This window comes from Flavobacterium weaverense (genome assembly GCF_003688495.1).
In the GTDB taxonomy this organism is placed as follows: domain Bacteria; phylum Bacteroidota; class Bacteroidia; order Flavobacteriales; family Flavobacteriaceae; genus Flavobacterium; species Flavobacterium weaverense.
In genome coordinates this window covers 1-100,346 of the sequence record NZ_REFH01000014.1, presented here as the reverse complement: position 1 = coordinate 100,346, position 100,346 = coordinate 1, and the positions used below count along the sequence as shown (strand labels likewise).

Here is a 100,346-nt window from a genome sequence, read left to right as displayed (position 1 = left end):
CTCATTTAAGAAACCTTTGGAGACAAGTTGTCTGTTATTATATTCTTTTGGAGGAGTACTTTTTTCTTCAAAGAATAGATGCATTTTCTCTTGTTCGATTTTGGTGTTGACCAAATCAAAGTGTTCCACAATTAATTCAGGAAGGATCAGTTTTAAAAGTTCTATGTAATTCTCCAAAGCTCGTTCTTTTAATAAGCTAAATTAGGAAATCTTTCATTCCTCCCCAACTTCTAGGATTGATCCGGAAAATCTATTAAAAACTAGCTTTAAAGACATGCATATTTATACAGGATTGGAAATCTCACTTTGTAATAAGCGATTATTCCTTGAGTTTTAAATATTGATAAAAAAAGAATACTATACGTACTTTAAAGAGGTATTTCAGATACATTCACAACTAAGGATGAAGAAGCCCTCATAGTGCGATATCGCTTTTGTCAACGATATTGGAATTTGGGAATTAAAAAATGAATATTCGTGATGTAAATGACCTTTTTAAAAGTCGTATATCTGCTCAAGTAAACTAATAAATAGTTTGATCATCAATTGTAAATTTCTATATTTTTAGAAGTGATTATAGAGGCTTATGGACTTTACTAAAAATATCATAATCTTATATCGGAGACATTTTAAAATTCAGGAGAACAACTCAATCATTTAATTGCAGTGAAATTGATTTAAAAGAAAAGAATTTATTTGTTTTTTACAAATGATACTATTTATCGTGAATTGTGGAATCTCTAATTGTAGTGTTTCTAAGTATCTTAATTAAATCCTGAACTTTGAAAGGCTTTGATAAGTAATCATTCATTCCTGCATTTAAACATTCTTGTTTGTCCTCAGGCATAGCATTAGCTGTTAGAGCCACAATGTAGGGTTGTTTCAACTCAGAGCTTCTGATGAATTTTGTCGCTTCTAAACCATCCATTTCTGGCATTAAAACATCCATCAAAATCAAGTCATAATCTTCATCTTTGTACATTTCTATCGCAACTCTACCATTATGTGCTACGCCCGGCGTATAACCTAATTTGCTTAGGACTTTAGTTGCAAGTTTTTGATTGATTAAGTTATCTTCAACTAATAGTATTTTGAGCGGATATTTAACTGCAAAATCTGTAGTGTACGATGGTAAAAATTGATTGGGCGCCAATTTCTTATTTTCCATTATAGAATATAAAAGATTATAGAGGCGATCTTGTTTAATCGGCTTTGCTATCACAGCAGCAAATGTCGAGATTTCTTCTAAAGAGAAATTCGTTTGCGGATAAGCCGAAACTAGTAATGGAATCTTAGAATCCAATTCACGATATGATTTTAAAAAATAATTTTTGTCTGCGATAATTATTTCTTGATCTATTAAAACTACATCATTTGAAGAATTTTTAATTAGTTCAAATAGGTCTTCGGTATTTGATTTGATTACTTCTGATTTCACATTTAACCTCTCTAACCATTTTTTTAGAGTACTACCAACTACTTCATTATCATTAATAATAAGAACCTTCTTTGGCATCACATAATTAGAATACTCACTATTCTTTAAATTAGTATTAAATCTTGTTAAAACATTAAAACTGAATTTACTACCAAAATTAATTTTACTTTCTACCTTTATTTTGCCTCCTAGTAATTTTATTAAAGACTTACTAATTGGTAATCCCAACCCAGAGCCACCATATTTTCTCGTGGTAGATGAATCTAGCTGATGAAATGGACTGAATAAGTTTTTTATATCCTTTTCTTCAATTCCTATACCGCTATCTGTAATTTCAAATAATAATGTTTGCTGATTTTCTAAAGTGTTACCGATTGTAACCTTAATAGCTATTACCCCATCATGAGTAAACTTCACGGCATTACCTACTAAATTTACCAAGACTTGTCTTAATCGTAAGCCATCAATTTTAATAAATTTGCTAATCTCGGAATCAATATCATAAATTAAATGAAGATTTCGCTCAAAGGCTTGAATAGCAAATAAATCTAAAACATCTTCAATTCCTTTTTTAAGATCAAAATCATAGTGCTCCAATTCCAGTTTTCCTGACTCAATTTTAGAATAGTCTAAGATGTCATTGATTACAGATAGTAGCGCATCTCCGCTAGTATTAATAATTTGAACATATTCACTTTGTTCTTCGTTCAAATTCGTTTCTGACAATAAGTTACTCATACCGATAATTCCATTCATAGGCGTCCTTATTTCATGGCTCATTGTCGCTAGAAAAATACCTTTAGCATTGTTAGCATCATCTGCCCTCTCCCTTTGTAATCGTAGTTCCTTATTGACATCTAATATAGCTTCTGATTTAATTCTTAATTGTTCAGATTTCACATTTAATTGCTCCGACTGAATTTGTAGCTCTTCTGCTTGAATTTGGAGCCTTTTATTCGCATTTTCAAGAATTTCAGATTGTTTTCTTAAGGTATCAGAATTGATAATTAAATTTTCATTAAGCTCTTCAACTGTTGCCTTTTGCTCCATTATAGCTTTTACATTGTTTCTTGAAAAAGAAATCCCTCGATAAGAAAATATCAAAGCTAATATAAGTGTCGAAAAAGAATTAACTAAGAATAACATTTTAGCATCATCAGCAGACATAATTTCATACTTACTTTGAATGGGTACAAAAAGTGCACATAAAACAAAACAAATTGTAGATATAGAATAATAAAGTCTTAATTTCTTTTTGTACGGTTTAGAAGTGTCTACAATGAATCCAAAAGCTAAATAAAAAACAAAAAAATACATTAAACCACCAGGTCCTAAACCTTGCAATAAAACACCTAATGTTATTGTAATACATGAAATAATAGTAGTAATTAATCCAGGGTCTCTAACGATACCCCTTTTAAAAAGAACTACATTGATACTCATACCAATACAAAAAAACAACACAGTAAGTGCCAAATAATAAAATCCTAAAACAGCAAAAGCACCTGAAATTAATAATGCAGTTAAGACGGAAGTGATCATCACTGCAATAATTTTTTTCTTAAGTTCGAAATTTTTTAGTGACGGTTTATGTGGTCTAATCATAAATTTTAATTTAATAAGATTCTCTTTAGCTACTGACAGTAATTTTAAAAAAATATTTTTTTTTTGTCTACTATTCATCGAATCTTCAAGAAATCTAACTTTTTTTATTTGAGGTCAATGCAATAAAATTAAAAATATTGCATATCATAATTTAATTCTAACTTTTATGCAATGGAAATTTTATCTTGAAAGTTGTTCCTACATTCTCTTCGCTTAAAACTTCAATCTTACCACCTAAACTTTCTACTTGATTTTTTGAGATAAACAAACCGATACCTCTTGAATCTTCATATTGATGAAAGGTTTTATACATACCAAAAATTTTGTCACCATATTTATCTAAATTAATACCTAGTCCATTATCTACGAAATTGAGAACGACAAAATTATCTTCTTCGTAGGTGTGAATATTTAAATAGCTTTCCCTTTCTTGACTTTGATACTTTATGGCGTTACTAATAAAATTCAAGATAATACTATCAATGTAAGCTGGAATTCCTTGTATTAAAACTTCTTTTTCAACCTGATTATTTATTAAAAAATTTGTCTTCTTTATTTGCAAAGCTAAACTTTGAATGTTTTTCTCCACAAAATCAAATACTCTTATTTCTTCTGACTTAATTTCACTTAGATTAATTTTAACTACATCTATTAGGTCATCCACAGTCTGTTGCAGATTATCAGCACCATGCTTTAATAATATTGAAATTTCGTTTTCATCAATTTCTGGAAACTCCGAAATTAGTAAATCAATTAGACCAGAAATCCCTCCGCTGTGAGATCTTAAATTATGTGAAACAATATTTGCAAAATTTTTCAATCTATTATTCTGCTCTTTAGTGATATCAAGAAGTGATTTGATTTCGTTTTCAACTTTTTTTAATGCAGATATATCAGTTGCTACACCAAGATACCCTGTAACATTATTATTTTTTATAACTGGACTAACTGATAATAATACTGGAAATTTACTTCCGTCTTTTCTCTTGTATGTCCATTCCTTAGTCACAGACTCTCCTCTTCCTATTTCATATATAAGGCTTTCAAAACCTCTAATTTCTTCATTGTATTTCTCAAATAGCTTTAGACTATTCGCTACTATTTCTTTTGGAACATGTATAATTTCTGGAGTTTCGTTTCCAACGACTTCATCTGCTTTATAACCTAGCATTATTTCAGCGCCCGAATTAAAAAGTGTTATTTTGCCATCTATATCGGTTTCTATTATCACTACTTCCGTAGTTGCGTTAAGAACTGCTTGCATTCTAATTATAGCGTCATTTAGTTTCTGCTCTGCTGCTTTTTCTTCGCTAATGTCCTGAATAAATGACCAAACGAGTTTTTTACCACTTAAGTCTTCAATTACTACTCCACTTAACAATACTGGATATCGCGAGCCATCTTTACGAATATATTCTTTTTGATATTTATCATATCCGCTCTTTTGCTCCATTTGTTGGATAGCAATTAAATCCAAGTGTTGGAATTCTTTAGGAGTTACATCAGAATAACGTAGTGCCAGAAATTCCTTCTTGCTATAACCTGAACTTTCAAATAATTTTTCGTTCACATCTATAAATTCTCCTGTCTCATAATCATTTAGCGCTATACCTATTGGTGATAGCTTATACAGCGCATTTAAGTTTTTTCTTTGGTAACTGATTTCAAGTTCTTCGATTTTTCTTTTGGTAATGTCTTCATGAGTACCAAACATTGTTAATGGCATATTATTTTCTGTCCATTCGATAACTTTGCCGTGATCCCTTACCCAAACCCAAGTACCACTTTTATGCCTCATTCGAGTTTCAATTTCGTAGAATTCGGTTTTTCTGTCAAAACAAAGCTGAGTTCTACGTGTTGATTCTTCTAAATCGTCTGGATGCGCCAACCTAAACCAAGTGTCAATATTAATAGGTTCGAGTTCTGCTAGAGTGTAGCCAACAATTTCAGCCCATCTTTCATTAAAAATAGATTCTCCAGTTTGCACTTTCCATTCCCAAGTACCCACATTTGTACCATCAAGCACGTTTTTAAAACGATCTCTCGCAATCACTAATTCTTCTACTTCTCGGCCTTGTGGAATAATAAATAATACTTTGCCTTGTTCATTAAATAAAGGTCTTAAACTAAATAATAATGTAGTCGTTTGCTCATTAGCAATATTAATTCGCACTTCATATGAAACTTCCTGACCTGCAAGAGCTTTTTTAAAATTTACTTTAAGTTCTTCTTGCGCCTTTTCAGATATTTGCCACCAATAACAGTCCCAAAAATATTTACCTATAACGTCCTCCTTTTTAATTCCTGCTACATTTAAGGCAGTTTTATTAACTTCTAATAAAATTCCTTCTGTATTTAAAAAACCTATGAATGTCATCGTAGAATCGAAAATTCCTTCAAACTTTAGTTCTCTTTCCTTTATTGCTGTAATATCTTGAAAGCTTCCAATAATTTTTTCTCCTACTCGCTTGCCAATCACTCGTGCCCACTTGTTATTTTCTTTAGCGGTTACAAGAAGACATATGACATCAAAAGGAGTTTTATAAATGATCGCATTTGAAACTGCATTACTTATAATTTCTCTATAATCATGATGATAAAAATTTAAATCGTTTTTTAAGTCTTGATTAAAATCCTTAGGGACTTCGAGTATATCATATACAAAGTCGTTCCAACTAGTTTTCATCGTATTGACATCAATCTCCCATATTCCTATTTGATTAGAATCCTGGATAATTTCTAACAGCGTGTTTGCTTCAATTAAAGTATTATTTTTACTTTCAAGATCAAATTGATTCTTTCTTACTTCAATGGAAATCGCAATTTGCAACGCTAATTTCTGTAAAAACTCAAGTTGCTGATTAGATAATTTTCTACAATGAAGGTCAATAACGCAAAGCGAACCTATAACAATTCCAGCAAAATCAAAAAGTGGAATCGCCGCATAAAATATTATTTTAGGATTACTTTCACCTAACGATAATTTTGAATAAAGTGGATCTATTCTAGTATCCTCAATTATTACATCAGAAGTTGATTTAGTGAAATTGTTGCGTAAGAAATCAAAGTCTTTAATACTGTCTATATCTGCTAATCCATAGCTAGATAAAAGCACTGATTCTTGATTAGTAAATAAACTTACAAATGAAATTGGACATACTGAGATTTCAGATGCCATAGTAGTATAAAAATTAAAAGTATCTTTTTGCGCAGCGTCAAATATTATATTGGCTTCAAGATTGCTCAGTTTACCCATTTATAAATAATGTTTTTACTATTTACTTGCAATTATTTTTAGCTGTGTGCTAAAAAAGCATTAAGGTAAGATAAATATTGCTTTACAAGGTTACTTCTATCAAGAAAAAAATTTAGTGTACCGTTACTTTAATTTTTTATTTCTTCGTCTGACTAACAGATAAATAAAAAGTAATGGTGCAAAAGTAAAAAAACCAACTCCATACTTAAACGTACTGTATGTTGCTATACCTATAAGAAAACCAATAAAAATTCCTGTGAAAATTTTATCTGAATTAGCTTTTTTCGTTTGCTGTGATAGCTCGTAGTTATCAGGCTTTAAATCATTTTCATTTTCCATATGGTTCTATTATAAAACTAATAAGTACGATAAAAACTAGCGGCTTAACAAAAGGGAATCCACTCCCAGAGTTAAAACCGCTGTAAGTGATGAATTTATTTTTTAGGGTATTCAATTATGTTATCAACAACAAATTTTCGGGATGCCTCGCCATCTGTTAGTTTATATTTTATTTGTCGAATCTTTCCTGTTGGATTGCTATTTTCATTATTTTCTTTGTAAGTCCTAAAGCGCTGAACTAATATGTTTTTTACAATTGAAAATTCATCATGTCCCATATATCCCTTATTAGTCAATGGATTATCAGCAATTGGTGGAAAATAGATTTGGCTTACAGATTTTCCCGCATTTACAGAGTATGCAATTACGTTTCCATAACTACCGCTTCCTGCAGATGTTGTATAAACCAAAAGTTCTGGAAATCCGTCAGAATTTAAGTCTGAAATTTCAGCATTAGTAACAGAACCGTCAACTTCCATTGTTATTTTAGTATTGTCTATTTCTAAACCAAAAGGTTGAATGGTTAGTTTTTGGATAGAACCTTTTCCTGTGGTGCTTACGTCAAAACTAATGTTTTCCATAGACAATGTTTTTAAAAATACTCGAGAATCTAATTGCTTCTCATCTAAAGTTTCATCGATTTTCACATAATCACCGCTGAAGCTTCCTCCTCCAGAGCAGTAATAGCTCAATGCGTATTTATCTTCATCTTTCTCAGGTGCAATAGTAATGATCCCTTTATCAAATGTGTAGATAATGTCTTTTCCATCAACATTAGATCTCAACTGATTATTAGAGATTTTAATTGCATCTGCATCAAATGTGCAAGTTGGTTTTTTCTTGTCAACACGTGAACGAACCGAAATATGAAATGAACTATCTGATACTTGATTTACAGAAACAGATATCCAGTCATACCCTTCATTTCGTTTTTTATAACTTTCAGAAACATAGTTTCCTGTAAATTGTGATATTTCTTGATTAGAATTATTAGCTTTTGTCGTCTGTTCTACAGGTTCACTTTTGTTTTGATTTTGGCAACTTACAGCAGCTATAATAATAACTTTAAATAAAATGATATGTTTTAGAAGTTTCATTGTGGCTTAATGTGTTTTTTTTAATTGTACTATTTTTAGTGTATCTTTCTTTTATAATTTTAAGCAAGATAATACTAGTTAGCTGAAAAATATTTTAAAAATAAATAAATCAGCAAATTTCTTTGCCTTTAATGTCAAGTGAAAATGCAATAAAAAAATTTTGCAGAGTTTTTTATTTCTGCGTTAAAAGGACCATTTGTCTTTTTGTAGATGCAAAAAAGTCATAGCAAAAATTATCTAATTCGAAATAAATTGTAATTGAAAAAATCAAGATTTATATGAGTATCAAATCAACACTGCTACTAAATGGATGTTATCTATATTATTTTCTACAATTCGATAAATTTCAATGTCGTTTAATATCACACGATTAAAATTCTAGAGCTAAAAGTTTATAGTTTACGATTATAAGTTGTTAAATACAGAAGTACAAATAATATTAACTAAAATTTGCCTGAAATAAAAAGTATGAATTTAATTTAACTGCTTATCTCACCATACTTCAATGGACTAAACAGGTACTACTTTTAAATGTTGTTCAAAGGCTATTATCTGAAATTTTAGTGTCTCAGTTTCGTTTTGGAGAATTGGGGGTTACTATATATTTTCTCCTAATTAATGATCAGCTTTAATTTTTAGTCTAATTTTTTAAAAGTAATTATTACCATCACTTTGTTTCAGATAACGCGATTTGATAAATTATTTTTATTGGGCTCTGATAATCGGTAACGTAAATTTAAAGTTGCTCCCAACGCCTAGTTCACTCGAAGCCCAAATTTTCCCTCCAAGCTTTTCGACAAAATCTTTACAAAGAATTAATCCTAAACCAGCACCTTTCTCGCCTGCAGTTCCAAGTGTAGTTTTAATAGTTTCAATATGAAACAAAGTTTCTACCCTTTGTGCAGGCATTCCAATTCCATTGTCAGAAACTGAAATTTCAATAAAATTGCCACACATTACTGCATAAACTATAATTTCTCCACTATCATTTGTAAATTTTACTGCGTTAGAAATAAGGTTTCTCAGAACAACTTTTAATATATTAAAATCACCAAAAAACTCAATCACCTCTGGCTCAACATATTTTAAAACAATATTTTTGTCCTTTACACTAAAATCTGAAAGCTCAAATATTTCTTGAACCACATTTGAAAGTACCATTTTAATTGGACTAAAATTAATTTGGCCTATTTGTAACTTAGCCCAATTGAGCAAGTTGTCAAGCAAAATAATCGTGTTTTTTGCAGAAGCACTTATAATTTTTAAAAAGTCATTAATTTCTTCACCCTTATAATTACTTTCGTTTTCAATCAACAATTCAGAAAAGCCAAGAATATTATTTAAAGGACCTCGCAGATCATGTGCAATAATAGAAAACATTTTATCTTTAGTGGCATTAAGTTCTCTTAACTGAATCTCATTTGCCTCAGCTTTTTCTTTTGCAACTATTAGTTCTGATTGAAGTGAAACTGCTAGGGTCGCAATAGTCAACTCCTGCTCTAATTTTTCATTCTCTTCACTCTGTTGAGCAAGCTTGATTTTAGAAACCATAAATTCTGAAGCTCTACGCGCTTTCTCTTCGTTTTGAAAAACAAGTTCAATATTTGCAATAATTAATGCAGCTTCCCGCTCTTGTTTTTCTTGATTTTGATATTTTAACTCTTTTTTTACGGTTCGTAACTCCGTAGCTCGCTTCTTCTTCTCCTCAACTTGGTATCGAAGTTCAATATTAGCAATTCTCAATTCGTCTGCGCGCTTTTCTTTTTCTTTGCTTTGATATTCAAGCTCAATACTTGCGATTTTAAGTTCGGCAGCACGTTTTTCTTTTTCTTCGCTTTGAAATTCAAGTTCTATATTTGCAATCGCTAATTCTGCCGCACGCTTTTTCTTTTCTCTACTTTGGTGCGCAAGTTCTATATTAGCAATCTTCAATTCTGCAGCTCGTTTTTCTTTCTCTAAATTTTGATGTACAATTTTAATAGTAGCAACCTTCAATTCTGCTAAACTTTTTTCGTTTTCTAAATTTTGGATAGAGAAATTTAAATTAAGAATTTTATTTTCCTTCTCTAAGTTGGTAATTTTATTTTCTAATTCTTCGTATGTTGCCTTTTCACTCATTTGCTAAATTAGAATTAATATTATATTAAACGTGAAGTTAAGATTTCCCACTTCCTAAAAATCAAAATTTTGAAAATTAAAGAGTTACTTCGAAATATACATTAATTTATAACAGTAACTTCGCTTTTCTTTCGATCCTATATTAATTACATATTTCTTACATTTCTTCAATTTATATTTAAAAAATTGTACAATAGAAAAGCATATGACGTATTTTGTGATAATAAAACAGCTAAAAATTAGGAACACGAAAAAGTTAATTAACATTTTCATCTTTCAAAGAATCAATAAAGCAGTAAATTATTCAGTATTTAAATGTTTGTAAGATAAAAGACATTCTTACAAAATATCCAGAGTCTATATATAGGAGAATAAAAAATAATTATAACCAGTCAAAACTACTACATTATAAAATATAACTTAAATAATGAAGAGGATATTGATTGATTTACATCGAAATAAACCATTATATTTTTAATTAATCAGAGCTATAAAATTACTGAGGAGAAATCTTTTGAGTTTATCAAGTGATTAAAAGCAATTAATATATAACAGCAAAAAAGTCCTGCCTGATTATATTTTTAAACCGAATTCCGCATGCATTATTGAAAGTTCAGCATTTACTTAATTTTGAAGTGTAATACTACAGCTGGATTTATTGCAACAATGTCATTTATAAATTCCAGCTTTTGCTTTGGCGAAATAACAACTGAATCAAATTTCCCATATTGAATTTCGATCCTATCAATCGATGTTGCTGGCGCACTTAAAATAGTATTAGTTTCTGAAATGCTTTTTATTGTTTTGATATCAACTGTTTCTTTAAATGTAAAACCACACTTAATTTCTAAAATATCTCCGTTGATAGTGTAATGAGTCGTTACAAACATATGAACTATTAAAATAATGATAAGTACTACTATTGCGATCGCTAACAAATTTTGCTCTACAATTAATTGTAAAAATAAAGTAGTACCAAATATTAAAGTTAACGGGATTACTAATTCAAGACCTATCTTCGATTTATACCGTTTTATCATTTTATTATCCTTATTCTACATTATTAAGCTTGGCTCTCACGAAAAATTCTCTTCACAGAATCGTTGTCTATAACTCTACTATTTTACCTTAAAGTTTGTGCGGTCCAGACATGTGTGAATTATAAAAACCTTTAAGTCCAGCCCTGAAATTTATACTCTTAATTACCATTGAATTTGGATTTAATCGCTTTCTCAACTCTCCAAATTAGCACTGTCAAAATTAAAAACATTAATCCCAAACCTAAAGCTAAATTTACAGAATCATTAAAATTAGTAATCAAACCCAGAAAGCCGCATATAAAAAGAAGTAAACCTAATTTAATCATTTCTTTAGATGAATATTCCTGAGCAAAAGTCCATCTCTCTTGACTTTTCATTGAACTAGTTGATCGATAGCCATAAAGTGAATTAATTTTTCGCGGAGGAAATGAGCGCGTAATAATTCCAGCCGCCACAAATATTAATCCGACAAAAAAAGGAATATTTATTAATGGATTTTGAGATATAGCGTTCAAGGAATCTATCATGATTATACTCTTTAAAACATTTTTATCTCTAAAGATATCGTTTTTAAAATATAAAGTAAAGAGTGTTTCTACTATTTCAAAATGGAATCTAATGTTGGTACCAGGTTGTTAGAAATAATTAGCTATTTAATCGCAAATTCTTACCAGTATCCATGTTTTAATTTTTCGAAAATGCTTTGACGATTAACTTTTTCGAATTACGATTGCAAAAGCCACTACTTTGGGAATTAATGCTAGTTACATACCAAGAATACTTTTAACAATATGTAGCGATGTTGCTTCACAAAAATCGAGTCCAGAATAATCAGGATTGAAGCCTCCAATATAAGGAACTGCCATGATGTAAATATTTTCATTATAAGCACCATAATGATCTAGAATCTGGAACTTATCATTTATACTAATTCCAGATACTGTCCTATAATAATTCCCTTGACTATCAACCTCAACGCTTGAATCTCCTTTCGACAATGCAAGCTTACCCATCTTGTTATTTTGAAATCGCAATCTAGCTGCGCTAACATTCTTGTCTGCTTTCAAACTAGCAAAAGGAAAATCTTTGAAAGATAAATGAGGCTGTCCTACACAGTCTATAAACGTACGATAGGACTGCGAATGCAAAGTATTTTTTTCATCATAGTACTTATAAATAATACCTTCCTCTTGTGGCTCAATTTCACTGTCGTGACCTACCGAAACTATTGACAAAACTCCAGCTTGGTAAAGAGCCAAAAGATCGATACACGATTTTTGCGGAACAAAAGCTATAATAATACTTATTAATGGCATTAAAACCTTGTGCAACCTTTCCATGTCTTCGGCAGAGAAGTACTTAGCAGGGTGATTCATTGCAAAACTTAAAACCGCAAGCATTTCCTTCCAGTAAATAGATTCCTGCCTTTTTATCGATTTTTCCGCTTCAATATATTCTGCTTTTAGTAATTGAAAGGAATCCAAGCGAATTCGCAGCTCCATCATTGCATCGACAAATTCTTCGATCTTTAAATCTTTTATTTTTGGATAAAAATCAGGATCTTTATCTTTGAATATGTCCTTAAAATCTTTTTGGAAAATATAATCTAATGATAAAAACCCATCATTGTTATCTTTATGATCTTGTATTTCTTCTGGAGTTAATAACGAGTCATTACTTAAATGAGAATCTTCCAAATGGAACCGAAGCGCTGGAAGCAAACCTTCTCTAGAATGCATCACAATGCTGAAATTCGTACTTTCTTTATTTAGAGTATAATTTAAATTTCCATCTTCATCTGTTGAAAACTTTCCGTTTTTCCTTGCTAATGTTCGTATAGCGTCAATCGCTGTTAACGACGAACCTCTCAATGCAACTGGGTGATTTAAATTTAATTCAAGTTTTGAAGGAGGATAAGGCGAATCAAAACATCCTTCATGCTTACCTTCCCATTTAGATGGCCAAGAGTGACCTGTACAAATTATCACATCATCAAATTTTAGTTCTGACTGTGAAGTGTAGAGCCAAACTTCCTTATTTTCATTATCATATTTGATGTCTAATACTTCACTTTCATAACGAACTGTAGTTTTTATCTTTAAATCTGAAGCAATTTGTAAGAGTAAATCAAATTGAGCTGTCAAATAATAGCCAAAAAGCAATCTAGGAAGTACTTTATAATCGTTTATCGTAGTAATATCAATATCAAATGATTTTAATAATTCATTAGGCTGCTCTTTTAACCACTCCACAACTGAAGAAACTAATTCTGGAGTTTCATTACCCGATACATTTGTAATATGTTCTCTATTTGCTCCCTCTTGACTATACGGCATTCCTGCACCAAGAACTTTTTTTCTTTCAAATATGTCTACTTCAAAATCAGAGATCCCCGAATGAATTAATCTTTTAAATAGAAATAATGCACTTGGTCCTCCGCCTACAATAGCAATTCGTTTTTTAGTTTTCATTAAAATTATATCATATTGAAAATTATAATTTAACAGAGTAAAGGCTTAGAAGAATTGTTGATTAAATGATAACAAGACAATAATGTAATGGATTCTATCCAAAATTTTCTACTAAAAGCCAAAATATTTCCAGAATTACTCTAGTATAAAATTAAATAATCACCTCATTATTCATTTACTGAATATTTGAAAAATTTTATAGAATTTTAAGTTTGATGCATTATGTAATTTCGTTATTATATCTTTTTCCTTTAAATGAGTCAACGGATGAATTGAAGCGAAAAAAATAAGGATTTTTAAATTTTGGTTCGAATAAGTAATTAGCAAGACAAAAAAAATGTCCGTCAATTGAATGACGAACATTTTTTAACTTGTCGAAAGCTTATGATTTTACAAGAATTGTAATTTTTACATTTCAGAATAAGGAATGTAAATATGAAAAGTAGCTCCTTCGTTTAAAATTCCAGTTGCAGTTATAATTCCATTGTGATTGTCTACAATTCGTTTAACAATTGCTAGACCAATTCCTGTTCCGTCAAATTTTTCTTTACCATGTAAACGTTGAAACACTTCAAAGATTTTTTCACTATACTCCGTTTCAAAACCAATTCCATTATCCTGAAATTTTATATAACAGTAGTTTCTGGAATCAATTAGCTTTGGATTATCAAATTCAGAACCTAATCCCGATTTACATTCTATTATAATTTTTGGAGCGTTTTCAGATTTTGTAAACTTTAATGAATTACTTATCAAATTAAATAACAATTGCCTAAACTGAAATGGAATTACGTCGATTTCACAATCACTTATTATAGAAATTGTATCATTAATGTCTAAAAATTCTTGTTCTAAATCTTCCTTTACTTCCTCTACAATAAGTGACAGCTTAGCTTTTTCAAAAACGCGTTCTTGAACGCTCGTTCTAGAATAAGCAAGTAAATCTTGTATTAATGTCTGCATTCTATTGGCAGCATTTTGCATTCTTAAAAATTTATCCTTGCCTTTTGGAGAAAGATTTTCACTTTCACCCTCTTTTATTTGGGTAGCGAATGTTTGGATTTTTCGAAGAGGTTCCTGCAAATCATGACTAGAGATATATGCAAAAGATTGCAATTCTCGGTTCATCTTTTCCAAATCCTCATTTTTATTAAAAAGCTCTTTAGTCCTTTCAGAAACTTGTCTTTCTAATTCGTTCGTAAACATTTTCTGATCTTGAATGTCGGTACTTGTTCCTACCCACATTGTAATTTTACCCTCTTTATCGCGCTGCGGAATTGCGCGACTTAACTGCCAACGGTAAGTCCCATCGCTTTTACGAAAACGATGCTCTATTAAAAAATCTTTTTCAGTTGCAATTGCTTCGAGCCATTTTACAATATTCGCTTCTCTTTCATCGTCATGCACAATGGAAATCCAACCGTGCTCGATCATGTCCTCCTTTGAATATCCAGAGAAATCAAAAACGGCTTGATTAAAGTAGTTAAGATTGCCCTCCTTATCTGCAGTCCATACAAACTGAGGCATCGAGTCTGCTAACAATCTAAATTTTTGTTCTCTCTCAAGCAATTGAGTTTGAATATTTTTCTCCTCAGTGACATCGCGTAAAGTTCCGATAATGCGAATTGCCCGATTATCTGAATTAAAAAACACTTTCCCTTTAGCTTCAATCCAATGAATCACCTCATCTACAATAGTTCTAATTTCATAATGTAACACACCCGTTTTTAGAGCTTTTTCAAATGCAGATTTTCTGATTGCCATATCACTTGGATGCATCTTACTTGAAAGTAAATCACGTTTAGGATTTTTTTCATTAGGAACCCCTAAAATTTGTAGAGCACGATCGGAAACTTTAGTTTCATCTGTTACTAAATCTAATTCCCATATTCCTAGTTCACTAGCACTAATTACTAGATTTAGTCTTTGTTCATTATCTTCTAATGCCTTTTTTGCATTTACATTATTAGTTACATCTGTAGCAACGACCATTATTCCAGTAACGGTATTACCTTCAATAAGTGGATGATAAACAAAATTAAAATATGCGGATTCACTCTTACCAAATCGTTTTAAAGTTACTGGAAACTCGTAACCAAAAAACGCTTTTTGAGTTTCGTAAATACCTTTTATAATTGGATCAATAACAACTTCTACCTCTGGTAAGGATTCAAATAAAGGCTTTCCTAAAAATTCGTCCTCAGTTTTATAAACGATTTCTAGATAAGTGGCATTAACCATCTCCACAACATTACTTTGACCTCTTAAAATAACCATTGCAACAGGAGCTTGATGCATCGCATCTCGGAAACGCTTTTCACTTTCCTCAATTTTTTCCTTAGCTTCATTTAATTCTGTTACTTCGGCCGCAGTGTTCATTACTCCGTAAATCTTTCCTAGAGAATCTCGTAACGGAGTAAAGCTGTAGTTAAAGTAAAAATGTTTAAGAATTCCATCCTTTACTATTCCTACACGCTGATTCTTTGCGCTAAAAGCAATTCCTGAAGCGTAAACTCCTCGTATTTGTTCGTAAATATTTTGATTTGCTAGTTCCGGCAAAACATCACTGTATAATTTACCTATTACATCACTTTCTTTTCCCCACGCCTCAATAACAGATTGATTGGCAAGAGTAATTCGCATCTCTTCACCTGTGTAAACAGCGATTGGAAATGGAGCGCTTTCGACAAGACTACGTATACTTTGCTCGCTTTTTTCTATCTTGTGACGAGCAGTTACTTGGTCAGTTACATCAAATCCGATGGCCATTATTTTATTACTATTGCCGTCTTCGTCGAAAAGAGGCTCATATGAAAAATTCATATAAACAATCTCTAACTTGTCATTGCGCATGATTTCAATAGGAAGCTCCGTAGTAGCAAAGCGTTCACCAGTGACTCTCACATTATCTAATATTTCTTTTATTCCTTGATGTTCTAATTCAGGTATTGATTCAAAAATGGAAAGATTTTCAATTTGATCTTCTGTTTTATTCCATAATTTCAACGCGTTATTATTTGCAATTTCCACTATATAATCCGGACCGCGAAGTATGGATATGGCTATAGGAGCTTGCAAAATCATCAGTCGTAAATTATTCTCACTCTGCTCTAATTTTTTACGTGCAATAGTTTGCGCTGTTATATCTTCTGCTGTACCATTAAAACGGTAAGCAACTTTCTCTTTATTAAACAAAGCTTTACCCTTAACATGTAGCGTTATTTTATTATTCGAAAGCGGATTAATAACATCATATGAAATATCGTAATTCCCTCCAGAAGAATAATCTAAGGTAGCTGCAATCGCCTGCACAACCTTTTCTCTATCGTATTCAGCGATAACTTTTATTCCTTCAATAATATCAATTTCCTTCTCGTCAGAAAGTCCAAACCAATTTTTCAAACGCTTGTTACTAAAAAATTTATTTGAAATTGGGTCAAAGTCAAAAGTACCTAGTTTAGCTGCTTCAATAACAAACTCTAGTTCATTAGTACTTTCCGCAACGGCTTCTTCCGCTATTTTTTGTGCAGTAATATCAGTGTTGGTTCCAAACCACGTAACGATTACTCCTTCTTCGTTTTTTAAAGGTAGCGCTCTAGTCAAAAAATGATGATAAACGCCATCATGACGCTTTATTGGATACATCATTTCGAAAGGGATACCTGTTTGTAGAGAATTATTCCATCCTTCTAAAATTGATGAAAGCTCTTCTTCTTTATATACAGACTTCCAACCCCAACCTTGCATTTCTTCGATAGTTGTTCCTGTATATTCATACCATTTTTTGTTATACCAATACACCTCACCATCTGGATTTGCCATCCAAGATAAGTTAGGTATATTATCAGCCATATCTTTAAATCGCTGCTCACTTTCCTTCAAATCATCGTCCGCAATGTGCTGTGAAGTCGTTTCAATAATCGTAACAAGTATTCCTCCAACTTCACTACTTTCTAAAAAAATTGGACTGAAGGAAAAATCAAAGTAGCAATCCTCCTTTTTACCGTTTCTATCTAACGGCAACATAAAATCAGAATGAGCAACTGCTTGGCCATTCATCACCGTATCAAACATTGGTTCAATAATATTCCGAATTTCTAAAAATGTTTCATGAGAAGTTGATCCTAAAGCATGCGGATGTTTATGATTTCCTAAAATAGTGCGGAAAGCGTCGTTGTATATTTGGATACGTTCTTTTCCCCATGCAACGTACATCGCAAAAGGATTGTTAAGAACTAAAGAAACTGTAGTTTGTAAATTTTGTGGCCAAGTTGACGGATCGCCCAATGATGTTTGATTCCAGTTTTTTTCGCGAATAAGATGTCCCATTTCGCCGCCACCATTGAGGAAGTAAAATTGATTGTTTAAATTAATCAAAGTAAATTATTTAATTATGAATGAATTATAAAGTCGACTCTATCAGGTTGGTCACTACTATTCTGCCCTAGTAAGACCGTTGCTTCATAAATAACTTTCTTCAAAACGTTAAAATCACCTGGTTTTCTTATATAATAATGTGCGCCATTATCATATAATTTATTGACAATTTCAGGATCTAATGAAGTAGAGAAAATAACAACTGGAATACTTTTTAACGTATCACTTAATTTTATTTCAGAAAGACATTCGTAGCCAGATTTTCTTGGCATATTGAGGTCTAAAAAAAGGACATCTGGCAATTGTTCTTGATTATTGAGGAGTAATTCCATTAATTCAACGCCATCGCAAACAGTTACTAAATTAATTGATAGGCTGAGCTCTTCAACAGCATCTTGAAAAAATAATCGATCATCCATATCATCGTCTGCAAGTAAAAGTTTTTCCATAAACCAACTAGTAAAGTTATTTTGACTAGAATTTAAACCAAAATTCAAATTAAATAATGAATTTATGTTTTAGAAGTCTTTTCAAAAATAGGAAAAATTATTACTATTAAATAGAACTAAAATAAATTAAGCCAAAAAATATTAACAACTGTTTAAATAGTTTTTGTACCACTAATTAAAATCTTTTAATGTTACACTAATGAAATACTGCTTTGCTTTATATATCAACACTTACCGATGATTACTTTAAAGAAATAGCTAATGAATTCTATTAAATGCACTTATTGAAACCCTGTAAAGAAAGAAAGAATAAGGTACGTAAAATGCTACTTTAAAAAATGGCTCTGGAAATTTTTGATTGCTTGAATGCAAAATTCAATATTTCAAGAAAATTACTTTTTCTCAAATTTTTCAAAAATGCGCACTATAGCAGCCGTAGCTAACGCTCCTGCTAAGTAGTATCCAATAGTCAATAATTTAGTATTGTTGGTTTTTGTAACTGGCTCATCATTCAAACCAATTTTACTTGGAATATTAATAGCACCTAAGCCTGCAAAAACTCCCGCAGATGCTGCTTTAGTCCATAATTGATTTCCTTCTCCTTCAATTAAACTAAAGTATGCAGTATTACTAACTAAGTCACCAACTAAACTCGCTCCAGTCAATGCATCTTGGTTTTCTATATCAATACCAAAATAAGATGCAGTTTTTTGAACAGCTTCCTCTCCCACTAATTCAATTCGTGGCATATCACCATGAAGATGTTTTAATGATTCATTCAATATTGTGAGTACAATCGCGCCTCCTAAACCTGCTAATATATTATTATTGTTCATCGTTATTTTTATTACAAATTTACTACCTGGATGTTTTGAATACAATTAATAAAAATAATTATAACAACGCATCCTTAACTTTCGAAACAAATAATAAAAGCGCCCTAAAATTAATTTTAGGGCGCTTTTATAAATTATTTACTTCTTCTCTTCATTGTTCAATTTATCATCAAAATCAGGTTTTTCGCCTTTAAATTTTTGAGTATCTACATCGTAATTTTCATCATTAGTTAAAACTTCATCATGATCTTTATATTGATGTTTTCTCATATCGCTTCTATTATCTGATCCTGTTTTTTTTGAATTTTGCGGAGTGTGATTATTCGTGCTCATAATATCTTGTTTTAAATTTTTAATAAAATTAAGCAGAATCTTGACTTTTTGCGTTATACAATTCTTGTTTAATGTTATAGAATTTACTCGTTGTACTATTTCGTATGTTTTAAACAAATAAAATAATCCAAATATTAACGCTAGAAAAAATACTAAAGTTTACAATTTTTAAAACCAACAAAAATACAATCAACTAACAAACAGTTGATTAAATAATTAAATGATATAATATTTAATTAAAATTATATAATCAGGACTACAATTGTTTAAATAATTTTGGATTAGTAAAAAGTTACGGATTATAAAAGTGGTAGACTTTTTAAACACATTACTGTTAAACAAAATTTTAAAAGCAACAACTATATGGAAAATTTTCAGGACGAAAAACAGCGTGATTTGTCTAAAAACAAATCAGACGGAACTAACAAATTTTTGACAACAGATCAAGGTCTAAAAATCAACGACGATAACAATACATTAAAGGCGGGTGAACGTGGACCTTCCTTATTGGAAGATTTTATTTTAAGAGAAAAGATAACACACTTTGATCACGAGAGAATACCAGAAAGAATTGTGCACGCACGTGGATCTGGAGCGCACGGATTTTTTGAAGTAACTAATCCCATACCAGAATTAACAAAAGCAGGTTTCTTACAAACTAAAGGGTTAAAAACACCCGTATTTGCAAGAATTTCAACTGTAGCGGGTTCTCGTGGTTCAACTGATCTAGCGCGAGATGTACGAGGATTTTCAGTGAAGTTTTATACTCAAGAAGGAAATTATGATTTAGTTGGTAATAATATGCCAGTTTTCTTTATTCAGGATGCGTCCAAATTTCCAGATTTAGTACATGCTGTAAAGCCAGAACCGCATAACGAGATGCCGCAAGCAGCTTCTGCTCACGACACTTTTTGGGATTTTATTTCGTTAATGCCAGAGTCGATGCACATGATTATGTGGATTATGTCGGATCGAGCAATTCCAAGGAGTTTAAGAATGATGGAAGGATTTGGTGTACATACGTTCCGACTTATAAATGAAGCAGATGAATCCGTTTTCGTAAAATTTCATTGGAAACCAAAATTAGGAACGCATGCAGTAGCATGGGATGAAGCGCAAAAAATTTCTGGAAAAAATTCTGATTTCCATCGTCAAGATTTATGGGATGCGATCGAAACGGGAAATTTCCCAGAATGGGAATTGGGAGTTCAAATTATACCGACAGCCGATGAACATAAATATGAATTTGACTTATTAGATCCTACTAAACTCGTTCCAGAAGAACTCGTTCCTGTAACAATAGTGGGAAGAATGGTGCTCAACAAAAATCCTGACAACTTTTTTGCTGAAACAGAACAAATTGCCTTTCATCCAGGGCACTTAGTTCCTGGTATTGATTTTAGCAATGATCCGCTTTTACAAGGCCGACTATTTTCCTATACTGACACTCAGCTATCTAGATTAGGTAGTCCAAATTTTCACGAAATTCCAATTAATAGAAGTATAGCACCTACACATAACAATCAGCGCGACGGACATATGCGACAAGAAATTAATACGGGTCGTGTTAGTTATCACCCAAATTCGTTAGGCGGTGGATGTCCTTACCAAGCAAAAATAAGTGAAGGTGGGTTTTCTAGTTTTAGTGAGCGAATCGATTCGCATAAAATTAGAGGAAGAAGTGAAAGCTTTAATGATCATTTTGGACAAGCAAAATTATTTTTCAACAGTCAAACGGACATAGAAAAAAGTCACATTGTTAAAGCTTTACAGTTTGAGCTTGGTAAAGTTGAAACAACCGCTATTAGGGTTCGAATGCTCGGTCTTTTAGCGCAAGTAGATAATAAATTAGCTGAGAAAGTTGCAGTGGGTTTAGGATCAACCGTTCCTGCTTCACCCGAGAAGCCAATGAATCATGGTGTATCTCCAGAGAATGAGATGGGAAACCAAGAATCAACAACAGTAAAACAATCAATTGCTACATCTGACGCACTGACAATGCTTAAAAATCCAACAAATTCTAAGAGAATTGCATCTAGAAAAGTAGCTATACTTTGTTCAGCAGGCGTTTCTGAGGATAGTGTAAACAGCATGAAAAATGCATTATTAAAGGAAGATGCTAAAGGTTTTATTATAGCACCTCATTTAGGAAGTTTGAAAACTGATAAAGATGGAGCAATTCCCGTTGACTTTAGTTTGCTTACCTCAGCGTCAGTACTTTTTGATTCGGTTTATATTCCGCACGGTCAAGATATAAAAGTGCTTGCAGAAAATGATGATGTGCAAGAGTTTTTAAATGATGCTTACAAGCATTGTAAGGTTATTGCTGCTGATGGTGAAGGTCAAAAAGTTATTAAAGCTGCGGCATTCGCATCAAAGATTAGTAAAAATGATAAAGGAATTATTATGTCGGATATCCAATCTTCAGATGATTTTACAAAAGAGTTTATAACAGCAATGGGTAAACACCGTTTCTGGGAGCGCGAAGAAAACTTATATAAATAATAAAAATTAGATTTTATGAAAAATTCAGAAAAACCAAAACAACACGATAAAAAAATTGAAGACAAAGACGATAAATTGATTGTACAACCAGCTAAAAATGCTGCGGCAACATTAAAAGATTTATTTATCGAAAGTTTAAAAGATATATACTGGGCAGAAAATGCATTAGTAAGTGCATTACCTAAAATGGCAGCTAATGCAACTGCTGTGGCTCTTAAATCAGCAATAAATGACCATCTTTCTGTAACGAAAAATCAAGTGGCTCGATTGCAAAATATTTTTGATCTTCTTGGTGAAAAAGCTGTAGGTAAAAAGTGTGATGCTATGGAAGGTCTATTAAAAGAAGGCGATAGCATTATGGAAGGAACCATGCCCGGCGCAGTAAGAGATGCTGGAATAATTTCAGCGTCACAAAAAATCGAGCATTATGAAATAGCAACTTATGGTACATTAGTAGCCTTTGCAAAAGCGCTTGGTGAAAATGATGTTGCTAAACTCTTAACACAAACACTAGCAGAAGAAAAAGAGTCGGATACTGTTTTGAATGATGTTGCATTAAATGCTGTAAATAATAGAGCTGTCAAAAATAAATAATATTTTGCTTAATAGTAAAAAACAAAAAATCTGCATAGTATGCAGATTTTTTGCTTTTTATAAATTTCTTATTTCAGTGTGATTTACTTCTAAACTACTTATTTTTTATTCTAATGCCTTTATTAAAAACGTAGTCTAATAAATATTTTTTCAACACTCTAAATAATGCACATCCTAAATTAATTGTATTGTATTTTAATTGATTTACAACTCAATATTTACACTTTAATAGACAAACGTCTCCAAATAAAAAAGGGAAGATTTCTCTTCCCTTTAAGTATTACTATTATTCAACGCAATCCACAGGACTAAATTTATATTTTACTTTCTCAAAGTCAATTGGCTCTCCTTTTACAAAATGAGAAGCTCCCATTGTTAATTGTATTTGTCCATTACCCAAGATAAGTTGGTCACCGCGTTTTAAGAATGCCATTGGATTTTTAAACGTTTTTTCTTTATTGCCTCCTTGGATAAAGGTATAACTAGCAAATAAAGTATCGCCTTTAAACTCTCCAACTATTTCTCCTACTTTTTTTGGCATGTTATCTATAGCCATTTCCATATTACCATTTATTTCTCCGTCTTTGAAAGTAAGGAGTTTCAAATTCAGTGTATCCTGCTCGTAAATTGCTTGGTAACATTCAGTGCTTGTCGCATCCTTTACATCCTTAACCTCGAGAGTGTTTTCACTTTTATCATTCTTACAGCTCTGTAATCCGATACAAGTTACTAGCAAACAAAAAACACCTAATTTTTTCATAGCAATTTTTATTAATTAATAATCCAGTTTATAACTATTGCTAATTTACGAAGAAATAAAATGCTTAGTATGGCTTTTGTCTAAAAATTCGTCTTAAAATAATTTAAGTCGGAGATTTAAGTTGTAGGCGCTAATAATTAATTGAATTGAATTTAGAAATCTTGCTTAAAAATTTTTAATCCTCTACATCCATTAAATCGTCTTTTTGAAGATGTACATTTCTTGGGTACTTCTTTGCAAACGCAAAAATTAATTGCATAATATATTGATTCGTTTTATAAGGTGTTAAATGTTCTTTTACTTCTGATGGATTATTGACTACAACATCCATATCGATATAACCCATTCCGTAAAAATGTCCTTTTTCAACCCAAATACAACTGCGTTCTTCTTTTGTACGACCTTTATCAATAATAGCAAAACTTTGTCTACTATTTAAATAAGAATCTATGGCTGCTTGAACTTGGTCGTTGTGCTGTTCTATTTCTGGTAAATCTGTGGAATCATTCGGCGCCATAAATGCACCATCTGATAAACTTCCATACTTACAAAAGCGATTATCGATTTCGAACTTTGCAGCTAATTCTTGCAATAAATTGATCCCGCTATAAATACTATCAAAAGTTTCAATACAATTTTGATTTTTAGCTAGTTTACCAATGGCTAAGTACCGATATCCGTTTCTAGCTTCATATTCGAAGAAACCAAATTTAGGTTCAAACTTTTTTAATGCTTTATTATGAATGGGCCACAATTGTTTTATTTCGGTGCATTCTAATAATAAAGCCATTAATTCAGTACCACAAACTTCAAAAGAAATTGCGTGTATATCCCGTAAGAAATTTTGTCTTTGTGGTGTGATTTTATGCCCACCAAAATGGGAAGCAACTCGTTTTTTTAAGTTAACCGCTTTGCCTACATAGACTACTTTTTTATGTTCATCATAAAAATAATAAACACCTGGTTTTTCAGGTAATTGGTCAAAATCCTCTGGAGGTAAATTTGGTGGGAGTCTTTGATCTTGAGATGTTTTCTTGATCATTTTATCCATCTCTTTCTCCGTATCCCATTCTAACAATTTAGTAAACAAAATTGCCGTTGCATCAGCGTCACCTCCAGCGCGGTGACGATTTTCCAAATCAATATCTAGAGATTTACAAAGTCGGCCCAAACTGTACGAAAGCATTCCTGGTCTAATTTTTCGAGAAGCTCTGACGGTACATAATTTTTTAGCAGTCCATTTAAGTCCTGCGCTTTCTAATTCATGACGTACAAATGAGTAATCAAAATTGACATTATGGGCAACAAAAACTCGATCAGACAGTAGTTCAAAAACTTTATCTGAAATAATATCAAAAGTTGGCGCATCAATAACCATTTCGTTTGTAATACCAGTCAGCGCAAAAATAGCTGGCGGTATATTTTTTTGCGGATTTACAAGTGTTTCCCAACGGTCAATCACTTTTGTTCCATCATGTATAATAATAGCGATTTCAGTTATGCGGCTGTGACTTGCATTACCTCCTGTAGTTTCAATATCTACGATTGCGTATTCCTGATTTTTCATTTTTTTAATACTGAGTTATACTCTCGTTTGTATTTGAAAGCAAAAGTTCTCCAACTTTAATTTTAGAAATAATTTAGAATAAAATAATTATATGGTTAAACTCATTTGAATTAAATAGAACATTTAAGTTTTAGTGTAAACCTAAAAATTGTGCCACTTTTGATTTCGAATAAATTAATTAGTAAGACCAATACTGTTTTTCACTTCTTTGATGTCTCGTTTCAATTCTACAAACATATTTTTAATGGTATCACTTTCTAAGGCTTCTGTTTTTCTATCGCTTCGGGCAATGCTACATTGGTATTCCCAAATTTCTAAAATATCAGACGCTTTGACTTCATAAGGCGGATAGAAATAATTATCAGATGCTACCACTAAAGCATTTTTCTTATTTTTATTGAGTCGTTTATACACCATCCCTTCGCTCCTAGTAATCAAAATATAAGTTTTCCCATCTAGAACTTCGCCTAAGCGTTCTACATAACTACCCACGATAATATCGCCGTCCTGATGCGGTGGCATAGAATCCCCTTCAACAGGAAAACCACGGTATTTGCCTACGCCTAAAAACGGTAATGAAATTTGTTGTAATTGTTCAATATATTCGGGATCAGCATACCCATTTAGATAACCTGCTTTTACCGTTTGAGTCACTACTTCAATTCGGTTTTCTCCCATTTGATCTACTTGAATAGGCAAAATCAGTCGGTTATTTTCGAGTTTTAATAAATCACTGACTTCAATTTTACGCACATCAACAGATAGTAATAAATCAATACTTATCTGGTAATACTGTGCCATTTTCTTCAAGATTTCATAAGGCGCTTCTGAAGTTCCGTCTTCGTACTTCACATAACGGCCCCTAGTAATCATAAGGCTTTCGGCTACTTTTTCCTGTGAGATTTTATGCTTTACACGCAGGGCTCTGATATTGTCTGAAAATAAGGACATAACGACTTTGTTATAATTTGTAACAGCAAATATAGACAAAAATGTTATTATCTGTACTAATTTTGTAAACTAAATAAAACCAAATGGCACGCGCAATTGTACATATGGATCTAGATACTTTTTTTGTATCCTGCGAAAGATTAACCAACTCTAAATTAAATGGTTTACCATTAATTATTGGAGGTGGAGAACGTGGTGTTGTGGCTTCTTGTTCCTATGAAGCTAGGACTTTTGGGGTTCGTTCAGCCATGCCTATCAAAATGGCTCTTCGGCTTTGCCCACAAGCAAAAGTGATGAAAGGCGATATGGAATTATATTCTAAATTATCACATGATGTCACTCAAGTGATCGAAGAAAAAGCACCTATTGTAGAAAAAGCAAGCATCGATGAATTCTATCTAGATATTACAGGAATGGATAAGTTTTATGGTTGTTACCAATGGACAAATGAACTAGCACAATCTGTTACAAAAGAAACTGGACTACCCATTAGCTTTGCTTTATCGGTCAATAAAACAGTTTCTAAAATTGGAACAGGCGAATCAAAACCAGTAGGAAGATTAGAAATTCCTGAAGCCATGGTGCAGCCTTTTTTAAATCCGCTTTCGATTCAAAAAATTCCTATGGTGGGCGATGTGACTTTTCAATTATTATCGCGCATTGGCATTCGAAACATACAAACACTTTCAGAAATGCCCGCTGAAGTATTACAACGAATGATAGGCAAAAATGGTTTAGAACTATGGAAAAAAGCCAATGGAATTGACAATAATCCCGTTGAACCTTACACAGAACGAAAATCAATTTCGACAGAACATACTTTTATACAAGATACAATTGATATTAAAAATCTAAAATCAATCTTAATAGGTATGGTCGAAAAATTAGCTTTTCAGTTGCGATCTGAAGAATGGCTTACCTCAACAGTAGTCATAAAAATACGCTATGCAAATTTTGATACCGAAACAAAACAAGCTAAAATCGCCTACACATCTGCCGATCACACTCTGACAAGAGCCGTAACTGACTTATTTGACAAATTATACCAACGCCGGATGCGGTTGCGATTAGTTGGTATTCGCTTCAGCGGTTTAGTTCGCGGTACCTACCAAATTAATTTATTTGAAGATACGGAGGAAATGCTGTCCCTTTATCAAGCGATGGACAAAATGAAAAGACGTTATGGTTTTGATGCAATTAATCGCTGTGCTGGCGCCAGCTTAAAAACAAAACATAAAGATGTACCTTAATTGTCATTCCTATCACAGCCTACGTTACGGCACTATTCCATTAACTGATTTAGTGCAACTTGGGGTACAATCTAATGTAAAAGCGATGGCGCTAACGGATATTAATACCGTTACTGGAATTTATGATTTTATAAAAGAATGCCAAGCGGTAAACATAAAACCAATCGTAGGCATCGAATTTAGATATAATAATAAACTGCTTTACATTGGGTTAGCTAAAAATGCAAAAGGTCTTGCTGAGATGAATCGGTTTTTGACTAAACATAATTTTGATGGAACTCCCCTACCCAATTGCGCACCTGAATTTGAAAATGTGACTGTAATTTATCCTTTCGAAAATGCTCCTGATAACTTTCTAAATTTTGAATTTTTAGGCATACGTCCTGAACAACTTCCGTTGCTTTTTCATTCGAAATGGAACCAAAAAGTAGATAGAATGGTTGTTTTGCAACCGGTAACATTCCGCACTAAAAAAGAATTTAACCTACATAAAATATTGCGGGCTATTGACACTAATATCATTTTATCAAAACTTACTCCAGCGGATTATTGTACAACTTCAGAGACGATGATTCCGCTAGAAGAGTTGCTAATGAAGTTTAGTGAATATCCACAAATTATTAAAAATACAGAAAATATCATTGAAGAATGCAACTTTGAATTTGATTTTAAAACACCAAAAAATAAAATTAATTATACGGAGAGTAGTGATAATGATATCCAACTCCTAACCAGTCTTGCTAATCAAGGATTGATAAAAAAATATGGCAACAATAATCCATTGGCTAAAGCCAGAGTTGAAAAGGAATTAAAAGTTATACATGAGTTGAAATTTAGCGGCTATTTTTTAATCACTTGGGATATTATTCGATATAGCAATAGTATGGGTTTTATGCACATTGGTCGCGGTAGTGGCGCTAATAGCATTGTGAGTTACTGTTTAGGAATTACGGCTATTTGTCCGCTTGAACTCGATTTATACTTTGAGCGTTTCTTAAACCTCAACCGCAAAAGTCCGCCTGATTTTGATATTGATTGGAGTTGGAAAGAACGGGATGTAATCCTCGAATATATTTTTAATCGATATGGTCGAGAACATGTTGCTTTTTGCGGAACCAATGTAGAATTTAAATACCGCTCGATTTTTAGGGAAGTCGGGAAAGTTTTTGGTTTACCCAAAGAAGAATTGGATGCGCTTGCTAAAAACCCAATGCAACTGCACGACACTAATTCGATAGTTGCATTAGTACAAAAATATGGAATGTTGCTCGAAAAATATCCCAATCAACGCAGCATGCACTCTTGTGGCATATTAATTTCTGAGGAACCTATTACAAATTACACGGTTTTAGAAATGCCTCCTAAAGGATTCCCCATCGTACTTTTTGACATGCATGTTGCTGAGGATATTGGTTTTGAAAAATTTGATATTTTAAGTCAGCGCGGTATTGGTCACATCGATGATTCGGTAAAACTGATCAAAAAAAATCGAGGTATTGACATCAATATTCGAGACACCGAATTATCAAAAAATGAAGCAAAGTGCAACGACTATTTAAGTATTGGAAATACTATTGGCTGTTTTTATATAGAAAGTCCTGCTATGCGAGGTTTATTGCGAAGATTAAAATGCGACAATTACAAAACACTCGTAGCCGCATCATCAATCATTCGTCCTGGTGTTGCTCAAAGTGGAATGATGAAAGAATATATTTTCAGGCACAATCATCCTGAACAGTTCGAATATTTTCATGCCGTTTTTAAGGAGCAATTAGGCGAAACTTACGGCATTATGGTGTATCAGGAAGATGTTATCAAGATTGCGCTTCACTTTGCAGGAGTTCCCGCATCTGATGGTGATATTCTGCGACGTGCAATGAGTGGCAAAGGACGTTCGGCAGCCGCCTTACAAAAAGTAAAAGATAACTTTTTTGCTTGTTGCCAACAAAAAGGGCATCCCGAAGCACTCAGTCAAGAAATTTATCGCCAGATTGAATCCTTTGCAGGTTATTCCTTTTGCAAGGCGCATTCCGCTTCTTATGCCGTAGAAAGTTATCAAAGTTTATTTTTGAAAGTGAATTATCCCGTAGAATTTATGGTGGCAGTTATCAACAATCAAGGTGGTTTCTATCGTACAGAAGTGTATGTACACGAAGCAAAAATGTCAGGTGGAATTATAAATACTCCTTGCGTAAACAACAGTGATTATGAAGCAACTGTTTACGGAATTCAAGTTTTTCTGGGTTTAATGCATCTAGAAGGGCTTGAAGCCAAAGTGGCACATCATATTGTTCTAGAACGCGAAAAGAATGGAAAATACAAATCGTTAGAAGATTTTATCAATCGCATTCCAATAGGGATTGAGGGAATTCAATTATTAATTTTCATTGGTGCTTTTCATTTTACGGGTCAAACAAAAAATCAATTACTAGTTATAGCGAGATTAATATTAGTGAATTTTAAACCTGAAAATCGGAATTTAATGTTAATTCAAGAACCGGTTAAGGAATACGAGCTACCGGTACTCGAACGCTCTCCATTTGAAGATGCTTTTGATGAAATAGAACTATTGAGTTTCCCAGTTTCTTGTTCGCCTTTTGACTTACTGCAAACGAAATATCGCGGAGATGTGTTGTCTAAAGATTTATTGCATTACCACAAGAAAACGGTCAAAATGCTAGCCTATCTTATCTCTCGAAAACACGTTCCTACTAAAATGGGTGCTATGTTTTTTGGCACTTGGGTTGATGCTGAAGGACACTTTTTTGACACAGCACATTTTCCTAATAGTTTAAAGCAATATCCTTTTCAAGGTGGCGGTTGCTATTTACTATTAGGCACTGTCGAAGTCGATTATCACTTCCCTACTATTACTATTTCTAAAATGGCTAAAATGCCTTTCATTCCTGATCCACGTTATTCGAATTCTAATGAAAGACAATACAAAACCCATCAGCAAATTAAGGAAGATGTAAGTATGACTAGTCGGGCGCCTTACCCTCAAGACATTAATTTACCTAGACATAAGATGAGTATTAAATAAGGTTTTAAATTAAGAATAGAAGTGAAAATGAGAATATTTCACCAATTAACAAGTTATTCTATTTCATTATATATTGCTGTAAATCGTTGGTTTTGGAGGAAGAACATTAGCACTTTTCCATCATAAAACATATATTTGTTCTTAGCATAAAAGCCCCTTAAAACAATAAAATGGATCAGGATAAATTTATTTTCTGCCTCGAAGCCGTCCCAGACATAGAAACTCATACCACCACTGAAGTAGTTGAACATTTGGAACTATTAGCCATGAATCAAGGTGTAACAAGTATTTATAAAACTTGTGATACTATTGAAGGATTAGAAGAAAGTTTAGGCGCTTTATTGTACGATGATCATAATTTTAAAGATTACGAAATCATCTATTTAGTAATGCAAGGCCAAGAAAACTCTATTTGTATTCACGATTATTATTACAGTCTGGAAGAAATAGCGGAAATTTTTGAAGGGAAATTAAAAGGCAAAATTGTACATTTTGCAAATGAAAAAGTTTTAGACTTAAGTAACGATGAAGCACAGTATTTTATTGACGTAACTGGAGCACGTGCTATTTCAGGTTATGGAGCAGAATTTGATAATGTAAGTAGTATTCATCTCGATAAAGTGTTTTTTAGCTTATGTCAAGAGGACGATGATTTAATTCAAGTTGTTGAAGAATTACATCAGAAATTCTATGCGATGTGCAAACTCCTTGATTTCCGGCTTTATTACTAAAATAACTCCTTCATTAGACTAAATCTTATTCATACAAATATTAAGGAATATCATCTTGTTTAGGATTGTTTTTTTTATGGTATTAAAATAAACTATCTTCTTATAAACTTTTACATTGGTATTCTATCATTCTACAAAGGATAAAAAAAATCTATACCAGAGATAAACCTTTCAAATTTAATTTTGGGTTAAAAATCAATTCTGTTAAATCTTTTATAGAAAAATTAAAAACTCATCCCTTCTATTTTTAAATTATAAATTATAATGAGTCAAATTTCGATTCTTTATTCAAAATAGTTTCTAATACAGAAGGTTTACTTAATTCAATGTATTCCAAAATACAGAGGTATCTACTAAAACTCAAATTTCATTACTAAATAGCATTTGAGTAGAATCGATTTTCATTATTCAGAAATATTATAATCAAAATACTAGAAAGTAGTATGTTCTCTTTTTACTTGAATAAATTGTTTAGGGTCAGCACATTAAACTTTTTAAACAATTATTGTATTTATTTAAAGGTGTTAACATTGCCTTCGAAATAAAAATATGTTCTCGAGCACATTTTTTTTTACTTTTGCTTGTCTTTAAAATTATCTTTATATACATTTGTTAGATAAAATCCATTTAAATGAATTTTACTGTTAAAAAAAAAGATATAATTACTAATAATAGCTATAATATAAGCATAATATTTAAAAGATATTTTCTTACATAATTAAATGATTAAAAGAATAAGAGCAGTCAAGCATTTAAAAAAATATTGAACAAAATAATACCTTAAATAATCAGAAATGAAACAACTTTACACTTTATTACTACTATTATTATTAATAACTACTAGCACCTTCGCGCAAGTAAATACAACTTCTGGATCTTGGAGTGCAATTGGAAATACAATTTTAAGTACGGTATTTAGCGATGGAGATAATGGAGATGGTATTGCAGATGGTGCCTTATTAGTAAACGGCCAGTCAGTTGTTGTAGGACAAGGAGCCGCTTATACATTTGGTGGTGCTATGCAAAAAGGGAAAGCAATATCAATTAGCACCTATACTTACAACCCCAATTTGTCTTTTGTGTCCTTAAAAATTGAATTGTGGAGGAAAAATAATACTATTTACACAAATTTAAATACAGCATCGCCAAACATTCAGTATGCTTCAAAAACCTCTCCAGCTTTAAAAACTGTACTAAACTACACTCCAACAGCTGGAGACAATGGTGGCGAGTTGCAAATACGATATATCAGAAACGATGATGGCGCAACAGCTAGAGACTTCGCTATTGATAATTTAATTTTAGCAGATAATATAACAGTAGCTGGGTCTTGCCCATTTACAATTTATCCGGACTTACCGTTAATAACTTCGAGTACAGTTATTGAAGACCAAATTAAACTGAGTGTAAGAAAGTTTTCTGATAATTATTTAGGGACTTCTGCACCCAGTATAATAAACATGGATAATGCTGTAACTGCTTATGACGCTTTAAATATAGTTGTATCAGGCGGAACTATTAACGGTAAAACTTTAACTTCTTTTCAAGGCTTGACATTTTTAAAAACTTTTGCACAATATTTAAAATCTAATCCACCTAATCCAGACCCTAGAGACATCAAAACTAAATTCAACAATACGGTTTGGTGGGTTTCAAAACAATTTTGTGAAAAAAATGTGGGCACTACTCCTCCATTCCCTATAGATGTTCAATTGTATGATTATGAAGATTTTGCTAGACCAACTGTTTTAGTTAAAGATATTCTAGATCCACAAGTACAAAATCTATTTGCCTACACACTTTACAAACATTCTGAAGACTTTGCGCATTTTTGGGTTCCAGGTTATGACTCTACTTATCAACAAGCTAATGGTACAATTATCACAGATTTGGTATACGGCATTGGAGATGTTATGTTAGCATATAGTTTATGGCAAGATACCCCAGACGAACGTTACCGATACATGCGTGCATACAAACGTTTCATGAATCGTTTTTTCAGTTACACAGTAGGAAGCGCAGACGGTATAAAACAAGATGGCACAGGCTTTCACCATTGGGTTGCTTACAATAATTATATGTATTCTTTTAATGCTGCCGCTGATATTCTATCCTATTTAAGCGCAACGGATTTTCAAGTAGAACAAGAAAATTACAAGGTTTTTCGTGATGCTTTTTACGCTCAGTATATACAGTCCAACGACTATTTTTTTACTGGAACTCCAAACCCAACAGGTACTCAACGTACGGGTACTCAAGCTATGTCGACAGCAGGACGAAACCCTCAAAACAGAACGAATCCATTATCTAAAGATCAATTTAAAAAATTAGCCATTGCAGGTGGCTCTATTTTAGGATTATCAACAGCTGATCCAGTTCTTGCAGGAATATATAATAGGATATTTGGAGTAGACTCACAATTTAACTACAGCACAAAAGCAGCTTTTGAAAGTGGTTTTTTCCAATTTAATCATGCAATGGCCGGTGCGTTTAGATACGAGAACACAAAAACGCTAGTATTTACTAAAGGATTTTCAGATAATATGTGGGGAGCTGAGGCATACGAAAACCAGAATAGATATGGTCGTTACCAAAGTTATGGCGCATTAGAAGTTATTTATCCAGGCAACAAGACAGATGGAAATGGTCAAGATCTTACTATTAATACGTCGTCTTCTGCATGGGATTGGAATTTCAATCCTGGTACAACTGTAATCAAGTTGCCTTGGGACAAATTACATGGAGAATGGTCACGCTTAGACGAAAGGCAGCAAAAAAGATTTGTTGGATCCATAAGCTTAAAAAATAAAAATAGTGAATTATTAAATGCAATTCATGGCAATTTTGGAATGTTTGCAATGGATTTCCAAGAAGATGCAAACCAAGGATTTAAAACTAACTATAGCGCTGGAGTAAAAAACCACAACAGTACTTTTACATTCAAAAAATCTAATTTTTTCTTCGATGATATTATTGTTTGTTTGGGTTCAGGGATTACTAATAGTGGCTCAGGATCCAATGAAACAATAACAACTTTGTTCCAACGAATGAATAATAAAGGATTTAGCGTAAATACTAACGGAACAACAGAAACCTCAGGAACAATGAGTTATAGTGGTGCAAGCGCAAATAATTATTTTGTAGATAACTATGGAACAGGATTTTATCTAGTTTCTGGTAACGACAATATTGTTATAAAAAAAGAAGCGCAACAAACTCCTAACCAAAATCAAACTTGGACAAGTTCGCTAACTCTTAGTGCTCCAACTAATCCAATAGTTGATTACTGGACTGGGTATATTAATCACGGTGCTAATCCTACTAACAAAGGTTATGAATACGTTTTAAAACCTAGTAGCAACTCCTCTGAAATGCAGGCACTAGACTTGGCAATTCAAAGTTCAAATAAACCATACATAGTTCACCAGAAAAATGCTACTGCGCATATTGTTGAGCACATTGCAAAAAAGATTTGGGGATATGCATTTTTTAATGCAGCCACCAATTTAACTTATAATTTTGTTAACGAAGTAAATGGTTCGTGTTTATTGATGACACAGTTCGATCAAGCAAATAGTTCTTTACTACTGTCTATTGACAATCCTGATCTTGGATTTGTATACCAAGCCAGGACTCCTAAACCACAAACAACGAGACAGGTTACACTTCTAGGAGAATGGTCATTAAGCACTTCTTATCCTGGTGTCCAATTAGTATCTTCCAACTCTACTAAAACTGTTATTGAGTTTACACTTGTTGATGGATTGGCAAAAGAAATAATATTAACTAATGCGATATTAAGCACGCAAGAATTTGATAAATCAGGTATAACAATTTTTCCTAATCCTGCTAAAGACATTCTTACTATCAATGGTATTGAAAGTAATAATGTTAAAACAGCAACTATTATATCTATGTTGGGTCAGCAGATAAAAACAGTTGATAAGCCTGGAAATCAGATAAACGTCTCCAACATACAAGAAGGTATATATTTTTTAAAATTACAACTTGACGATAATCGAACAGTTACTAAAAAGCTGATTATTAAAAAGTAATCAATTAAAAAAATCAATTAAAAAAATCAATTAAATCAAATTCATGTGAACTATTAGAAGTTTATATGAAATATCATTATATAAATATTATTTTGTACTATAATAAATAATGTATGCTCTCGAACAGATGTAAATTAAGCAATAGCATTAAAATAAGCAGTATGATTTATTTAAAAAAAATCTTGAGCCTTTTAAAGAACTAGCCTTCAAAATCAATTTTAACTTTATAAATATAACTTAAAAAAATCAAAATTATGAAAAAAAAAAAATACTCAATACGCAAAGGGGATTAACTCATTTATACCGAGTATGTTTAATGTTTCTTTTCTTCACTAATAGCATTATGGGGCATGCTCAAACAGTAGCTGATGGTGATTATCGATCTGCAGTACCAACTGGTAACTGGAGTGATTTAGCTACTTGGCAGACAAGAACTGGAGGCGTTTAGGCGGATGCAACTTTTTTACCTGGTACTGCAAACGTTGTATATATTCAAGCTAGTCATAAAGTGAACCTTACTCAGGATACTTCTTGCAAAGATTTACACATAAATTCATCTGCTATTGGTACAAAAGGAATTCTCTCTATAGGTTCTAACGTAATGAATGTGAATGGAAAAATCAGAGCATACACTGGTATTACAACGGCAATTACTGATGGAACGACACCCTTTTATGTGGGAACAAGTACAGGAAGTACTCAAACTTCAATGATTACTACAAGTACAGGTTCTTTGTCATTTCTAGGAGGTACAAGAACTATTATTAATTCTGGTGAATTTGGAAGTGGCGGTGCTCAAGGTAATGTGGTTTGTGCTTTAGATTTAGGAGCGATAGGTACTCTTAATAGCGGTACCAAAGGTGCAACATATAGCATAAATAGTGGAACTATTAGTACAAATTCTAGTCAAGCAACTGCTGCAGGCGGTTCTTTTACTATTGCAACAGGTGCTAAACTTATTTCTTCAAGATCTGGAAATGGAGTATGTGCTGGAGTAGTAACTTCTGCCAATACTAATATAGCCGGAACTGTAAGTATTGAGGCAGGTGGGATTCTGGAATTAACTGGAACTGCTCCGGCAATTGGCTGTACTACATTTACCTACAATGGTACCGTGCTGTAAAGTGGTACGGCTGCTCAAACTACGCTTCAACCAAGTGTTCACATTAGTGGACCTACCCCTACCGGCGCGTTGAACGCTTACAGTACATTAACAACTTACAATGCCATAGGAGTTGCTTTATTTGCTCCCATTAGCGTAAACAATAGTCTTAATATTACAGGTGGACCATTAAATTTAGTTGCTTTTACAAATACTGCAGATAAACTAACTCTTGGCGGTTCAGGGGTAGCGAATGGTTCTTGGGGTAGTAATGGCTCAGCTGCAACGAATAAAAATGATACTTATTTCGCAGCGACAGGAACTGGATTAATAAATGTTTCAACTTCATTACTCTCAACTAAAAACAATATTTTAACTCAAGGTATTTCGGTGTATCCTAATCCTACTAATAGCGTGATTAACATCGTGCAATCAGATAATGGCATGGATATTAAAAATGTAACGCTAACTAATGTCGCTGGTCAGCAAGTTTACTTCAAAGATTCGGCTAAAGCGATTGATGTAAGTAAATTTTCTAAAGGTTTATATATAATGAAAATTGAAGCCAAAGATGGTTCGAATTCAACTACGAAAGTATTAGTGGAGTAAATAAAATAGTATACATAAAAGAAGTAATCGCAAAATTAAAAAGCGAGTTAAAAAATATTTTTTAGCTCGCTTTTTTTTATTAGCTAAAAATATTAAAGAGAGCTGCTTTAAGAATTCTATTCCATGACAATTATTTACAAAAAATGTTCTCGAGCACATTTAACGTAATTAACTTGTTTAAATTAAAAGGTTTTCGTAATCTTGTTAAACAATTATTATTATACACGTATTATAATCGTTAATTAATCACTTTTAAATGAACTAATTAGAAGTTCATTATTTATTAAAATGTAAGAAAAATTACAAACAATAAATTATTAAAAAATATTTTAGCACAGTAAAAAAGGGACGGCCTAACTTTTGTTTGTGCTCTACCCTATTTAAAGACTTGATCAAGTTATAAATGTATAGTAATTTAGATCATATCTCATAAATCAACACTAGATCCTATTTAAACCAACCAATAGAAAATTAAGAAAATTATGACTAAGAATTATTCATTTTTGACCTCCAAGAAAAAGGAAGCCGTTACAGCACTGTTTTTTTTGACATCCTGTATCAGTTTTGCGCAAAGTGATTATAAACCAGCCGTTGAATCTTTTGAGTCTGAAAAAGGTTTAAGTGCTTACCAAATTACAAATGGAAAAATAGCCCGCAGTGAAGCGCACAGAAAATATGGAAAAAATTCTCTACAATGGGAATGGAAAGATAAAAGCTCCATTGGAACTTCAAAATTTAAAATTTTAACTGCTGAAGAAAGCCCTTTAGAATACGGCCTTTTTTTTCCTTCAAGTCCAACTTTGCAGATGTCAATCTATAATGAGGTAGCTCAAAATGGTAAAATCACTGTTTCATTCGAAAAAAATGGTAAAAGAGAAGTCTATTTTGATTTGCCGCTTTCTTTTACAGGATGGCGCACTATATGGGTTCCTTTCTACGAAATGCAAGGTAACACTCCTAAAAAATTAGCTCAAGTTGACTATGATTATTTTAAAATAACTTCTTCAACTCCTACTGGAAAATTATTTTTCGATGATATAATCTATTCTCAATATCAAGATGATCGACATGCGTACCCAGATGAGATTGTTCCCTTTATCAAATCAAAATTAAATCTTGGAGAAGATCATTGGATGCCATTAATAAGCAACTACGACCGCATAAAAAACTTAAAAACAGAAGCTGTTACCGAAGCTGTTAGAAAAGATTTAAAAAAAATAGAGTCAACTATTGAACAAAATTATGAAGCAGATAAAAAATCTAAACTAAATTTAAAGTCGCTTCGCGAAGATTATAAAAAATTAAATCTGGTAGATAATGGTAAAACAATTTTAGGTCCGCCATTGACTTTTAAAGCCACACAAGATTATTACGATGAAAGTCAGCAAGGAAAGCAAGTATTAACTGATGTTCAAGACTTAGGAAAGACCTTAAAAAAAATAGCAAGCTCGTATGAGAAAGGAACAGCTGCTGAGAAAGAGGAAATGAAAACAATGTTCTTAAATGGAACAAAATATTTTCTTGATCAAGGTTGGCAAGCGGGGTCTAATGGTGGGACAAGACATCATATTGGTTATAATGTTAGACAAATTACGGAAGCCTTTTTCATTATGCGTCAAGTCCTAGATGAGAATGGTTTACTGGCTGAGGTTGGAGCAAGCTTACATTGGATTTTTAACATTGGATCACTTTTAGATAATCCCGAAAATTTTCACGTAAATATTGATTATTTAAATACGCAATCGTACTATCATTTAATGCTCATATTTTTATTTGAGAAACAAGAGATGCAAGCTGCAATGGTGCAAGCCTATTCAAATTTTATCAACATCACATTAGCACAACAAAAGGAAGAATGGGGCTTTAAAGTAGATGGTACAGCATGGCATCATAATGGAAGTTACCCTGCTTACGGACTTGGAGCATTTCAAAACGTGCCTAAAGTAATAAAGACTTTATCTGGAACAAAATTCCGTATTGGTTCTGAGGGACATCAAAATTTTAAATATTCTTTTTTGACTTCTAGAGCTTATAGCCAATTGTATAATTGGGGATTTGGTAATGCTGGACGTCATCCTTTAGAAAATAACGGTATCTATTCGTTGAAAAATGAGTTTTTAGAAATGGCTTATGCAGGTAATCCTGAAGGCACATCGGAGATTGATAAAGATGTTGCTGAAGCATACTTAAGACTATGGGGCAAAGAAGACCCTAAAACTACAGCATCATTTGCAGAAAAAGGATTGTATCCAGAAATATTATCAGGTTATCGTTCCTTACCTTACGGCGCTACGGCTATTCATAGACGTGACGATTGGGCAGCAATTATTAAAGGATACAGCAAGTACGTGTGGGCTTCAGAAATATATGTGAAAGCTAATAGATACGGTAGATATCCAGCAAACGGTACTATTCAGTTGTTAAATTCTGGAGGTGAAGAGGCAAGTGGATTTGTACAAGAAGGTTGGGATTGGAATAGATATCCCGGTTCTACAGTGATAAATTTACCCTTAAAAGAGTTAGAACCTAAACTACCATTGATTATGTTCCGTTCTAATGAATCCTTCGCTGGTTCGACTGTATTAGGTCAAGATGGAATTTTCGGAATGATTTTAAATGAATCAAAAGGCACAAATGCAGACGGTAATGAGTCAAATCTAGGCTTTCCAGGAAAGCTAACCGCTAAGAAATCAGTGTTTGCTTTTGGTGGAAAAATGATTGCGATAGGAACGGATATTTCTAGTATCGATACGAAGAATCCAACGCAAACCAATATTTTCCAATCCTCCTTGAAAGATACTAAGGCTCCTATAATGACAGCTTCAGAAACAATTACTAAATTTCCTTTTGAAACAGAGCTAAAGAAAAATAAAAAATCATCAAATTGGTTAATTGATCCTTATGGAAATGGATACAATGTACTGTCTAACAATTCAGTACAATTCAAAAAAGCTTACCAACAATCGTATCATAATGAATATTCTATAAATACTGGAATAATTGAAGATCCTGTTAATGGAGCTCGCGAAACTTACGGGGATTTTGCTTCTGCTTGGATTGATCATGGCACTTCACCAAAAAATGCATCATACCAATATGTTATTTATCCGTTTTTGAGCAAACAAAATCAGAATAATTTCGGTAAAATAGCTGCAAACGATAAGTCATTTGAAATTAAAAGAGCAGATGGTATAGCGCATATAGTCTTAAATAAAGAGACAAATACAACAGGTTTTGTAATCTTTGGAGCTAACCAGCCTTTAGACAAGGAAATTATAAAAGAAGTTTCTTCTCCTGCTTTATTAATGGTTAATCAGAAAATTAAAAATGAATTGACTATTAGCGCAGTTCAACCTGATTTAAATTTCCCAGAATACAAGCCAGGAAAGTATAGGAATTATAGCCAGCCAGTAGAATTGAAAATAACAATTGTAGGGAAATGGAAAGTACTTCCTGTAGATTTTATTAAAAATATTGACACTTCTGGAGATAATACTATTATCACGTTAACGTGCGTGGATGGTTTGCCAAGAGAGTTTAAACTTAATAGGTAGTATGAATAAATTGTTTGGTAACGATCGCAAATCCCTGTAATAAGGGATTTTGCGGTTGTTTAAAATAAAAAATTCTATACTATTTTAGTTCAGTTCTATTAATTCTTTAATATTAGATTTAACTTTATACACGCCACAAAAAGCGGTTACATAATAAAATATACAAATTATGAATACAAACTATCTTTGCAAAATAATGCTCCTTAGTCTTTCTCTTTCTTTTATGTCATGTAAAATAAACATGAAAACAGAAACTGTGAATACTAAATCTAGTAATAAAGAAAGCGTTACAGAAAAAAATGAGGAAAACCCGTATGCAGATGCAAATGAATCAAAAAGATTCCAAAGTAATTTTGACGCCTATTTTAAAAGTAATACCCCTTCAAAAGTGGATTTGCCGTATGAAACGGAAGAAGAATACCAAAAGAGAATGCAGTGGTGGAAAGATGCAAAGTATGGCATGTTTATACATTGGGGTTTATATTCCATTTTAGGCGGAGAATACAATGGAGAAATAACACCTAAAATTGCTGAATGGATTCAAAACACTTTAAAGATACCTGGATCTGAATACAAAAAGTTAATGGATCAATTTAATCCAAAAGATTTTGATGCAGATGAATGGGTTTCTGTTGCTAAAGCTGCAGGAATGAAATACATGATAATCACATCAAAGCACCACGATGGATTTGCATTATTTAATTCTAAAGTATCAGCGTATAACGTAATGAACACTCCTTTTAAACGAGATATCATAAAAGAATTAAAAGCTGCATGCGACAAACAAGGAATAAAATTTGGATTATACTATTCGCATGCGATCGACTGGGATAACTCTCAAGCTTATATAGGTGAAGGAGCTTTAAGAGACCGCATGAATTTAGTGGATTTCGATTCAAAAAAGATGGATCGTGCTAAATACTTAAAAGAGAAATCATTTCCACAGCTTCGCGAGATCCTAACAAATTATGGTACGATTGATATCATTTGGTTTGATATGGGTAAAGGTTTAGATAACGAAGAAATTCGCGAGTTCGTCAAAATTACCAAAGAATTACAACCCAATATTATTATTAGTTCAAGAATTGGAGATGAAGCAGCTCCTGTAGCAATGAACAAAGACTTGTATTTTGACTTTTTCACACCTTCAGATAATTACTTTACTGGAGATCAAATGCCGATACCTTTTGAGATGGCTGGAACTACAAATACATCTTGGGGTTATAGAAAAGACGATCATGAATGGAGAAAACCTAATTTTATTTTAAATTCGTTAATTGCTTCGGCAAGTAGAAATGGAAATTATTTATTGAACGTGGGTCCTATGGCAAGCGGATTGATGCCAGCTGAACCTGTTAAAAATTTAAAGATTGCAGGATCTTGGTTAAAAGAAAACGGAGAGTCTGTTTATAATACTACTCCCTCCCCTTTTCCATGGAATTATAATTGGGGTTATGTAACACAGAAACCAAATAAAATTTACTTAAATGTTTTTAACTGGCCAAAAAACAACACCATTGAACTAAACGGAATTATCAGTTCTATTGATAAAATACACGTATTAGGCAACTCAAAAAATATTAAATTTAAACAAGATGGACGTTTTCTAACATTAGATTTAGCTGGTGTTTCGAAGAAAGAGTTTGCGACTCCAATAGTGGTTGAATACAAAGATGCTGAATTGAAGATCGATCGCAATCTATCACAAAATAAAGAAAATAACATCAGTTTAGATAGAATTACAAGCAGCTATATGAAAGATGAAGCGATATCTTCATGGCAGTTTAAAGTTCATACTCCTGGTAAATTCAAAATTAGAATTGTTTCTAATGAAAAAGGAAATCACTCTAAGCCTGTATGGACAGGTTCAGAGCAAACAGGTAGTATTCAAGTAGCAGGTAAAATCATACCCGTATCTCTAAAAAGAGATACTGAAATGATAAACCCTACATTATTTTTCTACAAAGAAATTGGCAGCAATGCAGGTGAAATCGAGTTATTAAAAGCGGGCACTTACACCTTACAATTAAAAGGTTTTAAAATAGGTGCTGACAAATGGACTGAAGGATTAGGACTGGAAAAAATTGAATTAATAAAAATTTAAATTTATTTCTTAATTTTAATATTTTTCGAAATTAATTAAGGCAGCAATAGTAATTATTAAGTAACACATATCAACAAATGAAAAAAACAATAACAATAACCGAGGTCTTAACTAAAGATGTTCGTTTCCCAACAAGTGATTCTCTAGATGGTTCTGACGCTATGAATCCAGATCCAGATTATTCTGCCGCATACGTTATTTTAAAAACAGACGATCCGGAATTTGAAGGTCATGGTCTAACTTTTACAATAGGTAGAGGAAATGAACTATGTGTAGCTGCAATCGAATCGCTTTCACATTTGATAGTTGGTAAAACTTTAGAATCTTTCACTCAAAACATGGGAAATTTTTGGAAGATGATTACCGGTGATAGCCAACTTCGCTGGTTAGGTCCAGAAAAAGGAGTAATACACTTGGCAACAGGAGCGGTCGTAAATGCAGTTTGGGATTTATATGCCAAAGTCGAAGGAAAACCATTATGGAAATTAATAGCTGATATGTCACCTGAGGAATTTGTAAGATGTGTTGATTTTACTTATATCACAGACGCTATTACTCCTGCTGAAGCTTTAGAAATTTTAACAAATAATCAAGCAACTAAGCAAGATCGTATTAACGACCTACTAGAAAATGGATATCCTGCGTACACTACTTCTGCAGGATGGTTAGGGTATAGCGATGACAAAATGCGTAGATTATGTCAAGAAGCAAAAGCAGAAGGTTTCAAACATATGAAAATAAAAGTAGGTTCAGACCTGCAAGATGATATGCGTCGTGCTCAAATTATTCGCGAAGAAATTGGTGATGATTTACAATTAATGATGGACGCTAATCAAAAGTGGGATGTCGATGAAGCAATTGAAAACATGGCATCACTGAAGAAATTTAATCCGTATTGGATTGAGGAACCTACGAGTCCAGATGATATTTTAGGTCATGCAAAAATCGCTAGAGCGGTTGCACCTATTAAAGTTGCAACTGGTGAGCACTGCCAAAACAGAGTAATGTTTAAACAATTAATTATGGCAGATGCATTACAGATTTGCCAAATTGATAGCTGCCGTGTTGGTGGTGTAAACGAAATTTTTGCCATCTTACTAATGGCTGCAAAATATAAAGTTCCTGTTTGTCCTCATGCTGGTGGTGTAGGACTTTGCGAATATGTTCAGCATTTATCAATGATTGATTATATCTGTGTTAGCGGAACAAAGGAAGATAGAATAATTGAATATGTAGATCACTTACATGAACATTTCTTCGAACCAGTAGTAATAAAAAATGGAGCTTACATGCCGCCAAAGCAACCGGGATATAGTATTACAATGAAACCAGAATCATTAGCAGCATACACATTCCCTACAGGAGAAATCTGGACTAACAAATTAAAAAAAGCATAATATGGTATTCAGTTTGAAAGGAAAAACAGCAATAGTTACCGGCGGAGGAAGTGGAATAGGAAAAGCTATTTCAACGACATTTGCTAGACAAGGTGCACATGTTTGTATTTTAGATTTTAGTACAGATAATGGAAATAACACAGTTTCAGAAATTGAAAAAGAAGGCGGATCAGCTAACTTTTATCAGTGTGATGTTTCCAACCAAGAACAAATGGAAACTATTTTTGACGAAATCGCCAAAAATAAAACCATCAATATCCTAATTAATAATGCTGGAATTGCACACGTAGGAAATATTGAAAACACTAATTCAGAGGATTTAGATCGATTATTCAACGTAAATATCAAAGGTGTTTACAACGGAATGAAAGCGGCAATCTCACACTTTAAAAAACATAAAAGCGGAGTAATTGTAAATATGGCATCTATCGCAGCATCGGTTGGTATATCTGATCGATTTGCTTATTCGATGACTAAAGGTGCGGTTTTAACAATGACGTATTCTGTAGCTAAGGATTATGTAAACGAAGGCATTCGTTGCAACTGTATCTCTCCAGCTCGTGTTCATACTCCTTTTGTTGACGGATTTATCCAGAACAATTATCCTGATAATCAAGCTGAAATGTTCGAAAAACTTTCAAAAACACAGCCAATAGGTCGTATGGGAAAACCAGAAGAAATTGCAAATCTTGCACTGTACTTATGTAGTGATGAAGCATCCTTCATTACAGGTTCAAATTTTCCCATTGATGGTGGATTTGTAACGTTAAATAATTAGAAAAATTAAAAAATAAACAGATGAAATTAATACGATTCGGAACAGAAGGGAACGAAAAAATAGGAATTCAACTAGAAAATAAAAGAATAGACGTAAGTGCATTTGGAGAAGATTACGACGAAAAATTCTTTGAAACTAATGGCTTAGATCGATTAAAAGATTGGTTAAAAGTAAACGAAGCTACTTGCACAACGGTTGATGATTCAGTGCGTTTAGGTTCACCAATTGGTAGACCATCAAAGTTAGTATGTGTGGGTCTGAATTACGCTAAACATGCAGAAGAAACAGGTGCAAAAGTGCCAACAGAGCCTGTTTTATTCTTCAAATCAACAACGGCGATTGTTGGTCCTAATGACAATGTGATGATTCCTAAAAACAGTTTAAAAACGGATTGGGAAGTTGAATTAGCAGTTGTTATTGGTAAAAAAGCATCTTATGTATCTTTAGAGGATGCTGACGATTATATTGCTGGATATTTATTGCATAATGATGTATCTGAGCGCGCTTTTCAAATTGAAAAAGAAGGTCAATGGTGTAAAGGAAAAGGCTGCGATACGTTTGCTCCTCTTGGACCATTCTTAGCAACAAAAGATGAAATTAAAGATCCTAATAATTTAGAATTGTGGTTAGAAGTTAATGGCAAACGCTTACAACACTCTTCTACATCTGACTTTATATTTAACGTTCAGGAGGTTGTATCTTATATCAGTCAATTTATGACATTATTACCTGGAGATGTAATTTCAACTGGTACTCCGTTTGGCGTTGGTTTAGGGTTTAAACCGCCAATGTACTTAAAAGCAGGAGATGTAATGAGACTAGGAATTGAAGGTTTAGGAGTTTCTGAACAGAACGTCGTAGCGTACAACTAAATGAGAATAGACTCACATCAACATTTTTGGCATTTTGATCCCGTTCGAGATTCGTGGATTAATGAAGACATGAGTGTTTTACAACGCGATTTCTTACCTAAGGATTTAGAGCCACTTTTGAAGGAAAATAATTTTGAAGGCTGCATTGCAGTTCAAGCCGATTCTTCTGAAAAAGAAACAGAATTTTTACTAAATTTAGCTGAAAGAAATAGTTTTATAAAAGGTGTTGTGGGTTGGTTGGATTTATGTTCAGATACTATCGAAGCTCGTTTAGAATATTTTTCAAAATTTGAGAAACTAAAAGGCCTGAGACATATTGTTCAATCTGAGCAAAAGGGTTTTATGTTAAGAGCAGATTTTCAGCGCGGCATTTCGGCATTGGAAAAATATAAATTGACGTACGATATTTTAATTTATCCCAATCAATTAGAAGAAGCAATTTTGTTAGTTGAAAAATTTTCTAATCAACAATTCATACTTGATCATTGCGCTAAACCGTACATAAAAGATGGAAAAATAAAAGTCTGGAAAAGTTTGATTGAGGAATTATCGGCTATTGATAATGTGGCCTGTAAAGTATCTGGTTTAACAACAGAAGCTGATTGGACCAGTTGGCAAAAACAGCAATTTGAGCCTTATTTCGAAGCGATTTTTGACTGCTTTGGAACGGAGAGAACAATTTTTGGTAGTGACTGGCCAGTAAGCTTGCTTGCAGGGAATTACTCCACAACGTTGAGTTTAGTTGAAAATTACATTCAAAAGTTTACTAAAAGTGAACAACAACAAATTATGGGACTTAATGCGAAAAATTTGTACGATATAAAAGATTAAAACTATGGATTTAAAGCTCAAAGATAAAATTATAATAGTTACTGGAGGATCAAAAGGTATTGGCTTTGGTATTTGCAAAGTACTATCTCAAGAAGGCGCTATTCCTGTAATTGTAGGAAGAAATGAAACAGATGCACTTCACGCTGCTACTGAAATAAAAGCAGAAGGTGGTGAAGCGTTTTACGTTGTTGGTGAATTGAATGATAAAGCCGAGTGTAAAAATGCTATTGACAGTATCGTTAAGCAATTTGGAAGAATTGATGGCTTGGTAAACAACGCAGGAGTAAATGACGGTGTTGGACTAGAAAATGGAAATTATGACGATTTTATGCTTTCTATTCAGCGCAATGTAGCACACTACTACGCAATGGCACATCACGCATTACCAGAACTTAAGAAAAGTAAAGGATCAATTGTAAATATTGGTTCAAAAACTTCAGTTACTGGCCAAGGAGGAACTTCTGGATACGCTGCTGCGAATGGCGCAAGAAATGCTTTAACAAGAGAATGGGCTGTTGAATTATTGCCTTACGAAATAAGAGTAAACGCTGTTATAGTCGCTGAATGTTTTACTCCATTGTATAAAAAATGGTTACAAACGTTTGAAAATCCTGAAGAAAAATTAGAAAGTATTACCAAGCATATTCCGTTAGGACATCGAATGACAACTGATACTGAAATTGCTAATACTGTTGCATTTTTACTTTCAGAAATATCCAGTCACACCACTGGACAATTATTGTTTGTTGATGGTGGCTATACTCATTTAGATCGTGCAATCCAATGATAGAAAAAATTATAAAACAACCTATAGTTGCCAGAAATGTTTTGGTTCCTTTTATACTAATTACCTCTTTGTTTGCGCTATGGGGGATTGCCAATGATTTGACGAATCCTATGGTATCTGCATTTAAAAAAGTGATGCCTGAACTTTCTAATATGGAAGCTTCATTGGTGCAATTTGCATTTTATTTTGGGTACTTTTTTATGGCACTACCCGCTGCCCTATTCATTAGAAAATACAATTATAAATCAGGAATAATAGTAGGCTTGTCTTTATATGCAATTGGAGCTTTTCTTTTTTATCCCGCCGCAGAATACGAGACTTTCACTTATTTTTTAATTTCACTTTGGGTAATGACGTGTGGTTTGGCATTTTTAGAGACAACATCAAACCCATTAATCTTAGCATTAGGAACTAAAGAAACTGCAACTCAAAGGTTAAATCTCGCACAAGCATTTAATCCGCTAGGTTCTTTAACAGGAATGATTATCGCACAAGTATTTATTATTGATGCTTTACGATCAAATGCTTTCACAAAGGAAACGTACCAAGCCTTGTCGAGTGCAGAAATTGCTGCAGTTCGTGAAAATGATTTGAGCGTAATCAGTATTCCTTATATTGCATTAGGCGTTTTAGTTTTGATTATTATGGCAGCAGTTGCTTTAATAAAATTTCCTAAAATGGAAGAGCAATCTAAGATTTCTTTACCTGAAACATTTAAAAAATTATCAAAAAATAGTGCGTATTTAAAGGGTGTTTTCGCTCAAATATTTTACGTTGGCGCACAAATTATGTGTTGGACATTTATATTTCAGTATGTAGACAATTTGAATGCTACGTTGCCAGTTAATGAACATTTGACAGCTACTTGGTACAATGTAGCAGCGATGATATTATTTTTATCTGGTCGATGGTTAGGTACTTTTTTAATGAAAAACTCTAATCCTTCTAAATTGTTATTCCTTTTTGGTATCGGTGGTGTTACAACAACGATGATTACGGTATTCGTTGGTGGTCATTTTGGTTTATACTCTTTAGTAGCTACTTCATTTTTTATGAGCATCATGTTCCCTACTATTTACGGGATCTCATTAAAGAATATGGGTGACGAAGCTAAAATTGGTTCTGCAGGGTTAGTAATGGCCATTGTTGGTGGTGCTTTACTACCTGTATTGCAAGGTTATATTTTGGATATTGGTGGTCCGGGATTTGATGATTCAAAGATCTTTGGATACATCCCAGAAGTTAATTTTTCGTTTATTCTTCCTATGATTTGCTTAGCAGTTGTGGCATTTTTTGGATATAAAACTATGAATAATGATAACAGATAGACATTGTTTTGCACTTGACTTAATTGATGATACAAATTTAATTGAAGCGTATAAAAAATACCATGAGTCAGTATGGCCTGAAATTGTCGAAAGTATAAAAGATGCTGGCATTCAAGACCTACAAATTTATCTTGTGGCAAATAGGCTTTTTATGATTATGGATGTTTCAGAAAATTTTTCTTTTGAACAGAAGTCACAATCAGACGCAGCAAATCCAAAAGTACAAGAATGGGAGCAGTTAATGTGGAACTATCAGCAGGCAATTCCGCAGGCAAAAAAAGGAGAAAAATGGATGTTAATGGAAAAAATATATCATTTAAAAAAATAATAGACCAAGATGGAAATTAAAATAAACCCAAAATATCCTTCTGTTACCGACTTAAGAAAAAGAGCAAAGGTTAAAATGCCAAAATTTGCTTTTGAGTACTTAGATGGCGGATGCAATGAAGACATTAATTTAGATAAAAATCGTTCTGATCTTCAGAAAATAGAATTAACACCACAGTATTTATCAAAGTTTGATAAATCTGATATGAGAACAGAACTATTTGGAAAAACCTATGATGCACCTTTTGGAATATCACCAGTGGGTTTGCAGGGGTTAATGTGGCCTAATGCACCAGAAATTTTAGCAAAGGCAGCTTTTGATCACAACGTCCCATTTATCCTTAGTACTGTTACAACATCAAGTATTGAAAGAATTGCAGAGATAACAGAAGGAAAATCGTGGTTTCAATTGTATCACCCAACAGATGAAAAAGTAAAAATTGATCTATTAAACAGAGCAGCTTACGCGGGAACAGATGTACTTGTAATTTTAGCGGACGTTCCTACTTTTGGCTATAGACCAAGAGATGTGCGTAATGGATTAGCGATGCCTCCAAGCATGAGCGTAAAAAATATCTTGGAAGTTTTTACAAAACCGGATTGGGCAATTCAAACATTGATTCATGGCCAACCTGCTTTTAGAACAATGGAAGCGTATATGCCAAAAGGACTTAATTTAAAAAAATTAGGTGAATTTATGGATACTACTTTTTCTGGTCGTTTAAACGAAGATAGAATCGCCGCTATTAGAGATCAATGGAAAGGTAATCTGGTAATAAAAGGTGTAGTAAGTGAAAGTGATACACAAAAAGCTATTGCTTTAGGAATTGATGGTATAATTGTTTCTAATCATGGCGGAAGACAATTAGACGCTGGCCAGTCCTCAATCGTACCTATGACTCTTCTTGCTCAAAAATATAAAGACCAAATAAAAATCATGGTAGATTCAGGATTGCGCGGTGGACCAGATATTGCGAGAGCAATGGCGAGCGGAGCTGATTTTACATTTATGGGTCGTAGTTTTATGTACGGTGTAGGAGCTTTAGGTAAAGAAGGTGGAAATCATACTATTTCATTGATGAAACGAGAATTCCAACAGGTGATGGAACAAGTTTGTTGTGAAAAAGTACAAGATTTACATCACTTCATTGTAAAGTAAATCAGAGATCTATTTGGAAACGTGCTAAATGTAATCCAAACTAGTAGATTGTGGAGTTTGAATAATTAGTGAATTTGTAAAATGTCAAATAAAAATTTGCACTTTACCTCTAACTGGTTTTTTAATCTTTTATTATAAAAAAACACGATACTATATTATGATGAAAATTTTTAAAATAATTGTTTTAGTTTTCTGTACATTTTCCTTGTTTGCTTGCAAGTCCATTGATACAAAGAGTTTCGATGACAGCTATTTAACTAGTGAAAATTGGATTATCGAGCAGCAAGAAGGAGGAAAAGTAGAATTCAAAAATAAAGTTATAGAGATTACTGACGCTAAAGGGTGTACGATATGGTTTAAACATATATTAAACGCTCCCATACAAATTGAATATGATGTAACTGTCATTGACAATAAAGGTCCTTATGATAGAGTATCCGATTTAAATTGTTTCTGGATGGCCAATGATCCTAAAAATCCAAATGATTTTTTTAAAGATTCGAAAAATAGAAAAGGTTTTTTTCCAAATTATCACGAGTTAAAGCAATATTATGTAGGTTATGGTGGTCATGATAACTCTAAAACAAGATTTAGAAGGTATGACGGAAATAAAGATCGACCACTACTAGCGGAGCACGACTTAAGTGATCAAAAATTTATGATCATCCCAAATAAGAAAATGCATATTACGCTAATTGCCAATAAAAATAAGATTCAATATCTACGCGATGGAGAAGTAATTTTTAACCTAAACGATGAAATGCCATACACAAAGGGCTATTTCGGAATTCGAACAGTGGAAAATCATATGATAATTGAGAATTTAAAGATTAGCGTTATTCATTAATTGAAGCTACTTGGCACAATTATGAATGACTTAAAACTATGTTGACTATCAAATTCGCGATAGTCTAACCGCTGATAAACACTACTACCAAGTCTGGGATTAATTTCTATTTGAAAGTAGATACTTAAATTATTCTCAAAAAAGAGCTTAACCTTATCTTAATTAATTATACATATTACACTGTTAGATGTATTCAATCTCAACAAAGTAAGTAAAGAATACTAAAATTGCTTTTATATATACAGATCAGTGGTTTTAGTACTACGTTTCCATGCCAAGATAAGAGTTAAGATGCTATGATTACTTTGTAATTTCTATATATAATATTTTGCGATTTTTATACATTAATGAAGAAATGCAAAACTAAAAATTGCAATTTTACAACAACCATATTAATTCTTGTCAAAAATAATAACGTTCTCATATTATAAAAAAATAGGATTAAAATTCTTATTAAATCTATAAAAAATAAAACTCCTAATTATTAGTTAAATTTCATAAAAATATCTACTATAACTGCTATTTAACATAAAAAATATACTTTATTTCAATTATTCATAAAAATAGTATTAAAAAAAATAAAACAAGAGTTTTTATCAATCAGACTGAAAACGTTTTTATATTTTTGATAGAACTAATACAAAACCAAATAAACACTTATGAAAAAAGATTTAAAACTAAAATGCCAGAAATTTTCGCTTGTTTTCAAACAGCTTATTTTTGGTATTTTTTTATTAGCAACTGTAGTGCAAGCACAAGCACAAAGCAAAGTGATTAGCGGGCTAGTCACGGATGAACAAAAAATTCCTATTCCAGGTGTTTCTATTGTTTTAAAAGGTCAGAAGACAGGAACTCAATCTGACATGAATGGTCAATTTAAAATCCAAGCATCGGCAACAGATCAATTGACCCTTAGTTTTGTAGGTTTTGAAACAAAAACCGTAACCGTAGGAAACGCAGCTGTTTTAAATGTTGTTCTTTCAACTTCTACTATCGGCCTTAAAGATGTTGTTGTAACCGCTTTAGGAATTAAAAAAAGTAAAAGAAACCTAACCTATTCTACACAGACCGTAGAGGTTGAAGATTTAACAAGAGCAAGAGACTTAAATGTAGCCAATTCTCTTTCTGGTAAAGTAGCAGGTATTGATATTTCGCGTTCTTCTTCAGGTCTAGGTGGCTCTACTAGAGTGACACTTCGTGGAGACCGTTCTATAAGCGGAAACAACCAAGCATTGTACGTAGTAGACGGTATTCCTATTGACAATTCAGGAGGAGGACCAGAATCGGGTGCTGGAGCAGGTGCTACAAGGGGACGTGATTTAGGTGATGGTATATCAAGTATCAACTCAGACGACATTGAATCTATAAATGTTTTAAAAGGTGCGTCGGCAACTGCATTATACGGAAGTAGAGCAGCAAATGGAGCGATAATTATTACGACTAAAAAAGGTAGTAACAGAAAAGGACTTGGGATCTCTTACAGTGTAGGATTTCAAGCAGATACGCCACGTATATTACAAGAACAACAAAATATTTATGGTCAAGGAACTTCAGGCGCTTACAATAAAGCATCTGAGCAAAGTTGGGGACCTAAGATGGATGGAAACCAAGTCCCTACTTGGAGTGTAATTCCAGCTGACGCAGGTAAAACGCTTCCTTTTACTGCCCAACCAAACAACGTTAAAGATTTTTACACTACAGGAACTAATTTAGTTAATACAATTGCACTTAATGGTGGTGTTGAAAAAACACAAGTATATTTCTCTTATACTAATACTGCTGCAACTGGAATTGTTGACAATAACACATTAAAAAGAAACAATCTAAATTTCAGACTTGGAAGCCAATTTGGTGAAAAATTGAGTCTTGATGCTAAAGTGACATATTTAAATGAAATTATTAACAACCGTCAAAGAACAGGTGATGCATTTGACAACGTGAATCGTCATGTATCAAGACTTCCAAGAAATATTTCTCTTGACGACGCAAAAAACTACAGTTATGTTGATGCTGGCGGTTTTACGCGTCAAAATTTCTGGAATCCAGGCTCAAATGGAGGAAGTAACCCTTATTGGACAAAAAATAATGTAAAAGCAGTTAACGAGCGTAATCGTATGATGGGATTTGTTGCTTTAAATTATAAAATCCTTCCTGAATTAAGCTTAACGCTTCGTTCTGGTTTAGATAAATACGTGGATGATGTTGAGCTAAAATGGGCTAATAATACTTACACTATTGCCGAAAAAGGAAATTATAGAGTGGAACAAAGAGATGTAATGGAACTTAACAATGATTTCCTTTTTAACTATGACAAAAAGATAAGTGAAGATTTCAACATTAGTGCAAACTTTGGTGGTAACATCCAACAAAACAAAATTATCTCTTCTTTTACTGATAATGGTGGTTTAATAATCGAAAACTTTTTTACAACTGGTAATGCTGCTGCGGGAACTTTTGACAGATCTTTATTTGAGAGAGAAAAACAATCTTTATATGCAACAACTGACATAGGGTATAAAAACCTTGCAACATTAACACTTACAGGTCGTAATGACTGGTCTTCTACCCTACCAAAAGGAAATAATTCTTATTTTTTCTCTTCTGCAGGTATCACGACTATTATATCTGATATTTTCAAAATGCCCTCTTTTATTAATTTTGCAAAAATTAGAGCCTCTATCGCACAAACTGGTAACGATGCTGATCCATACAATTTGACTCAAACGTACACAAGTTCAGTTGGTGGAAATGGTGTTATTATTAATCGCGATGGACGTTTACCCATTTCAAATTTAAAACCAGAAATCACAACTTCTCAAGAAGCTGGGATAGATTTACGTTTATTTGATAATAGACTTAACGTTGAATTTACTTGGTTTAATAGTAATTCTAGAAACCAATTATTGCCAGTAACTTTACCAGCAGCTTCAGGATGGTCATCAGAATTTATTAATGCTGGTAATGTTAAAAATAGTGGTATCGAACTAACTTTAGGTGGTAAAATCATTAAACAATCTGATTTTAAATGGGACATGTCTGTAAATTATTCGAAAAATACAAATGAAGTAATTGAAATTTCTCCAACTTTAAATGAATTTATATTAGGTGCTGGTGATTTCATGAATACTGTAAAAGTTATAAAAGGAAAACCTTACGGTGAGTTATATAGCCGTGGATATACTCGTAATGCAACAGGACAAATCATAGTTGATGCTAACGGATTACCAATTATAACTAGTGCTCAAAGTGTGTATCTTGGTAATACAAGACCAGATTGGACTGGAAGTATTATGAACAAACTTAGTTACAAAGACGTATTCTTCAGTTTTCTTATTGGAGCTCGTATTGGAGGTGTAGTATCTTCATTTACAAATGCTAATACGTATGGAGATGGTGTCGCTGAAGGTACATTAGCTGGACGTGATGGTTTTGTTTTTGATGGTGTGTTTGCAGATGGTAGTGCAAATAATAAAAGCATTACTGCAGAGCAATATTGGACAAAAGTAGGTGGAAGAAACGCACCTGCAGGAGAAGTTTTTACATATAGTGCTACTAACATTCGTTTAAGAGAAGTAGTTATTGGATACAATATTCCAAAAGAATTATTCGGAAAGACTTTTTTCCAAAATGCAAGTATTTCCTTCTCAGGTAGAAACTTATTTTTCTTTAAAAATAATGCCAAAGGATTCGATCCAGAATCAGTTGTTGGAACAGCCAATAGTTCTGTAGGAATCGAGGCTTTCTCAGCTCCATCTACACGTACTTATGGCGCTACTCTTAACTTAAGTTTCTAACGATATTAATACTCAATAGCTATGAAAAAAATAACAAATAAAACAATCCTTTTTTTACTAATGATAAGTCTTGCGACTTCATGTACAGAGGATTTCGAAGAATTAAATACTAATAAAACCAAAGTTTCAGAAATAAATAACGCCTCTTTAGAATATGTTTTCTCAGCGGCTCAATATGGAGGTATTTTTGGTAAAAGAGGTCCTTTTCAATTGTTTCAAGCTTTATATTCTGACTTACAAAGCCAATATTTTGCTACGACACAAAAAAACTTTGCTTCTGATAGAAATCAAATGGTAGGAAACTGGTTGAATGGCGGATGGAATCATTTTTACGGTGTGGCTAATGCCCAAATGGACGTAGTTCTTGAAAACACTAAACAAGGAGGAAAATTAGAAGACCCAATCAAAAATTCAATTGCAAAAATCTGGAAAGTGTACATGTTTATGCCAGTTACAGATTATTGGGGTGCAGTACCTTATTTTGAAGCTGGAAACGGTAAAAATGTCGTTTTATACGATAGTCAAGAAGACATTTACAATGATTTTTTCAAAACATTGAAAGAAGCGACTGCAGTTTTAAATACAGCATCTGCATCAAATAAAGTTTTCGCAAAAGGAGATTTAATCTACGGTGGAGACGTGAAGAAATGGTTAAAATTTGGTAACACTTTACGCCTAAGAGCTGCAATGCGTATTTCAATGAAAAATCCTGCTTTGGCAAAAACAGAAGCTGAAGCGGCGGCGGCGGCTCCAGGAGGTTTGCTAATTTCTAATTTGGATAATGCATTTATGATTTCAACAACTACTACTCCTAATCCTTTAGGTGAAATTTCAAACTGGGGTGAATTCAGAATGAGTGCTGCAATGGAAAGTATCTTAAAAGGATATAATGATCCACGTATGCAAAAATTCTTTAATCCTGCTTTATCAGGCGGTGCATATAAAGGAATCAGAAACGGAATGACAATTGCACAAATGTCGCTTCCGCAAAATGGAGTGAATGCTAATTCTAATATTAATTCCTCTTTTGGATTTGACAATAGATTTACGGCTCCTTGGACCGTCTTCACTGCTTCAGAAACCTACTTCTTATTAGCTGAAGGAAAATTAAATAATTGGAATATGGGAGCAGGAACTGCTCAAAGCTACTACAATGATGGTATTACTGCTTCACTAGACCGTTGGGGTATCAAAGATGCAGCTGTAATTAGCAGCTATATAAATGGATTGAGCTTGCCTATTGCTTTAGGCGATGTAAACAGCACACCAGCATTGACAAATATTCCTGTTGCATTTGCAGCTACAATTGCACAACAACGCGAACAAGTAGGTACTCAAAAATGGTTGGCTTTATATCCTTACAGTCCAGAAGCTTGGTCTGAATTTAGAAGAACTGGTTTTCCTAAACTATATCCTCGTTTGAATTCTGACAACACAGATTCTCCCGCTTCAAATCCTGCAAGTGTGAGAAGAACTACCTATCCTCCTATTGAAGCAGCAGTGAATCCACAAGGATTAGCATCTGGTATTTCAAAATTAGGTGGAGCAGATAAAACGAGCACTAAGGTTTGGTGGAATCAATAATTACTAACGAACAAAAAAAATCTGTTTAAAGTTTGTTCGAACATTTAGACAGTTCTTGTAGATAGCAGAGCATGCATATTGTTTTGTTATCTACAAGTTTTTTTTTATATTTAATTTTTAAAATAATTTATCTCTTTTTATCCAAATCCAACTCAAAATGATAAAACAAGTATTTGTAAGCTGTTTGTCCTTACTAACCTTTAGTCTATGCGCCCAAACATCCAAGAGCGATAGCTACATACAAAAACCGAATGTAATATTTATTTATGCAGATGATCTTGGATACGGTGATTTAAGCTCTTATGGTGCAACAAAAATCGCAACACCATATCTTGATAAATTGGCGAGTCAAGGAGTACGTTTTACTAACGCGCACTCTACTTCGGCTACCTGCACTCCATCTCGCTACGCGCTTTTGACTGGAGAATATCCATGGCGACAATCAGGCACTGGAATTTTACCAGGAGATGCAGCTTTGATTATACCAACAGATAAAATGAGTTTGCCAAAATTATTCAAACAAGCTGGCTATAAAACGGCTATTGTGGGAAAATGGCATTTAGGTTTGGGAGATCAAGTCGCAAAAAATTGGAATGCTGAAATAAAACCAGGTCCTAATGAAGTTGGATTTGATTACTCTTTCATATTTCCAGCTACTGCTGACCGTGTACCTACAGTTTTCATGGAAAACCATAGTGTTGTTGCTTTGGATTTAAGCGATCCCATTCAGGTTGATTACAACAACAAGGTAGGAAATGATCCAACAGGGAAAGAGCATCCAGAATTATTAAAATTGAAATCTTCACCTGGTCAAGGACATGAAAACACAATAGTAAACGGAATTGGGAGAATTGGCTATATGAGCGGAGGACATAAAGCAAGATGGGTTGATGAGGAAGTCTCAACTACATTTTTGGCTAAAGCCAAAAGTTACATCGAAGAAAATCGCGAAAACCCCTTCTTTTTGTATTTTACCCTTACAGAACCTCATGTACCTCGCATGCCAGCAACAATGTTTAAAGGTAAAAGTGGTTTAGGTTTACGAGGTGATGCTATACTTCAACTCGACTGGACCGTAGGTGAAATTATGAAGCAACTAGAATATTCTGGTATTTCAGATAATACAATGGTGATTTTTTCAAGCGATAATGGCCCAGTACTGGATGATGGATATCAAGATGAAGCAGTGACACAATTAAATGGACATACGCCAAACGGAGTATTACGCGGTGGAAAATACAGTGTTTTAGAAGCAGGAACGAGAATACCTTTTATATTGACTTGGCCTAAAATTGTTCAACCAAGAATTTCATCAGCGATGATAAGTCAAATGGATTTATTAGCTTCTTTTTCTAGTTTATTAAATCAATCCATTCCTATAGGAGAAGCGCCTGATAGCGAGAATACCTTAGATGCGTTCCTTGGCAAATCAGATAAAGGAAGAAGCGTACTAATTGAGCAAGGTGGTAATGTTCTAGGATTAGGTGGAACATTAGCTATCATAAAAGAAAACTGGAAATTCATACCTGCAAACGACGGTATTCCGTACGATAAATTAATTGACATTGAAACGGGTAATTCATCTGTTCCTCAACTTTATAATTTAAGTACAGATTTAAGTGAAAATAATAATCTAGCTAAAAAATATCCAAAAAAAGTTAAAGAGTTAGCCGCACTGCTTAAAAAAGAAACTCGTAAATAAAATACTAAAGGCCATACTTAATAAACTAAACTCTTCAAATCAATTTTAAACAATTGTTTGAAGAGTTTTTTTTATTTCTATTTCAAATTGTGGGTTTTTACTTTACATACGATTTTTGAGAATATAGTTTTCAATCTTATTAGTAGTGTATTTACCAACAGTCAATATTTATCTTTCAAGAATATTTTTAGTATTCGAAATTTTAATTAAAAATGCAATAGTTCAAAATCTTTAAAAACAATAAATGCCTTTTAATAATTATAAATACTTAGTGACATAACTATAAATGTTATGCTGTAATTTATTCTGAGCTGACGAATTATAAAGTACAATTTGAAACAATTACGATCCTGTCAATAATATGTTTTTTCACCATTTAAACACACAGAATTACCTATAACAATATCAAATATTCAGAGATATTTTAATTTCTTAATAAAATCATAATATTTTTTGATTTAGTGAGCTGAATAAAAAATGAAAAGGATATTATTTTTATGCTATTTTTTCAGAAAAAATTGATGATTATGAAAAGTAATGCCAGAACTACAAAAACAGTACTATTGAATAATAAAAACAATATGTGTAATTTATAACTATATTCATAATCAATAATACTCAAAATTGTCAGAAAAAAAAGAGTATTCATATAAATATCAGACTATTTACCAATTTTTATAATTTTAATTTGGTGTTCTGAAAACGTTTTCATAACATTGTGTATTATTAAGCCAAAACCAATTTGAGATGTTTATGAAAAAAAATTCAAAATTGAAAAGTCAATCTACCATAAGTGTTTTTAAATGCTTTATTATTGGCGTTCTTCTATCACTCGCTCCAGCTTACGCTCAGGCGCAGAGTAAAACGATTTCGGGTGTAGTTACCGATGATCAAAGAGAAACACTTCCAGGAGTTACAGTTTCTATTAAAGGGTCAAAAACTGCTACACAAACTGATGCTAAAGGTGAGTTTAGAATTAGTGCTACAGCAAAAGACCAATTGGTTTTTTCGTATGTTGGTTTTGAAACCACTACAATGACTGTTGGAACTAAATCAGTTATAAACGTAAGCCTAAATTCAAAAATGAGTGACCTTGATGAGGTCGTTGTTATTGGATACGGAACTTCAAAAAGAAAAGATTTAACAGGTGCAGTTGCTACTGTATCGGTAGCTGATCTTAACAAAGCTCCTGTTCGTTCATTTGACGAAGCTTTAGCGGGACGTGTTGCAGGAGTTCAAGTAACATCATCAGATGGTAGACCAGGTTCTGGTGTTAACATCGTTATTAGAGGAAATAACTCTGTTACTCAATCTAGTAGTCCTTTGTATGTTGTTGATGGATTCTTACTTGAAGATCAAAACAACAATACTATTAACCCTGCAGATATTGCTTCTATCGATATCTTAAAAGATGCCTCAGCTACAGCGATCTACGGTGCAAGGGGAGCAAATGGTGTAATCGTGATTACTACTAAAAAAGGTAAAGAAGGTAAACCTGTTTTTTCTTTCTCTAGCTCTACAGGTGTTCAAGAAAACATTAATCCTATTGCTTTAATGAATCCTTATGAATTTGTAAAATATCAATTAGAACTTACGCCTGGTGCAACTGGAACACCACGTACTCCAACTGAAATTTATCTTGCTGGTGGAAAAACATTAGATTACTACAAAACGGAAAAAGGAATTGATTGGCAAGACAAGACACAACGTGTTGCTGTGGTTACAAACAACAATCTTTCTGTATCTGGAGGAACTAAGAAATTGAAATATGTTTTTTCTGGTTCGACAATCGACCAAGACGGAATTTTATTAAATTCTAATTACAAAAGATATCAAGGTAGAACTGTACTTGATTACAAGATTACTGAAAAATTAAAAGTAGGAGTTAATGCAAATTACAGCTACTTGAGACAATCTGGTTTAAATCCAGTAGTTTCTGAATCTGGTAGTTCAACATCAAATGTGATGGTAGCAGTTTGGGGAGCAAGACCAGTTCTTACAGATCCTTCTCAAGAAGATTCATTTATAGATCCGGATATTGATCCATTAAATGATTACAGAGTAAACCCTGTAATAAACCTTCAAAACACATATCGTGTCAATAACACTAAAAACTTTAGCGCAAATTCATACGTTGAATATTTGATTACTAAAGATTTAAAATTGAGAACTACTTTTGGTATTACTGAAAATCGTGCTACTCAAAACAGTTTTGATAATTCACAAACTCAATACGGTAATCCAGCTGGTTCAAACGGTGGACCAAGAGGAAGCATCAACAACATTAGTTCAAGCAACTGGTTGAATGAAAACACATTAACATGGAATAAAAAAATATCTAAAAAAGCTAAGATTGATGTTTTAGGTGGATTTACTGCTCAAAAATTTGATATATGGACAGATGGTGTTGCCGCTTCAAGATTACCTAATGAAGACCTAGGATTGGGTGGATTAAGCCAAGGTGTTCAACAAAGGGTAGATTCAACAGCTTCAGTTTGGACTATGTCTTCATTCTTAGGAAGAGTTAATTATAATTACGATTCAAGATATCAATTAACTGCTTCATTTAGAGCAGATGGATCTTCTAAATTTCCTTCTAAAAATCACTGGGGTTATTTTCCTTCAGGAGCAGCTGCATGGACTTTCAAAAATGAAAAATTCCTTAAAAAGAGCACAGTTTTATCAGAAGGTAAATTGCGCGTTAGTTATGGTGTAACAGGAAATAACAGAGTTGGAAATTTTGATTATCTAACAAGATACTTCAATCCAATTGGATCTAGCTATGTTTTTAACAACGCTTACGTAGCAGGAGTTGTTGCTACTAATCTTGGTAACTCTGAATTAAAATGGGAATCTACTGAGCAGGTAGATGCTGGACTAGATATTGGTTTTTTCAAACAACGTATTACTTTTTCAGCAGATGTATATAAAAAGTTGACTAAAGATTTATTGCTACAAACACAACTAGCTCCTTCTTCTGGATTTGGAACAGCAACAAAAAATGTTGGAAGTGTAGAAAACAAAGGTTTGGAATTAAGCCTTACGACAAAAAATATCCAAACAAAAGATTTCTCTTGGACATCTAGCGCTAACATTTCTTTTAACAAAAATAAAGTTGTTGCATTAGGTGACGATGGAAGTGCAATTCAAAGATCTATTCCTTGGGATCAGAGCTGGAGAAATACAACTGCTTATATTACAAGAGTGGGAGATCCATTAGGTTTAATGTACGGTTACGAATCATTAGGAACGTATAAGTATGAAGATTTTAATTTAAACACTACAACAAATGTTTACACTTTAAAACCAGATGTTGCCGCTAATGGAAATGCTAGAGGAGCAATCCAACCGGGAGATGCTAAATACAAAGATCAAAATGGCGATTTAGCTATTACTACAAGTGATTACACAATTATAGGTAGAGGACAGCCAATTCACACAGGTGGATTTAGCAACAACTTCACTTACAAAGGTTTTGATTTGAATGTATTCCTACAATGGTCTTATGGTAATGATATCTTGAATGCAAACAAACTTATTTTTGAAGGTAACTCAAGAAATCAAGGATACTTAAATCAGTATGCAAGCTACAATGATCGTTGGTCTGCTGACAATCCAACTTCAGATATTCCACGTGCAAGAGGATATACTGGTGCAATTGGAGGTTATTCATCTGCAATTGTTGAAGATGGTTCATTCTTACGTTTAAAAACGGTATCTCTAGGGTACAACTTTGAGTCAGAATTTACTAAAAGACTTCGTCTTAAATCAATGAGATTTTATGTTTCAGGACAAAACTTAATTACATGGACTAAATATTCAGGATCAGATCCAGAGGTAAATAGTTATAATTCTGCACTAACATCAGGATTTGATTTCTCATCTTACCCACGTGCACGCACAATTGTTTTTGGAACAAACATTTCATTTTAATAACATTAAATCATTTACAAATGAAAAAAATATATATAACACTAGCATTAGTAGCCGTACTGTCGAGCTCTTGTGAAGATTTTTTAAATACGAAGCCAATTGATAAAATTGCTCAATCTCAATATTTTACAAATGAGGAAGGATTAACGCAAGGTTTAGCTGGTGTTTACGATCCATTAGGATCAGCATCACTTTATGGAGAATCTTTGTATACAAAATTAGAAGCGTGTACTGACGAAGGTTTCTATGCAAGAAGTGGTCAAAAAACAGAACCAATGGTTTACGTTTTTAACCCAACAGATCCTACTATTTCTAACATGTGGAACACGCTTTATGACGGACTTAATAGAGCAAATGATTTAATTGCAAACATCAATCTTCCCGCGATGGATGAAGGAAAACGCCAAGTTATACTAGGAGAAGCATTATTTCTAAGAGGATATTATCATTTTATGCTAGTTAAAGGTTTTGGTGCTGTACCAATGAAAACATCTCCAACAACAACTCCTAATGGAACACAACAGCCAGCAACACCAGTAGCTGAAATTTATGCTCAAATATTGAAAGATATGACCGAGGCAGAAGCTAAAGTTGGAAGTTCTAGTGCATACGGGTATTCTAGTCGTGTTTCTAAAACAGTAGTTCAAGGAATTCTTTCAAGAGTATGTTTGACTATGGCAGGCTTTCCTTTAAATGACACTGCAAAGTATAAAGATGCTTTAGCATGGTCTAAAAAGGTTATGGATTCAGGAGAACATGCTTTGAATGTTACTGCTAACCCAGACCCAAAATACAACACTTTCAATCCTTCTAATGGTGGAAGTACCGCAAATAATGCGTACCGCCAGATATTTATCAATCATGTACAAGATATTTACGATGTAAAAGAATCTATGTGGGAGATTGATTTTAAAGGAAATCGTGGTGATGGATATGTTGAAACTGGTCGTTTAGGAAACACTAACGGTATTACTTTTACAGGAGCTGCACTTTTCAACCAAATTGGTTACAGTTATGGTTTCATCAGAGGAACTGGAAGATTGTTTAATAAATATGGTGATGGAGATTTAAGACGCGACTGGGTACTTACTACCTATACGTTTAATAATACAACTGGAGCTAAAAATCCTATAAATAAATTAGCTGGAGCAAGAGCTTCTGAATTTCCTTACGGTAGAGACTGTGGTAAATGGAGAAGAGAATATGAAGCGCTTTTGCCAAAGGAAAAAAATCATAATCCAAACAATTTTCCTGTGTTAAGATATGCTGATGTTTTATTAATGATGGCTGAATCTGAAAATCAAGTAAACGGACCAACAGTTGCAGCTTACAATGCTGTAAACCAAGTAAGACGTAGAGGATATGGACTTGCTATCAATACAGTAAGTGCAGTGGCTGATTTACCAGCTGGTTTATCTAAAGGTGCTTTTCAATCGGCAATTGAAGATGAACGTATGCGTGAACTATGTTTTGAGGGAACTCGTAAATCAGATTTGATTCGTTGGGGTAAATTTGTACAAACAATGAATTCAGTAGGTGCAGAAATGTCAACTGCTCCAACACTTGGAAACCAACAATACGGTGGTTTTGGTGGACTTAACGTTGAAGCAAAACACTTATTGTATCCTATACCTTCAAGAGAAATCGCTTCTAATAAAGAAATTACTCAGAATCCAGGTTGGTAATAAAAAGTGACTAATTAGTCAATCATAATAAGTTATCTAATTGAGCGCAATCTAAATTTTGTTTTTTAAAACAACATAATATAGATTGTGCTCAATTTTTAAAAAGCATTTATTTTTTAAACACATTCATTTTTATCACGCTTTACTGTCATAAAGCATTTTATTAAATGTTATTCACTCTTACAAGAAGTCAACTAAAATTCTAATCATTATGAAAATCATTAAATTCCTACTCATTGCAATTGTTCTAAATAGCTGCGGTGCATCAAAAGATAATGACAAACAAGAAATGAAGGCGCTTATCGATGAAAATTTTGCGTTTGCTGAAAAGCAGTATCAATATTTAATCAAAAATACTCCGAAGGATTCTTTACCTAAAACGTTTAAAGACAATAAAAATATTAATAGTGATGCGTACTGGTGGTGTAGCGGTTTCTATCCTGGAACACTACTTTACATTTACGAGTACACAAAAAACCCTACATTATTAGCAGCAGCAAATCAGAAATTAACTGTTTTAGAACCTGTTAAATATTTTACTGAAAATCACGATTTAGGTTTTATGATGTATTGTAGTTTTGGTAACGCATACCGCTTAGAAAATAAAAAAGAGTATAAGGATGTAATACTACAATCTGCTAAATCATTAGCTACAAGATACCGTCCAGATGCTAAGGTGATACAATCTTGGGAAATATCAGAAGGTGCTTTACGCCAAAAAGGATTTGTAGGACCGGTAATTATTGATAACATGATGAATTTAGAAATGCTAGAATGGGCAAGCCAAAATAGCACTGATAAAAGTTTTGCTGATATTGCAAGAACGCACTCTAATACTACAATCAAAAATCACTTTAGACCTGATTACAGCAGCTATCACGTTTTAGATTACGATCTAACGAACGGAGAAGTTAGAAAAAAAGTTACAGCACAAGGTTTCTCTGACGAAAGTGCTTGGAGCCGCGGTCAAGGTTGGGCATTATATGGTTACACAATGATGTATCGCTTTACAAAAGATCCTGCTTACTTAAAGCAAGCTAAAGGAATCGCTGAATTTATATTAAATCATCCGAATTTACCTGCTGATAAAATTCCATACTGGGATTTTGATGCTCCAGAAATACCTAATGCTTTAAGAGATGTTTCTGCTGGTTCAGTATTTGCTTCTTCATTATTAGAATTAGGTCAATACACAACTGGAAAGGAAAAGGAAAAATATGTTTCAGCTGCTAAAACAATGTTAGTTGCATTATCAAGTGACAAATACAGAGCTAAATTAGGAACTAACGGAGGATATCTTTTAATGCATAGTGTGGGATCAATTCCTCATAATAATGAAATCGACGTACCATTAACATATGCTGACTATTATTTTGCTGAAGCATTATTGAGATACAAACAGTGGTACTTATAAACGCTTAAGTATTTAGGAGAGTTAACACTTTAATTTTAAAATTTCCAATTACTATTTTTATCAAATAAATAATGAAAAGATTTCATCTTATTATAATTTTTTCTTTTGTAACTCTAAGTCTAGTTGCCCAAAAAAAGATTGAAAAACCATCAAATTCATTAGAATGGTGGAGCGATTCAAAATTTGGAATGTTTCTGCATTGGGGCTTATACTCGCAGGCGGCGGGAGATTGGAACGGACATAGATACAAAGGGAATGAGCATTTTATGATTTATGAGAAACTTTCGATAAAAGAATATAGCACTCTAGCTAGTGACTTTAATCCAATGCTATTTAATGCTGAACAATGGGTTACTATGGCAAAAGACGCCGGTATGAAGTACATGGTACTGACTACTAAACACCACGACGGCTTTGCCATGTATAACTCGCCCAGCAGCGATTACAACATCGTTACTAAAACACCTTTCAAAAGAGATCCGGTAAAAGAGTTAGCTGAAGCGTGTAAGAAAAACGGAATGAAATTAGGTTTCTATTACTCCTTAGGTCGTGACTGGGAAGATCCAGATGTTCCAACTAATTGGCCTACCAAAGGAGGACGAAGCAACTTAGCTGATTTCCCAAATGAGGATATTAAAGATATCGCCAAATATTTTGAACGAAAAGTTAAACCACAAATTAGAGAATTATTAACGCAATACGGACCAGTTGCTGTATTGTGGTTTGATACTCCAGAGCTTATCACTAAAGCTCAAAGTGAGGAATTATTACAAATGATCAAAACCTTGCAACCTGATTGTATTGTTAACAATCGTATCGGAAATGGTTTAGGCGACTATTATGTTTCTGAACAGCAAATTTCTAAAGATGCAAATCCAAAACCTTGGGAAGCTTGTATAACAATGAGTAGAGGTTGGGCTTTCAATCGCCACGATAACGAATGGAAATCACCTGAATTATTAGTGAGACAATTAGTTGAAATTGTAAGTAAAGGTGGTAATTTATTGTTAAACATTGGACCAAAAGGAGATGGAACTTTTCCACCAGAAGCGGTAGAAAGATTAGCTTCAGTAGGGAAATGGATGAAAACAAATAGTGAAGCAATTTATGACACTAAGCCATGGACTTTGACTGCTGAGCAAGTATCATCTAAAACATTAGCTGGAGCGATGGTTCACGATTCTGATTCTGATACAACTTCAAAAACAATTTTACCAGACATTTACTTTACTTCAAAAGGCAAGGCAGTATATGTAATTGCTCGAAGTTGGACTGATGCTGTTGTCAATGTAAAATCAATGACTAAAGATAAGTACAAAGTGAAGTCAGTGCATTTACTTGGTTCAAAATCAAAACTAGATTGGAAACAGTCTAATGATGCATTACAGATAAAAATGCCGAAAATAATGACTAATACTATTCCTGTTTATGTATTTAAAGTAATACTAAAATAAGATTTAAAATATAATTTGTTGCCTTGTCTAAAATAAAAACTATGAAATCCACTAATCTAATAAAACATAAAATTACGAAAATCAGCTTGATTTTGTCACTATTGATTGTTGGATCGGTTTCGGGACAAACGCAATCGAAAGTATTCGACGCATATAAAAAAGATAAGACTACCCTACCCGATTTCTCTTATGTGGGTTATCATAATGGTGAGCAAGATATTCCTTCAATAAACACTTATAAGATTTTTAATGTGGTTGATTATGGAGCAATACCTAATGATGATGTTTCAGATAAAATAGCAATTCAGAAAACGATAGATGCTGCTAATAAAAACGGTTCTGGAGTAGTATTTTTTCCTAAAGGACGTTTCTTAGTAAATGAAGACAATGATGCCACTAATTCTATTATTTCAAAAAGTAGTAAAATTATTTTTAGAGGTAGCGGTTCTGGAAAAGATGGAACAGAATTGTATATGAAAAATCCACTTCCACCTGCTGATCCCGCTAAAATGTGGACTGTTCCACCAATCTTTATTTTTGGTAGCGGCGGTAACGATAAAAAAATTGGCGAAGTAACTACTTCAGCTGTTGTTGGTTCTAGATTAATTTCAGTAAACACTACTGCTAATTTAAAAGCTGGTGACTGGATAATATTAAAATTATTAGATAACAGTAAAGAATTGGCTGCAGCCGAATTAAAAAGTTATAAAGTTGAACCAGAATGGACCTATCTCTATAATAAAGGAATTGATGTAAAAGTTTACCATCAAATTCAAAAAGTAGAAAATAATGCTCTTACTCTCGTTACTCCTATCACTTACAACATCGATCCAAAATATAAATGGGAAGTACTGAAGTTTGCAAATAGTGAAGAAGTGGGAATAGAAGATTTAGCGTTTGTTGGTAACTGGCAAGATAAATTTGTTCACCACCGCTCATGGAAAGATGACAGTGGTTTTACAATGTTACGCATCTCACGCAGTACAAATTCTTGGTTAAAAAATTGCCGATTTACTGATTGCAGTGTTGCAGCAATTGTTACGCAAAGTGCTAATGTATCAGTTATAAGTTGTGTCATTGATGGAAATGCTGGACATGAGGCAATTTGTTCGAATGGTGCTACAAATGTGCTTATTGCAAACTGCACAGATTTAGCTTCGCAATGGCATTCTTTTGGTTCTTCGCACGGTGCTATGAATACTGTAATATGGAAAAGCACGTATCCTGCAACGACTAGTTTTGAGTCGCATGCAAGCCAACCTAGAAATACATTATTAGATAATGTTGAGGGAGGATTAATGAATGGTCGCGGTGGTGGAGCTTTAGAAAACATGCCTAACCACATGCAAGGTCTAGTGATGTGGAATTACAAACAAACTAATGCAGCAGAGAAAGATTTTGAATTTTGGCCTGATTCTAGAAGATTTAAATGGTGGAAGATTCCCAATCCTGTTATAGTAGGTTTTACAAGTGCAGGGACTACATTCATACAAGAGCAATTAGGACAAGGAGAATCGTTAGATAAAACTGTCGAGCCAAAATCATTATACGAAGCGCAATTAAAATTACGATTAAAGAAATTACCTAAATGGTTTTTAGATCTAAAGTAAGAAGTAAAGATTATGAAAAATAGAAAGCAGTTTATTTATTTTAAAATATTCATTTTAGTTTTTGTCACTTCAATTAACTTTTCATGCACAACGCAGAAAAAGATAGCAGATAAAAAACAACCCAACCTCTTGATAATACTTGTTGATCAGTGGAGAGCACAAGCCACTGGATATGAAGGTAAAGAGCCTGTTATGACTCCGCACTTAGATAAATATGCTAAAGAGAGTTTAGTAATAGAGCAAATGGTCAGTAATTATCCTGTTTGCTCACCTGCTCGAGCGATGCTGATGACGGGTCAATGGCCAGTAAAAAACAAAGTGTATAGCAATGTGAATTCATCATCAGCACCTTTTGGAATCGAATTAGATAAAAATGCAGTTACTTGGTCAGATATTTTAAAACAGAATGGATACTCTAACGGTTACATTGGAAAATGGCATTTAGATTCACCTTATGAGCCTTTTATCCCGACATCTAATAACATAGGACCCGTTGCATGGAATGAGTGGACTTCACCTGACAAACGTCACGGTTTTGATTACTGGTATTCATATGGTACTTATGACGTTCATAATAGACCAATGTATTGGGATACTGATGCTAAAAGAGATGATTTTCATTATGTTGATCAGTGGGGACCTATACATGAAGCCGATAAAGCAATCGCTTTTATGAAAAATGAAAGTGGAAAAGTTCGCAAGGCAGATGCTCCTTTTTCATTAGTGGTTTCAATGAATCCACCACATTCTGAATATGAGACAGTTCCTGAGAATTATTATAATATGTACAAAGATATTCCTTTAGAAGATCTAATTAAAGATGAAAACATTCCTGCCGCTGGAACAAAAGGTGGTGATCAATATAGACATGATATTAAATACTATTATGCAAATATTACTGGGGTTGACGAACAAATAGGGAGAATATTACAAGGTTTAAAAGATCAAAAATTAGACGAAAACACAATCGTACTGATAATGGCTGATCACGGAAACTGTTTAGGAAAACATTCTGAAGTTTCAAAAAATAATATTTATGAGGAGTCTTTACGAATTCCTTTTATTGTAAATTGGACAGGACATATCCAGCCGCGAACAGATAATAAATTCTTAGGAAGTATTCCTGACATCTATCCTACTCTATTAGATTTGATGGGAATTAAAAATCAGATACCTAAGGATATTGATGGAAAAAGTTATGCAGATTATTATCGTAACGGAAAAGGAAAAACCCCTACCGAGCAATTTATAATGGGAGCTATAATAAGTGACAATGTAGATATTAATACTGGTTTTAGAGGTGTTCGTACAGAGGATTATAAATTAGCTTACGTAAAGAAAAAAGGAAAAAATGAACTTGTGTTGTTTGATTTAAAAGCAGACCCTTTTGAAATGAATAATATATATTCAATTGATCACCCGATGGTTAAGAAATTAACTCCGGTGTTAAAAAATTATCTGCGAGAAACAGGAGATGGTTTCAAAGTGGAGTAAAATATTTTGTTTAAAAACACTTAATTTTGGTAGCGCTATTCAAGTTTTATGCAGTATAAAAATCGCATAGCAAAAAGAATAAATACTATCAATAATTAATCAATTGCAAAAATATCATGTCAAAAAAGGAAAAACATCAAGACAACACCATACTTGATATCGCATTGGCTTTAAAATTATCACCCGCTACAATATCTAGAGCACTAAACAATGGTGCTTATGTTAAAGCAGAAACTAGAAAACGTGTAACCGATATGGCCGAAAAACTAGGCTATCGAAGAAATATAATGGCTTCTAGTCTACGCAATAACAAAACGAATACGATAGGTTTGATGGTACCTAGAATTTCGATGTTTTTTCATGCTGCAGCGATAACTACAATACAAAACGAATTGTACAAACATGGATATAATTTAATTATTTGTCAGTCGAACGACTCCTTAGCTATTGAAAAAGAACTTGCATCAACAATGTTCTCGTCACGCGTTGACGCTTTAATTGTTGCCTGCACGCTTCAAACTGAAGATTTTAGTCATTTTGATGTTTTTGTAAACAATAATATTCCATTAATATTTTATGATAGAGTTCCTACTCATCCTTACAATGCAACAATTATTAAAGGAGATGATTTTAGAGGAGGCTATCTAGCAACAAAGCATCTTTTAGAATTAGGTTGCAAGAAAGTAGCACATATTTCTGGACCTATAAGTTCTAACTTGTACATCGATCGCTTAGCAGGTTATAAAAAAGCTTGCGCACAATATAATATTGAAATTGACGAAGAACTTATTTTTCATCAAGAACTTACACACGACAATGCTAGAAAAGCGATGGAAATAATGTTTGAAGGAGATAATAAACCAGATGCCATTTTTACAGCAAATGATACAAGCGCAATTGCAGCTATAGAATACGCTAGAGAACACAATATTGCTGTTCCTGAAGATTTAAAAATTGTAGGATATTCTAATGATTCTCGAACAGAAATTGTTAGACCTTCAGTTACAACGATTGAGCAGTTTCCAAATTTGGTTGGAACCAAAGTAGTTGAAGAGCTATTGAAAAAATTACGTGAAAAAGCAGACAATATTGATACAGCTGTAGAAACGGATATCACTACCACACCTGTACAATTAGTAAGAAGAATGTCTACCTAAATTTAATATGAAGCGAAAATAGCTTCGATCTAAAGTGTAGCAAAAAATTAAAAATAAATTAATTAAGAATAAAACATAAATAAAATGAACTCAAATTTCGAAAGTCGTTATACAATAAGCCCGAATGAAGCAAAACAAATGGACACGGCTACTTTGCGATCTAATTTTTTAATTGAAAACTTATTTATAGCTGATCAAGTTAACTTGACGCTATCACATTTCGATAGATATATTGTGGGTGGTGCAATGCCAACAACACAAAAATTGGCTATACCAAATCCAGATAATATTAAAGCAAATTATTTCCTAGAAAGAAGAGAGCTTGGAATTATCAATGTTGGTGCTAAAGGAATTGTCACTGCAGATGGAGAGCAATATGAGATTGACTATAAAGAAGCTTTGTATTTAGGAAAAGGAATTAAAGAAGTACATTTTGAATCAGTGGATGGAAATAATCCAGCTAAATTCTATTTGAACTCTGCTCCAGCACATCACGCCTACCCTTCTAAAAAAATAACTAAAGCAGACGCTGAGATAGTTGAACTAGGATCGATGGAAACTGCAAATCATAGAATTATAAACAAACTAATTGTGAATAGCGTAGTTCAAACATGCCAAGTGCAAATGGGAATGACTGAACTAAAGGCAGGAAGCGTTTGGAATACTATGCCAGCACATACACACGATAGACGAATGGAAGCTTATTTTTACTTTGAAGTTCCAGAAAATCAAAGTGTTTGTCACTTTATGGGTCAGCCACAAGAAACCAGACATATTTGGATGCAAAACGAGCAAGCTGTGATTTCACCAAACTGGTCTATACATTCAGGAGCTGGTACTTCTAACTATAGCTTTATTTGGGGAATGGCTGGTGAAAACTTAGACTATGGTGATATGGATCACTGCAGTATCACAGAACTAAAATAAATTCTACTTTACTCTTTGTCAATTCTGTATTCCATTATTTGCAAAGCTTGAAAAGATAGCGCCAAAACAAAAAATTAGCGGAAATGAAAGTAATCCTAATGAGTATTAATATTCAAAAAAATAACAAGATATGAAAATACAAAAGAATTTTTTTCTAACCTTCTTTCTAATACCATTTGCAATCTTAGCTCAGAATAAAGCTAACATTAGTATTGCGAATAATACAGTTTTAGAACGTAAAGAAGCAGTTGTAGCAATTAATTGGAATTCGATTTTATCTCAGTATCCACAAATCGACACGACAAACTTTGTTGTAATTAATACTGTTACAAAAAAGCAAGTTCCTTTTCAACTAGAACACAAAGGTTTTCCAGCAATTCAAAATTTATTAGTTCAAGTAGATGTTAAGGCAAAATCCAACTTAAAGTTATCAGTTCAAAAAGGAAAACCGCAAGTTTTTGCTGTAAAGACATTTGCTCGTTATGTACCAGAGAGATTCGATGATTTCGCCTGGGAAAACGATAAATTAGCATATCGCGCATACGGTAAAGCGCTTGAGGGAACTAAAGGTGACGCATTTGGGTTAGACATTTGGGTTAAAAGAACTGATAAAATGATCTTGAATAAGCGCTATAAGTCGGAAGATTATCATAAAGACAGCGGAGACGGATTAGATTATTATCATGTTGGCTTCACTCTTGGCGCAGGTAATATGGCTCCGTATGTAAAAGACAGTGTGCGATATTCTGGAAACTATCACCATTGGAAAATGATGGATAATGGACCTTTACGCTCTACTTTTATCTTGGGTTATGATACTTGGGATGTCGATGGATTAAAAGTAAAAGCTACTAAAACAATCTCAATCGATGCTGGTTCACAATTTTATAAATTAGAAAATGTGTACACCTATGAAAACGGTAAATCACTACCGGTAGTGGCAGGAATAATCAAACGACCAGAAGCAGGAATCATGTCTTTGAACGAGCAAGATGGTATCATGGGATATTGGGAACCTCAACATGGTGAAGATGGAATAACTGGTGTTGCCGTGGTACTAACTACTCCTGTTAGCAGTATAGTGATAGACAAAGAACAAATTTTAGCAAAAACTGAGGTGAAAAGTAATGAGCCTATCATTTATTATGTAGGAGGTGCTTGGAACAAAGCAGGAATTATAACTAATTCTGTACAATGGTTTGACCACATCAATCGCTTTTCAAAAGAAATAAAAAGTCCGTTAATAGTAACGGTTAAATAAACAATTAAATACGCAACAATGAATACTCTCAATATGTTTCAATTAAATGGAAAATTAGCTCTTGTAACCGGTTGTAAAAGAGGTATAGGTAAAGCAATGGCAATCGCTCTTGCAGAAGCTGGTGCTGACATTATAGGTGTTTCAGCAAATCTAGAACCATCAGGTAGCGAAGTACAAAAAGAAATAGAAGCAACGGGTAGAAAATTTTATTCTTATCAATGTGACTTTTCAAAACGTGATTCGCTTACAGAATTTATCCAAAAAGTGAAAGAAGATCATCCAAATATTGATATTTTAATAAATAATGCAGGTACTATATTACGTAAACCCGCGGCAGAGCATCCTGATGAATATTGGGATGAAGCAATCGCAGTAAATCAAACCGCACCTTTCATTTTAACTCGTGAAATAGGTAAAGAAATGATTAAAAGAAACTCTGGTAAAATTGTATTTACAGCTTCATTACTTTCGTTTCAAGGTGGAATAAACGTTCCTGGATATGCAGCTAGTAAAGGTGCAGTTGCGCAACTTACAAAAGCATTTGCTAACGAATGGGCTTCAAAAGGAGTTAATGTAAATGCTATTGTTCCTGGATATATTGCAACAGACAATACGCAAGCATTGCGAGATGACGAAGCGAGAAGCACTTCAATATTAGAACGTATTCCTGCAAATCGTTGGGGCCAACCCGAAGATTTTAAAGGACCGATAGTTTTCCTTTGTTCAGAGGCATCTAATTATATTCACGGAAGTTTGATCAATGTTGACGGTGGATGGATGGGTAGATAATTTTATACCGCATCGATCAGGAAATAAAAAATCGCAGTTGAATCAAAGCGAAATAATCATTTAAAAAAAGCTGAATTAATATATGGGAAAAGTACTTTGTTTTGGAGAAATCCTATTGAGATATAGTATGGGAGAAAATTTCCCACAAGAGCAAGACTTGAATAGCTATATAGGTGGTGCGGAAAGTAATGTTGCCATGGCTTTAGCCAAATGGGATATCCCAGTTCGTTACTGCACCGCTATGCCAGACAATTTTCTAAGTGATAAAATCATTTCCTTTTATAATGAGAAAGGTATTGATACTTCAAGTATAGTAAAATCGGGAGAGCGCATTGGTTCTTACTATTTAAATCAAGGCGCCGATGTTAAAAATGCTGGAGTAATTTACGATAGAAATTATTCCTCATTCTCAGATTTAACTTCATCCTCATTAAATTGGGATGAAATTTTTAAAGATGTTACTTGGTTTCACTTCACTGCAATATCACCAGCATTAAATGCAAGAGTTGCTTCAATATGCGAGGAAGCTTTAATTGTGGCTTCAAACAAAGGAATTACTATATCTTTAGATCTCAATTTTAGAGAAAAACTGTGGAAATATGGTAGCGAACCGATAGCTGTTATGCCAAAATTAGCAAAATATGCAAACGTCATTATGGGTAATATTTGGGCAGCTGATAAAATGTTAGGTATTAGAATTTGCACACAAGTAACAGATAATGCTACTGACGCACAATTAGTAGAGCAAGGAGAAATTTCATCTAAAGCGATTCTTAACCAATATCCCAATTGTCATACCGTGGCCAATACTTTTCGATTTAGCGAAGGTCAGGGCGTAAAATATTTCACTACTTTGTATCAAGAAAATCATTTTTACAAAAGTAAAACTTTGTACACCATGAAAACAATAGATAAAGTAGGTACAGGAGATTGTTTTATGGCTGGACTAATTTATGGGATTACTACAAAGGAACAACCACAAAAAATTTTAGATTTTGCTACCAGAGCAGCCTTCCAAAAACTGTTTTTAAAAGGTGATTCAACAAATTCAAAATCAGAAGAAATCAAAAAACTTATACATCAAGATGAATAAAAAAGAACGTGTAATACAGCAAATTGTAGCGTCAGGGCTGTTGCCTCTATACTATCACGATGATCAGCAAGTAAGTGTAAATATCTTACGTGCGCTTTATAAATCGGGCGTTCGAATATTAGAATTCACTAATCGTGGCGCAAACGCTGTGGTAAATTTCAAAGTATTAAAAGAAGTAGCAGTGGCTGAAATGCCTGACTTGCTGTTAGGCATTGGAACTATAAAAACAGCTGAAAAAGCGCAAGAATACGTAGATTTAGGAGCTGATTTTATTGTTAGTCCTATTGTTTCTGCAGCTGTATCAAAGGTTGTTTTTGAAAATAATTTAGCATGGATTCCTGGCTGCTTAACGCCAACAGAAATTCATGAAGCACAAACATTAGGAGCTACTTTAGTAAAAATTTTCCCTGGTAATCTTGTGGGACCTTCTTACATTCAGACGATAAAAGATATTTTTCCAGATCTTATATTTATGCCAACAGGCGGTGTTGAACCAGAAGAAGAAAACTTAAAATCATGGTTTAGCGCAGGAGTTTCAGCAGTTGGAATGGGAAGCAAACTGCTAAAAACAAATTTAATTGATGAGGGAAATTTTGATTCTCTTTCTGATTATATTTCAAAAGCCATTGCTCTAATTAAGAAATGTAGAATATCCTAATAAAATTAAATCCAACAAAACTTAGTTTGTTACAATAAAATTTGACTGCTACATTTTTAAATTATAAATTTAGAAAATAGTAATTAGCATAATAAGGTTCAAACTATCTAGAAACCAAAAGATATGGAAGTTAAAAATAAAAATTATCGCTGGAAAATTTGTAGCTTATTGTTCTTTGCAACTGCTATAAACTATTTAGATAGACAAGTTCTTTCGCTTACATGGAGTGATTTTATCGCGCCAGAGTTTCATTGGACTAACAATGATTATGGAAATATAACAGCTTTATTTTCTATTTTTTATGCTGTATCACTTTTATTCGCAGGTAGATTTGTGGATTGGATGGATACTAAAAAAGGATTTTTATGGGCAATAGGAATTTGGTCATTTGGAGCTTGTTTGCATGCTTTCTGCGGAATTGCTACTGCTGGAATTATCACTGGAAACTGGTTTGTTGGTTTCGAAGAAGCGAAAGAAATTATTGCTACGGTAAATGATACAGGGATGGTGATTAACGTGAGTGTAACTTTATTTATTTTTGCAAGATTTGTTTTGGCTGTTGGTGAAGCAGGAAATTTTCCTGCTGCGATCAAAGCAACTGCTGAATATTTCCCTAAAAAAGACAGAGCGCTTTCAACAAGTATTTTTAATGCAGGTGCAACTGTTGGAGCATTAGCAGCACCTATTAGTATTCCATTTATTGCAAGAGCATTTGGATGGGAAATGGCGTTTATTATAATTGGTGCTTTAGGTTTTGTATGGATGGGATTTTGGATTTTTATGTACGAGAAACCAGAGAAACATCCTAAAGTTACTGCAGCTGAACTAGCTTATATACAACAAGATGACATTGCAGATAGCAAATTAGAAGGCTACACACCTGAAACTACTGCTAAAGTTTCTCTAATGCAATGCTTTAAATACAGACAAACGTGGGCTTTCGCTTTTGGTAAATTCATGACTGACGGAGTTTGGTGGTTTTTTTTATTTTGGACACCAGCTTATTTAAGTTCTGTTTATAAAATGGATTCTACGCAAGCTGCACTTCCATTATTTGTGTTATATATGATTACTTTACTTTCAATTATCGGAGGTTGGCTACCAACTTACTTTGTGGAAAAGAAAGGAATGAATCCATACGCAGGAAGGATGAAATCCATGTTGATTTTTGCTTTTTTCCCTTTATTAGCGATGATTGCACAACCATTAGGTCACATTACATACTGGATTCCTGTAATCATTATTGGTATTGCAGGTGCCGCTCATCAAGCGTGGTCAGCAAATATTTTTACAACTGTAGGAGATATGTTTCCTAAAAAAGCTATTGCAACAATTGTTGGAATTGGTGGACTTGCAGGAGGAATTGGTTCAACTATAATCAATAAGGGATCTGGAATGCTTTTCGATTTTTCGAAAGAAACAAATATGGCTTTTATGGGCTTTAAAGGAATCGAAGCTGGATATTTTATCATCTTTTCAATTTGTGCAGTGTGCTATCTAATAGGATGGACAGTAATGAAATTATTGGTTCCTAGATATTCCCCTATAAAAGATATGTAGACCAGAAAGTAACTTATAAAAATTGTTTGCCAATTGAGATTTTGCCATAAATTCGCTTATACTGCAATTAGATATTTATAATGAATTGATTTATAACAATGATTGTTATTAGAAGCAAATTGCTAATTCTAATAACAATCATTTTTTTTAGTAAAATATTCAATTCGAAATTCAATAAAATACCGCCGACTAAATTTTAAAAATTATCGTAATGAAATACTTTCATGCAATTGCTCTGATTCTAGTATCACTTCTCAATAACGGAACTACTTTCGCACAGGAAAAAAAAGTAGGTATTCCAAAACCAAATATTGTTATATTTTTAGTGGATGATATGGGTTGGCAAGATACTTCTCTCCCATTCTACAAAGAAAAAACCAACTGGAATTCAATTTACCATACTCCTAATATGGAAAAATTAGCTAGTCAAGGTATGAAATTCACAAATGCTTATGCAGCTGCTGTTTGTACACCTAGTCGAGTAAGTCTATTAACAGGAATGAATCCCATAAATCATAAAGTAACCAATTGGACTTTCGAAAAAAATAAAAGTGAGGAAGGAGAGTCAGCGCTTGTAACAATACCTGAATGGAATTTGAATGGGTTAAGTGCAACACCTGGAATTGAAAATACAATCTACGCAACTACTTTTCCTCAAGTTTTAAAAGATAATGGTTATTACACGATTCATGCAGGTAAAGCTCACTTTGGAGCGTACAATACTCCGGGAGAAGATCCTTTAAATTTAGGATTTGATATTAACATTGGTGGTCATGCTGCAGGTCAACCTAAAAGCTATTTAGGTTTAGAGAATTTTGGTAATGAGAATGGCAAAAAAGATAATCGTGCTGTTCCTGGATTAGAAAAATATTGGGGAAAAGATATATTTCTTACTGAAGCACTTACTCAGGAAGCGATCGCATCAATGGACCAAGCACTTAAAATACACAAACCTTTTATGCTTTACATGTCCCACTATGCCGTCCATACTCCTATAATGGGTGACAAAAGATTTTTGAAAAAGTATATTGATGTAGGAATGGATCCGATTGAGGCTAAATATGCCTCACTAGTTGAAGGAATGGACAAAAGCTTGGGAGATATAATGGTTTATCTTGCAGAAAAAAATATCAGTGACAACACTATTATTATATTTCTTTCAGATAATGGAGGTTTAAGCGCTCATACGCGCCAAGGCGCTGCTTTAAATACGCATAATAGTCCTTTGCGCAGTGGAAAAGGTTCTGCTTATGAAGGTGGAGTCCGTATACCATTTATTATAAAATGGCCAGGAGTTACTAAGGAAAATAGTATTTCTCAAAATAATATAATAATTGAAGACATCTTCCCAACTTTGATGGCAATGACTACTAATAAAAAATATAATTTAGTCCAAAAAGTAGATGGAAAAAGTATAGTTCCCTTATTAAAGCAAAAAAAGGTAAAAAATAACACCTTTTATTACTGGCACTATCCGCACGTTTGGGGCCCAGAAGGTCCAGCCTTAAAACTATATAGCGCCATACGACAAGGAGATTGGAAATTAATTTACTTTCATGAAGATCAGCGATTCGAACTATACAATACAAAAATAGATATAGACGAGAAAAATAATGTAGTATTAAGCAATGTGAAAATAGGATATAAATTAGCAAAGCAACTAGGAAAGTACTTGCGAAATGCAAATACGAAAATGCCTATAAATAAAATGACAAACAAGATGATTTTGTTTCCAGATGATACCTTTAATTTGTAAATTTGGTCTAGTATTTATTGAAAGTAACTTTCTTTACAATACTACACAGAATTTGTAAAATTCACATTCTCAAAAAAGAAAAATATGACTCAAGAAATGAAAAATTATGAAGTACAGTTAGTAGAAGAAAATCTTCTAGAAGTCACAGGTAAAGGAGATAATCCTTTATGGGAAAATGCGACAATACTAACCGACTTTATTTCGCCTTGGGATGCAGCAAAACCTGCTAAAATAGAATTTAAGTCTGTTTGGGATCGAGAAAATTTATACTTCTGCTTTACGGTATATGATACAAATATTCATATTGAAATGAAGGATGATGGCGTTGAAAGTATTGGAAACTCTGATAGAGTGGAACTCTTTTTTAGATCAGATGACACACTTAATCCCTACTATTGCTTGGAAATCGATACGGCTGCCAGAGTTATGGATTTTGTGGCATACCCGAATAAAAAATTTGACTTTGATTGGAATTGGCCACAAAGTAATTTAGAGGTTAAATCTTCAATCAATCATAATAGCTTTGTAGTTGAGGGAGCAATAAGTATCTCATCTTTAAAAATGCTAAATTTAATAAATGATGATAAAATCGAAACTGGAATTTTCCGCGCCAAATATAATGAAGTAGAAAAGTCGATTTTTGAACCTGTTTGGATTTCATGGGTAAACCCAAATACGGAAGTGCCTAACTTTCATATCGCATCATCATTTGGAGTGATGCAATTGATGGAATAAGTAGCGCGTCTAAGAACATCATCTTTTAGTTAAAATAAAAAACACTTTTAAAAGTTTGATTCTGGAAATCCCTTTCCTTTATCAAATTCTTAAAAGTGTTTTTTTATTGCTAATAATTAGCAATATGCATTTAGATCAACAACTAGCAGTTACTCTAATATAAAACTCACAGTTACGTTTGCAGTAATATTAATTTCTCCTACAGCAAGCGTCTCTCTTGGAGCACTCATATCACTAGATTCCATTAACTTCATCGATGCATATCTTGGTTGCGGATAATTTGTTTGAGAATTATCTGAAATAGTCATTGCTCGACCAACTTTCTGACCTAAAACTGAAACGTAATCTTCTGCTTTAACTTTTGCTTCTTTCATTGCTAATTTTCTAGCTTCTGATTCATATTGAACCATCTTTGAAGACTGAAAGGTTACATTATCAATTCTATTAATTCCTGCATCTACTAAACCTCCCATTAATTCGTCATATTTTGACAAATCTTTCAATAAAATTTCGATAGTTTGAGTAGCATTATAATTATGTTTCTTTTTCTCATAATCATATTGAGGATTCAATGAAACACGTTGCGTTTTAAAATCGGATGGAGCCAAATTCATTTTTTTTATGAACTTAATAACGGCTTCAATCTTTTCGTCATTTTGCTTTTTAACGTTTTTTGCATCTGTGCCTTTAGTTTCAACAGTCACTGCAATAGTAGCTTCATCTGGAGCAACTTTAACTTTCCCTTCTCCACTAACATTAATTTGAGGAACTTGCTTTACTTCCTGACCGTATGACATCGTAATGAACAATACAGAAAGTATTAATAGTGCTTTTTTCATTTTTTTAAATTTACTTGTTTGTAATATTTTCTTTTCAAAAGTTATGCCATTATAGTTTTCCCATCTTTTGCATTACAAAAAGAATCACGATTGGAATCGCTAATAGGACTACCATTAAAGTATGCTCAACAATTAATGTTGGCTCTTTGACTAATGTGATTAAATATCCACCCACAGCGCCTCCAAAGTGTGCTGTATGGCCAATATTATCATTTTTAGCTCTCATTCCATAAATAGAATAGAGTAAATATAAAATTCCAAAAAGGTAAGCAGGCATTGGTATTATAAAAAAGATTCCAAGCATCATGTCAGGCTGCAGTAAAATCGCAGAATATAATACTCCAGTTACAGCTCCAGAAGCTCCTACCGCTCTATAGTTGTAATCGTTCTTGTGAAAAGCCATCGTCAATAAACTTCCAAAAATTAAACTTCCAAAATAAATTAGAATAAAAGAAAAACTACCCATATAATTAATAACCACTGGCGCAAAAAACCATAGTGTCAACATATTAAAAATCAAATGAGTCATATCGACATGAAGAAAACCTGACGAAAGCATCCTTAATTGCTCACCCGCTCGAATACTTCCAACATGAAATTCGTATTTTCTAAAAAAAGAAAGGTCGTTAAAACCTTTGTAGCTAATTAAAACATTTACAACAATTATTGCTATTAAAATGGTATTCATAAAAACTGTTTATTGTGAAATGTAAAGATAGTCATTCTCTAACGTCGACGCAGTAAGTAGTCATATTTTATACCAATCTACATTTTTGACTTATCTTTGCCCAAAAATTAACTGCATGCAATTTCTTATTTTCATCATAGCTTTTCCACTTTTGTGGTTAGTATCCATTCTTCCTTTTAGAATTTTTTACTGGCTTTCTGACTGCATTTATGTTCTTGTTTATCACGTAATAGAATATCGTAAAAAAACAGTGCGTGAAAATCTAGCTTTAGCTCTACCAAATCTCACCGATGAAGAACGATTAGTGATTGAAAAAAAATCCTATCATCATCTTTGTGATATGTTTCTCGAAATGGTTAAAACGATGACCATCTCTTCAGAAGAAATGAACAAAAGATTTACGATAACTAATATCGAACTAATTAAAGAATATGAGAAAAAGGGTAAAAGTATTATGCTTATTGCTTCCCATTATGCCAGTTGGGAATGGTTGATTACATTGAACCAAAAGCTATCTGTAAAAGGAGTCGCAGTTTACAAAAAATTAGCAAACAAATACTTTGACAAATTGGTTAGAGACATTCGATCAAAATACAACACTGAACTAGTGCCAACAAGCCTAACTATTCCGCTGATTTCACAGAACAAAAAAGACAATATTCAATGCATGTATGGTTTAGCTAGTGACCAATCACCTAAAGCAGATCGAATTTTTCACTGGGAAAGCTTTATGGGAATTGAAGTTCCGGTGCATACTGGACCTGAAATGCTTTCTAAGAAATATGACATGACTGTTGTTTTTGCAAAAGTTAAAAAACTAAAAAGAGGATATTACGAACTGACGATAATACCGCTTAGCGACGATCCGAAATCAGTACCTGATTTTGGAATTACTCATAAATATATTAAAGAAGTAGAAAAGCAAATTCTTGAAGCTCCAGAATATTATTTTTGGACGCACAAAAGATGGAAACATAGAAAATAGCAATCAAAAGTTCATTCGAAAAAAAATCCCTAAATCAAAATTTTTATGATTTAGGGATTTTATTATTTACAGTGCAACTTTTTAAAGTGAAAACCAGTTTTTTACTAATTCGTCTTCTAGAGGTTGTGCATTTTTATTTATAAACTCATTGCTATTTGGATTATAGTCATAATCTAAAGCCCAAGACTTATGATTTTCAGCTAATGCTTTAATTCCATCGCATACGTATTCGATTTCCTCCGTAGTAGTTGTAGGATGTATTGACATTCTAATCCAACCCGGTTTTCTAATTAAGTCACCTAAAGTTATTTCATCAATTAACTTCGTTGAAGTCTCTTGATCTACATGAAGTAAAAAGTGACCGTAAGTACCAGCACAACTACATCCACCACGAGTTTGAATACCAAATTTGTCATTCAGCAATTTAACTCCTAAGTTGAAATGTAAATCTTCGATAAAAAACGAAATCACTCCTAACCTATCTTGATGTTGTGCTGCTAAAATTTTAATATTTGAAACATCACCCAACTCCTGAAAAATATTTTCTACAATTTCATGTTCTCTTTTTAGGATATTGTCAATACCCATTTGGTCTTTCAACTGGATTGCCAATGCCGTTTTTATTACTTGGAGAAAACCTGGCGTACCACCATCTTCTCTATCTTCGATATTGTCAATATATTTATGTTCGCCCCATGGATTAGTCCAACTTACGGTACCACCACCTGGATTATCAGGGACCAAATTTTGATATAATTTTTTATTAAAAACTAAAACACCACACGTTCCAGGTCCGCCAAGAAATTTATGCGGAGAAAAGAAAATAGCATCTAAATAACTTTCAGGATCTTCAGGATGCATATCAATTTTTACATAAGGACCAGAACATGCAAAATCAACAAAACAAAGTCCGTTGTGTTGATGCATAATTTTAGCTACTTCATGATACGGAGTTCTGATTCCAGTAACATTAGAACAAGAAGTTATAGAAGCAATTTTAAATGGTCTCTCTTTATATTTATCTAATAGTATTTCAAGATTCTCTACACTAAATAAACCATCTTCACAGGAAGGAATTACTTCAACATCAGCAATTGTTTCTAACCATGATGTTTGGTTCGAATGGTGCTCCATGTGAGAAATGAATACAACTGGTTTCTTTTCTGCGGGAATATTTATAAAATTCTTTAAGTTTTCAGGAACTTTCAAACCTAAAATTCTCTGAAATTTATTTACAACTCCAGTCATTCCAGTTCCATCAGTGATTAAAACATCATCAGAACTTGCATTCACATGTTCTTTAATAATATGACGTGCTCTATGATATGCTTTTGTCATCGCAGTTCCTGAAATTGTCGTTTCAGTGTGCGTATTGGCAACAAAAGGTCCAAATTCGTTCATCAACTTTTCTTCAATAGGACGGTATAATCGACCACTTGCTGTCCAATCCGTATAAACGATTTGCTTTTGGCCGTAAGGCGATTCAAACTCTTGATCAATCCCGATTATATTTTTACGGAACTGTTGAAAGTATTGCTCTAGTTGTGTTGTTGCTGTTTTGGTAATCATGTCTAAATTAAATTTGACCTCAAAGGTATTGAATTTTCCCAAATAGTCATTTTCAACTTTTGTTAATATTAAACATTTAGCATTTTCTTTTGAATAGAAACTAAATAGTCGCGAAATAAATGCTCTTTTACTGATAAATTTATAAGATTTAACATCTAGTTTGAGAAGTAAAAAGTATTTCAACTTTCGAAAAATAAAAAACCCTTTCATAACATATGCATGAAAGGGTAATTTATTTAAAAAACTATATTTGTTATATTCCAGCGATTGCTTTAATTTCATCAATTATGCGCAAAGCTAATGCATCTGCTTTTTCTTGAGTGGCTGCTTCTGTGTATATTCTAATAATTGGTTCCGTATTCGATTTTCTTAAGTGAACCCAGTTTTCAGCAAAATCAATTTTTACACCATCAATTGTTGTAATATCTTCGTCCTTATATTTATCAGTCATTGCAACTAGAATTGCATCAACATCAATTTGAGGTGTCAATTCAATTTTATTTTTACTCATATAATATTCTGGGTACGATGCACGCAATGCAGAAACAGTCATTTTTTTGTTAGCTAAATGTGTCAAAAACAAAGCAACTCCTACTAAACTATCACGACCATAATGCAACTCAGGATAAATAATTCCTCCGTTTCCTTCGCCACCAATTATAGCATTATTCTTCTTCATCAATTTCACTACATTCACTTCTCCTACAGCACTTGCTTCATAGTTTCCGTTATGAACTTTAGTCACATCTCTTAATGCACGAGACGAAGACATATTTGAAACCGTGTTACCTGGTGTTTTACTTAAAACGTAATCTGCACAAGCAACTAATGTGTATTCTTCACCAAACATTTCACCGTCTTCACAAACAAAAGCTAGACGATCTACATCTGGATCAACAACAATTCCTAAATCAGCTTTTTCCTTTACAACTAATTCTGAGATATCCGTTAAATGTTCTTTTAACGGTTCTGGATTGTGAGGGAAATGTCCATTTGGTTCACAATAAAGTTCTACTACTTCTACACCCATTAATTTTAGTAATCGAGGAATGATTATTCCTCCTGATGAATTTACACCATCCACTACAACTTTAAATTTAGCAGCTTTAATAGCATCGATATCAACTAAAGGCAAATTCAATACTTCGTCAATATGAATGTCCATGTAAGCATCATTAATCGTGATTTCACCTAAATCGTCAACATCTGAAAAGTGAAATGCTTCTGCTTCTGCAATTTCAAGAATTTTTGCTCCGTCGTCTCCATCTAAAAATTCCCCTTTCTCATTTAACAACTTTAATGCATTCCATTGTTTAGGATTATGAGATGCCGTTAATATTATTCCACCATCGGCTTTTTCAAGAGGCACAGCAACTTCAACCGTAGGTGTTGTAGAAAGACCTAAATCGATTACATCAATTCCTAAACCTATTAATGTATTAACTACTAAATTGTGAATCATAGGTCCAGAGATTCTTGCATCACGACCTACAACTACAGTTAGTTTTTCTTTACCACTGTACTCCTTCAACCAAGTTCCGTATGCAGAGGCAAATTTAACAGCATCAACTGGAGTTAAATTATCACCTACTTTACCACCTATTGTTCCTCGAATCCCAGAAATTGATTTAATTAAAGTCATTTATTAGAGTTTAAATTATTGAAGTATAAATATAAATTATTTACAAATATAATAATTGGCAGTCTATAAAAGTCATTAAGAATTTAAAAAGTAGGATTTAAATTCTTAATTTAGGCGAATGAATTTTTTAGCACATATTTATCTTTCTGGCGACAATGAATTACTAAAAATAGGCAATTTTATGGCAGATGGAATTCGAGGAAAACAATTTGAATCCTATCCTGCCGAAATCCAAAAAGGAATAATTTTGCACCGTGCAATTGACACTTTTACAGACGCACATCCCATTTTTAGAAAAAGTACAAAACGACTTCATGAAAGGTATCACCATTATGCTGGTGTAATAGTCGATGTATTATACGATCATTTTTTAGCTAAAAATTGGAATAAATATCACTCAGAAAAATTAGAAGAATTTGTTGAAGAATTCTATCAATCACTGCATACTAATTACAGCCATCTTTCCGAGAGAGTGGTACGAATAATGCCAATATTACTCAAAGAAAACTGGCTAGTAACGTATCGAACAGTAGATGGTATCAAACACATTCTGACGCAAATGGACAGCAGGACTAAAAATGAGTCTAAGATGCGGTTTGCAACGGAGGAACTTTCTGAATTTTATTCAGAATTTGAGAATGAATTTACTGAGTTTTTTAAAGAATTAATATTATTTTCGAACGAAAAAATTAAAACCCTATGAATAAGTTAATACTTCTTTTTGCCTTGGCTTTTTTAAGCTGTAAATCCAATGAAAAAACAGTAGAACCAACAGGTTTAGTAACTTCAAAAGCAATGGTAGTTTCTGCTCGTGAAGAAGCTTCTCAAATTGGGGTGGAAATCATGAAAAAAGGTGGAAATGCGTTTGACGCGATGGTCGCTACTGAATTAGCATTAGCTGTAGCTCATCCTCAGGCAGGAAATATCGGTGGAGGTGGATTTATGGTTTACCGTAAAGCAAATGGTGAAACTGGCACAATTGATTACCGAGAAAAAGCGCCGCTAGCAGCCTCAAAAGATATGTATCTTGATAAAGAAGGAAATGTAATCGCTGGTAAAAGTACTCAGACAGCGTTAGCATCTGGAATTCCTGGTACAATCGCGGGGATATTTGAAGTCCATAAAAAACTTGGTTCTTTGCCAATAAGCGAAATATTAAAACCTGTTATCGCACTTGCAGAAAGAGGTGTAGTTGTTACAAAAAATCAAGCGCAAAGTTTAAATAACAATAGAGAAGTGTTTATTAAAAGAAATGGTAGAAATAGTCTTTTTTCGAAAGTTTACAAAGAGAACGACACTATCAAGTACACTGCTCTAGCTGCTACTTTTAAAAGAATTGCGGCAAATGGACGTGACGAATTTTACAGTGGAGAAACCGCACAAAAACTAGTTGCGTTTTTAAGTAAAAAAGGTGGAAATGCTACCATGGAAGATCTTAAAAAATACGAAGCTAAATGGAGAGATCCAGTCACTTTTCAGTATAAAAAATTAAAAATAACTTCAATGGCACCACCCAGCAGCGGCGGAATTTGTTTGAACCAAATCATGAAAATGATTGAACCCTACAATTTATCGCAAATGGGGCATAATAGTTTAAAAACTATTCAAGTAATTACTGAAGCAGAAAGAAGAGCTTATGCAGATAGAAACTTTTATTTAGGTGATCCTGATTTTGTGAAATTGCCTGTTGAAGAATTATTAAGCCCTGCCTATTTAGAAAAGAGAATGAAAACTTTCTCATTTGACAAGGCATCAAAATCATCTGATATTGCTCCTGGAGCAATTAAAGGATATGAAAGTGACCAAACTACGCACTACTCGATCGTTGATGCGGCTGGAAATGCTGTTTCTGCGACGACTACATTAAATGATAATTATGGTTCAAAATTATATTGTGATGAATTAGGTTTCTTCTTGAACAATCAAATGGATGATTTTAGTGCTAAACCAGGAGTTCCTAATCTTTACGGATTGACAGGTAGCGAGGCAAACAGCATTGCTCCTGAGAAAAGAATGTTGAGTTCGATGACACCAACAATTGTTGAAAAAGACGGTAAACTTTTTATGGTTGTAGGAACACCGGGCGGTTCAACTATTATTACTTCAGTTTTACAAACTATTTTAAACGTATATGAATTTGGAATGAGTATGCAAGCTGCAGTTGATGCACCTCGTTTTCATCATCAATGGCTTCCCGACGTAATTACTTTTGAACCAAACTCCTTTTCTAAAGAAGTGCTTGAAGATTTAAAGAAAAAATCCTATTTCGTAAACGAAAAAGATAAAGAAATTATAGGGCAAGTTGATGCTATTCTACGTCTACCTACTGGAAAATTGGAGGGTGGTGCAGACAGAAGAAATGATAATGCAGCTGTAGGTTTTTAATCAAGAAGTATTCAATAAATTATCTGATAGATATTCCATCAAAATTATAGTACTAATGCAATTGAAAATGCAGCATTGATTTTACGATCAAAAGTATTTCAAAACAATAAAGTATAAAAGAAGCATCAAAAAAGATTTGATGCCTTTAAAATAATAGTAGTTTTGCAATCCTTTAAAAAGTCATAATGTTCAAAAAATATATTTCTAAATTACAAATTATAATTGCGATTGCGCAGTCGTTGTTAACACCTAAACAGTTTATATTTTTATCTGCTGTTTTAGTTGGTATCACTTCTGCATTAGCGGTTATAGTTTTAAAAACTTTTGCACATTGGGTTTTTACTTTTGCAACTTACGTCACTACGATTTCAAAGTTGGGTTTCATCAATAGTATTTTACCCATTATTGGTATTATGCTTACTGTTTTTGTAGTACAACGAGTATTGGGAGGTACGATACAAAAAGGAACTTCACAGATACTTTATGCCGTTGCTAAAAAAGCAAGTATCATTCCTGAAAAACAAATGTATGCCCAAATTTTAACAAGCTCGCTAACAGTGGGTTTAGGTGGATCAGCTGGTCTAGAAAGCCCTATTGTAATTACTGGAGCGGCATTTGGATCTAACTACGCTAAGAAATATAAACTATCCTATAAAGATCGAACCTTACTAATAGGTTGCGGAGTATCCGCAGGAATTGCAGCCGCTTTTAATGCACCTATCGCTGGAGTTTTATTCGCTATTGAAGTTCTACTAGTAGATGTAAGTATCGCGGCGTTTACACCAATTATGATTGCCGCAGCTACTGGGGCTTTAGTTTCAGTAATCGCGCTAGACGAAACTATATTATTGTCTTTTAGACAACAAGAAAATTTTGACTACCATAATATTGTCTTTTATATTCTTCTAGGTGTATTTACGGGATTGATTTCAGTTTACTATTCTCGGAATTTTGGTCGTGTGGAACATTTCTTCAGTAGACTAAAACTTTCGCCCTATAAAAAAGCATTGTTTGGCTCGTCTATTCTAGCAGTGCTAATATTTATTTTTCCATCACTTTTTGGAGAAGGATATGAAACGATTAAAACCTTATCTGACAATGATCCTGGAAAATTATTAGACAACACTTTGTTTAGTGGCTTTAGAGATAACAGTTGGGCACTTTTACTATTTGTAGGTTGTACCATGATGGTTAAAGTATTTGCAACTGGAATTACATTAGGTAGTGGTGGTAATGGAGGTAATTTTGCTCCTTCCCTATTTTTAGGATCCTACTTAGGATTCTTTTTTTCGAAATTTGTAAATCTTATTGGACTTGCTAAATTACCAGTGAGTAATTTTACGCTAGTTGGAATGGCAGGAATATTAAGCGGTTTATTCCACGCGCCATTAACAGCTATATTTTTGATTGCCGAAATAACTGGCGGATACAGTTTGATGATTCCTTTGATGATTGTAGCCTCAATAAGCTTTGCAATTTCGCGTCGTTTTGAAAAGCACTCTTTAGATGTTAAAAACTTAGCAGAAAAAGGTCATGCATTTACTAGCAATAAAGACACGAATGTACTTTCAACTTTAGAAACCAATTCAATCATACAAACTGATTTTTTAACTGTTGCTCCAGACGAAAGTTTAGAGAAAGTGGTTGATTTAATTTCTCACTCCAATCAAGTGATTTTTGCAGTTGTAGATGCAGATCAAAACCTAATAGGGATTGTGCATTTTAATACAATTAGAGAAATAATTTTCAATACGTACCGCGTTAAATATACAAAGGTTAAAGAGGTAATGTTGCCACTTGGCGAAATTGTTTCACAGGATGAAAGTATGGAAACGGTAATGAACAAATTTGAGAAATCAAAAGTTGCTTATTTGCCTGTTCTAAAAAATGGAAAATACTATGGCTTTATCTCAAAGTCAACTGCATTAGAAGCGTATCGAACAAAGCTAAAATCGATGACCATCGATTAAAGTTGATCTTTTAATTTGAGAATTTAAAAAAAACGAGTTTCAAGATTTTTCATTGAATCTAAAATAGTACCAACTTGGAGGCAACCAATATTTTTGAAAAAATCTTTTCATCTCTGAAAAAAATCTTCAAAATTATCTATTTCAAAAGGAAGTTTTAAAGTAAAAAAAAATACAGACCTATAAGCCGGATTCTGTCCACACTAAAGTGTGGCCTTATCATTTATCTAGATCACACATTACTGCGTGACTCAAGCTATCTACCCTTCAGCAACGGACGAGACGCCCTTAAATGCTGATATACTTGATATTTCACCGCATAGAGTTTACCTGGTTTCACTACAGCATTACCTGTACATACTTTCTGTTGCACTTGTCCTAATTCGCCTAAACGAACCGACGGGTGTTACCCGCTATGCTTCCCTGTGGTGTCCGGACTTTCCTCCACGCTATAAACGTGGCGATAAGGCGGTCTGTGCCGCAAATCTACAATTTTTTTTGTGTTGGTTCCTCAATTTACGTGCCCTACTTTAACAACTCTTTTACAACCCTCTAAATTTAAATTGGTTATCTTTATAAATCAATATTAAATTTTAATTATTATGTCAAATATATACCACTATAAAACAGTAATCAAAGCACTTGCTGAACTAAATGAGATGGGATTTACCTATGACTTTAATATTGATGATAGTGAAATAACTACGAATCCAGAAAATTGCGAAATTCAACATGTTTATCGATATGAGGGGGACAGTAATCCTGATGATGAGGCAACTGTTTATGGAATCAAATCCATTTCAGGTAAAAAAGGAGTTTTTGTAACTGGTTTTTCTGCTAATTCTGAAAGTGACGCGGCACGTATTTTAATAGAAATTACTATCAAAGGTCGAGAGCAATAAATCAGTTAAAAAAGAATCAAAATTTAACCAAATCATTTGCTAATTTAGTACTTGAAGCTATTTCCCGCTCCCGAAGCTTCGGGACGGTGCAATCTTAATTTCCAGCCCTATTTTTTTTGGATATTAATTAAGTATTTTCACTTCTATCTGAGCTAGAATCTATACTACTTAAAGGTGCTTTGATTTATACAACATCTTTCAATATTTAAATTTTTCCATCTTTAAATTAAAAGCTATATTTGCTTTCGAATAAAAATCCTATGGAACAATTTGTAGTATCGGCACGTAAATATCGTCCTCAAACATTTAAAGATGTAGTAGGACAAAAAGCAATTACCTATACTTTATTGAATGCTATTGAAAGCAATCACCTTGCTTCAGCATTACTATTCACTGGGCCACGTGGTGTTGGTAAAACTACCTGCGCACGTATCTTAGCTCGAAAAATTAATCAACCTGGTTACGACGATCCAGCAGAAGATTTTGCATTTAATGTTTTCGAATTAGATGCTGCCTCTAACAACTCCGTTGATGACATTCGTAATTTAATAGATCAAGTCCGCATTCCGCCACAAACTGGCCAGTACAAAGTTTATATCATAGATGAGGTTCACATGCTTTCTTCAGCTGCTTTTAATGCATTTTTAAAAACACTAGAAGAACCACCTAAGCATGCTATTTTCATTTTGGCTACGACCGAAAAACATAAAATTATTCCAACTATCTTGTCGCGCTGTCAAATATTTGATTTCAAAAGAATCACTGTTAAAGACGCTAAAGAACATCTAGCAGAAGTTGCTACGAGTCAAGGTGTCGCCTTTGAAGATGATGCATTGCATATCATAGCTCAAAAAGCAGATGGCGCTATGCGTGATGCTTTGTCAATTTTTGACCGAGTAGTTTCTTTCTGTGGAAAAAATTTGACACGTCAAGCCGTTACAGAAAACTTGAATGTTCTAGATTATGAAACGTATATCACTGTAACTGACTTAATTTTAGAAAATAAAATTCCTGAATTATTATTAGCTTTCAATGAAATCCTTTCAAAAGGTTTTGACTCACACCATTTTGTATCTGGCTTAGCCTCTCATTTTAGAGATTTATTGGTTTCAAAAACTCCAGCTACTTTATCTTTATTAGAAGTTGGGGAGCAAGCTCAAAAACTATATGGTATTCAAGCTCAAAAGTGCAATGCAGAGTTTCTTTTAAAAGGCATTGAAATAGCAAATGACTGCGATTTAAAATATAAGCTAAGTCAAAATCAACGCCTTCTTGTTGAACTTTGTTTAATGCAACTTGCCTCTATCACTTTTGATGGAGAAAAAAAAAAGTTGAGCAATTTATAATTCCACCTACTTATTATAGGAAAAATGATTACTCAATTGTTGACACTAATAAAACTCAAAAAAGTGAAATAGTCGAGCGTGAATCGGTTACTGCTATTTTACCAACTCCAGTGACGGTAATAGAACCTAAAGCTATTCCTGTTCCAATCAAGACTGCAGCAAGCGCAATTATTGCATCAAATGAACCAAAAGTTTCTGCATTTTCGCTAGCAAGCATTAGAGCCAAAAAAGCATTAGAAGAAAGTACGAAAGGAATCGTTAGAGAAGTTTCTCAGTTACCTACGGAATCTTTTAATGAGACTGAAATGCTTTTGCAGTGGAACAAATATGCACAGCGTCTGGGAGATCGCGGTTTTAAAATAATGGAATCACTTCTGCTTATTAATGATCCAAAACTTAATGGTACAGCAATTACTCTTGAATTACCAAACGAAGGATCTAAATTAGATTTTGAAAAAGAACTGAATGGATTATTAGGACATTTGAAAGGACATCTGCACAATCATGATATTACTATTGAAATTATAGTGAATGAAAGCATTGAGAATAAAAGAAGTTTTAATGATCAAGATCGCTACAATAGACTTCGTGAAATAAATCCAAATATCGAACTTTTAAGAACAACATTTGGATTAGATTTAGATGCGTAAACACTAATAGTTTAGATTTTTTAAGACAACCACTTTAGAATTTTCTGTACGAATAAAAATAGTAAGAAACCTTTGTAACTTTGTTACTTAAATCATTTCAATGACTATTTTTCTCTAGATTTTATTAAAATACATTGCTTTTACAATACCATCAGAAAGTCCAATTTTAGGTACATAAATATTTCTAGCACCACTCCATTTCATAGCATTTAAGTAAATTCTTGTGGCAGGGATAATAACGTCGGCGCGATCTGGATTTAAACCTAACTCTGAAATTCGCTGTTCGTAAGAAAGTGAATTTAAAAAAGCATATTGAGAATTTACATATATATACGATAATGGTTTTTCCTGTAATTTACCAGACATTTTAAATAACTTGTTGATATTCCCTCCCGAACCTATCAATGTTACCTCTTCATAATCTGATGTATTTGCTCTAATCCATTTTTCAATTTCTTCCCAAACAACTTCGCAAACCATATCATTCAACAATCGAACAGTTCCTACTTTAAAAGATCTAGAATTTACAATTTTGCCATTCGAAAACACAGTAAACTCTGTACTCCCACCACCTACATCGACAAATAAATACGTCTGATCAGTTTTTAATAAATGATGTAAATCTGTCGAGGCAATTATTGCAGCCTCTTTTTTACCATCTATTATTTCTATCTCTATGTCTGCTTGATTTTTAATTATTTCAACAACCTCTTTCCCATTGTAGGCTTCCCGCATCGCTGAAGTAGCAAAAGCCATGTAGCGTTCCACTTTATGAACTTTCATCAACAAACTAAAAGCTTTCATAGCATCGCTCATTCTTTCAATACTTTCCTCTGAAATTTCACCGACAGTAAAAGCTTCCTGACCAAGTCTGATAGGAACACGAACTAAGGAACTTTTATTAAACTGAGGTTCTTTACCTTCTTGTTCAACAATATTTACGATCAATAAGCGCATGGCATTTGAACCAATATCTATTGCAGCATATTTCTTAATTTTAATCATATTCCTTTTATTCTTTTATTTTGTATCTACTTAAAATGTATCGTTTGTAACACTATTAATTTGAAAATAATTTCAAATCAATTATTAAGAATTTAACGTTTTTTCATTTTCTAAGGGTGCAGCTTCAAGTTTATTTTGATAGTATTTGTAAGTCTCAAATTGCGCTCTGAATATGGGATTATGATTACGAGGTTTGTACTTATTATCTAATTTATAGGAATGAATTCTAACTTTTACATTTCCTTTCCATCCAATATCAAAATTATCAATAAGTTCATTTTTTATACCTTGATCGTATATAGGACACGTTACTTCTACTCGTCCATCTATATTTCTGGTCATAAAATCAGCAGACGAAATATAAACTTCTGTCTGTCCAGCATTCCCAAAAATATATACCCTCGAATGCTCCAAATAGTTGTCTACAATACTAATAGCTTCTATATTTTCACTCATACCAGGAATCCCTGGAATTAAAGAACAAATCCCTCTTATTTGCAAACGAATTTTAACTCCTGCCCTACTAGCCTCGTATAATTTGTCTATCATTTCAAAATCAGATAGACTATTCATTTTTAGCTTGATCTGAGTTTTTCGACCCGCTAAAGCATGTGTGATTTCGCGGTCTATAAGTTTCACAAAACGCGTCCTTGTATAATGCGGAGAAACAATTAAATGTTTATATCTGTGCACTCTGTAATTAATATCAAAGAAATCAAAGATCTTCATGATGTCTTTTAGGATTTGCTGATGACTAGTAAAAAGTGTTACGTCAGTATATATTTTAGCGGTAGATTCATTGAAGTTTCCAGTCGAAATAAAACCATATCGCTTAATTTTATCGTTTTCAGATCTTTCGATAACACAAATTTTACTGTGTACTTTCAAACCTTTTATCCCAAAAATCAATTCAATTCCTTCTAACTGCATTTGCTCAGCATAAGAGATATTTGAAGCTTCATCAAAACTAGCTTGAAGCTCAATTTGGACAGTAACTTTTTTACCATTTTTAGCTGCGTTTATAAGCGAACTTATAATTTGCGAGTTCTTTGCTAATCGATATAATGTAATTTTTATCGAAACAACCTTAGGATCTAATGCTGCTTCACGTAAAAACTTAGTCAAATAAGAAAACGACTGATACGGTGCATTAAGCAGGTAATCTCTTTCGCTTATTTTTTCTAGAATACTTCCCTCTAAACTTAATCCTGGAATAAGTAATGGATCGTTTTTTTGATAAAGTAAATCGTATCTTCCTAAGTTTGGAAAACTCATATAATCTCTCCTATTATGATAGCGCCCACCTGGAATAATACTGTCCGTTGAAACAATTTTCATTTTATCTAGAAAAAAAAGTAGCGTATCCTTTTCTATTAATTGGTCATATATAAAGCGGACCGGCTCGCCTATTCTTCTATCTTTTACACTTAAAGATATTTTTTCAATCATACTTTTGCTCAAATCACTATCAATATCCAACTGTGCATCCCTAGTGATTTTGATCATATGAGCAGAAACGCTTTTGTAGTCAAAAATGTTGAAAATATTACTTAAATTGTGTCTTATAACATCATCTAAAAGTATAATATATTGCTTTTCGTTATCTGAAGGTAAAACAACAAATCTATTAATTGCCTTCGGTATTTCTACTACAGCATAACGAACTTCAGAATCTTTATTCATGACTAATTTCACTGCTAAGTAACCAGAAGTGTCTTTCAAAATAGGAAATTCAGCTAAATCATTCAAAATGATAGTCACTAATTCGGGGCTTACTTTCTGAATGAAAAATTCTTTTAAAAAAATCTCTTGTTTCACAGTGATTTCATCTTCTGTGATGATAAAAATGTTTTTAGTTTCAAGTTCGCTTTCGATAATATTTAATATCCTTAAACTTTCAGACTGCTGCTGAATAACAATTTCCGTAATGTCCTTAACTAACTGCTGTGCAGATATACCACCCAGATATTTCTCTCCTGTAATGCCTGTTAAACTTAATCTTCTTATTGCTGCAAAACGAACTCTAAAAAACTCGTCTAAATTATTTGAAAAAATCCCTAAAAACCTTAATCTTTCTAATAAAGGAACAGTAGTATCAGCAGCTTCTTGCAACACTCTAGCGTTAAAAGCTAACCAACTCTTTTCTCTATCAATATATTTATATTCTAATACTTTACTCATCTTAATTGTTTGGGAAATATTTTGTATTTTACTTTTCCTTTTTTAATATCAGTCCAACTATCGGTTTCAAATTCTATGGAAACAAAGCCTGAAGTTGGTACATTCTCTATAAATTGATCTCCAAATTTATTAACAAAATCTGTAATAGCGCCGTTATGTCCAAAAAGAATAACATTTTCATAACTCTTACTAAGTGATTTTATGATTTCTTCTAATTTCTGTTCGTCAAATGTGTAAAGTTCATCACTAAAATTGATACTTTCAACGGGATAAGAAAAATTTTGAGCGAATATTAAAGCGGTATTTTTAGCTCTTTTGGCCGTACTACTACACATTATATATGTATTAGGAATTAAATGTTTCACATGATTAGAAACAAGATGCGCATTTATAATTCCTTGACAAGTTATACCGCGACTCTTATCCTGCATTGGAACATCCCAACTTGATTTTGCATGCCGTACCAAAATTAAATTTTTCATGTTGAAATAATAAATTAATAAATAGACACTATTGTAAAAGACAATTTACAAAAGAAAACAGTAATAATTAGCCTTTTAAAATCTTTTTTAATTTTATTACAAGAAAAATCATCTTACAAAATATTATAACAATAAAAACAATAAGTAACTAAATTTTATAAAAAGAGAAGTATTTTGTAAGGTAAAAAGCACAAATTTAACATTAATTTAGGTGATGATTAATTCCGTAAAAAATAAAATTTATGATAGAAGTGTCTTATTACAGGATACAAAAAGAGTACTTAAACGAGTATTTTAGTAGTTTGTAGAAAAAATAATGAACCTAAAATAAATTAGAATACTTTTATCTCGTTAGTGACTCTAGCCCCGATTTGATGAAGCAATGACGGTAAACAAAATAACATGAAAGCAATTGCACTAAATTCCAATAATAGACCTAAAGAAAAATAGTTTTAAATTAATGTCCAAGATTCTATCTTATTAGCAAGAAAATCATAATTGCAATTCTTTAAAAATTCAATTATTTTCAGAAAGAAATTAAAAAATATTCACAATCGAGCTATTTATTAGTAGTTATAATTTAGAACCTGACTCAAATGATTATTTTTCACAAGTAGTATTTATCAAATAAATTTGAATACTTAAAAAAATAATTTGAATTGAAACTAAAGAAAAATTTCTTTTTTTAAAATACAATAAGCACACTAATTACACAAAAGACAAAATATGAATAATCTCTACTCCAGAACGAAAAATTTTAAATTACTTTACTTTCTATTTATTATTGTAGTATTTATTGGAAATTCCTTTACAACAGATGCACAAATATGTGGTACTCCTGGCGTTGATGGTCCTGCAAATATATCAACTGCTATAAACACATATTATCCTATTCAAGTAGGCGAGCCGACTCTAAATGCGGGTGCGCAGGCTGTAAATTTAGGTGCAGTACCAGCTATAGACGCATATGAAAATAATTTTGGAACGACGCCAATCTCAGTAGGTGATTTAATTTTAATTATTCAAATGCAGGACGCTGATATAAATTACTCTAATTCACAACTTTATGGTTCAGGCATTTCTAACTCCTTTAAAGATAGACTTGGTGGAACTGGCTTTACTAATATAGGGAATACAGGGGTTTTTGAATACGTAATAGCAACGAACAACGTACCGCTTATCGGTGGAAATTTAACATTTAAAGGTGCAGCAAGTAATGGAGGTGTTAAAAACTCTTATTATAATGCGGAAGCAACTTCAGCCAGAGGAAAAAGGACATTTCAAATCATTAGATTACCGCAGTATTCAAATTTAATATTAACTTCAGATATTACTACACCTCCTTTTAATGGATCTGCGGGTGGAATAATTGCATTTAGCGTTTCAGGTAATTTTGACTTTAATGGAAAGAAAATTGATGGTAACGCAAGAGGATTTAGAGGAGGTTACAGCCCGGTTGGTGCATCCTTAGTTAATAATTCTACAACTTATGTAGGTAACGCTTCAAATAAGTCAATTTCTGGTAAGGGAGAGGGAATAGCAGGAACACCAAGATTTATGTATGACGGATACAATCAGGTGGATAATTTAGTTGAAGGAATGCCTGGAGGATCGGCCGGAAGAGGCGCACCCGCAAATGCTGGTGGTGGTGGAAACGACCATAATGCTGGTGGTGGTGGTGGTGGTAATGGAGGTTACGGAGGCTTAGGTGGTATAGGTTGGCAGGGGGCAAAAGGTGATACTAGTACGCTTAACGGTGGTGGTAGACCAGGATTTAGATCTTATCTTACCACAAATCCCTTATTAAACACGCTTGTCATGGGCGGCGGTGGTGGTGCTGGTGATGCTAATGATGCTACAAATGGAGTAAAAGGAGGAGTAGGTGGCGCAATTATATTAATAAATGCAGGCACCATCTCGGGAACAGGATCTATTAGTGCCAATGGTGGAAATGGTGCCGCGGGAGTATATGCCAATAACCCTGATGGAGCCGGAGGAGGAGGAGCTGGAGGTAGTGTTCTTTTAAACATTGCTAATTCTAGTACTGCAAAAATTTCAATTGAAGCTAAAGGTGGTAATGGTGGAAATACTTTCCTTGATTCTAAAAATGAACATGGTCCCGGTGGCGGTGGCGGTGGTGGTATAATTAGATATAATGCAATTGGTGCAACAATATATGCTGATGTGACCGAAGGTTTTGCAGGCAAAACTAATAATGGCGGTTCTAATACAATTTTACACGGTGCAGTAAATGGTACTGATGGTTACATAGCAACTTTTAATTCCACAGAACTTAATCCCGAACTCCAAATAACTTCAAATTGTTTGCCTATTCTTGAGACTAATGTAGAGTCACTAATAAAATCATTATGTAATACTATAGGGAACGAAATTATATATAAAATTGAAATAAAAAATACCGGTAATGGAAACGCAGCTGGAGTAGTTCTAGACTTTGAATTCCCTTCAGGAATGGAGTTTACATCTGCTACGGCATCTTATTCAGTTGGAGCTAGTGGACCTTCTGGACCTCTAACTAATACAAGTACATCAATCAATCCGTTGTTTGGAGGATTTAATATTGCATTAAATGGTATAGTTACCATAACCTTAAAAGGTAAGCTAACTGCAACAGCTAGTTCAGGAGTAAAAAGTGCAATGGCTCAAGCATTATATCTGGACCCTACAAGAACTATTGTTAATCCTAATAGGAAAATAACAGCATTTACAAATTCTTATGGTTCGGCGATAAAAACATATGAAAGTTCAAACGCATCTGATGTTCCGGGAACTAACTTTAATGGAGTACCTGCTAATATTACAATAGATGACATAACAATTTGGGCTTTACCAGGAGTACCTACTACTAGTGTAACTCAACCAACATGTTCAACTTTAACTGGAGAAATAAAGGTACTTTCTCCAGCTAATGGTACTGGAGTAACTTATACAATAATTGGAGTAAATCCAGTAGTTGCAGCAAAAACTAATGCTACAGGTATTTTTTCTGGTTTAGTAGCAGGAAGCTATTCAATAACTACTGCTAATTTAAATTTATGTAGTTCTTTACCAACTGATAACATAATAATTAATGGAGTTGCTGGTGCACCAACGACCACAGGAGCTTCTATATGCGTGGGCGGGTCCGGAAGCTTAGTTGCCACCGGATGTTCTAACAATTCAAATATTAAATGGTATACAGAGCCTACGGGCGGGACAGCAATATTTACAGGAACTCCTTTTAATCCAATTGGAGTTTCTAATTCTGGAATTACTAACACAGATACTCCAAGTAGTACTACTTTTTATGCGGAATGTAGTGACGGTGGTTGTAGAGCGGCAACCAACTTTGTTATTAATCCTATACCAACAATTAATTCCACAACAGCGGGAACAAGTTGTGGAACAGGGACAGTTTCTTTAAATGCTACAGCATCTACAGGAACAATCAATTGGTATGACGCTTCTACAGGAGGCACATTAGTAGGAACAGGCACAAATTTTGTTACACCGAGCTTAACACAAAGTAAAACTTATTATGTTGAAGTAACGGATAACGGCTGTACTTCATCCCGATTACCTGTAGTAGCTACTATAAATGAAATACCGACAATAACTAGCAAGACACCTAATGAAAGATGCGGTCCTGGTACAGTTGAGCTAAAAGCTACTGCTTCAGCAGGAAATGTTAACTGGTACAGCGATGCTCAAGGCGGAGTTTTACTAGCAACAGGAAATACTTATACACCAAATATTTCTCAAACTACTACCTATTATGTTGATGCTACAAATAATGGTTGTACATCGACCTCTAGAATAGCTGTAGCTGCAACAATTAAAGCTGCTCCTATAGCACCAACGTCTACTAATCAAACTGTATGTACTGATGGAACAGCAACTCAAACTTTAACTGCTACAGCAACTGGAGGAACTATCACTTGGTATACTGATGCAACTGGAGGTACTGTTGTAAATACACCAACACAAGTAGGTGTAGGTTCTAAAACTTATTATTCACAAGCTTCTAATGGAACTTGTTCGAGCTTAAGAACTCCAGTCGTTTTAACAATTAGCCCTGCAATCACTTTTACTGCAACTGCAACTAACGTTTCTTGTAATGGTGCTGCTGATGGAACAATCACCGTTTCTGGTGTAAGTGCAGGTGCAACAACAACTATTAAACTAAACAATACAGGCGCTGACTTAAGCGCTCAAACTAAATTTGGTCCTGGAACGTATACTATTACTGCGACAAATGGTTCTTGCGTAACTTCAAAAAATGTAACTATTACAGAACCTGTTATTGTAACTGTTACTGCAACTGCAACTAACGTTTCTTGTAACGGTGCTACTGATGGAACAATCATCGTCTCTGGTGTAAGTGCAGGTGCAACAACAACTATTAAATTAAATAATGCAGGTGCTGACTTAAGCGCTCAAACTAAATTTGCTCCTGGAACGTATACTATTACTGCGACAAATGGTTCTTGCGTAACTTCAAAAAATGTAACAATCACTGAACCTATTCTTGTAACTGTTACTGCAACTGCAACTAACGTTTCTTGTAATGGTGCTGCTGATGGAACAAT

At 33.3% G+C, this 100,346-nt stretch carries 68 protein-coding genes and 1 other RNA gene; 46 read left to right on the top strand and 23 right to left on the bottom strand.

The genetic code is table 11. The features are described from left to right. Window positions 1–715 precede the first annotated feature (715 nt). The 12 genes from BC961_RS14615 to BC961_RS14560 all read right to left on the bottom strand — a co-directional run bounded on the left by BC961_RS14615 (window position 716) and on the right by BC961_RS14560 (window position 19,359). On the bottom strand, window positions 716–3,043 hold the full coding sequence (locus BC961_RS14615; RefSeq protein WP_170151332.1) for a response regulator: 2,328 nt from the start codon (window positions 3,041–3,043) through the stop codon (window positions 716–718). Window positions 3,044–3,200: 157 nt separating this feature from the next. Beyond that, complete coding sequence (locus BC961_RS14610; protein WP_121926602.1) at window positions 3,201–6,299, bottom strand: PAS domain S-box protein; 3,099 nt, start codon at window positions 6,297–6,299, stop codon at window positions 3,201–3,203. A 123-nt stretch (window positions 6,300–6,422) separates the two neighbouring features. Further along, window positions 6,423–6,638: a hypothetical protein gene (locus BC961_RS14605; RefSeq protein WP_121926601.1), complete on the bottom strand. Its 216-nt coding sequence runs from the start codon at window positions 6,636–6,638 to the stop codon at window positions 6,423–6,425. A 95-nt stretch (window positions 6,639–6,733) separates the two neighbouring features. Then, window positions 6,734–7,735 (bottom strand): PliI family lysozyme inhibitor of I-type lysozyme, encoded by a 1,002-nt coding sequence (locus tag BC961_RS14600; protein WP_121926600.1) that lies wholly within the window; start codon window positions 7,733–7,735, stop codon window positions 6,734–6,736. A 705-nt stretch (window positions 7,736–8,440) separates the two neighbouring features. Next, window positions 8,441–9,667: a sensor histidine kinase gene (locus BC961_RS14595; RefSeq protein WP_147440551.1), complete on the bottom strand. Its 1,227-nt coding sequence runs from the start codon at window positions 9,665–9,667 to the stop codon at window positions 8,441–8,443. An 806-nt stretch (window positions 9,668–10,473) separates the two neighbouring features. Beyond that, window positions 10,474–10,893, bottom strand: a complete 420-nt coding sequence (locus BC961_RS14590; protein ID WP_121926598.1) for a PH domain-containing protein — start codon at window positions 10,891–10,893, stop codon at window positions 10,474–10,476. A gap of 158 nt (window positions 10,894–11,051) precedes the next feature. Next, on the bottom strand, window positions 11,052–11,420 hold the full coding sequence (locus BC961_RS14585) for an SdpI family protein (RefSeq protein ID WP_121926597.1): 369 nt from the start codon (window positions 11,418–11,420) through the stop codon (window positions 11,052–11,054). 237 nt (window positions 11,421–11,657) lie between these two features. Further along, window positions 11,658–13,364, bottom strand: coding sequence for an FAD/NAD(P)-binding protein (locus tag BC961_RS14580; protein WP_121926596.1), 1,707 nt, complete (start codon window positions 13,362–13,364; stop codon window positions 11,658–11,660). A gap of 408 nt (window positions 13,365–13,772) precedes the next feature. Beyond that, window positions 13,773–17,741, bottom strand: a complete 3,969-nt coding sequence (locus tag BC961_RS14575) for a PAS domain S-box protein (protein ID WP_245980967.1) — start codon at window positions 17,739–17,741, stop codon at window positions 13,773–13,775. Between the two features lie 14 nt (window positions 17,742–17,755). Continuing rightward, the gene (locus BC961_RS14570; protein ID WP_121926609.1) at window positions 17,756–18,190 is read right to left on the bottom strand and encodes a response regulator; all 435 of its coding nucleotides are present in this window, start codon (window positions 18,188–18,190) and stop codon (window positions 17,756–17,758) included. Between the two features lie 392 nt (window positions 18,191–18,582). Further along, window positions 18,583–19,026: a hypothetical protein gene (locus BC961_RS14565; protein WP_121926595.1), complete on the bottom strand. Its 444-nt coding sequence runs from the start codon at window positions 19,024–19,026 to the stop codon at window positions 18,583–18,585. Window positions 19,027–19,164: 138 nt separating this feature from the next. Then, window positions 19,165–19,359 carry a hypothetical protein gene (locus tag BC961_RS14560; protein WP_121926594.1) on the bottom strand — a complete coding sequence of 65 codons (195 nt, stop codon included), beginning with the start codon at window positions 19,357–19,359 and terminating at the stop codon, window positions 19,165–19,167. Window positions 19,360–19,722: 363 nt separating this feature from the next. Between BC961_RS14560 and BC961_RS14555 the strand changes: the two genes are divergently transcribed. Further along, window positions 19,723–21,864, top strand: a complete 2,142-nt coding sequence (locus BC961_RS14555; RefSeq protein ID WP_121926593.1) for a catalase — start codon at window positions 19,723–19,725, stop codon at window positions 21,862–21,864. Between the two features lie 15 nt (window positions 21,865–21,879). Further along, a complete protein-coding gene (locus tag BC961_RS14550) occupies window positions 21,880–22,458 on the top strand; it encodes a YciE/YciF ferroxidase family protein (RefSeq protein ID WP_121926592.1) in 579 nt (192 codons plus the stop codon). 286 nt (window positions 22,459–22,744) lie between these two features. Here the strand turns inward: BC961_RS14550 and BC961_RS14545 are convergent, their stop codons facing one another. From BC961_RS14545 to BC961_RS14535, 3 genes are all read right to left on the bottom strand, one after another. Beyond that, a complete protein-coding gene (locus BC961_RS14545) occupies window positions 22,745–23,218 on the bottom strand; it encodes a hypothetical protein (protein ID WP_121926591.1) in 474 nt (157 codons plus the stop codon). 175 nt (window positions 23,219–23,393) lie between these two features. Further along, window positions 23,394–24,785, bottom strand: a complete 1,392-nt coding sequence (locus BC961_RS14540) for an exonuclease domain-containing protein (RefSeq protein WP_121926590.1) — start codon at window positions 24,783–24,785, stop codon at window positions 23,394–23,396. A 174-nt stretch (window positions 24,786–24,959) separates the two neighbouring features. Beyond that, window positions 24,960–25,736, bottom strand: a complete 777-nt coding sequence (locus tag BC961_RS14535; RefSeq protein ID WP_121926589.1) for an XRE family transcriptional regulator — start codon at window positions 25,734–25,736, stop codon at window positions 24,960–24,962. Between the two features lie 83 nt (window positions 25,737–25,819). On the opposite strand from BC961_RS14535, the gene dinB reads away from it, so the two are divergent. The 36 genes from dinB (at window position 25,820) to BC961_RS14360 (ending at window position 79,116) form a co-directional block, all read left to right on the top strand. Then, on the top strand, window positions 25,820–26,986 hold the full coding sequence (gene dinB / locus BC961_RS14530) for a DNA polymerase IV (protein WP_121926588.1): 1,167 nt from the start codon (window positions 25,820–25,822) through the stop codon (window positions 26,984–26,986). After that, complete coding sequence (locus tag BC961_RS14525; RefSeq protein WP_121926587.1) at window positions 26,976–30,029, top strand: DNA polymerase III subunit alpha; 3,054 nt, start codon at window positions 26,976–26,978, stop codon at window positions 30,027–30,029. The genes dinB and BC961_RS14525 overlap by 11 nt, the downstream gene beginning before the upstream one ends. A gap of 170 nt (window positions 30,030–30,199) precedes the next feature. Further along, on the top strand, window positions 30,200–30,760 hold the full coding sequence (locus BC961_RS14520; RefSeq protein WP_121926586.1) for a DUF6642 family protein: 561 nt from the start codon (window positions 30,200–30,202) through the stop codon (window positions 30,758–30,760). Between the two features lie 794 nt (window positions 30,761–31,554). After that, a complete protein-coding gene (locus BC961_RS14515; RefSeq protein ID WP_121926585.1) occupies window positions 31,555–34,815 on the top strand; it encodes a polysaccharide lyase family 8 super-sandwich domain-containing protein in 3,261 nt (1,086 codons plus the stop codon). Between the two features lie 316 nt (window positions 34,816–35,131). Beyond that, window positions 35,132–35,263, top strand: a complete 132-nt coding sequence (locus BC961_RS14930) for a hypothetical protein (protein ID WP_262706571.1) — start codon at window positions 35,132–35,134, stop codon at window positions 35,261–35,263. 60 nt (window positions 35,264–35,323) lie between these two features. After that, window positions 35,324–35,938 carry a hypothetical protein gene (locus BC961_RS14510; protein WP_121926584.1) on the top strand — a complete coding sequence of 205 codons (615 nt, stop codon included), beginning with the start codon at window positions 35,324–35,326 and terminating at the stop codon, window positions 35,936–35,938. A 69-nt stretch (window positions 35,939–36,007) separates the two neighbouring features. Beyond that, window positions 36,008–36,526, top strand: coding sequence for a T9SS type A sorting domain-containing protein (locus tag BC961_RS14505; RefSeq protein ID WP_170151331.1), 519 nt, complete (start codon window positions 36,008–36,010; stop codon window positions 36,524–36,526). 482 nt (window positions 36,527–37,008) lie between these two features. Beyond that, entirely contained in the window at window positions 37,009–40,080 is a 3,072-nt protein-coding gene (locus BC961_RS14500) for a chondroitinase family polysaccharide lyase (RefSeq protein ID WP_121926582.1), read from the top strand. A gap of 241 nt (window positions 40,081–40,321) precedes the next feature. Beyond that, on the top strand, window positions 40,322–42,184 hold the full coding sequence (locus BC961_RS14495; protein ID WP_170151330.1) for an alpha-L-fucosidase: 1,863 nt from the start codon (window positions 40,322–40,324) through the stop codon (window positions 42,182–42,184). A gap of 77 nt (window positions 42,185–42,261) precedes the next feature. After that, complete coding sequence (locus BC961_RS14490; protein WP_121926580.1) at window positions 42,262–43,581, top strand: L-fuconate dehydratase; 1,320 nt, start codon at window positions 42,262–42,264, stop codon at window positions 43,579–43,581. 1 nt (window position 43,582) lies between these two features. Beyond that, window positions 43,583–44,359 carry an SDR family NAD(P)-dependent oxidoreductase gene (locus BC961_RS14485; RefSeq protein WP_121926579.1) on the top strand — a complete coding sequence of 259 codons (777 nt, stop codon included), beginning with the start codon at window positions 43,583–43,585 and terminating at the stop codon, window positions 44,357–44,359. Window positions 44,360–44,379: 20 nt separating this feature from the next. Next, entirely contained in the window at window positions 44,380–45,231 is an 852-nt protein-coding gene (locus BC961_RS14480) for a fumarylacetoacetate hydrolase family protein (protein ID WP_121926578.1), read from the top strand. Beyond that, window positions 45,232–46,062 (top strand): amidohydrolase family protein, encoded by an 831-nt coding sequence (locus BC961_RS14475; RefSeq protein WP_121926577.1) that lies wholly within the window; start codon window positions 45,232–45,234, stop codon window positions 46,060–46,062. Between the two features lie 4 nt (window positions 46,063–46,066). Further along, a complete protein-coding gene (locus tag BC961_RS14470; protein WP_121926576.1) occupies window positions 46,067–46,849 on the top strand; it encodes an L-fucose dehydrogenase in 783 nt (260 codons plus the stop codon). Next, complete coding sequence (gene fucP / locus BC961_RS14465) at window positions 46,849–48,177, top strand: L-fucose:H+ symporter permease (RefSeq protein WP_394345457.1); 1,329 nt, start codon at window positions 46,849–46,851, stop codon at window positions 48,175–48,177. The genes BC961_RS14470 and fucP overlap by 1 nt, the downstream gene beginning before the upstream one ends. Next, the gene (locus BC961_RS14460; RefSeq protein WP_121926574.1) at window positions 48,164–48,505 is read left to right on the top strand and encodes an L-rhamnose mutarotase; all 342 of its coding nucleotides are present in this window, start codon (window positions 48,164–48,166) and stop codon (window positions 48,503–48,505) included. Before fucP ends, BC961_RS14460 begins: the two co-directional genes overlap by 14 nt. A gap of 9 nt (window positions 48,506–48,514) precedes the next feature. Then, entirely contained in the window at window positions 48,515–49,663 is a 1,149-nt protein-coding gene (locus tag BC961_RS14455) for an alpha-hydroxy acid oxidase (protein WP_121926573.1), read from the top strand. Between the two features lie 157 nt (window positions 49,664–49,820). After that, complete coding sequence (locus tag BC961_RS14450) at window positions 49,821–50,510, top strand: DUF6250 domain-containing protein (protein ID WP_121926572.1); 690 nt, start codon at window positions 49,821–49,823, stop codon at window positions 50,508–50,510. A 659-nt stretch (window positions 50,511–51,169) separates the two neighbouring features. Continuing rightward, window positions 51,170–54,304, top strand: a complete 3,135-nt coding sequence (locus BC961_RS14445) for a SusC/RagA family TonB-linked outer membrane protein (RefSeq protein WP_121926571.1) — start codon at window positions 51,170–51,172, stop codon at window positions 54,302–54,304. A gap of 21 nt (window positions 54,305–54,325) precedes the next feature. Next, on the top strand, window positions 54,326–55,888 hold the full coding sequence (locus BC961_RS14440; RefSeq protein WP_121926570.1) for a SusD/RagB family nutrient-binding outer membrane lipoprotein: 1,563 nt from the start codon (window positions 54,326–54,328) through the stop codon (window positions 55,886–55,888). Between the two features lie 157 nt (window positions 55,889–56,045). Beyond that, on the top strand, window positions 56,046–57,590 hold the full coding sequence (locus tag BC961_RS14435; RefSeq protein ID WP_121926569.1) for a sulfatase family protein: 1,545 nt from the start codon (window positions 56,046–56,048) through the stop codon (window positions 57,588–57,590). A gap of 753 nt (window positions 57,591–58,343) precedes the next feature. Next, window positions 58,344–61,523 carry a SusC/RagA family TonB-linked outer membrane protein gene (locus tag BC961_RS14430; RefSeq protein WP_121926608.1) on the top strand — a complete coding sequence of 1,060 codons (3,180 nt, stop codon included), beginning with the start codon at window positions 58,344–58,346 and terminating at the stop codon, window positions 61,521–61,523. Window positions 61,524–61,543: 20 nt separating this feature from the next. Further along, the gene (locus BC961_RS14425) at window positions 61,544–63,208 is read left to right on the top strand and encodes a RagB/SusD family nutrient uptake outer membrane protein (RefSeq protein WP_121926568.1); all 1,665 of its coding nucleotides are present in this window, start codon (window positions 61,544–61,546) and stop codon (window positions 63,206–63,208) included. Window positions 63,209–63,419: 211 nt separating this feature from the next. Next, window positions 63,420–64,622 carry a glycoside hydrolase family 88 protein gene (locus BC961_RS14420; protein ID WP_121926567.1) on the top strand — a complete coding sequence of 401 codons (1,203 nt, stop codon included), beginning with the start codon at window positions 63,420–63,422 and terminating at the stop codon, window positions 64,620–64,622. 71 nt (window positions 64,623–64,693) lie between these two features. Further along, window positions 64,694–66,076: an alpha-L-fucosidase gene (locus BC961_RS14415; RefSeq protein WP_121926566.1), complete on the top strand. Its 1,383-nt coding sequence runs from the start codon at window positions 64,694–64,696 to the stop codon at window positions 66,074–66,076. A 41-nt stretch (window positions 66,077–66,117) separates the two neighbouring features. Next, window positions 66,118–67,686, top strand: coding sequence for a DUF4955 domain-containing protein (locus BC961_RS14410; protein ID WP_121926565.1), 1,569 nt, complete (start codon window positions 66,118–66,120; stop codon window positions 67,684–67,686). 12 nt (window positions 67,687–67,698) lie between these two features. Then, entirely contained in the window at window positions 67,699–69,180 is a 1,482-nt protein-coding gene (locus BC961_RS14405; RefSeq protein WP_121926564.1) for a sulfatase family protein, read from the top strand. A 116-nt stretch (window positions 69,181–69,296) separates the two neighbouring features. Continuing rightward, window positions 69,297–70,337, top strand: a complete 1,041-nt coding sequence (locus tag BC961_RS14400) for a LacI family DNA-binding transcriptional regulator (RefSeq protein ID WP_121926563.1) — start codon at window positions 69,297–69,299, stop codon at window positions 70,335–70,337. An 84-nt stretch (window positions 70,338–70,421) separates the two neighbouring features. Continuing rightward, window positions 70,422–71,264, top strand: a complete 843-nt coding sequence (kduI, locus tag BC961_RS14395; protein WP_121926562.1) for a 5-dehydro-4-deoxy-D-glucuronate isomerase — start codon at window positions 70,422–70,424, stop codon at window positions 71,262–71,264. 130 nt (window positions 71,265–71,394) lie between these two features. Further along, window positions 71,395–72,525 (top strand): DUF4861 family protein, encoded by a 1,131-nt coding sequence (locus tag BC961_RS14390; protein ID WP_121926561.1) that lies wholly within the window; start codon window positions 71,395–71,397, stop codon window positions 72,523–72,525. A gap of 18 nt (window positions 72,526–72,543) precedes the next feature. Then, entirely contained in the window at window positions 72,544–73,314 is a 771-nt protein-coding gene (locus BC961_RS14385; RefSeq protein ID WP_121926560.1) for an SDR family NAD(P)-dependent oxidoreductase, read from the top strand. Window positions 73,315–73,396: 82 nt separating this feature from the next. Next, window positions 73,397–74,407, top strand: coding sequence for a sugar kinase (locus BC961_RS14380; protein ID WP_121926559.1), 1,011 nt, complete (start codon window positions 73,397–73,399; stop codon window positions 74,405–74,407). Beyond that, the gene (locus BC961_RS14375; RefSeq protein ID WP_121926607.1) at window positions 74,400–75,065 is read left to right on the top strand and encodes a beta/alpha barrel domain-containing protein; all 666 of its coding nucleotides are present in this window, start codon (window positions 74,400–74,402) and stop codon (window positions 75,063–75,065) included. Before BC961_RS14380 ends, BC961_RS14375 begins: the two co-directional genes overlap by 8 nt. 123 nt (window positions 75,066–75,188) lie before the next feature. Beyond that, window positions 75,189–76,625 (top strand): MFS transporter, encoded by a 1,437-nt coding sequence (locus tag BC961_RS14370; RefSeq protein WP_121926558.1) that lies wholly within the window; start codon window positions 75,189–75,191, stop codon window positions 76,623–76,625. A gap of 211 nt (window positions 76,626–76,836) precedes the next feature. Beyond that, window positions 76,837–78,381: a sulfatase gene (locus tag BC961_RS14365; RefSeq protein WP_121926557.1), complete on the top strand. Its 1,545-nt coding sequence runs from the start codon at window positions 76,837–76,839 to the stop codon at window positions 78,379–78,381. Window positions 78,382–78,465: 84 nt separating this feature from the next. Then, window positions 78,466–79,116 (top strand): sugar-binding protein, encoded by a 651-nt coding sequence (locus BC961_RS14360; RefSeq protein ID WP_245980965.1) that lies wholly within the window; start codon window positions 78,466–78,468, stop codon window positions 79,114–79,116. Between the two features lie 149 nt (window positions 79,117–79,265). On the opposite strand, the gene BC961_RS14355 is transcribed toward BC961_RS14360, so the two are convergent. After that, on the bottom strand, window positions 79,266–79,955 hold the full coding sequence (locus BC961_RS14355) for an SIMPL domain-containing protein (RefSeq protein WP_121926556.1): 690 nt from the start codon (window positions 79,953–79,955) through the stop codon (window positions 79,266–79,268). A 49-nt stretch (window positions 79,956–80,004) separates the two neighbouring features. Further along, window positions 80,005–80,643: a rhomboid family intramembrane serine protease gene (locus tag BC961_RS14350; RefSeq protein ID WP_121926555.1), complete on the bottom strand. Its 639-nt coding sequence runs from the start codon at window positions 80,641–80,643 to the stop codon at window positions 80,005–80,007. A 115-nt stretch (window positions 80,644–80,758) separates the two neighbouring features. Between BC961_RS14350 and BC961_RS14345 the strand changes: the two genes are divergently transcribed. Then, window positions 80,759–81,628 (top strand): lysophospholipid acyltransferase family protein, encoded by an 870-nt coding sequence (locus BC961_RS14345; protein ID WP_121926554.1) that lies wholly within the window; start codon window positions 80,759–80,761, stop codon window positions 81,626–81,628. A gap of 81 nt (window positions 81,629–81,709) precedes the next feature. Here the strand turns inward: BC961_RS14345 and BC961_RS14340 are convergent, their stop codons facing one another. Both BC961_RS14340 and glmM read right to left on the bottom strand, forming a co-directional pair. Next, window positions 81,710–83,197 (bottom strand): aminotransferase class V-fold PLP-dependent enzyme, encoded by a 1,488-nt coding sequence (locus tag BC961_RS14340; protein WP_121926605.1) that lies wholly within the window; start codon window positions 83,195–83,197, stop codon window positions 81,710–81,712. A 253-nt stretch (window positions 83,198–83,450) separates the two neighbouring features. Next, window positions 83,451–84,839, bottom strand: coding sequence for a phosphoglucosamine mutase (gene glmM / locus BC961_RS14335; RefSeq protein WP_121926553.1), 1,389 nt, complete (start codon window positions 84,837–84,839; stop codon window positions 83,451–83,453). A gap of 118 nt (window positions 84,840–84,957) precedes the next feature. Between glmM and BC961_RS14330 the strand changes: the two genes are divergently transcribed. From BC961_RS14330 to BC961_RS14320, 3 genes are all read left to right on the top strand, one after another. Continuing rightward, on the top strand, window positions 84,958–85,542 hold the full coding sequence (locus BC961_RS14330; protein ID WP_121926552.1) for an acyl carrier protein phosphodiesterase: 585 nt from the start codon (window positions 84,958–84,960) through the stop codon (window positions 85,540–85,542). Continuing rightward, on the top strand, window positions 85,539–87,224 hold the full coding sequence (gene ggt, locus BC961_RS14325) for a gamma-glutamyltransferase (protein ID WP_121926551.1): 1,686 nt from the start codon (window positions 85,539–85,541) through the stop codon (window positions 87,222–87,224). Before BC961_RS14330 ends, ggt begins: the two co-directional genes overlap by 4 nt. Window positions 87,225–87,409: 185 nt before the next feature. Then, on the top strand, window positions 87,410–89,194 hold the full coding sequence (locus BC961_RS14320) for a chloride channel protein (RefSeq protein WP_121926550.1): 1,785 nt from the start codon (window positions 87,410–87,412) through the stop codon (window positions 89,192–89,194). Between the two features lie 164 nt (window positions 89,195–89,358). On the opposite strand, the gene rnpB is transcribed toward BC961_RS14320, so the two are convergent. Then, window positions 89,359–89,671: RNase P RNA component class A (rnpB, locus tag BC961_RS14315), an RNA gene on the bottom strand. A gap of 122 nt (window positions 89,672–89,793) precedes the next feature. Here rnpB and BC961_RS14310 point away from each other — a divergent pair. From BC961_RS14310 to BC961_RS14895, 3 genes are all read left to right on the top strand, one after another. After that, complete coding sequence (locus tag BC961_RS14310; protein ID WP_121926549.1) at window positions 89,794–90,093, top strand: hypothetical protein; 300 nt, start codon at window positions 89,794–89,796, stop codon at window positions 90,091–90,093. Between the two features lie 260 nt (window positions 90,094–90,353). Then, window positions 90,354–91,439, top strand: a complete 1,086-nt coding sequence (gene dnaX / locus BC961_RS14305; RefSeq protein WP_121926548.1) for a DNA polymerase III subunit gamma/tau — start codon at window positions 90,354–90,356, stop codon at window positions 91,437–91,439. Window positions 91,440–91,549: 110 nt separating this feature from the next. Continuing rightward, window positions 91,550–92,089, top strand: coding sequence for a DNA polymerase III subunit gamma/tau (locus tag BC961_RS14895; protein WP_245980964.1), 540 nt, complete (start codon window positions 91,550–91,552; stop codon window positions 92,087–92,089). Between the two features lie 114 nt (window positions 92,090–92,203). Here the strand turns inward: BC961_RS14895 and BC961_RS14295 are convergent, their stop codons facing one another. The 3 genes from BC961_RS14295 to BC961_RS14285 all read right to left on the bottom strand — a co-directional run bounded on the left by BC961_RS14295 (window position 92,204) and on the right by BC961_RS14285 (window position 95,757). Then, window positions 92,204–93,094: a Ppx/GppA phosphatase family protein gene (locus BC961_RS14295; protein ID WP_121926547.1), complete on the bottom strand. Its 891-nt coding sequence runs from the start codon at window positions 93,092–93,094 to the stop codon at window positions 92,204–92,206. Window positions 93,095–93,178: 84 nt separating this feature from the next. Continuing rightward, window positions 93,179–95,275, bottom strand: coding sequence for a polyphosphate kinase 1 (gene ppk1 / locus BC961_RS14290; RefSeq protein WP_121926546.1), 2,097 nt, complete (start codon window positions 95,273–95,275; stop codon window positions 93,179–93,181). Beyond that, complete coding sequence (locus tag BC961_RS14285; protein ID WP_121926545.1) at window positions 95,272–95,757, bottom strand: SixA phosphatase family protein; 486 nt, start codon at window positions 95,755–95,757, stop codon at window positions 95,272–95,274. The genes ppk1 and BC961_RS14285 overlap by 4 nt, the downstream gene beginning before the upstream one ends. Before the next feature lie 726 nt (window positions 95,758–96,483). On the opposite strand from BC961_RS14285, the gene BC961_RS14280 reads away from it, so the two are divergent. Then, the coding region (locus tag BC961_RS14280; protein WP_121926544.1) for an immunoglobulin domain-containing protein at window positions 96,484–100,346 on the top strand (3,863 nt) is incomplete at its 3' end.

Bases quoted from the DNA above. Each gene is read 5' to 3' on its own strand.
- BC961_RS14615 (WP_170151332.1), bottom strand. From the start codon at position 3,043: ATGATTAGACCACATAAACCGTCACTAAAAAATTTCGAACTTAAGAAA.
- BC961_RS14610 (WP_121926602.1), bottom strand. From the start codon at position 6,299: ATGGGTAAACTGAGCAATCTTGAAGCCAATATAATATTTGACGCTGCG.
- BC961_RS14605 (WP_121926601.1), bottom strand. From the start codon at position 6,638: ATGGAAAATGAAAATGATTTAAAGCCTGATAACTACGAGCTATCACAG.
- BC961_RS14600 (WP_121926600.1), bottom strand. From the start codon at position 7,735: ATGAAACTTCTAAAACATATCATTTTATTTAAAGTTATTATTATAGCT.
- BC961_RS14590 (WP_121926598.1), bottom strand. From the start codon at position 10,893: ATGATAAAACGGTATAAATCGAAGATAGGTCTTGAATTAGTAATCCCG.
- BC961_RS14585 (WP_121926597.1), bottom strand. From the start codon at position 11,420: ATGATAGATTCCTTGAACGCTATATCTCAAAATCCATTAATAAATATT.
- BC961_RS14580 (WP_121926596.1), bottom strand. From the start codon at position 13,364: ATGAAAACTAAAAAACGAATTGCTATTGTAGGCGGAGGACCAAGTGCA.
- BC961_RS14570 (WP_121926609.1), bottom strand. From the start codon at position 18,190: ATGGAAAAACTTTTACTTGCAGACGATGATATGGATGATCGATTATTT.
- BC961_RS14565 (WP_121926595.1), bottom strand. From the start codon at position 19,026: ATGAACAATAATAATATATTAGCAGGTTTAGGAGGCGCGATTGTACTC.
- BC961_RS14560 (WP_121926594.1), bottom strand. From the start codon at position 19,359: ATGAGCACGAATAATCACACTCCGCAAAATTCAAAAAAAACAGGATCA.
- BC961_RS14555 (WP_121926593.1), top strand. From the start codon at position 19,723: ATGGAAAATTTTCAGGACGAAAAACAGCGTGATTTGTCTAAAAACAAA.
- BC961_RS14550 (WP_121926592.1), top strand. From the start codon at position 21,880: ATGAAAAATTCAGAAAAACCAAAACAACACGATAAAAAAATTGAAGAC.
- BC961_RS14545 (WP_121926591.1), bottom strand. From the start codon at position 23,218: ATGAAAAAATTAGGTGTTTTTTGTTTGCTAGTAACTTGTATCGGATTA.
- BC961_RS14540 (WP_121926590.1), bottom strand. From the start codon at position 24,785: ATGAAAAATCAGGAATACGCAATCGTAGATATTGAAACTACAGGAGGT.
- BC961_RS14535 (WP_121926589.1), bottom strand. From the start codon at position 25,736: ATGTCCTTATTTTCAGACAATATCAGAGCCCTGCGTGTAAAGCATAAA.
- dinB (WP_121926588.1), top strand. From the start codon at position 25,820: ATGGCACGCGCAATTGTACATATGGATCTAGATACTTTTTTTGTATCC.
- BC961_RS14525 (WP_121926587.1), top strand. From the start codon at position 26,976: ATGTACCTTAATTGTCATTCCTATCACAGCCTACGTTACGGCACTATT.
- BC961_RS14520 (WP_121926586.1), top strand. From the start codon at position 30,200: ATGGATCAGGATAAATTTATTTTCTGCCTCGAAGCCGTCCCAGACATA.
- BC961_RS14515 (WP_121926585.1), top strand. From the start codon at position 31,555: ATGAAACAACTTTACACTTTATTACTACTATTATTATTAATAACTACT.
- BC961_RS14930 (WP_262706571.1), top strand. From the start codon at position 35,132: ATGTTTCTTTTCTTCACTAATAGCATTATGGGGCATGCTCAAACAGTA.
- BC961_RS14500 (WP_121926582.1), top strand. From the start codon at position 37,009: ATGACTAAGAATTATTCATTTTTGACCTCCAAGAAAAAGGAAGCCGTT.
- BC961_RS14495 (WP_170151330.1), top strand. From the start codon at position 40,322: ATGAAAACAGAAACTGTGAATACTAAATCTAGTAATAAAGAAAGCGTT.
- BC961_RS14490 (WP_121926580.1), top strand. From the start codon at position 42,262: ATGAAAAAAACAATAACAATAACCGAGGTCTTAACTAAAGATGTTCGT.
- BC961_RS14485 (WP_121926579.1), top strand. From the start codon at position 43,583: ATGGTATTCAGTTTGAAAGGAAAAACAGCAATAGTTACCGGCGGAGGA.
- BC961_RS14480 (WP_121926578.1), top strand. From the start codon at position 44,380: ATGAAATTAATACGATTCGGAACAGAAGGGAACGAAAAAATAGGAATT.
- BC961_RS14475 (WP_121926577.1), top strand. From the start codon at position 45,232: ATGAGAATAGACTCACATCAACATTTTTGGCATTTTGATCCCGTTCGA.
- BC961_RS14470 (WP_121926576.1), top strand. From the start codon at position 46,067: ATGGATTTAAAGCTCAAAGATAAAATTATAATAGTTACTGGAGGATCA.
- BC961_RS14460 (WP_121926574.1), top strand. From the start codon at position 48,164: ATGATAACAGATAGACATTGTTTTGCACTTGACTTAATTGATGATACA.
- BC961_RS14455 (WP_121926573.1), top strand. From the start codon at position 48,515: ATGGAAATTAAAATAAACCCAAAATATCCTTCTGTTACCGACTTAAGA.
- BC961_RS14450 (WP_121926572.1), top strand. From the start codon at position 49,821: ATGATGAAAATTTTTAAAATAATTGTTTTAGTTTTCTGTACATTTTCC.
- BC961_RS14445 (WP_121926571.1), top strand. From the start codon at position 51,170: ATGAAAAAAGATTTAAAACTAAAATGCCAGAAATTTTCGCTTGTTTTC.
- BC961_RS14440 (WP_121926570.1), top strand. From the start codon at position 54,326: ATGAAAAAAATAACAAATAAAACAATCCTTTTTTTACTAATGATAAGT.
- BC961_RS14435 (WP_121926569.1), top strand. From the start codon at position 56,046: ATGATAAAACAAGTATTTGTAAGCTGTTTGTCCTTACTAACCTTTAGT.
- BC961_RS14430 (WP_121926608.1), top strand. From the start codon at position 58,344: ATGAAAAAAAATTCAAAATTGAAAAGTCAATCTACCATAAGTGTTTTT.
- BC961_RS14425 (WP_121926568.1), top strand. From the start codon at position 61,544: ATGAAAAAAATATATATAACACTAGCATTAGTAGCCGTACTGTCGAGC.
- BC961_RS14420 (WP_121926567.1), top strand. From the start codon at position 63,420: ATGAAAATCATTAAATTCCTACTCATTGCAATTGTTCTAAATAGCTGC.
- BC961_RS14415 (WP_121926566.1), top strand. From the start codon at position 64,694: ATGAAAAGATTTCATCTTATTATAATTTTTTCTTTTGTAACTCTAAGT.
- BC961_RS14410 (WP_121926565.1), top strand. From the start codon at position 66,118: ATGAAATCCACTAATCTAATAAAACATAAAATTACGAAAATCAGCTTG.
- BC961_RS14405 (WP_121926564.1), top strand. From the start codon at position 67,699: ATGAAAAATAGAAAGCAGTTTATTTATTTTAAAATATTCATTTTAGTT.
- BC961_RS14400 (WP_121926563.1), top strand. From the start codon at position 69,297: ATGTCAAAAAAGGAAAAACATCAAGACAACACCATACTTGATATCGCA.
- kduI (WP_121926562.1), top strand. From the start codon at position 70,422: ATGAACTCAAATTTCGAAAGTCGTTATACAATAAGCCCGAATGAAGCA.
- BC961_RS14390 (WP_121926561.1), top strand. From the start codon at position 71,395: ATGAAAATACAAAAGAATTTTTTTCTAACCTTCTTTCTAATACCATTT.
- BC961_RS14385 (WP_121926560.1), top strand. From the start codon at position 72,544: ATGAATACTCTCAATATGTTTCAATTAAATGGAAAATTAGCTCTTGTA.
- BC961_RS14380 (WP_121926559.1), top strand. From the start codon at position 73,397: ATGGGAAAAGTACTTTGTTTTGGAGAAATCCTATTGAGATATAGTATG.
- BC961_RS14375 (WP_121926607.1), top strand. From the start codon at position 74,400: ATGAATAAAAAAGAACGTGTAATACAGCAAATTGTAGCGTCAGGGCTG.
- BC961_RS14370 (WP_121926558.1), top strand. From the start codon at position 75,189: ATGGAAGTTAAAAATAAAAATTATCGCTGGAAAATTTGTAGCTTATTG.
- BC961_RS14365 (WP_121926557.1), top strand. From the start codon at position 76,837: ATGAAATACTTTCATGCAATTGCTCTGATTCTAGTATCACTTCTCAAT.
- BC961_RS14360 (WP_245980965.1), top strand. From the start codon at position 78,466: ATGACTCAAGAAATGAAAAATTATGAAGTACAGTTAGTAGAAGAAAAT.
- BC961_RS14355 (WP_121926556.1), bottom strand. From the start codon at position 79,955: ATGAAAAAAGCACTATTAATACTTTCTGTATTGTTCATTACGATGTCA.
- BC961_RS14350 (WP_121926555.1), bottom strand. From the start codon at position 80,643: ATGAATACCATTTTAATAGCAATAATTGTTGTAAATGTTTTAATTAGC.
- BC961_RS14345 (WP_121926554.1), top strand. From the start codon at position 80,759: ATGCAATTTCTTATTTTCATCATAGCTTTTCCACTTTTGTGGTTAGTA.
- BC961_RS14340 (WP_121926605.1), bottom strand. From the start codon at position 83,197: ATGATTACCAAAACAGCAACAACACAACTAGAGCAATACTTTCAACAG.
- glmM (WP_121926553.1), bottom strand. From the start codon at position 84,839: ATGACTTTAATTAAATCAATTTCTGGGATTCGAGGAACAATAGGTGGT.
- BC961_RS14330 (WP_121926552.1), top strand. From the start codon at position 84,958: ATGAATTTTTTAGCACATATTTATCTTTCTGGCGACAATGAATTACTA.
- ggt (WP_121926551.1), top strand. From the start codon at position 85,539: ATGAATAAGTTAATACTTCTTTTTGCCTTGGCTTTTTTAAGCTGTAAA.
- BC961_RS14320 (WP_121926550.1), top strand. From the start codon at position 87,410: ATGTTCAAAAAATATATTTCTAAATTACAAATTATAATTGCGATTGCG.
- BC961_RS14310 (WP_121926549.1), top strand. From the start codon at position 89,794: ATGTCAAATATATACCACTATAAAACAGTAATCAAAGCACTTGCTGAA.
- dnaX (WP_121926548.1), top strand. From the start codon at position 90,354: ATGGAACAATTTGTAGTATCGGCACGTAAATATCGTCCTCAAACATTT.
- BC961_RS14295 (WP_121926547.1), bottom strand. From the start codon at position 93,094: ATGATTAAAATTAAGAAATATGCTGCAATAGATATTGGTTCAAATGCC.
- ppk1 (WP_121926546.1), bottom strand. From the start codon at position 95,275: ATGAGTAAAGTATTAGAATATAAATATATTGATAGAGAAAAGAGTTGG.
- BC961_RS14285 (WP_121926545.1), bottom strand. From the start codon at position 95,757: ATGAAAAATTTAATTTTGGTACGGCATGCAAAATCAAGTTGGGATGTT.